This window comes from Duganella sp., from assembly GCF_039595735.1.
In the GTDB taxonomy this organism is placed as follows: domain Bacteria; phylum Pseudomonadota; class Gammaproteobacteria; order Burkholderiales; family Burkholderiaceae_D; genus Rugamonas.
The window spans coordinates 400095-513586 of sequence record NZ_JBCNLB010000003.1; the positions used below are offsets into that span (position 1 = coordinate 400095).

A 113492-nucleotide genomic window follows, 5' to 3' on the forward strand; every position below is an offset into this window, starting at 1 on the left:
ACCACAATAGGCAGACGACCCGGCGCTACACTAACGTGAACGCGAGGATTTCTTGCACTGTGCAGAATTTGATAGTTGCGCTGTAGTTTGTTTCAGCTTGCGGAAAGTCCGCGGCGCGCAGCCATATTCTTCCTTGAACAGCTTGTTGAAATACGACACATTGCCATAACCGACCGAGTAGGCCACCTCCGCCACCGCCGAGCTGCTGTTCTCGGTCAGCAACCTGGCCGCCTCGGTCAGCCGCAGTTTGTTCAGATAGCTGATGAAAGTCATGCCCAGCTCCGCCTTCAGCACATCGTTGATCTTGTTGCGGTTGACGCCGGTGCCAGCCACCACCCGCTCCAGATCCAGCGCGGCGTCGGTGTACTGGCTGGCAATGAAGCGCAGGACGGTGGTTTTTTCCGTATCCTTGCACGGCTCCAGAGTCAGCTCCCGGTACGCCACAAATGGCAGGTCCTTTCTCAGTTTCGCCTCCAGGCTGACCCGGAGCGCGCGCGCGTGCGCGACCAGGAACCACACCCCAAAGCCGGCCCAGCCGGCCACCAGCATGGCCGCCAGTCCGGCCAGGTAACGGTAGTCCCGGCCATGCAGGGTGAGCTCACTGATTTCCACCTGCGAGGCACGGTTGTGCGGACTTTGCGGACTGGCGGCAAACTCGAAGCGGGCCACGCGGTCCAGCTTGTAGGACTGGTCGGTCAGGCCGCGCTTCAGGGAGAGCAGCCACCATTGCGGGATGCTCAGGCGGGTCAGGTCCAGGGTGACCGGCACGCCGCGCTCATTGCAGGCAAAGTAGGTCATGGGCGTCGGATAGGTCAGCAAGTCCCCCACCGTCGAGACCGACTCGTCGAAAACCGACATGTCAAAAATCAGCGCATTGGCAGGCGCGCATCTGGCCAGGAAGGTGACGTGGTCATAACGCGACAGATCGGCCGTCTCCAGCCGCTCCTGGTGGTCGACCCGCAACAGCCCGGCCGCGGCCCAGGGATAGGCCACGGCGTCACGCACCGTGAAGGCGAAGCGCAACGATTCGCGCGCCGCGCCCAGTAGCTGGGCGGTCGAGGCGCCGCCTTCCGGCGCATCCGTAATGGCGACCGCCCGCCAGCCGCCGGACGGCCTCACCGCCGCCGTCAGATAGCTTTGATGCACGCACAAGGCGCCGGCCAGCAAGTCGGCCAGCAGCAGTGCCACCAGCGCGATCAGCGCCTTGCGGTAGAACCCTGGCATGGCAGCGCTGTCAGGTGACGCCCTCCCCTCATCGCGCGGCGGTCAGTCGGCGCGGGCCGCCGACAACAGCGCGGCCTCGCCCCAGCTGACCGGCAGTTGCTCATTCACCGCTGCCGCGCTGCGCGCCACCAGTTCAATCAGCTTGACGCCGGTCACGTCGGCGCTCAAGGTCTGCGCCGGCTCGCCCCAGCGCAGCGCCTTGCTGCTGGCCAGCAGCTTGCCGTCGCCGTACATCATGAAGGTCACGCCATGGCGGCGGTCTTGCGCGGAATCGTCCACGCCCACCTGCGCGCTCAGGCGGCGATAGCCCTGGTTGCGCACCTCCAGCCGCGAATTGGCCAGCACGCCGATGCCGGCGCCGTAGCGCTTGCCGGCGATCTGCAGCGCCTGGCCATACGGCGTGCTGTCAGCCCGCGCGCCGCCCCAGCCGGCATACAACGGCCGTTCACCAGGGCCCTTGGTGCCGCTCCAGCCGGCCGATGAGCGGAAGATCGATGGATCGGCCTGCGGCCGGACCACGCCGTCCACCGCCGGATTGACGCTGCCCGGCAGTTCCGACAGGTACCGGCCCTGCGCCAGCGCCCGCGTGCCCTCGACACGGAAGATGCGCGTCTCGCGCGGCGCCACCCGCACCTTGGTCTCATTGGTGAAGCTGGTTTTCTCCTTGCTCCAGAGATCGGTCAGCGTGACCGGCGCATCCTTGCGCAGCTTCAGCTGTTCGGCGGTGAGGTCGGCCTCCATCGGCGTCAGCCCGCGGTTGAAAATGGCCACCGCCTTCTGCCCCGAGGCCAGCTGCTTGACCAGGATGTGCAGGTCGTCGGCGTCATACGCCAGCGTGGCCTGGTTGCCGGCCGGGTCCTGGTTGAGCGCGATGATGTCGTCATTGCCGACCACGTCCATCAGCGGCTGCGCCATGGTGCGCAGGTCGGCGCCGATCATCAGCGGCGCGTTCAGCATGGCCCACAGCGCGAAGTGCGAGCGCGCCTCCACCAGGTGGCTGGCGTCAAAGTCGCCCTTGCCGATGTACAGCATGTCCGGATCGTTCCAGCTGCCCGGATGGGCGTACAGCTCGCGCCGCACCGCGCTGTCGAAATTGGTCAGCATGCGCGCCCAGGCCGGGGTGATGTCGTCGCTGGTGCGCGAGATGTTGCCGTAGTTCTTGCCCCAGGCGCGCACATCGGCCGCGCCCCACACGCACAGCGACAGCAGGTAGTCGCCATCCGGATTGTGGCGCTGCAGCGCGCGGTTAATTTCGGTGAATTCCGCCTGCACCGCCGGAATGTCGGAGCGGCTGACCGACTGCAGGTCCAGCGTCGGCGGCAGCGCACGGTAGGCGCCGGAGCGCACTTTCGGGCTGTCGGCGCCATAGGCGCGCAGGCCGCAGCCATCAACCTTGATGAAGTCGAAGCCCCAGTCGCCGAAAAACAGCGCAATGTCCTGGTCGATGTGGCCGTACAGCCCGACCTCGCGCTCCAGCACGCTGCCCTTGGGCAGGTCGGTCTCGTCGCCGGAATAGGCCTGGGAACAGGTGTTGCGCCCGAGGTCGGAATAAATCCCGGCCTTCAGGCCCATCGCGTGCAGTTTGTCGGTGAACGGCCGGAAGCTGCTGGCGCCGCCGCTGACGGCGGACGGGAAACGGTCGGGCCGTATCACCAGGCGCCCATCCGGCTGCTGGCGCCGCAGCGCCCAGCCATCGTCGATGTTGATGTAGCGATAGCCGCTGGCGGCCAGGCCGCTGTCGAGAATGCGCTGGGCCGAGCCCAGGATCCTGGCTTCGTCGATGTCGGTGCCGAAGGCGTTCCAGCTGCTCCAGCCCATCGGCGGCGTGGCCGCGCGGCCGGCGGTGTAGGCACTCCAGCGCGCGCTGGGGGCCAGCGGGTCCGGCGCCGCCTGCGCCCCGGCCATTGCCAGCCACAGGGCCATCATGGCCGCGCAGGGCCGCATTGGTGTTTTTATTGGCATCAGGTTCTCCGTGTGCGCTCAGCGCACGTCCAGTTCAAATGGCGCGGCCGGCAGGTCGTCGCCGCCGAACAGGTTGACAAACGGCGCGTCGGACCAGGCATAGCGCACGCGCGTCACCGCCGCCGTGGCGGCGCCCGGCAGGCGCACGGTATCGCCGGCGGCGCGCGCATCGGCATAGCGGCAGCTGGTGCCGGCGCACACTTCAAAGCCGATCGCGCGATCGGACGAATAGGTGGTCAGGCCGCCGCCGGTGTCGCGGAAGGTGACGACGATGTCGTCGCCGCTGCGCTGGGCCGACACCGCGTACGGGCTGCCCGGCGCGATCTTCTCGCCATACGCCACCGCACGCGCGGCGCGGGCCAGGCGTTCGCCGACCAGGGTTTTCTGGGTCGGATGGATGTCAAAGCGGTCGCCCACGTCCAGCGTCACCGCCAGACCGGCATGGGCGTCGCCAGCCACCGAGGCGGCCTGGGCGGCACGCAGCTCGGCCCAGCCGGACTGGCCAGGGGTTTTGGATGGCGTGCCGAACGCGGTCAGCTGGGCGATCATGAACGGCAGCGCCGGCTGTTCAAAGCGCTGGCGCCAGTCGCGCATCAGCAGCGGCAGCAGCGTGCGGTATTCCTGCGCTGCGCCGGCGTTGGACTCGCCCTGATACCAGGCGGCCAGCTTGAACTTGTAGCCGACCAGCGGTGCAATCATGCCGTTGTACAGGGTGGTCAGGCTGGTTGGCACATCCCATGGCGCCGGCGGCACGGCCAGGCCTTTCAGGGCGCTGCCGCGCTGCACTTTCCACACGGCCGGCAGCGCGATATGCTTGCCATCGGCCAGGCCGATGCTGCGGTTGCCCGGCTGGCCGGACATGCCGCCGCCCTGCCCGCCGCTCAGCACGCGCATGGCAATCACATTGCGGCCCGGCTTGAACACGCCGGCCGGCACGTCATAGTCGCGCCAGATCCACGGGGTGCTGGAACCGCCCACGCGTACGCCGTTGACCCAGGTGGTGTCATAGGTATCGACCGGCCCCAGGTGCAGCTGGTTGGCCTCGCGCGCCTGGTCCGCCGTCAGGGTGACGCTGGTGCGATACCAGGCCACGCCATCGAAATCCTTGAAACCGGCCAGTCCGCTGTCCTTCCACGAGCCGCTCGGGGTCACGCTGGCCCAGGCGGCATCGTCAAAGTCCGGCGCACGCCAGCCGCGCTGCGCGGCGGCGGCCGGGTCATGGGCATCCCACCAGCCATCGTTGCGCGCTTCCTCGGCGCGCATGCCGGCGGCGCGGTCGGTGCCGTATTGCGCCACGGCAGCCACGCCGCCCTGGTAATCAGGCAGCGTGCCAAGCGACTCGGCGCCGATCCAGCTCTGGATGGTGGTGCCGCCCCAGCTGGCGTGAATGAAGCCGACCGGGATCTGGTAGCTGGCCTGCAGCGAGCGCGCCATGTAATAGCAGACGGCCGAGGCCTTGCCCACGCTCTCCGCCGTCAGCGGTGTCCACGCGACCTTGCCCGCGAGTTCTTCCTGCGGCATGGCGGCACTGGTTTTCTGCACGTTCAGGTAACGCAGCTGGTTGTTTTGCGCGCCCCAGGTGGCGCCGATGGCGTTGGTCGAATTCTCGACCGCAAACTCCATATTGGACTGGCCGGAGCACAGGTAGACGTCGCCAATCAGGATGTCGCTGCGGCTGACCGTGCGGCCGCCCGAGCTGACGTTCAGCGTGTAGGGGCCGCCGGCCGGCTGCGGCGGCAGGGCGATGCGCCATTTGCCGCGCGCGTCGGCGCGGCCAGTGGCGGTCTGCCCGCCCAGCGTGACGGCCACTTCGCGCCCGGCGGCGGCGGTGCCCCAGACGGTGAGCGGCTGGTCGCGTTGCAGCACAGCGTGGTCGGAAAACACACGCGCCAGGCCCAGTTCGGCGGCGTGCGAAGGCAGGCTCAGGCATGCGGCAGCCAGCGCCAGCAGGCGCGCCGCGGTACGGCTAGTCTCCATCATAATTCCTCAACATTATCGTTATCCTACGATTGTGCGATGTTGCACTTTACCGGGCAATTACGAAAATCACCAAGTCGCTGAACATAATTGATGAAATCGCACACCGGCGATGCTGAGGCCGGTTCTGAATCGCTAGAATCCGGATTCCGTTACCTTTCATCCAAGGAATTATCATGACGAAATCCCTGCTGAGCGCGGCTGTCGCGCTTGCCCTGTCGTCGCTGTGCGCGGCTGCGCTGCCGGCCCGCGCCGACACGCCCGCGCCGGCCGTGCAGGCCGCCACCGAGAGCGCACGCGGCCTGTCGCTGACCACGGCGCAGGGAACGCTGCGGATCGAGCCGTGGAGCGATCGCATCGTCCACGTGCTGGCCGGCCCGGCCACCGGATGGGAGGGCAATTACAACCCGGCCGTGATCGCCCAGCCGCGCAAGGTGGCCTGGCGCGTCACCGAAACGCCGGCATACTACCAGCTGGCCACGCCGGCCCTGCAGGTGCGCGTGGCGCGCGACAGCGGCAAGGTCAGCTTCCTTGACGCGCAAGGCAAGCTGCTGCTGGCCGAATCCGGGCGCGACATCCGCCAGGATGGCGTCACCCAGGGGTACGACTATTCCGGCCCGGTGTTCGGACTGGGCCAGCACCAGAACGGCAAGTTCGACTATCGCGGCAACACCGTGCGCCTGCAGCAGGTCAACCGCGACGTCGCGGTGCCGATGCTGACCACGCCGGACGGCTTCGGCATCCTGTGGAATAACGCCGCCGTCACCGATGTCGAGGTCGGCCTGCCGGCCGGCCACCACCCGGTCAGCATCCGCTCCGAGGCCGGCCAGGGCGTCGATTACCACTTCATCCTCGGCCCGGAACTGGACGAGGTGGTGGCCGGCTACCGCGAGCTGACCGGCCGCGCCCCCATGATGGCGCGCTGGACCTGGGGCCTGTGGCAATCCAAGGAGCATTACAAGACCCAGGCCGAGCTGCTGGGCGTGGCGGCGCGCTACCGCCAGATGAAAGTGCCGCTGGACGCCGTGGTGCAGGACTGGCAGTACTGGCAGCCCGGCGCCTGGGGCGATCATCAGATGGACCCGGCGCGCTTCCCGGACCCGAAAGGCATGGTTGAGCAGCTGCACGCGCAGAATGTGCACGCCATCATTTCGGTGTGGGCCCGCTTTGACGCCGGCACCCGCAACGGCGCCGAACTGCAGGCGGCCGGCGCCATGTACCCGACGCTGTACAACAATGTCTACCCGGCCGGCAAGGGCTACTGGTATGACGCTTACGCGCCGGCCGGGCGCAAGCTGTACTGGGAGCAGATCAGCCGTTCGCTCGGCAAGGCCGGCTGGGACGGCTGGTGGCTGGACGCCAGCGAGGCCGAACTGGGCGGTTGGCCCGGCCAGATGCGCGAGGTGACCACCGGCGCCGGTCCGGGCAAGCAGGTGTACAACGCCTATCCGCTGCTGCACACCAGCGCCGTGTTTGAGGGCACCAGCAGGGATGCGCCGGCCAAGCGGCCGTTCATCCTGACCCGTTCGGCCTACGCCGGCCAGCAGCGCAACGCCGCCCTCACCTGGTCCGGCGACACCATGGGCACCTGGGACGTGTTCCGCATGCAGCTGCCGGCCGCGCTCAACTTCACGCTGAGCGGCATTCCTTACTGGTCGGCCGACATCGGCGGCTTCTTTGGCGGCGATCCGGCCGATCCGGCCTATGCCGAGCTGTACACGCGCTGGTATCAGTTCGGCGCTTTCAACCCGATGTTCCGCGTGCACGGCACCGGCGAGTCGAAGGAAATCTGGCGCTTCAACGCCGCCACGCAAAAAATCCTGCGCGACACCACCCAGTTGCGCTACCGCCTGCTGCCGTATATTTACTCGGCCTCGTGGGACGTCACCAGCCGCAACGGCACCATGATGCGCGCGCTGGCGATGGACTTCCGCAGCGACGCTCAGGCTGTCGCCACCGGCGACCAGTACATGTTCGGCAAGGCGCTGCTGGTGGCGCCGGTGATGACGCCCAACACCGACGTGCGCACCGTCTACCTGCCGGCCAGGCAGGACTGGTTTGACTTCTGGACCGGCAAGCGCTACACCGGCGGCAAGGTGGTGGCGGCCAAGGCCGACATTGCCACCATTCCGCTGTTTGCCCGCGCCGGCAGCATCCTGCCGCTGGGCCCGGACGTGCAATATGCCGACCAGAAGAGCGAGCAGCCGATCGAGCTGCGCGTGTATCCGGGCCAGGATGGCAGCTTTGAGCTGTATGACGATGCCGGCGACGGCCCCGGCTACACCCAGGGCGAGTATGCCATCCGCCGTTTCAGCTGGGATCAGGCACGCGGCAAGCTGGCCATCGCGCCGTTGCAGGGCAGTTTCCCGGGCGTACGCCGCGAGCAGGCGTTCGTGGTGCGCTGCGCGGCCACACCGGCCAAGCCGGGCGTGCGCGTGGTGGCCGGCAGCACAGCGGTTGAAGTGGCTTTGCCGGGCTGCCGCTAAGCACTCAGGCCGGCCTGAGCGGCCGGCGTTTCTTCTTCACCAGGGCGTCGGCCAGCATCTCGAACAGCGTGCGCGCGGCCGGCGCCATACTGTGATTGCGTTTGCTGATCAGTCCCAGCGTGCGTTCCACCGGCGGATTCACCAGCGGCACGCCGACAATGCTGTCCGGCCGCCCCGGCAGCACCGACAGGCCGGGCACTGCCGCCACGCCCATGCCGGCCTCCACCAGCGCCAGCACGCCGGATACGTGGTTCACCTCGCACGAAATCAGCGGATGTTTTTCCACCCCGGCCAATGCGGCATCGAGCACGCTGCGGTTGCCGCTGGACTTGGCCACTGAAATGTAGCGCTCGCCCACCGTTTCCTTCCAGCTCAGCGACTTGCGGCGCGCCAGCGGGTGATCGCGCCGCATGGCCAGCACGTAGCGCTCCACGTAGATCGGCTCAAACACGACTTCCGGATCTTCCGCGCCGGTGAAATTGATGCCGAAGTCGGCCTCCCCGGACAGCACCAGATTCAGCACATCCTGCGCGCTTTCGTCATGCACGCGCACGCGGATGCGCGGGAAACGCTGACTGAACTGCTTCAGCACATCGGGCAGGAAATGCCAGACCGCGGACGGCACGCACGCCAGCGTCACCGTGCCGGTGCGGTGCGCGGCCAGGTCGGCCACGCCCAGCACCGCGTCTTCCAGCCCGTCCAGCGCGGTGCGCACATTGACCAGAAAGGTCTGGCCGACATTGGTCAGCTGCACCCGCCGCGTGGTGCGCTCAAACAGCTTGACGCCCAGGCCCTCCTCCAGCTTTTCAATGCGCCGGCTCAGCGCCGACTGCGACAGGAACAGGTCGGCGGCGGCCTGGCGGAAGCTGGCGCGTTCGGCCACGGCAACGAAGGCGTGCAGATCGTGCAAATCATAATTGATGCGCATGGTGCATTAATCCACGTAAAAATTGCGATTATCAAATTATGCCATTTGGCGCATCATCGCTCCACTGAACAACCAGCCTCGACAAGAAGGCCGTCCTCAAAGGAGACCATGTGCGCCATTTCTGCGCCCTCACCGCCCTGCTCATCGCCAGCGGCGCCTGCCCAGCCCAGAGTGGCATCAGTCTGTACGGCATTGTCGATGTCGGCGTGCGCAGCAGCAACGGCCTTGGCGCCAGCAATGCGCCAGCCGCCGACCGCAGCAGCGCCGTCAGCAGCGGCGTCGATGAAACCAGCCGCTGGGGCCTGCGCGGGCGCGAGGCGCTGGACGCTGGCTGGGCCGCGCTGCTGCGGCTGGAAGGCGGCATCAACGCCGACACCGGCGCCACAGCCAAGAGCGACCGCCTGTTCGACCGTCTGGCCTGGGCCGGGCTGGCAACCCCGTACGGCACGCTGGCGGCCGGACGCCAGACCAATCTGCTGTCCGATGCCCTGATCAGTGTTGATCCGCTCGGCAAGCGCGACGCCAGCTTCAACCCCAACGTCAACATCGCCGGTTTGAGCAACACCGCCTTCGGCACCCATGCCTTCGGCCGGCAGTACGGCCCCAGCGGCTACAACGACAATTTCTACCGCCTCGACAACACGGTCAAATACACCGTCACCAGCGGCCCATGGCAGGCGCGCGCCGCCTGGTCGGCCGGCGAAGTGGCGGGCGACAACAGCGCCGGCGCCGCCCACGGCGTGGCCCTGGCCTATCAGTGCCAGGACTGGACCGTGTCCGGCGCCAGCATGCAATTCCGCAGCCGTGACGATTTGCCGCTCGACGCCTGGACGCTGGGCGCGGCGCTGCGCATCGACGGCTGGCAGCTCAAGGCTAACGCGGCGCGCAACAAGGCCGACACCGGCGCCGGCAAGTCAGTCACCCAGCGCGTGCTGTCCGCCGGCGTCAGCCGTAATCTCGCGGCCGGCCTGCTGCTCACCACCGCCCTGTACAGCGTGCGGCGCGAAGCCACCGGTTTGCCCGACGACGGCTTCGACCGCGCCTTCCTGTACCTCGAAAAATCGTTATCGCCACGCACCACCGCCTACGCCGAAGCCGACTACACCAGCTGGCGCGGCGACGCCGCCGGGCTGACCGGCAGCCGCGCCAACGACCGCCACGGCAGCGGCGTCACGCTCGGCCTCATGCACAAGTTCTAACGCAAACAAGGAGTTCCTATGCGACCGCATCATCTCAAACGCAGCAAGCTGGCCGCAGTGGCCGCCATAGCGCTGGCATTCGGCGCCGCCGCCCCGGCCGCCGACCTGCATGTCGTCAGTTCGGGCGGCTTCGCCCAGGCCTACAAGGATCTGTCCGCACCGTATGAGCGCAGCAGCGGCGACAAGCTGGTGTCCGCCTGGGGCCCCTCGATGGGCAACACCACGAACGCCATCCCGGCGCGCCTTGAACGTGGCGAGCCGATCGACGTGGTGATCATGGTGGGCGACGCGCTCGACCAGTTGATGGCCGCGGGGCGCCTGGAACCGGGCAGCAAAGTGGTGCTGGCCAACGCGCCGATCGCCTGCGCGGTGCGCCAGGGCGCGGCGCGGCCTGACATCGGCACCGTTGACGGCCTGCGCAAAGCTTTCCTGAACGCGCAGCGCGTGGCTTATTCCGACAGCGCCAGCGGCGAATACATCAAGCGCCAGCTGCTGGACAAGCTGGGCATCCGCCAGCAGATGGAAGGCAAGGCGGCGCAGATCCCGGCCACGCCGGTCGGCGAGATCATCGCGCACGGCGAGGCCGACTTTGGCTGCCAGCAGCGCAGCGAACTGAAACCGGTTACCGGCATCGACATCGTCGGCCTGATCCCGCCGGAAGTGCAGCTGCACACGCAGTTTTCCGGCGCCGTGGTGCGCGGCGCCAGCCAGCCGGAGCGCGCACGCGCCCTGCTGCGCTTCCTCGCCGCGCCCGTCAATGCCGCCGCCATCGAAGCCACCGGACTGGAGCCGGTCGCCACCGCGCACTGAACATTCTTACTGAAAGCCCATCATGAACACCCAATCCACCGCCGCCGCCGACAGCCGTGCCGCCACGGCGCCGGCCGCCGCCAAGCCGGCACCGGCCAACAAGCCCTCCAAGCTGGGCGCCGTCATCCGCGTCACCAGCGGCAACTTCATCGAGATGTACGATTTCTTCCTGTTTGGCTTCTACGCCAACCAGATCGCCGCCGCCTTCTTCCCGGCCACCAGCGAATACGCGGCGCTGATGATGACCTTTGCCACCTTTGGCGCTGGCTTCTTCATGCGTCCGCTGGGCGCCATCTTCCTCGGCAGCTACATCGACCGCATCGGCCGCCGCAAGGGCCTGGTGCTCACGCTGGGCATCATGGCGTCCGGCACAGCGCTGATCGCCTTCGTGCCGGGCTACGCCACCATCGGCCTGCTGGCGCCGCTGCTGGTGCTGATCGGCCGCCTGCTGCAAGGCTTTTCGGCCGGCGTGGAACTGGGCGGGGTGTCGGTGTATCTGTCGGAGATGGCGACGCCGGGCAACAAGGGCTTTTATGTCAGCTGGCAGTCGGCCAGCCAGCAGGTGGCGGTGATCTTCTCCGCCGCGCTCGGCTATGGCCTGAACCACGCCATGCCCAAGGACGTGATCGCCGACTGGGGCTGGCGCATTCCATTCTTCATCGGCTGCTCGATCATTCCGGTGGTGTTCTACATCCGCCGCTCGCTGCAGGAAACCGAGGCTTACCTGGCGCAGAAAAGCCATCCGACCTTCCGCCAGATGATGCGCACCATCGCCGTCAACTGGCCGCTGGTGACGGTCGGCGCCATGCTGGTGGTGCTGACCACGGTGGCGTTCTACATGATCACCGTCTACACGCCCACCTTCGGCAAGACCGTGCTCAAGCTGAGCACCGAGGATGCGCTGCTGGTGACGCTGTGCGTAGGCCTGTCGAACTTCATCTGGCTGCCGGTGATGGGCGCGCTGTCGGACCGCATCGGCCGCTGGCCGGTGATGGTGGCCTGCGCCGCGCTGACCATGTTGACCGCTTATCCGGCGCTGTCCTGGCTGATCGCCAACCCGAGCTTTGGCAACATGGTGATGGTGGAACTGTGGCTGTCCTTCCTGTACGGCAGTTACAACGGCGCCACCATTGTCGCCCTGACTGAAATTATTCCGGTGCAGGTGCGCACCACCGGTTTCTCACTGGCCTACAGCCTGGCCACCGCCTTGTTCGGCGGCCTGACACCGCTGCTGTCGACCTGGATGATCGAAGCCAGCGGCGACAAGGCCGCACCCGGCTACTGGATGGCCGGCGCCGCCACCATCAGCCTGATCGCCACCGTGCTGGTGTACCGCGGCATCGTCAAGGAACGCGGCTGAAGTCCCCGCGCCGGGCGGCGCTACTCCGCAAGATTCCAGCGCCGCCTGATTCGCGCCAGCTCACCGTTCTTCTGCAGCGTCAGCAATCCCTGCTGCATTCTCTGGGCCATGCCAGTGTCCACGTGCTGCCCTACGGTGAAGTACAACGGCACGCGGCCCATGATGACGGGCAGCACACGCACTTGCGGCTTGACGCCGCTTTCAAGCAGCAAGGAATCCAGTCCTTGCACGCGGTGCAGGTAAAACCGGCCACGCCCGGCCAGCAGCTTCTTGAGATTGTGTTCGGAACTGGCTGCGCTACTGTCGAAGGTCACATCGGCCTGCGACTCGACCAGGTGCGAGGCGTACATGCCGCGGTCGCTCAGCACCACGCCCTGCGCGCCCAGCTTGCGCACATCTTCCCAACTGTTGACGACGACATCATCGTTTTCGCGTGCCACCAGCACGTAGTCGATATGCCACAACACCGGCTGCAGATAGACGAATTGCACGGCACGCTGGGCGGTATGCGCCAGACCGCAGACCACGTCCTGACGGCCGGCGCGCGTTTCCGTCATCGCGCGCATCATCGGCATCCAGTTCTGGTCGCCAACAAAGCGCATGCCCGGATCGGCGCGTTCCAGCGCGCGCAGCAAGTCGACGCAGAGCCCCACCACTTTCTTGCCCGGCCCCGCCGCGAACTTCGGTTCAGTATTGATATGCGCGGAAGTGTGGAGTTCGACTGCGCCGCCTTGAACAGCCAACAGCGCCGCGGCGGCCGCCAACATGCCTCGCAAGGGGAAGCTGGACCACATGACACCTCCCGTCAGGGTGTTAATGCCAAGACAGTATCATAATTGGTCCAGCCAAGGGATAGTCAGTGATCCGTGTGCAGATACGACGGGGTTTTCGGCAGACGCAGGCTGACCAGGAAAGCGATTGCCATCATCACCGTCACGTAAACGTAGAACCAGCTCTCGTGGCCGAGATTCTTGAACGACAGCCCGACAAACTCGGCCGAACCGCCGAAGATGGCGTTGGAAATCGCGTACGACAAACCGACACCCAGCGCGCGCACTTCCGGCGGGAACATTTCGGCTTTCACCAGGCCGCTGATCGAGGTGTACAGGCTGACGATGGCCAGCGCCACGGTAATCAGGACGAAGGCCAGCACCGGGCTGGTATTTCCATGCAGGATGGCCAGGATAGGATAGGTCGCCAGCGCGCCCAGGGCGCCGAACAGCATCATCGAATGGCGGCGGCCGATGCGGTCGGCCAGCATGCCGAACAGCGGCTGCATGCACATGTACAGGAACAGGCAGCCGGTCATCACCACGCTGGCGGTCTTGGCCGGCATGCCTGCCGTGTTGACCAGGTATTTCTGCATGTAGGTGGTGAAGGTGTAGAAGATCAGCGAACCGCCGGCGGTGTAGCCCAGCACGGTGAGAAAGGCGGCACGATGGTGCTTGAACAGGTTGGCCAGCGTGCCGGCTTCCTTGCTGTTGCGGTCCTCGGCCTTGATGGTTTCATGCAGCTGGCGGCGCAGCATCAGCGACACCAGCGCGGCCACCGCGCCCACCGCGAACGGCACGCGCCAGCCCCAGGCCTTGAGTTCGGCCGAGGTCAGGAACTGTTCCAGGATCACCACCGTCAGCACCGCCAGCAGCTGGCCGCCGATCAGGGTCACATACTGGAACGACGAGAAGAAGCCGCGCTGGCCGCGCAGCGCCACTTCGCTCATATAGGTGGCGGTGGTGCCGTACTCGCCGCCCACCGACAGGCCCTGGAACATGCGGATGATCAGCAGCAGGATCGGCGCGGCCACGCCGATGCTGGCGTAGGTCGGCAACACCGCAATGGCCAGCGAGCCGCCGCACATCATCAGCACCGAGACCAGCATCGATTTCTTGCGGCCGACGCGGTCAGCCAGGCGGCCGAACATCCAGCCGCCGATCGGCCGCATCAGGAAGCCGACCGCAAACACGGCCGCTGATTTCAGGAATTCGGCGGTGGCATTCCCGCTCGGGAAGAACTGGCTGGCAAAGTAGATCGAGGCGAAGGAATAGACGTAGAAGTCAAACCACTCCACCAGATTGCCGGAAGAGGCGCTGATGATGGCGAAAACGCGCTTGCGCCGTTCCTCGACGGTGTATTGCGGCTGTGGGGGTTCATGCATGTTCATGCTGTTCTCCTGAGATATTATTCTTGGGTGGGTATGAAACCAGCATCGCATATCGACGGCGCCGCGGCATCCGCAACTTTGGCGCGGCCTGCTCCGTAAAACTACGGAGAGCACCCCAATTTACGTGCACAACTGTTATTGTTCTCCTATTTGGCCACGGAGTATCCATGCCGTCCCTGCTCAACCCGCGTCACTGGCGCAGAGCCCTGGCCGTCGCCGCGGCGCTGGGGCTGATCGCCGCCTCGGGGAACTGGGCCGAGCAACGTGAACTGGAGGCCAAGATGGAAGCCTTGCGCCAGGCCAGCGCGGCCCACGTGCTGGGGCTGCGCGGCCTGGTGGAAAAACATGACTTCCTGCCCTACGCTGCGGCGCGCCATCCGGAAGTGCAGCATCTGCTGCGCGCGCCTGCCGATGCGGCGCTGCGCGCGCGCGTGAACCACTATTTCGCGGACCTGCAAACCACCACCGGCGCCGCCGCGCTGTATCTGGTGGACCGCAGCGGCATGACGCTGGCCTCCAGCAACTGGAACACGCCGTCCAGCTTTGTCGGGGAGTCCTACCGCCAGCGGCCGTATTTCGAAGATGCGCTGAAAGGAAAGCGCGGCCTGTTCTACGGCCTCGGCCTGACCACCGGCCAGGCCGGCCTGTTCATCGCGGAGCCGGTGCGGATCGGCGCCGAGGTGCTGGGCGTGGCAGTGGTCAAGATCAGCCTCGATCCACTGGAACGGGTGTGGCAGCACAGCGGCTACCCGGTGGCGCTGCGCGACCGCCACGGCATCGTGTTCCTGAGCGCGGTGCCGGAATGGCTGTTCCACAGCATCGCCCCGGTCTCCGGCGCCGATAGCGCGTGGATCGGCGCCCACGCCCAGTACGGGCTGCGCACCCGCTTCGATCTGCTGCCGTGGGACATCACGGCCGGCAAGGATACGCCGGGCTACACCCTGAAAACCTCGCTTCAGGGGCGCGGCGCCAGCCTGCTGGCGCTCGATACGCCGCTGCCGGAGCTGGGCTGGACGCTCACCGTCACCGAGGACATGCGCGACGTCCAGCAGGCCAAACGGGCAGCCTTGACGCTGGCCACCCTGGCCGCCGCCGTGCTGCTGCTGGCCGTGCTGTACTGGCGCCTGCGCGAGCGCCGCTTTGCCGAGCAGCAGGCGGCGCGGCTGGAACTGGAGCATCGGGTCGAGGAGCGCACGCGCGACCTGCAGGAAGCCCATGCGCTGCGCAAGGCGATGGAAGACTCGCTGCTGGTCGGCATCCGCGCGCGCGACCCGCAGGGCAAAATCATTTACGTCAATCCGGCGCTGTGCGCCATTGTCGGCTACCGCGCCGACGAGCTGCTGGGCCGCTACCCGCCCTACCCTTACTGGCACCCGGAGGACCTGGAAAAACAGGCGCGCGAAAGCGACGAGGCCTTGCAGGGCCGGGCCGCGCCCAGCGGTTTCGAATCGCGTATCCGCCACAAGGACGGCCATGACGTCATCACCATGGTCTACACCGCGCCATTGATCGATCCCGATGGCGTCAACCGCGGCTGGCTCAGCTCGGTGGTGGACATCACCGCGCAAAAACAGGCCGAGGCGCGCCAGCGCGATCAGGAAATCCGCCTGCAGCGCAGCGCGCGCCTGGCCAGCGTGGGCGAGATGGCCTCCACCCTGGCGCATGAACTCAACCAGCCGCTGATGGCGCTGTCCAATTTTGCCGTGGCAGCGCGCGCGCTGGCCGGGCGCGCCTCACCGGACATGCTGGCCGGTGCGCTGGACGACATCATCGAACAAGCCAGGCGCGCCAGCGAGATCGTGCGGCGGGTGCGGGCGCTGATCAATCCCCAGCGCGGCCACTTTGAAAGCTTCGCCGTCGCGGACATCATCCTGCACGCGGAAGCGCTGCTGAAACCGGAGTTGCAGCGCGACGGCGTCACCCTGCAGCTGTCGATGGAAAACCCGGCGGTGCAGGTGCGCGGCGACAAGGTGCTGCTGGAACAGGTGCTGGTCAACCTGATCCACAACGCCCTGCAGGCCATGCAGGAGCAGCCGCGCCAGCGCCGCTGCATCTCGCTCAGCAGCCAGCGCAGCGGTCCCTGCCTGCGGATCGCGGTCAGCGACCAAGGGCCGGGCATCCCGGACGACCAGCTGGAACAGGTGTTCGCGCCCTTCTTCACCACCAAGCCCGACGGCCTGGGGCTGGGGCTGAACATCTGCCGCACCATCATCGAAGCCCATAGCGGTATCATGACGGTCGAAAACCGCGCCGGTGGCGGCGCCACGTTCTCCTTCACTCTTCCTATCGTGCCATGAAAGACGCTCCCCTCACCCTGTACGTTGTCGATGATGATGAGGCTCTGCGCCGCTCGCTGCTGCTCCTGCTGTTTTCACAGGGTCTGGCGGTGCAGGCGTTTGAATCGGGCGAAGCGTTTCTGGACGCGGTCGACCTGCGCCAGCCGGGCTGCGTGATCCTCGATTTGCGCATGGGCGCGATGAGCGGGCTGGCCGTGTTCGAACACCTGCGCAGCCAGCATAGTCCGCTGGTGACCTTGTTCCTGTCCGGCCACGGCGACATACCGACGGCGCTGGAGGCGGTGCGGCGCGGCGCCTACGACTGGGTGACCAAGCCGGACACCCAGCAACTGCTCGACAAGCTGCCGGCCGCCATCGCCGAAGCGCGCGCACGCGGCCAGGCCCTGCGCATGTGGGAAGAACTGACCGCGCGCGAACGCGAAGTGGCGCGCCTGGTGGGGCTGGGACAGCCGAACAAGGAAATCGCGCGCGTGCTGGTGCCGCCCTGCGGCCCGCGCTCGGTGGAAACCCACCGCGCCAACATCTTCAACAAACTGCAGTGCGCGAACGACAATGAACTGGGGCGCTGGCTGGCGGCGCACCCGTGGCTGGCGTGAGCAGATCAGGGCCGTTGTCAATCTACCGTCGCGCAGCTTTCCTCACGCACCCTCTGCGGGGTGCGTGTGCTAACCGCCAGCTTGCGGCTGACCGTCGACATCGACACTTCGCGGGCCGGCAGGGACTCCAGCCAGCTGGACAAAGAACACCAGCTTGAACAACAAGAACACCAGAGGCGGCTGCGTGGTGGGATCGATAAAGTCGATGCTGACCTCGGTCTGCGCCGATGTACGCGTCAGCCGGATGTTCATTGGCGCAATCAGCTTGACGTACTTGCTGATGCGCTCCAGCGCACCGGCCAGATTGGCGCTGCACAGCGCGGCTAAGAGTTCAGGAATTGGCGCGTTGCGCGTTGATGTGGCGCGATCGGCCAGTGCTGGCCGCCGCGGTCGCAGGCAAAGTAGTGCCTGTACTCCTATCAAAACGCGACGAAAGCAAGCAGATAAAAAAACGATACTCATCACCGGCGCCTCCTCCGGCTTCGGCATGCTGTTGGCAAACCAGCTCCATCAAGAAGGCCATCTTGTGATCGGCACCAGCCGTGAGCCAGAGAAGCACACCGGCAAGCTGCCGTTCAAGCTGCTGCGACTGGCTATCGACGACGACCGCTCCATCCAGGCGTCCAGGGAAACGCTGCTTCAGCACACGGCCAGACTTGATGTACTGGTCAACAATGCTGACTACATGGTCACCTGCATTGCCAAAGAGACCTCGATTGAGCTGGGCCGACAGTAGTTTGAGACTAACTTCTGGGACACGGTCAAAGTAACGACTGCCCTGCTGCCGCAATTCCGCGCCCAGAAGCAGGGACCAATTATCACGGTCAGTTCCATTGTTGGCCTGATCGGGCCGCCCAACCTGTCATTCTATTCGGCGTCCAAGCACGCCGCCGTGCCACGAAATTTTATCTGTGCAAATACATTGCGCCGCGCGCGGACTTCCTGAGCACCATTGATGACGCGGGCGGCTACGGTGTATCGCTTTATCAGATCGCGGATGACCAGGACATATGCGCACTCACCTCAGACGATCCGATGATCAAACATGGCGTCGGTCACGATGAACATCGTGTCATGTTGCACGTACAAAGTTGAGCATACCGTCGTTCCACCAATGACGTTCCAATTGCTTGGCCACACCAGAAAACGGCCAGACCTGCACGCATGCCAGAAATAAGATATGATAGCCATCATGCAGACAAAACTTAGTAAACGCACAGGCATGAGCCGCAAGGAAATATCGCACGACCGCATCCTTGAGGTGGCGGCGCGGGCTATCCGCCGCAGCGGCTATGACGGCACGGCGGTGGCGGACATCATGAAGGAGGCCGGCCTGACCCATGGCGGCTTCTACGCCCACTTCGCCTCGCGTGACGCCCTGCTGGCTGAGGCGGCCGACCGTGCAGGCGCCGATTCGGTCGCGCTGGCCACGCGCGTGGTGGCGGCGGCACCGCCCGGACAGGCGCTGCAGGCGATCATGCGGGCCTATCTGTCGCCCGAGCATATCGCGGCGATTGAGAACGGTTGCCCAGTGTCGGCGCTGGGGTCGGAAATGCCACGCCAGTCGCCGGAGGTGCGGCGTGCCGCCACGCTGCACATCAAGGAGATGATCGATCTGATCGCACGGCAACTGCCGGGCTGGGGCAAGCAGGAAACGCACGAGCAGGCGATGGCACTGCTGTGCGCGCTGATCGGCACCACCATGATTGCGCGCGCGGTCGACGACCCCGCCCTGTCGGAGGCTTTGTGCGCCGCCACGATGAAGCAGTTCAACCCTGCGGCCGAGTGAGCTGATCGGCCGTTTTTTTTAACACGAAATATGATAAACATCATATTTTTAAACCTGCGAGCGGGCGAAGGAAAACCATGAAAGCATTCATCCTGAAAAGTTACGGTGGACTCGATAAAATCGAATTCACCGAGATGCCGAAGCCGGCAATCAAGCCCGATGAAATACTGGTGCAGGTCCACGCTGCCGGGCTTAATCCAATCGATTACATGATCCCCAAAGGGATGTTCAAGCCCATCATGCCGATCCGCTTGCCGCATGTGGTGGGCAGCGATCTGGCCGGGATTGTGGTCGAAACAGGGAGCCGGGTGACCCGTTTCAAACCCGGTGACGCGGTATTCGCCAGCATCTTCGACCTCCCTGGCGGCAGCCTGGCCGAATTCGCAGCCGTGCCGGAGCACGCCGCCGCGCACAAGCCCCCTAACCTCAGTTTCGTGCAGGCGGCCGCCATTCCCATGGTCGGCCTGACCTCCTGGCAGGCGATGCGCGAGCGGATGCAGCTCCAGCCCGGCCAGAAAGTGTTCATCCCGGCGGGGTCCGGCGGCATCGGCACGTTCGCCATCCAGCTGGCCAAACAGTTGGGGGCGATCGTGGGGACCACCACCAGCAGCGCCAACGTGGAACTGGTGCGCAGCCTTGGTGCGGATGAGGTGGTGGACTACAAAAAACACAGCGCCGAGCAAGTATTGCGGGACTACGACGCCATCCTGGGCACGCTCAGGGGCGACGCGCTGGAAAAGTCGTTGACGATACTGAAGCCGGGCAGCCAGGTGGTCTCGCTGATCGGGCCGCCAGACGCCGCTTTCGCCCGGGCGCGCGGGATGAACTTCCTCATGAAGACCGTCTTCAGCCTCCTGAGCGCCAGGATCATCCGGCGCGCCAGGAAACACGACGCCAGTTATGCCTTCCTGTTCGTCCGTCCCGACGGCGGCCAGCTTGCCGAGATCGGCAAACTGCTTGCCGAGGAACGCATCCGGCCGGTGATTGATACGGTGTTCCCGTTTGCGCAGGCGAAGGACGGGCTGGCTTACCTTGAGCAAGGCCGGTCCAAAGGCAAGCTGGTGGTGCAGATACGGCAATAACGGCAGACATTTACCTACATTTGAAAGGAAGAGCCATGACTACCCCAACCGTCGTATTGGTCACCGGCGTCTCATCCGGTATCGGCCGCGAGACCGCCGCGCAATTCGCCCGGCGCGGCTGTGCCGTATTCGGCACGGTCCGCAATCTTGCCAAGGCAGCGCCACTGCCCGGGGTAACCCTGATCGAGATGGATGTGCGCGACAGCGACTCGGTGCAGCGCGCCATTGCTGAGGTGATGGGCCACGCCGGGCGCATTGATGTACTGGTCAATAACGCCGGGGTGAATATGACCGGTGCCGTGGAAGAAACCACGATTGCCGAAGCGCTCACCTTATTCGAGACCAACTTCTTCGGCATCCTGCGCACCATCCAGGCGGTGCTGCCGCATATGCGCGGACAGCGCCAGGGGAAAATCGTGAACGTGAGTTCGGTGCTGGGATTCCTGCCGGCGCCGTACATGGGCATGTATTCGGCCTCGAAACACGCGGTCGAAGGGCTGTCCGAATCGCTGGATCACGAGGTGCGCCAGTTCGGTATCCGCGTCACACTGGTGGCCCCGGCGTATGCCAGGACCAGCCTGGAGGCCAACTCACCGGTGGCGCAGTCGCCGCTGGCCGCTTATGACCGCGAGCGCGATGCGGTTGCAGCCGCGGTCGCCGGCGCCATCAACAAGGCCCCCGCCCCGGACAACGTCGCGGCAGCCATCGTTGACGCCGCCCTGGGCAAATGGCGCATGCGCAACACGCCGCCAGGCCAGGCATCGTTGCTGAGTAAATTGCGCCGCTTCATGCCGGCTGGCCCGGTGGACGCGAGCCTGCGCAAACAATTCGGACTCGGCTGAGGCCCGCGGCAGGCATTGCGCGGACTACAGGGCGATATCAGGCACTTTCTTCACCTGTCCCGGCTGTTCAGCCGGCGCGGTGACGGGAACAAAACCGCCCAGGTCCGGCGCCGCGATCGCCAATTGCAGCGCTTCGGCGGTGGCCGCCCATTCGGTCGCCAGCAGCTCCGGGTTCTCATTGAGTTTTTTCCCGTAGGTGGGAACGATCTCACGGATTTTGCTTTGCCAGGCGGCGGTTTTCATGCGGTCAGGGAAGACTTTCTCCAGCAGTGACAGCATGATCGCCGGCGAGGTCGAGCCGCCCGGCGAGGCGCCCAGCAGCGCGGACACCGAGCGGTCCGCGGCCACCACCACTTCGGTGCCCAGCTTCAGCACGCCCCCCTCACCGGGCACGTTTTTGATGATCTGGACCCGCTGACCAGCCTGCCACAGGCGCCAATCCTGGTCCTTTGCCTCCGGCATGTAACGGCGCAGCGCGGCCATCTTTTCCTCCTTGGACAACTCCAGCTGCTGCGCGAGGTATTTGACCAGCGCAAATTCATGCATGCCGACCTGCAGCTGCGGAATGATATTGGACGGCGTGGTTGCCTTTGCCATATCGAAGTAGGAGCCGTTCTTGAGGAATTTGCTGGACCAGGTGGCAAACGGACCGAACAGCAGCACAGTTTTGCCATCGAGCACGCGCGTGTCCAGATGCGGCACCGACATCGGCGGCGAGCCGGTATCGGCCAGGCCATACACCTTGGCCAGATGGCGCGCGGTAATCTGCGGGTTTTCCGTGACCAGGAATTCGCCGCCCACCGGGAAGCCGCCATATTGCTTCGCCTCGGGAATGCCCGACAACTGCAGCAGCGGCAGCGCGGCGCCGCCGGCGCCGGTGAAGATGTGACGCGCATCCACGGTCTGAATCCGCGATTTATCCTTGAGGTCGAACGCCGACACGCGCCAGGAGCCGTCGTCGTTGCGCGTGATCGAGCGCACCTCATGCCCGGTCGTCACTTTCACGCCAACGCGTTCACTGAGGTGCTTGTAAAACTGGCGGGTGATGGCGCCCAGGTTGACGTCGGTCCCCAGCGGCGAGCGCGTGGCGGTCACGATCTCGTCCGCTTTACGGCCTTCCATCATGATGGGAATCCACTCTTTGATTTTGACCGGATCGGTGCTCATTTCCATGCCGGCGAACAGCGGCGAGGCCTTCAGCGCCTCCACGCGCTTGCGGATGAACTCGCGATTCTCGGCGCCGAAGACCAGATTCATGTGCGGCGTCGAATTGATGAATTCGCGCGGATGGCCCAGCACGCCCTTGCGTACCTGATGCGACCAGAACTGGCGCGAGATCTGGAAGTTTTCGTTGATCTCCACCGCCTTGGCGATGTGCACCTTGCCCTGCGCGTCCATCGGCGTGTAGTTGAGTTCGCACAGCGCCGAGTGGCCGGTGCCGGCGTTGTTCCAGCCGTTGGAGCTTTCTTCCGCCACTTTATCCAGGCGTTCAAACACCTCGTAGGTCCAGGTCGGCTCCAGCTCCGCCAGGTAGACACCCAGGGTCGCGCTCATGATGCCGCCGCCTATCAACAGGACATCCACTTTGCGATCGGCCTTGTCGGCACGGAACTGGCCGCCAAACAGCACCGAATAACCGCCCCACACGGCGGCAGCGCCTACCGCCGCGCCGATGAACTGGCGCCGGGAAAAGCGGCCGCGTTGGCGGCCGGCTGCCGTGTTGTGATTGTTCGCTTGACTCATGGAAAGGTGCCCTCTTCTGCCTTGACCGCCCCAGAATACACGACATTGCCACCGGCGCCGGTCACGATTGGACGGCACGTCGGCGCGGTCCGCCAAGACATGAAATATTTTCGTGTTCCGCTGAGTTTTCCTCGTTTGTCCCGCCTGCGATGATCACGCAAGATGGCGCCACGATACCCACCATCAGGAGACTGAACATGTTATCGAAAGAACGCGTAGCAATCATCACCGGCGGCGCCGGCATCAACGGCCTGGGCTATGCCACCGCGCGCATGATGGCCGCCCATGGCGCCACCGTGGTGATTCTCGATCTGGCGCCCGCCAACCCGGCCGCCGCCGCCCTGGGACCGCAGCATCTGGGACTGGCCATGGATGTAACCAACAAGGCGCAATGCGAGGCCGCCGCCCGCGCCACCCTGGAGCGGTATGGCCACATCGATGTGCTGTTCAATAATGCCAGCATCACGCAGCCGCGCAAGACGCTCGACATCTCCGCCATCGATTACGATGCCGTGCTGGACGTCAGTCTGCGCGGCACGCTGCTGATGTCGCAGGCCGTGTTGCCGGCCATGCAGAAGCAGCAGCACGGCAGCAGCATCAGCACCTCGTCCGTATCGGCGCAACGCGGCGGCGGCATTCTCGGCGGACCGCACTATTCCGCCGCCAAGGCCGGCGTGCTGGGGCTGACCCGCGCCATGGCGCGGGAATTCGGCCCCGACGGCATCCGCGTCAACGCGATTACCCCTGGCCTGATTGCCACCAATATCATCAAGGACAAGCTGACCGACGACCGCAAAGGCGAGATCGCGCAAGACATTCCGCACCTGTCCGCCTATTGCACCGGCATCACGCTGGACGTCAACGGCGGCATGTTGATCCACCAGGCGCTTAGGTGCCGGCGCCATCGCCGGCAAATCCCTTGATCCAGCCGATCACGGTTTTCACCGCCTGCAGCGTTTCCTTACTTTTCGGCACCGCCATGTAATGCGCGGCGGTCTCGATCGCACACGCGCCAATTACCAGCTCACCCCGGCGCTGACGCTGACCGGCGCGGCCTATTACCAGGATGAACGGAGCGGCGCCCCGTCTGCCGATGCCGTTCCGGTGATGCACGTAGGCCGTACACGCTATGCACTGTCGCGTCGCACCGACCTGTATCTGGTCGGCGCTTACGCCAAAACCAGCCACGGACAATTCGTCAGCCTGGCGCGCGATGAAGCGGGCTTCGGCACCACACAGCGCAGCGTGATGGCCGGCATACAGCACCGTTTCTAATGGCGGCGCCCAGGATTACGAGTACAACAATAGCCCGTCGCCAGCCGCGATCAGGATCACGATGGGTTCCTGCAGCTTTTTAAACCGCAGCAGCAACAAGGCGGCAACCACGGCGATGCCGATGGTTGGCATATCGATCAGCGCGCAGCGCGCCAGCACCGCCACCGAACCGGCAATGGCGCCGATGGCGGCGGCGGTAATGCCATCGACAAACGCCACCACGCCGGGCAGCTTGCCATAGCGTTTGAAGTACGGCGCCGGCAGCACCGTGAACAGGTAGCAGGGAATGAAAGTGGCCAGCGCGGCCACTGAGGCGCCGGGCAGTCCCGCCACCAGATAGCCGATGAAGCCAACCGTGATCACCACCGGTCCGGGCGTGATCATCGCCACGGCAAAAGCGTCGACGAACTGGCGCTCTGTCAGCCGGTGGTGCTCGGTGACCACGCCGCTGTACAGGAAAGGCACGATGGCCAGGCCGGAGCCAAAGACGAAAGCGCCGGCCTTGGCGAAGAACACGGCGATCTGCGTCAACAGCCCGACATCCATCAGCGGCAACGCCGGCGGCTGCACCAGCGCCACGGCCGGCAGGCTGCCCTTGCCGAGCCAAGCCGGCGGCGCCCGCAGCCACCAGACGAACACGCCTGCCGCGATGAAAAGCCAGGCAATCTCCGACTCGGTGATGATGGTGACCACCGCAAGCAGCAGGCAGATGCCCCACAGCAGCCTGTCCTTGCCCAGGCTTTTAAGCGCCAGCTTGCGCGTGCTGAAGCAATGATGGCGATCACCGCCGCGCCGACGCCATAGAACGCCGCCTGCATCCACGGCAAGCCGCCAAAGTGCATATAAGCCCAGCCCAGCAGCACCACCATGAGGAAGGATGGCAGCACAAACGCCAGCCCGGACAGCGTCGCGCCCAGCAGCCGGTAATGGGCGTAACCGAGGTAGATCCCCAGTTGCGCCGCCAGGGGGCCGGGGGCGAGCTGTGCCAGCGCCAGCCCTTCCTTGTAGTCGGCTTCGCTGATTCAGCCGCGCTGCTCCACCAGGTCGCGATGCATATAGCCGACCAATGCGACGGGACCGCCAAAGCCCAGGCTACCCAGGCGCAGCATGTACAACATCATCTGCCACAGCGTGTAGCCCGGGTGGTCATCATGGACTGGATCGTTGCGCATTATTGTCTCCGTGTCAGGCGGAAAAGTGGCGATAGAAGACGTCCAGCACGCCGGACATTTGCACCAGCAGTTGGTCATCGTCGGCCGCATGCTGGCGGGCGCCGGACAGCATGACTTCAAAGCCGGCCGCTTCCGGCACGTAGGCGCCGCCGATATCGAGCGCATGCACCATCGCGCCCAGGCGCATCAGGCCGCGATCGGATTCCAGTCCAAAACTGGCCAACAACACCTCGAACGTCACGCGTTGGCCGACATGGGTGAAGGCGGCCTGATCGAAGTCGAAACCAAGCGCGTCCGCCGGACAATCCTGCGGCGACGCCAGCCACAGGAAGCGGGCCTGGGGGTCGATGAAACGCTGGATCAGCCAGGCGCTGGCCACGCGATCGACCCACAGGCGGCGTCGCGTGGCCCAGGTGCTGGTACTGCGCCGTGTCGCGGCCAGGAATCTCGCCAGCGACCGTCTTCGGCTCGCCCGGCGACAACAGGGCTTCGGCCGCTTGCAGGTACTCGCTCCAGGCGGCTTCGCCGGCGGCACTGGCCTGGGAGGGAAAATAATCGATGCTGGCCAGCGTGGTGTAATCCTTGCGCAGCCTGCGTAGGCTGCGGTTGATGTCTTGCGGGGTTTGCTCCGCCAGCGAGCGCTGGGCAGCCTGCAGCACAGGCAGGAATTCTGCCCACAGCGCGGCGCGATCGAACAGCGCGCGCACCGCTTCGCCGTCATCGTTGGCCAGCGGCTCCGTCGCCATCAGCCATGCGGTGCCGCCTTCGCGGATGGTCTCGGCCACCAGATCGGCCAAGACTTGCCGCAGCGGCTCCCGACTGGGTAGCACGTAGGCGCCATCCCTGAGCGCACCACAACCAAGCGCCTTGAGCGCCCGCCAGATGCGCATCCGGGCCGTGGTGTTTTGGGTTGGCAAGCTGACGATGAGCAGCAGCCAGGGCGAGGGGGCGATATCCATGCATTTAGCACAGCATAATGATGTAGAGTTAGTTGCTAATTAAGTAACGATATCTACAGTTACAAAGCGTGAGACTTCTATATTGGCAAAATGGTATTCTTGCGACATCACCTACTTCCAGGATCAAAATGGATCTCTCAATTCATGCGCCCGCGCGCTCGGTACTACGCAAGATTGCCCGAAAATTGAACCTGCGCTTGCCGTCGCGTAGGGAGCCGGGCGAACGGTCGCCGCAGTCACAATTCGCACCCGCCGCTGTCGCCAACGCGCTGTACCGTGGCATCCTCGACCGCGCGCCGGATCCAAATGGGCTCAGAAACCTGACGGAGCAGCTGGAACGCGGAAAATCAATCGATGCGGCCGCAAAGGAGTTGCTGTCGTCGAGCGAGTTCACGTCGACCATGTTGAAGCAACTGATCCCGCCACATCAATTGCCGGACCTGGTGCAGCTCTATCCCGAACGATACGAGCGTGAAACTACACCCTATGGCGTGCCGATGATTCTGTTCAAAGCTGACAGCGACTGCGATTTCGACTTCATGGAAAACGCCATCGCCCAGCATCGCTACTACGACGGGATTGGTGTATGGGGTGCGAAGATCGACCTCGACAAGCGCATCACGGCGGCCCTGGTGCAGGGCATGGGCGCCACCAGTTGCCTGGAACTAGGCTGTTTCACCGGCGCTGTCATTAGCCAGCTTGAAGAGGCCGGCGTCGACGTGGTAGGACTCGATGTCAGCCACGTGGCATTTGCACTGGCCTACCCCAATATCAAGAACCGCATGGTGTACGCCGATCTGCTCACGGCGCGGCTGGAGCGGCGTTTCGACGCGGTGCTGGCGATGGACATCATCGAGCATCTCAACCCGGTCAAATTCGACCAGTACATCGGGGCCATTGCAGCGCTGGTGTCGGCAGAGGGTTATTTTTATCTGAATTCACCGATGTTCGGCGCGGACGACGTATTCGGCGAAGTATTCGGCGCCTATGTCAGCCAGTGGCGGGAGGCAGGCGAACAACAGCTCTTCCGCCGTCTTGATTGCGACGCGCTGGGCTGGCCCATGCACGGCCATCTGGTCTGGGCCAGCCCCGTATGGTGGGAACAGCAATTTGCGGCGCACGGACTGGTGCGCGATCGCGCAGTCGAACAGGCGATACACGCCAGGCTGGCGCCATTCTTCGCGGACAATCCAGCGCGCAAATGCCTGTTCGTGCTTAAACACCAGGGCAACACGCGCAATGCGCAACAGGTGATCAACGGCATTCATGCCGCGCTCGACAAAGTTCCGGACTTGCCTCGATAAACAAACCGTTACCTTGATCTACCGCTCACCTCCTTAATCTGCTCCACATAATCTCCACACTCCCGCCATCAGACCGTCAAAACTGGCCAGTAACATCGTGGCTTTTTTGACGGGGGAGAAATATGGATCTCAGGTACTGGCCATTGATGGCAGCCGCGCTCGCCTTGGCGGCTTGCTCAGGCCACGCGGAACACACGGCTGCCGAGCAGCCGCCCCCTGTCGTGACCGTACTGCCGGTCGAGCCCAGCCCGGTCACCCTCAACGATGAGCTGCCCGGCCGCGTCGCGGCCTATCGCAGCGCCGACATCCGGCCGCAAGTCGGCGGCATCGTGCGGCGCCGGCTGTTCGATCAAGGCGCCGAGGTGCGGGCCGGGCAAAAGCTGTTCCAGCTGGACCCGGCGCCGCTGCAGGCGGAATTCGATGCCGCCGCCGCGTCGCTGCAGCACGCGCTGGCGACGCTGGCGCGCGCCGAACGCCAGGCCGAACGCCTGCAGCCGCTGATCGGCGCGGACGCCATCAGCCGCCAGACCTATGACGACGCCGTCTCCGAGCGCGACCTGGCGGCAGCCAGCGTCGCCCAGGCGCGCGCCGCACTGGAACGCAAACGGCTCGACCTGGCCTTCGCCACCGTGCAGGCGCCGATTTCCGGCCGCATCGGCCAGGAGCTGGTGTCCGAGGGCGCCCTGGTCGGCCAGACCGACGCCAACCCGATGGCGCGCATCATGCAAATCGATAAGGTGTATGTCGACGTGCGCCAGCCGGCCTCGATGCTGGCCTCGCCGCACGCACTGCGCGCGGCGGCCAGCCAGACGGTGGTGATCCTGTCGCCCGACGGCCAGCCTTACCAGGCGGCAGCCAAACTGCTGTTCACCGACCTGAACGTCGATGCCGGCACTGGCGACACCATCATCCGCATCCTGGTCGACAACAAAGACCGCAAGCTGCTGCCGGGGATGTTCGTGCGCGCCCGCATCACCCGCGCCGATCCCGATCAGGCGTTGCTGGTGCCGCAGCAGGCGGTGCAGCGCCGCGCCGACGGCAACGCGACGGTCTGGACGCTGGATAAAACCGGCAAGGCCAGCCAGCGCGAAGTCGCCGTGGGCGAAGTCATCAATCACCAATACCTGGTGCGCAGCGGTCTGCGTGCCGGCGAGACGGTGGTGGTCGAAGGCCAGGAACGCTTGCAGGAAGGCCTGCATGCGCAACAGCATTTGTGGAAGCCGCAAGCGTCCACCGCACAACGATAAGGACCACAACCGATGTCCCAGTTTTTTATCCGCCGCCCCGTGTTCGCGTGGGTGGTGGCGATCTTCATCACGCTGTTTGGCCTGATCGCGCTGAGCAGGCTGCCGATAGCGCGCTTCCCGTCGGTGGCGCCGCCCAGCGTCTCAATCTACGCCAGCTATCCGGGCGCGTCGCCGCAGACCATGAACGATGCGGTGGTCAGCCTGATCGAACGCGAACTGGCGGGCGTGAAGAATCTGCTGTACTTCGAATCGTCGGCCGATACCTCGGGTTCGGCTTCGGTCACCGTGACGTTCCAGCCCGGCACCAATCCCGAACTGGCGCAGGTGGACGTGCAGAACCGCCTGAAAGCGGTCGAAGCCCGCCTGCCGCAGGCGGTGCGCCAGAGCGGTCTCACGGTGGAATCGGCCTCCTCCAGCTTTCTGATGATTATCAGCCTGAATTCCACCAAGGGCCACAATGAACAGGCGCTGGGCGACTATTTGGCGCGCAACGTGGTGGAGGAACTGCGCCGCGTGCCTGGCGTCGGCCGCGTGCAGCTGTTCGGCGCCGAACGGGCGATGCGGATCTGGGTCGATCCGGCCAGGCTGGTCGCGCACAACGTCTCCATGGGCGACGTCACCGGCGCCATCGCCCAGCAGAACGTGCAGATCGCGCCGGGCCGGATCGGCGATGCGCCGTCGGTTGCCGGCCAGCGCGTGACCACCCCGCTCACCGTGCAGAGCCAGTTGCGCACGCCGGAGGAATTCGCCGCCATCGTGCTGCGCGCCGAGCGCAGCGGCGCCAGCGTCACGCTGGGGGATGTGGCGCGGGTCGAACTGGGGTCGCACGACTATACCTTCAAGACGCGCGAAAACGGCAAGACCTCTTCCGGCCTCTCGGTCGCGATGACGCCCGGCGCCAATGCCGTCAAGACGGCGGCGCTGATCCGCGCCCGCATGGACGAACTGGCCACCGCCATGCCGGCCGGCATGGAGTACAGCGTCCCCTTCGATACCGCGCCGTTCGTCAAGGTCTCGATCGAGAAGGTGGTGAGCACGCTGCTGGAAGCCATGCTGCTGGTATTCCTGGTGATGTATCTGTTCCTGCAAAAAGTGCGCTACACCGTCATTCCCGCGATAGTCGCGCCGATCGCCCTGCTGGGCACCCTCGCCGTGATGGCGCTGGCCGGCTATTCGGTCAACGTGCTCACCATGTTTGGCATGGTGCTGGCCATCGGCATTATCGTCGACGACGCCATCGTGGTGGTCGAAGCGGTGGAACGCCTGATGGCGACCGAAGGGCTGTCGCCGCGCGCGGCCACGCAACGCGCCATGCGCGAGATCGGCGGCGCCGTGGTCGGCATCACGGCCGTGCTGACGGCGGTCTTCATCCCGATGGCGCTGGCATCCGGCTCGGTCGGCGTGATCTACCGCCAGTTCACGGTGGCGATGGCGACCTCCATCCTGTTCTCGGCGCTCCTGGCGCTGACGCTGACGCCGGCGCTGTGCGCCACCATGCTGGCGCCGGTATCGGCGCACGACCACGCCCAGCGCGGCTTGTTCGGCTGGTTCAACCGCCGGTTCGAACGCCTGACGGCGCGCTACACCGCGCGCACCACCGCCCTGATCCAACGCGGCGGACGCATGATGGCGGTGTATGGCGTCATTGTCGCGCTGGTGGCCTGGGGCTACACCCGGCTGCCCTCCTCGTTCCTGCCGGACGAGGATCAGGGCTATTTCATGACCTCGATCCAGCTGCCGTCGGATGCAACCATGGAGCGGACGATGGAAGTGCTCAAACAATATGAGCAGCACGTCGCCAGCCGGCCCGGCATCGCTGTGAACCAATCACTGATCGGCTTCAGCTTCTCCGGCTCCGGACCCAACGCCGGCATGGCGTACACCATGCTGAACGACTGGAAGCAGCGCAAGGGCGCCACCACGCAGGAAGAAGTCCAGCTGGCGCAACAGGCCATGGCCGCCGCCCGCGAGGGCACCGTGATGGTGACCATGCCGCCCACCATCGACGAACTGGGCAACTCGTCCGGCTTCTCGCTGCGCTTGCTGGACCGCGCCAACCTGGGCGGGGAGGCGCTGCAGGCGGCGCAAGACCGGTTGCTGGCCCTGGCAGCCGGCAGCCAGCTGCTGACCGGCGTCTACCCGGATGCGTTGCCGTCCGGCGCCAGCGTGCGGCTGGAGATCGATCGGCGCAAGGCGGAGGCGCTGGGCGTGCCATTCAGCGCCGTGGCCGACATGCTGGCCGGCGCCACCGGTGCCAGCTATGTCAATGACTTCGCCAACGCCGGCCGCATGCAGCAGGTGATCGTGCAGGCCGACGCCTCGGCCCGCATGCAGGTCGACGACGTGCTGGCTCTGCGCGTCCGCAACAACGCCGGCGCCATGGTGGCGCTGCGCGAGATCGTCCATCCGGTGTGGGAGCAAAGCCCGCTGCAACTGTTACGCTACGACGGCTACCTGGCCGCCCGCATCGGCGGCAGCGCGGCGCCGGGCGTCTCCAGCGGCGCGGCGATGCAGGAAATCGAGCGGCTGGCCAAACAGCTGCCGTCCGGCTTTGCCGTGTCCTGGAGCGGGCAATCGCTGCAGGAACGGGAGTCGGCCGTCCAGGCGCCGCTGCTGATGGCGCTGTCGATGCTGGTGGTGTTCCTGGTGCTGGCGGCGCTGTACGAGAGCTGGGCCATCCCGTTGTCGGTGATGCTGGTGGTGCCGCTCGGCCTGCTGGGCGCCTTGCTGGCGGTGGCCGTGCGCGGCATGCCCAACGATGTGTTTTTCAAGGTCGGCATGATCACCACCATCGGCCTGTCGGCCAAGAACGCGATTCTGATCATCGAATACGCCCGCCAGCTGCACGCGCAAGGCATGGGGCTGGCGGCGGCCGCCATCGAAGCGGCGCGCCTGCGCTTGCGCCCTATTCTGATGACGTCGCTGGCGTTTACCCTGGGCGTGGTGCCGTTGATGCTGGCCTCCGGCGCCAGCGCCGAGACCCAGCGCGCCATCGGCACCGGCGTCTTCGGCGGCATGGTGGCGGCCACGGTGCTGGCGATCGTGTTTGTGCCGGTGTTTTTCGTGGTCGTCGTCGGTGGCGCGGAACGGTTGGGACGTCTGCGCCCACGTCAAGGAGAACAGCATGGGCAGTAAGTTAATCAGTGTCTCGGCGGCCCTGCTGGTCCTGACGGCGTGCTCGATGAATCCGCCGCTGGCCACGCCGGCGCTGCCGGTTGCCGACCGCTACCACGCGGACGCGGCGGCCGGCGCCATGCCGGCATGGCGGCCCATGCTGCCCGACCCAGTCCTGCAGCAACTGGTGGAGCTGTCACTGGCCAACAATCGCGATCTGCGCGAGGCGGTGTTGAACGTCGCCGCCGTGCAGGCCCAATACCAGTTGCAGGACGCCGCCCGCCTGCCCGTGCCGGAGGCCAGCGGCGGCGGGTCGCGCCAGCGGCTGTCATCGGCCGAGGCGCCGCGCGGCGCGGTCCAGCAACAGACCAGCGCCGGCATCGGCATCAGCGCGTTCGAACTGGACTTGTTCGGCCGCCTGCGTTCCCTGTCCGATGCGGCGCTGGCACGCTACCTGGCGTCGGTGGAAGGCCAGCGCGCCGCGCGGCTGGCGCTGATTGCGGCCGTGGCCGATGCGTATCTGGAACTGCGCCTGACCGAACAGCAGGCTGCCCTCACCGAACGCACGCTGCAGGATTGGCGCCTGTCGCTGCAGCTCACCGAGCGCCTGCATGGCGCCCGGCAGCGCAGCGGCCTCGATGTGGCCCAGGCCGCCGGCCAGGTGGCGACGGCGGAAGCGGACCTGCACGCGCGCGAACGCGCGCTGCAGCTGGCACGCAACCACCTAGAACTGCTGCTGGGGACCGCGCTTCCGGCCGACCTGGCGCCGGGCGGCGCGCTCGCCGGGCAGCCGGTGCTGACCACCCTGCCCGCCGGCGTGCCGTCGGACCTGCTGACCCGCAGGCCGGATATCATGCAGGCGGAGCAGACGCTGGCCGCCGCCAACGCCGACATCGGCGCCGCGCGCGCCGCCTTCTTCCCGCGCATCGCGCTCACCGCATCGGCCGGCTACAGCAGCGCCGGCATGGGCAGCCTGTTCAGGGGAAGCAACCGCAGTTGGTCGTTCGCGCCGCAGATCACCCAGCCCATCTTCCAGCGCGGCCAGTTGCGCGCGGAGCTGCGCCTGGCCGAAGTGCGCAAGGCGATCGCTGTGGTGCAGTATGAGCGCGCCATCCAGAGCGCGTTCCGCGAAGTGAACGACGCGCTGGACAGCAACCGCAGCTACCAGCAGCAGATCGTGGCCCAGCAACGCGTGGTCGAGACTGCCGCGCGGCGCGAACGTCTGCTGACGCTGCGCTACAGCGCCGGCCTGGACAACCGGCTCGAACTGCTGGACGCCCAGCGCCAGTCGTACAGCGCCCAAAGCGCCCTGCTGGAGCTGCGCCGCGACCACTTCAAATCCGCCATCGGGCTGTACAAGGCGCTCGGCGGCGGGGTCGACTGATGCGGTATCATGACGCCATGAACCCGCACACCGCCCCATCCGCATCCGACCCGGACCTGCAAGCGCTGGTGCTGGTGGCCGAGGACGAATCGGAAATCGCCCAGATTCTGATGGCTTACCTGGCCCGTGCCGGCCTGCGCGTGGCGCACGCCGCCGACGGCCGCCGCGCGCTGGAAATGCACCTGATGCTCAAGCCCGACCTGGTGCTGCTGGACGTGCAGATGCCGCACGTCGACGGCTGGGCCGTGCTGTCGCAGATCCGCCAGCGCGGCAATACCGCCGTCATCATGCTGACCGCGATGGACCAGGACATCGACAAGCTCACCGGCCTGCGGATCGGCGCCGACGATTATGTGGTCAAACCCTTCAACGCCGCCGAGGTGGTGGCGCGCGTATTGGCGGTGCTGCGCCGGACCGCCGGCCAGGCGCAGCAGACGCCGCAGAAATTGCTGCTGGCCGGCACCCTGGAGATCGATCTGGAGCATTACGAGGCGGTCGTCATCCGGCACGGTCAACGCCAGACGCTGGCCCTGACCCTGACGGAATTCCGCCTGCTGGCGCACATGGCGCGCGCGCCGCGGCGCGTGTTCACCCGTGCCGAGCTGCTGACGGCCTGCCTGCCGGAGGGCGAAGCACTGGAGCGCACGGTCGATAGCCACCTGAGCAAACTGCGCCGGAAAATCGACGCGGCCGGTGCGCCCGACCTGCTGGAGAGCGTGCGCGGCGTCGGCTACCGGCTGGGAAAAGGCACATGAAGCTGAACGCTGGCATCAGCCGCCAGATCTCGCTGTCGATGGCGCTGGTGGTGCTGGGTGTCATCCTGCTGGTCCAGGTCAGTTCGTATGCGCTGTATGCGTGGATGCTGCGCACCGCACCGGAATCGTTCAACGATCCCTATGACCTCTGGCCCAGCAAGGAAGAACTATACTGGCTGGTGGCAACCACCATCATCTCGGTGGCGATTGCCGTCATCGCCGCGGGCAAACTGTCACGCCGCATTCTGGCGCCGTTGAATTCCGTCGCCGAAAGCCTGCGCCAGATCGCCCAGGGCAATCTGGCCGCGCGCGCCCTGCCCTATCATCAGGCCATGGGCGAAGCGGCGCAACTGGTATCCGACTTCAACCTGATGGCGGAACGTCTGCAGCACATGGAGCGGGAGCGCGTGTTCTGGAACGCCGCCATCGCCCACGAGCTGCGCACCCCTGTCACCATCTTGCGCGGCCGCCTGCAAGGCATCACGGAAGGCGTGTTCGTGCCGGATCAGGCCCAGTTCGAGAGCCTGCTGGCGCACGTTGAAGGGCTGGGGCGGCTGATTGAAGACCTGCGCATGGTGGCGTTGGCCGACAGCGGCCACCTGGGCCTGCTGCGCGTCGAGGCCAGCCTGGCCAGCGAAGCGCTTACCGTACTGCACCTGGCGGAGCCGATGCTGCGCAGCGCCGGTTTCCAGCTCCAGCTGCAACTGGGACCGGAACAGGTCATGTGCGATCCCATGCGCATCCGCCAAGCCTTGCTGGCATTGCTGGAGAATGTGCGCAAGCATGCCACGCCGGGCGTCGTCCGCATCAGCAGCAGCGTGAGCGATGGCGTCTGCCGCCTCTGTGTTGAAGACCAGGGGCCGGGCATCGACGCCGCGCTGGCGCAGCACGTATTCGACGCGTTCCAGCGTGGCGATCCCTCCCGCTCCGGCACCGGCGGCAGCGGACTGGGCCTGGCCGTGGTCAAGGCGATCGCCATCGCCCACGGCGGACAGGCGAGCTGCCGTCCTTCCACGCTGGGCGGTGCGCTGTTCGAAATCCGCTTCCCGCAGCAGTAATCCTGCTTGCACCGCTCCATTCAATCTCCATATTGCGGCCATTCCCTGTCCACACAGGAATTTTAAGCTCCTGCATTTGGTATGGTCGCAGGAGCAACAGAATGCATGCAATATCGGTACCGCCGATTTCCCCCTTGTCTGGATGTAGCAATTTTCATGGTTTGAAATGGTTGCGTGAAGGCGCAAAGTTGCGCATACGGGCGACGCTTCATCCTGTCGCCACCGGGGCCTGGCTCGCGTTTCTGAATTCGGATGTCTTCTTCTCGGATCTGGTGGCAATGCGTCCGCGGCTGGTTGGCAAAATCTACCGCCCGTACCACAGCAATACGATGTCGTGCCTGCAGCGCGTGTCGACGCTGATTGATCACTACCGCTTCATCCAGCGTTTAGGCTGGGGGCCGGCGACCTTGCAAGCCGCCACCGCGCCATGCGAAGTGGCCAGCCTGGCCGGCAAATCGGGCGCGCCATATCGTCTTCAGCTGTGCGCTGTCGAGCCCATGGAACGGGAAGGAGAGTTGACGCTGCGCCTGCTGTGTGGCGACATCCTGGTCTACACATGCGCGTTCACCTTCATCCAGACTGCACACGGCATGAAACTCGGCATAGGTTGTCTGCAGGGCCCGCGCGCCGAACGCGGCCTGGAGCTGATACGCGCAGCGACACGGGACTTACATGGCCTGCGTCCCAAGGACCTGATGGTCAAGCTGCTGCGCTCGCTAGGTGACGAGGTCGGCTGCAAGCAGATGCAGTTGGTGAGCAATCGTAACCGGGTCGTCCTGAGCGCCCAGCGGCAAGGGAAAGTGCACGCCGACTATGATGATTTCTGGCGCTCCTGCGGCGCGCAACTTGCTCAAGACGGCAACTACCAGTTGGCGTGCGGACCGATCGAGCCACCCGATCTGCAGGACATCCCCTCCCATCGGCGCTCCGCTGCGCGCAAGCGTCACGCTGCCCTGTCCCAGCTGGCAACCGCATTGGCAACCAGCTTGAACCGGACGGCGAGCAACAAACTGTGATCACATGAACAAAAAAATAATGCCTTCCGCGGTCATGATGACCGTACTCGCTGCGCTTTCTGGCTGTGCGACCACCGCATACCCTGATTTCAACAGGATATTGGACAGTGCTATCGGCAAAAGAAATGCGCAACTGCATCTGCCTTTAGATCTGCCATTAAAGCAGTACAGCGACGGCGGGCGCACAGTGATCGAATACGCCTATCTGCGCCCGCATTATTGCCGCTGGCGCTTTTCCTACGATAAGGCCGGTCGGATCACCCAGTGGGCCTATCCAGACGATACGGCGCGCAGCGAGTGTACCGCCCTTGCATTTCATATCAGGTAGCGGCCCAAACTAGACGGCTTTGCGCGGTATGGTGCCTGATCGTCGGCAATATGGAGCAACACCAAACATTTTTTATCGCTTGCAATATAATCGCATAAGATAAACATCCTATTCAACTCACCACGATGGGCGTTTGATGAAAATTCTTTACCTGATTGCTTTGGGCATGGCGCTTCCCGCATGGGCAGCGCCGAACGCGAATGCTTGCGCAAATGGCTTGTGCGGCGCGAGCGGTTTGTCACTCAAAACGCTGGAGGCAGCCACGCACGAAGAGAAGCCCGCGACAGGCAGCGTGCGCGAAGAATTGCGCCGCGCCGAGCCGCAACGCGACGCCTGGATCCGCAACCTTGGCAATCGCGAAGACCGCGAAAACTACAACTGCGCGCTCAGTTTCGGCATAGGTGGGCAGTTGGGCAAGGACGGTTTTATTGGCTCACGCGTGATGGGCCAGACGCAAACCTGGCGCTCCCCGGGAGGCGACACCAAGCCCTGAACGAGTCATCGGCATGCGAACTTTCAGCATTGTTTTTAAACGAGTAGATAGTCATCTAAAATGAGCGCACCGTGGCACGACCTTTAAGTGAAGCCAAACAGCAAGCAATCCTGGCCGCAGCCACCCGCATTATCGCAACCAGGCGGCATGCTCACGCCGGCCTGTCCCGGATTATGGAACCAGGCGCAGCAGGAAACGTTCCGTCGCATTACCGACTTTATACATCACAACAGCAACGCCAAGGCCGGCATACCGCTCGGCCATGCCGGCCCGCGCAAAACGTTGGCCAGCAACGGCGACAGCGGGCCGCCTTGCTGCGTCCCCTCGTGCCGCGACTGCACCACGCCATGGTCCATGCTGCCGCTGTTCAGATCGGCGCGAACCAGCCGGATCACTCCAGTGTCGTCAACACGTTTCCGTAGGCGGTCAATCAGGATGTCGTGGTTGACCCGGTCGAAGAACCGCGCCAAGTCCACATCCACCACGGTCCGCCGCCCCGACTGGACGTACGCACGAGCGGCAAGGACCGCGTCCTGCGCACGCCGGCCCGGACGGAAGCCGTAGCTGTGCTCACTGAAAGTGGATCAAGAATCGGTTGCAGCACCTGAAGCAGTGCTTGCTGGATCAGCCGATCCGTCACCGTTGGAATGCCAAGCTCGCGCTCGCCACCGTTAGCAGCCGCACTAGCTTGCTGATGGTCAAACTTTGTAAGGCCCAAAAAGCAAAAAGGGCAGCCACATTGGCTGCCCTTTACATTTTGGAGCGGGAGAAGAGTCTCGAACTCTCGACCTCAACCTTGGCAAGGTTGCGCTCTACCAACTGAGCTACTCCCGCTGAGGAGCTTTGGAGGCGAGGATCGGAGTCGAACCGACCTAGACGGCTTTGCAGGCCGCTGCATAACCGCTTTGCTACCTCGCCAGAGGAAACATTTACTACGAGATAACAGCTGGTTACGCGCTGCAATCCGAAATTCTGGAGCGGGAGAAGAGTCTCGAACTCTCGACCTCAACCTTGGCAAGGTTGCGCTCTACCAACTGAGCTACTCCCGCATGGAGTTTTTACCACTTACGACGTTGCTCTCGTTTCCTGAGAAACTGGAGCGGGAGAAGAGTCTCGAACTCTCGACCTCAACCTTGGCAAGGTTGCGCTCTACCAACTGAGCTACTCCCGCATTTCGAGTCCAGCATCATAACAGGTGACTGTTGTTTTTGCTAGTACTACTTGTTTTTGATGACGTCGCCTGGAGCGGGAGAAGAGTCTCGAACTCTCGACCTCAACCTTGGCAAGGTTGCGCTCTACCAACTGAGCTACTCCCGCTTTGCTTCGTCGTCATCAACAACAGGCCAGCATTATAGAGGTTCTACGGCGGCTGTCAATGCTCAATGAAAATATTGTTTATACGGTTAGATTTGGCCCGATTTTTCCTTGATCAGCGGCCAGGCCAGGCGCAGGTAGTAGAACATCGACCACACGGTCAGCACCGCCGCCACTTCCAGCAGGCGCGCGCCCCAGAACTGGCTGTCCAGCGCGCCCCACAGCACATCATGGAACAGCAACAGCGGGATCGCGGTCATTTGCGCCGTGGTTTTGATCTTGCCCAGCGAGCTGACTGCCACCGATTTCGAGGCGCCGATCTGCGCCATCCACTCGCGCAGGGCCGAAATGGCGATCTCGCGGCCGATGATGATGAAGGACATGACGGCGTTGGCCCGGTCCAGCTGCACCAGCACCAGCAAGGCGCCAGCCACCATCAGCTTGTCCGCCACCGGGTCGAGAAAGGCGCCGAAGGCCGAGGTCTGGTTCCAGCGGCGCGCCAGGAAGCCGTCAAACCAGTCGGTGACGGCCGCCACGATGAACACCAGCGTGGCCGCCAGGTTCTGATCCGCGACCGGTAACACGGTGGTGGGCAGGTAGTAGACACCCACCACCAGCGGAATCAGCGCAACGCGCAACCAGGTCAACAGAATCGGGATATTGAAAGGCATAAGCTCGAAATAAAGTGCGGCCATGAAAATGTGTAATGCGCCGCTAGTCTACCTTGAGCCCGCGCATTAAACCAGCACCGCAGAGGCCATCCGGGCTTAATGCAACTGTTTGTAGATCTCCTCGGCCAGGGCGCTGGAGATGCCCTCCACCGTCTTCAGGTCTTCCACGCTGGCGTTCATCACGCCGCGCAGGCCGCCGAAGCGGGCCAGCAGGCGCTGGCGGCGCTTGGCGCCGATGCCCTCGATTTCCTCCAGGCGCGAGGTCTGACGCGTCTTGGCGCGCTTGGCGCGCATGCCGGTGATGGCGAAGCGGTGGGCTTCGTCGCGAATCTGCGCGACCAGCATCAGCGCCGCCGATTCCTTGCCCAGCTCCTGCGACGGCCGGCCGTCGACGAACATCAGCGTCTCCAGGCCGACGCGCCGCCCTTCCCCTTTGGCCACCCCGACGATCAGGCTGATGTCCAGCCCCAGCTCGGCAAACACCTGGCGCGCCATTTCGATCTGGCCCTTGCCGCCGTCGATCAGCACCACGTCCGGCATGACGCCGTCGCCGTTGGCGACTTTTTCGTAGCGGCGGTACAGCACCTGCCGCATGGCGGCGTAATCGTCGCCCGGGGTGATGTCGTTGATGTTGTAGCGGCGGTATTCGCCGTTCTGCATCTGGTGGTGATGGAACACCACGCACGAGGCCTGGGTGGCCTCGCCCTGGGTGTGCGAGATGTCGAAGCATTCGACGCGCAGGGTGTCGAGATCCTCCACTTCCAGCTGCAGCGCCTCGACCAGTGCGCGCGTGCGCGATTGCTGCGAGCCCTGCTCCGACAGCAGCCGCGCCAGCGATATCTCAGCGCCCTTCTGCGCCAGTTCCAGCCATTTGCGGCGCTGGTCCTGCGGCTGGAAGATCAGGTTGATGCGGTGGCCGCACTGCTCCTGCAAGGCCTGGATCAGCGCCGGGTGATCGAATTCGATATTCAGGATCAGGGTGCCGGGGATGAATTTGTCGGCGTAATGCTGGGCCAGGAAGGCGGCCAGCACCTCCACCTCAATCGAGTCCTCGGCAATTGCCTCGGCGTCGCTGACGTGGGTCGGGAAGTAGGCGCGGTCGCCCAGGTGGCGGCCGCCGCGCACCATGGCCAGGTTGACGCAGGCGCGTCCGCCCTGCACCAGCACGGCGATGATGTCGACATCGGCGTCGCCGGTGGTTTCCATGCTCTGCTGATGCAGCACGCGCGACAAAGACTGGATCTGGTTGCGCACCGCCGCCGCCTGTTCGAATTTCAGGTCGGCCGCGTAGGCATGCATTTTCTTTTCCAGGTCTTCCAGCACTTCGGACTGGCGGCCGCGCAGGAAGCGCGCGGCGTTTTCCACATCCAGCTTGTAGTCTTCCTTGGAGATCAGGTCCACGCACGGCGCGCTGCAGCGGCCGATCTGGTTCAGCAGGCATGGGCGGGTACGGTTGGCGAACACGCTTTCCTCGCAGGTGCGGATCTGGAACACCTTCTGCAGAATCTGCATCGATTCCTTGACCGCCCACGAGCTGGGGAAAGGTCCGAAATACTGGTTTTTCTTGTCGACGGAGCCGCGGTAGTAGACCATGCGCGGCGCATCGCCGCCGGTGATCTTCAGGTATGGGTAGGACTTATCGTCGCGGAACAGGATGTTGTAGCGCGGGCTCAGGGCCTTGATCAGGTTATTCTCAAGGATCAGCGCTTCCGCCTCGCTGTGGGTGACGGTGGTTTCCAGGCGCGCGATGCGCTCGACCATCATGGCGATGCGCGGGCTGCTGAGGTTTTTCTGGAAGTAGCTGGACACGCGCTTTTTCAGGTCGCGCGCCTTGCCGACGTAGAGGACTTTGTCCTCGGCGTCGAAGTAGCGGTACACCCCCGGCAGGTTAGGCAGCCTGGCGACGGTGGCTAATACTTGTTCACGCGGGTCGCTTACTTCTTCTGTCACTTTTCCTGCTCCACGATGACGAAGGCGACGGCGTAGTCTTCTTCGTCGCTGACGGTGACTTGCGCCGACAGCCTGTTCTTTTCCATGAATTCTTTCAGCACGCCGCTGCACACGATCACCGGCTTGCCGCTGGGCGCGTTGAGCATCTGCGCGGCCGGCCAGGTCATCGGCATGCGCATCCCCAGGCCGATGGCCTTGGAGAAGGCTTCCTTGGCCGCGAAACGCGTCGCCACGAAACGGATGCCGCGCACCGGATGCCTGGCTTTGCGCGCCAAATACTTTTCAAACTCCTGCGGCCCGAGGATCTTCTTCGCAAAGCGGTCGCCATGCCGCGCCAGCGCCGCTTCAATGCGCGGGATTTTGCAGATGTCGGTGCCGATCCCGTAAATCATTTGCGCGCGCCCAGACGGGTCGAGACCATGATGGCCTTCATTTCGCGCACGGCGTTTTCCCAGCCGACGAATACCGAGTGCGCGACGATGGCGTGGCCGATGTTGAGTTCCGCGATTTCCGGAATGGCGGCAATCGCCTGCACATTGGTGTAGTGCAGGCCGTGGCCGGCGTTGACCTTCAGGCCTTTGCTCACGCCATACAGCACGCCGCGGTGGATGCGTTCCAGTTCGGCCGCCTGCTCGGCGCCTTCGGTGTCGGCATAGCGGCCGGTGTGCAGTTCGATCACCGGCGCGCCGATGGCGGCGGTGGCATCCATCTGCGCCGCCTCGGCGTCGATGAACAGCGACACGCGGATGCCTTCGGCCTGCAACTGCTTTACGGCGCGCTCGACGGCGTTGTAGTTGCCGACCACATCCAGGCCGCCTTCGGTGGTGACTTCGGTGCGTTTTTCCGGCACCAGGCAGACGTCGGCCGGCTTGATCCTGCAGGCGAAGTCGATCATCTCCTGGGTCACGGCGGCTTCCAGGTTCATGCGGGTCAGCAGCTGCGGCGCCAGCGCGATCACGTCCGCATCCTTGATGTGGCGGCGGTCTTCACGCAGGTGCAGCGTGATGCAGTCGGCACCGGCCTGCTCGGCCAGCAGCGCGGCGCGGATCGGGTCCGGGTATTGAGTGCCGCGCGCGTTGCGCAAGGTGGCGACGTGGTCGATGTTCACGCCAAGGTCGATGATGGTGCCGGATGGTTGCAGGAAGCTCATTGTTCTATTCTCGTTATAACTGTGACAGATCGATCAGGATCTGGCGGGTGTTCAGTGGTGCGCCGTTCAGGTGGTGCGCGACCAGGAAGCGCATCAGCTGCTTGCTTTGCACTTGGGTGGCGATGTCCTCGTAATTTTCGCACTCCATGTCGAGCAGGGTTTTGCCGGCCACGCGCGGCCACGGATCGGAGGCGCGCTCGGGCCGTGGACCGCGCTCGGGATCAACCACGTAGAGCACATCCGATTGTACGGCGCGGCGCGTTTCCACGCAGCGGGTCAGGTCGGCGGCGACGCCCGTCTCTTTAAGTAAGGCCCGTTCGAACTTTCTCAAGACGATGGGCGCAGGCTCGTTGTGGGCCAGCTGGTTGAGGGTGGAGACGTAGTGGTCGAACAAGGCCGGGTGGGCGTCGTCACGCGCCAGCAGCTTGACCAGCAGTTCGTTCAGGTAGAAGCCGCACAGCAGCGCGGTTTTCTCCAGCGGCAGCATGCCCCCCACCCATTCGGCGTCAGTCAGCGTGCGCAGTTCGGATTTGCCGACCCAGCTGCTCGACAAGGGCTGGAAGGTTTGCAGCACGCCGCGCAGTTGCGAGTGCGGCCGTTTGGCGCCCTTGGCGATCAAGGCCACGCGGCCGAAGTCGCGCGTGAACAGGTCGATAATCAGGCTGGTTTCTTTGTAGGGATAGCTGTGCAGGACGAAGGCCGGCTGGCCGGCGACCTTGGTGCCGATGGTGCGCTCGCGGCTGGGTGCGCGCGCACGCCTGGCAGGTGCCGCAGGTACGCCAGCGTCCACCGGCGCCGCTGCGGGCGGCGCGTCCAGGGTGGTGTCTGGCGTGGTGGACATGCTGGTGATGGATTACTCGTAGCCGTAAGCGCGCAGGCCCGCTTCGTTATCGGCCCAGCCGGATTTGACCTTGACCCAGATCTCCAGGTAGACCGGGCCGCCGAACAGTTTTTCCATGTCCTGGCGCGCCTGCGTGGACACTTCCTTCAGGCGCGCGCCCTTGTTCCCGATGATCATGGACTTGTGCGAATCGCGCTCCACCAGGATGGCGGCAAAGATGCGGCGCAGATCGCCCTCCTGCTCGAACTTCTCGATCAGCACCGTGCTGGTGTAAGGCAGCTCGTCGCCAACGAAGCGGAACAGCTTCTCGCGCACGATTTCCGAAGCCATGAATTTTTCGCTGCGGTCGGTGATGTCATCCGGGCCGAAGATGGCTTCGTTCTCCGGCAGGAAGCGCTTCAGTTCCTTTTCCAGACCTTCCAGCTGGAAGCGCAGCTTGGCCGATACCGGCACGATGGCCGCGAAGTTGAACTTGGACGCCACCTGCTGCGCGAACGGCATCAGCGTGGCCTTGTCCTTGGTGCGGTCCGACTTGTTGATCACCAAAATCACCGGCACTTCGGTCGGCAGCAGATCCAGCACCTGCTGGTCGGCCGGGCCGAAGGTGCCGGCCTCGATCACGAACAGGATCAGGTCCGACGAAATCAGGGTGTTGGTGACGGTCTTGTTCAGCGTCTTGTTCAGCGCATTGGCGTGGCGGGTCTGGAAGCCTGGCGTATCGACGTAGATGAACTGGGCGTCGTCATAGGTCTGGATGCCGGTGATGCGGTGGCGCGTGGTCTGCGCCTTGCGCGAGGTGATGCTGACCTTGGCGCCAATCAGCGTGTTCATCAGCGTGGACTTGCCGACGTTGGGGCGGCCCACAATAGCGATGTAGCCGCAACGGAAGTTGCTGGCGGAGGTCTGTTCGGTGGTCATGATGTTCTCGTCTTATTTGTTTGCTGCCTTGGCCGACGGCGCAGGCTGTTCCTGCACGGTGGCGATGCCGGCCAGCTTGAGCTGGGCGGCGCGCGGCTTGGACTTGCGGGCGGCCGCCGGCGCTTTCTTCAGCGCTTCTTCCGCCACTTCCAGCGCCAGCTTGGCCGCGGCCTGCTCGCCGGCACGGCGGCTGCCGCCGCGGCCAAACACCTGGATGCCCAGCTTGGGCACCAGGCATTCAATTTCAAATTCCTGGCTGTGGGCGGCCCCGTGGGTGGCAATCACGTTGTACTGCGGCAGCGAGATCTTTTTCGATTGCAGGAATTCCTGCAGCAAGGTCTTGGCGTCCTTGCCCAGCGTTTGCGGATCGACCGTATCCAGGATGGGGATGTAGAACGAGCGGATCACGTCGCGCGCCGGGTTGAAGCCGCCGTCGAGGTAGATGGCGCCCAGCAGCGCCTCCAGCGTGTCGGCCAGGATGGAAGGACGGCGGAAGCCGCCCGATTTCAGCTCGCCCTCGCCCAGCCGCAGAAACTGCGACAGCTCCAGCTTTTGCGCGATTTCAAACAGCGACTGCTGCTTGACCAGGTTGGCGCGCAGGCGCGACAGGTCGCCCTCGTCGATTTCCAGGTAGCGGTCGTACAGGATGGAGGCCACCACGCAGTTGAGTATCGAATCGCCCAGAAACTCCAGCCGTTCGTTATGCACACTGCTATGGCTACGGTGCGTCAGGGCCTGCTGCAAAAGACCAGCATCCTGGAACGTGTAACCTAAACGAGTTTGCAATAACTGGAGATTCATTATGATTCTTTATTCTTTCGCGGGTTTGGCGCCACCTTTGGCGGTGGAGCCTTCATATTCAAGCAAGAGGCTGGCCGGTCCGACCAGCGGGATTTTCTTTTCGTAGGCGAAACTGATTTCCGTTTCGTTGTTGACCTTTTCAATGATCAGGTCGCGGCCATTGATGGAACTGATGTAGCTGGCCGTGGCGCTGGCGTCGAAGGATTTCTGGATGTCGGCCACCGAACCGCCGGCGGCCTTGGCCGTGACGATGGCGTTCTGGATCGCGCGGTACTCGGTGTAGGTGGGGACGATTTTCAGCCCCAGCACCAACAGCATGCCCAACAGCGCCAGTACCAGCACCAGCCCCACCAGCGAAATACCCTGCTGCCGTTTTTGCATCTTAGTCCCTTTCGAGGCAGATTACCGGATGCTGCCAATGCGGCGCAGGTTACCCAGATTCATCCAAACGAAAAATGCTTTTCCAACAATGTTCTTGTCCGGAACGAAGCCCCAGTAGCGGCTGTCCAGGCTGTTATCGCGGTTGTCGCCCATCATGAAGTAGTTGCCTGCTGGAACCACGCAAGTAAAGCCTTCATAGCGGTACTGGCAATTCTCGCTGTGCGGGAACGGGAACACGCTCTCGCGGGTGTAGGTCGGCTTACCTTCATCATTCAGGATCCGGTGGCTGACGCCGCTCAGGTTTTCCTCGAATTGCTTGTTGTAAACCATGCGCTCCTCACCCAGGTAATCGGCCAGCGGGGCGTACTTCACTTCCACGCCGTTGACGGTTAAGCGCTTGTTTTCATACGTGATTTTATCACCCGGCACGCCGATCACGCGCTTGATGTAATCCTGGCTCATGTCCATCGGATATTTGAACACCATCACGTCGCCGCGCTGCGGGTCGTTGATCTGGACGATTTTCTTGTTGATCACCGGCAGGCGGATGCCGTAGGTGAACTTGTTCACCAGGATCAGGTCGCCCACCAGCAGGGTCGGCACCATCGACGACGACGGGATCTTGAACGGCTCGTACAGGAACGAGCGCAGGAAGAACACCAGCGCGATCACCGGGAAGAAGCTGCCCGAATACTCGATCCAGGTCGGCTGACGCAAGATGCCGGCCTCCAGCTCGGCGCGCTTGCCCTGGTTGTCCAGCTTGATGCCGTCGGCGGTGGCCTTGGCGGCACGGGCGTCATACTCGGCCAGCGCGCGGTTGGCGGCGGCACGCCGCTGCTTGGCCAGGTAAAACACGTCCAGGAACCAGATCACGCCGGTGATCACCATCAGCACGAACAGGATTAATGCAAAGTTACCCAGGATGACTTGCAGGCTCATTTCTCGTCCACTTGTAAGATGGCCAGGAACGCTTCTTGTGGAATCTCGACCGAGCCCACTTGCTTCATGCGTTTTTTACCGGCTTTTTGTTTTTCCAGCAGTTTCTTCTTGCGGCTGACGTCACCACCATAGCACTTGGCCAGCACGTTCTTGCGCAGCGCCTTGACGTTTTCACGCGAAATCACGTTGACGCCGATCGCGGCCTGGATGGCCACGTCAAACATCTGGCGCGGGATCAGCTCGCGCATCTTGGCCGCCACCTGACGGCCGCGGTAGGCCGAGTTGGAGCGGTGCACGATGATGGCCAGCGCGTCGACCTTGTCGCCGTTGATCAGCATGTCGACCTTGACCACGTCCGAGGCGCGGTATTCCTTGAACTCGTAGTCCATGGAGGCGTAACCGCGCGAGGTGGACTTCAGCTTGTCGAAGAAGTCCAGCACGATCTCGCCCATCGGCATTTCGTAGATCAGCTTGACCTGGCGGCCGTGGTAGCTCATGTCCATCTGCACGCCGCGCTTGGCGATACACAGGGTAATCACCGAACCGACATACTCCTGCGGCATGTACAGGTTGACGGTGACGATCGGTTCGCGGATCTCGTTGATCTTGGTGGTTTCCGGCATGCGCGACGGGTTGTCCACCTTGATCACGGAACCGTCGCGCATCTCGACCTCGTACACCACGGTCGGCGCGGTGGTGATCAGGTCCTGGTCGAATTCGCGCTCCAGGCGTTCCTGCACGATTTCCATGTGCAGCAGGCCAAGGAAGCCGCAGCGGAAGCCGAAGCCCAGCGCCTGCGACACTTCCGGCTCGTACATCAGGGCGGCGTCGTTCAGCTTCAGTTTTTCCAGCGCGTCGCGCAGCGAGTCGTACTGGTTGGCCTCGACCGGGAACAGGCCGGCAAACACCTGCGGCTGCACTTCCTTGAAGCCCGGCAGCGGCTCCGGCGCCGGGGCCGACGCCAGGGTGATGGTGTCGCCCACGCGCGCGGCTTTCAGTTCCTTGATGCCGGCAATCACAAAGCCCACCTGGCCGGCGGTCAGCTGCGGCAGCGAGACCGAGCGCGGCGAGAAGATGCCGATGTCTTCCACCAGCTGCACCGAGTCGGTGGCCATCAGCTTGATCTTGTCCTTCGGTTTCAGGGTGCCGTTGACCACGCGCACCAGCATCACCACGCCGACGTAGGCGTCGTACCAGGAGTCGATGATCAGCGCCTGCAGCGGCGCGCTGGAATCGCCTTTTGGCGGCGGCACCTTGGCAATGATGGATTCCAGCACGTCTTCCACGCCGAGGCCGGTCTTGGCCGAGCATTGGACGGCGTCGCCGGCCTCGATGCCGATCACGTCTTCGATTTCCTTGATGGCGCTTGGCGGATCGGCGTTGGGCAGGTCGATCTTGTTCAGCACCGGCACCACTTCCACGCCCAGGTCCAGCGCGGTGTAGCAGTTGGCCACGGTCTGGGCTTCCACGCCTTGCGAGGCATCGACCACCAGCAGCGCGCCTTCGCAGGCCGACAGCGAGCGCGACACTTCATAGGAGAAGTCGACGTGGCCGGGGGTGTCGATCAGGTTCAGGTTGTAGACCACGCCGTCGCGGGCCTTGTATTGCAGGGCGGCGGTTTGCGCTTTGATCGTAATGCCGCGTTCGCGCTCCAGGTCCATCGAATCGAGCACTTGCGCTTCCATCTCGCGGTCCGACAGGCCGCCGCACAGCTGGATGATGCGGTCTGCCAGCGTCGATTTGCCGTGGTCGATGTGAGCGATGATGGAGAAGTTACGTATGTTATTCATTAACAAAAATTCAAAAACGGGTTTGACACGACGGGCGCACAATACAAAAAAGCGCTCCGAACGGGGCGATGCCCTGGCGAGCGCCTTGTGGAAATATGCTTTGCCCCGGCATTTTACCGGATTTCAGAGTGGAAAGCCCGATTTATAGCAGCTGAAGTACTTTGGCTTCGTCCAGAAAGTAGTGGCACAGTTCCGGCTGCGACAGATCGGCAAACAGAACCGGCACCAATTCATCGTATTTGGCCAGCAGTTCCGGGTCGCCGGCCTGGTCGATGTCGATCACGTTGACGGTGAACGGCCGCTGCGGCGTTTGCAGCCGCAGCAGCGCATCGAGCATATCGTGGCACAAATGACAATAATCGCGGGAATAAAGTGTGAATTGCATAAGCTGTCGTCCCGGCGCACGCCGGGACCCATGCTGAGCAAGCGTTACCGTCCGGCCTGCGCCGGAGCGGCGCCTGCTTATTTCACGCTGGGGCGCAGCGAGAAGTAGCGGGTGTTGCCATCACGCAGCACCAGAATCACCGACGGCCGCTTCGGATCCAGCTTGGCCACGGCCGCGTTGAACTGCTTGGCATCCTTGATGTCCGTGTTGTTCAGCTGCAGCAACACATCGCCCTCGTTCAGCCCGGCACGCTCGGCCACGCCGTCGACGTCGGTCACCACCACGCCGCCATTGACCTTCAGCTCGGCCTTCTGCGCCGCGCTCAGATCGTCGACCTTCAGGCCCAGCGCATTGGCCTTGGCCGGCTCGGCCGGTTCCGCCTTGCCGCCCTTGCCTTTCGCGCCCTTGGCGGTTTTCTCGCCATCCAGCTCCGCCACCGTTACCGGCAGGGTCAGCTCGGCACCTTTGCGCCACACGGTGACGGTGGCCTTGCTTTCCAGCGCGCTCTCGCCCACCAGGCGCGGCAGATCGCTGGAACGGTTGACCGGCTTGCCGTTGAACTTGAGGATGATGTCGCCGGCCTTGATGCCGGCCTTGTCGGCAGGACCGCCCGGCTCCACCAGCGACACTTCGGCGCCCTGGGCCGACTTCAGGCCCAGCGATTCAGCCACTTCCTTGCTGACTTCGCCAATCTGCACGCCGATGCGCCCGCGGGTGACCTTGCCATTCTTTTTCAGCTGGTCCGACACGCGGATCGCTTCATTGATCGGCACCGCAAACGAAATGCCGTTGGAGCCGCCCGACAGGGTGGCGATCTGCGAGTTGATGCCGATCACCTCGCCACGCATATTGATCAGCGGGCCGCCCGAGTTGCCAGGGTTGACCGCCACGTCCGACTGGATCAGCGGCAGGTATTCGCCGGTGTCGCGCGCCTTGGCCGAGATGATGCCGGCCGTGACGGTGTTTTCCAGGTTGAACGGCGAGCCGATCGCAATCACCCATTCGCCGGCGCGGATCTTGTCCGAATCGCCCATCAGCAGGAATGGCAGCTTGTCGCCTTCGATTTTCAGCAGGGCCACGTCGGTGCGGGTGTCGGCGCCCAGCACCTTGGCCTTGAATTCGCGCTTGTCGGTCAGGGTGACGAATACCTCGTCGGCGCCATCGACCACATGGGCATTGGTCAGCACATAGCCGTCGGCCGACAGGATGAAGCCGGAGCCGACGCCGCGGTTCACCGGCTCGTCGGAGGGCGCCGGGCGGCGCTGGCCGCGGCCTTGCGGGCCGGGCATCTGGCCGCCAAAGAAGCGGCGCAGCAGTTCCTGCATGTCGTCATCGCCCGGCAGGCCGTTGCCACGACTGATTTGCTTGGGGCGCTCGGTGGTGCGGATATTCACCACCGCCGGGCCGACGCGGTCGACCAGGTCGGCAAAGTCCGGCAGGCCGATGACGGCGCCGGTGACCGCAGTGGCGGCCGTGGCCGGCGACATGCCCAGAGACATCCATAAGCTTGCGCCGAGGACCAGCGCGGACAGAGTTTTACTACCAGCAGAGAAGTTATTTTTCATGGAAAGTATCGATCTCTATAAAGTTCGGGATGCAAGCGCTCCCCCGTCAACGCGGCAGTGCGCGACGTGAGGCTAGCACATGGTAAGCGAAAAGTCGCCATACCGGATGCGCGTCTTGATGATAAGGGTATGCGCTTAAGGAATTATGATGGCAGTTGGCGCTACTTCAAGAGGCGCCGGCGCCAGCGGATAAGCCGGCTCCGCCGCCAGCGCGGCCGCCAGCCGGGCGCTGAAGCCCGGACCCGGCGCGGCGCCGGGCGTGTTGCGCAGCACGTCGCCTGTCAGATGGTAGGCGCGCCAGGCGGCCTGCCCCTCCGGCGTGGCCAGCGCGGCAAAGGCCAGCTCGCGCTCGCTGTCCGACAATTCACCGTCCGCCAGCGCCGAGATGTGTTCGTGCAGTCTTTGTGGGGTATCCATTGCCTGTCCCGCCATATCAAAACAAGTCCGCTCTTTTTCCAGACGCCAACAGCTATTGCCATCATTCCCGCCTTACCAGCGCTTGTCAACCGGCAGGTCGAGCAAGGGCCGCAATTTTTCAGCGATGACTTCGCGGGCGCGGAAGATCCGGCTGCGCACCGTGCCGATGGGGCAAGCCATGATGTCGGAGATTTCCTCATAGCTCAAGCCCTCAATCTCGCGCAGGGCAATGGCGGTGCGCAGATCCACTGGCAAGGCATCCATGGCGGCGTTCACGGTCTGCGCAATCTGCTTGCTGGCCAGCATGGATTCCGGCGTATTGATGTCGCGCAAATGCTCGCCATCGTTGAAAGCTTCGGCCTGGTCGGTATCGGCGTCGGTGGACGTGGGCGTGCGCCGCCCCTGCGTCGCCAAAAAGTTTTTGGCGGTGTTGATGCCGATGCGGTACAGCCAGGTGTAGAAAGCCGAATCGCCGCGGAAATGCCGCAACGCCCGGTAGGCCTTGATAAAGGTTTCCTGCACCACGTCCTCCGCCTCGGCCGGGTCGTGCACGATGCGCGACAACAGGCGCATGAGCCGGCGCTGATACTTCGCCACCAGCAAATCAAACGCCTGCTTGTCGCCGGCACGGACCCGTTCGACCAGCAATTGGTCGCACTCGCGTTCTGTCGTCACTCCTGCATTCCTCGGTGGCCTGCAGCGCAGCCGATTCGTCTAGCCATATGCTATAGAGTTAGCTCGCTGCAAGAAGTTCACACTGCCGGCGTGTTTATTTGGGTGCGCGCAGCCGCGCGGCATGCCAGCGCCAGAGCGCGCCATGCCGGGCGCGCCACGCTGTCCGGCAAGACCGTCAGCACCTGCACGCGGCCGGACTCGCCGGCCAGGCGCAGCAACAGCAGGCGCGGCCACAAGGTCGAACCGGCCAGCAGATGCAGCGCACTGCCGTTGTGCTGGTATACCGCCAGCCGCACCTGGCCGACACCGGATATATCAAGCTGGTGCGCATTACCTGGCGCACGCCCGCACAGCCAACCCAGCGCGCCCGCCAGCAAGCACAGCAACGGCGCCGCCACGCCGGGACAGACGGCGGCGGACGCCATCACGCAGCTACACAGGCCGGCATGCGCAATGCGCAAGCCGAGCGAGGGGCGAACGATGACGGACACCGCGATCGACATGGCGACAGCACCACAAACACATGAATAAAAACGGGGGATACCACGTGGAAGCGCCGGCACAAGGCCGTGCAATTCAGGCGCCAGCGAGCGCCGGCGCCGAATTCTCGCTCACCCTGTTTGGACAGGGCGAGCAGAGAATTGGTTCAAACTTTTTTAGATGCGGCCGAACACCAGACTGCCGTTGGTGCCGCCGAAGCCGAACGAGTTTTTCACTGCATACTCGATCTTCATCTCGCGGGCCACATTGGCGCAGAAGTCCAGGTCGCAAGCCGGGTCCTGGTTGAACAGGTTGATGGTCGGTGGCGACACCTGATGGTGCACCGCCAGCACCGTAAACACCGACTCCAGGCCGCCGGCGCCGCCCAGCAGGTGGCCGGTCATCGACTTGGTCGAGTTGACCACCAGCTTCTTGGCGTGGTCGCCGAAAGTGCGCTTGATGCCCTGCACTTCCGCCACGTCGCCTTGCGGCGTCGAGGTGCCGTGCGCATTCACATACTGCACCTGGTCCGGATTGATGCCGGCGTTGGCCAGGGCGGCTTGCGCCGACTTGCTGCCACCGCTGCCATCTTCCAGAGGCGAGGTCATGTGATATGCATCGGCGCTCATGCCAAAGCCAACCACTTCTGCGTAGATCTTGGCGCCGCGCGCCTTGGCGTGTTCGTACTCTTCCAGCACCATCACGCCGGCGCCTTCGCCCAGCACGAAGCCGTCGCGGTCCTGGTCCCATGGACGGGAGGCCGTGGCCGGATCGTCGTTGCGGGACGACAGCGCCTTGGCCGAGGCGAAACCGCCCAGGCCCAGCGGCGACACGGTCGATTCCGCGCCGCCAGCCACCATCACGTCGGCATCGCCGTACTCGATCAGACGAGCGGCGGCGCCAATGCAGTGCAGGCCGGTGGTGCAAGCCGTGACGATCGACAGGTTAGGACCACGCATGCCGTACTTGATCGACAGGTTACCCGAGATCATGTTGATGATCGAGGCAGGCACGAAGAACGGCGAGATACGGCGCGGACCGCGCTTGTCGTAATCTTCCTTTTGTTCTTCGATCATCGGCAGGCCGCCGATACCGGAACCGACCAACACGCCGATACGATCGGCGTTCGCTTCGGTGACGACCAGGCCGGAGTCGTTCACAGCTTGAATCCCCGCTGCCATGCCGTAATGGATGAAGGTATCCATGTGGCGGGCTTCCTTGGCCGAGATGTAGTCCTCGATATTGAAGCCCTTCACTTCGCCGGCGAAGCGGGTGCTGAAAGCTGTTGCGTCAAACTTGGTGATGCTGGCGATACCGGATTTGCCCTCGACGGCGGCGGCCCAGGTGTCGGCAATGTTATTGCCGATCGGGGACACGGCGCCCAGGCCGGTAACGACAACACGACGGTTTTTAGAACCTCTCAAGCGATTCTCCTAGAGTCGATCGGGCAGGTATTACGCCTTGACGTGCGCGGTAGCGTAGTCGATCGCTTGCTGCACGGTGGTGATTTTTTCTGCTTGTTCGTCAGGGATTTCCATTTCGAACTCGTCTTCCAGTGCCATCACCAGCTCAACGGTGTCCAGCGAGTCAGCGCCCAGATCATCGACGAACGACGATTCGGTTTTGATGTCTGCTTCTGCGACGCCCAGTTGCTCAGCGACGATTTTCTTAACGCGTTGTTCGATATCCGACATGTTATGGCTCCATTTTGTTTGTTACGGAAAGCGCGCATTTTATCAGGTTTGCGCGCTGAAAAACTAATTTCAGTGTCTGCTGCTAAATATACTGAAATACCTACTAAAAGATTTGAATGCGCTTTATTTTAAGCCCATTCTCCTCAGTTCATATACATACCGCCATTCACGTGGAGGGTGGTGCCGGTAATATAAGCGGCTTGCGGCGACGCCAGGAAGGCGACCGCCGCGGCGATGTCCTCTGGCTTGCCGAGGCGTGCCAGTGGAATCTGGGTCAGCAAGGCGGCGTGCTGTTCTTCGCCCAGCGCCTTGGTCATATCGGTGTCGATAAAGCCCGGCGCCACGCTGTTGACGGTGATGTTGCGGCTGCCGATTTCGCGCGCCAGCGCGCGCGTCATGCCTTCCACGCCGGCTTTCGCGGCGGCGTAGTTCATCTGGCCCGGATTGCCGGCCGAGGCCACCACCGAGGTGATGTTGATGATGCGGCCGGTCTTGGCCTTCATCATGCCGCGCAGCACGGCGCGCGACAGGCGGCCGACCGAACTCAGGTTGGTGGCGATGACGTTATCCCACTCTTCATCTTTCATGCGCATGGCCAGCTGATCTTGCGTGATGCCGGCGTTGTTGACCAGGATGCCGACCGCGCCATAGGTCTTGCTGATGTCGTCGATGACGGCGGCGCAGGCCTCGGCGTTGGTCACGTTCAGCACCATGCCCTTGCCGGCTTCCGCGCCGATCTCGGCCAGGTAGGCGGAGATCGCTTCCGCGCCGGCTTCGGTGGTGGCGGTGCCGATCACTTTCGCGCCCTGGCGCGCCAGTTCCTGGGCAATGGCCTTGCCGATGCCGCGCGATGCGCCCGTTACCAGGGCGACTTGATTTGCTAAAGTCATGTAAGTCCTTCTACAGTAAATTCGGAGTGTGCCTGAATCCGCAAACGCTTATTTGAGCTCGCTCAATACGCGCTCCAGCGTCGCCTGATCGTAAATGGCGTCGCCCACCAGATTGCCGTCGATGCGCTTGGTCAGGCCCATCAGCACTTTGCCCGGACCGCACTCCACCAGTTTGCTGATGCCGTCGGCGCCCATCTTTTGCACGGTTTCCACCCAGCGCACTGGGGCCGCGGCCTGGCGCACCAGCGCATCCTTGATGGCGGCCGGGTCATTCAGCACGGCCACATCGACGTTGTTGATCAGCTGGATCTGCGGCGCCGAGAAAGTGATGTTGGCCAGGTAGTCGCGCAGGCGGTCCGAAGCCGGCTTCAGCAGCGACGAATGGAATGGCGCCGACACCGGCAGGCGCATGGCGCGCTTGGCGCCCTTGCCTTTGGCGATTTCGCAGGCGCGCTCGACGGCAGCGGTTTCGCCGGCGATCACCACTTGTGCCGGGGCGTTGAAATTGACGGCTTCCACCACGCCACCGGCGGCGGCGGCTTCGGTGCAGGCGGCGCGCACGTCGTCATCCGACAGGCCCAGCACCACGGCCATGGTGCCCTGCCCGACCGGCACCGCTTCCTGCATCGCTTGCGCACGGAAGCGCACCAGCGGCACCGCGTCCTTGAAAGCGATCACGCCGGCCGCGACCAGCGCCGAGTATTCGCCCAGGCTGTGGCCCGCCACCACCGATGGCACGGCGCCGCCGGCCGCAATCCATGCGCGGTAGGCGGCCACGCCGGCGGTCAGCATGACCGGCTGGGTGTTGGTGGTCAGATCCAGCTCTTCTTTCGGGCCTTCGGCCATCAGCTTGCCGATGTCGAAGCCCAGCGCGTCGGACGCTTCAGCGATGGTCTGGGCCACTACCGGGTTGCCGGCAAAGCCGTCCATCATCGCCATCGCTTGCGAACCTTGGCCTGGGAATACAAAAGCAAATTTCGTCATGACTTCATCCATCTCGTTTTCGTTATTGGCTGCAAAGCTAGCATGCAAGCATGACAGCCCTGCTACCGAGGAGTCCGTTAGAACTCTAATTCTAATTCAGCTTAAAACCTCGCCAGGACGGCGCCCCAGGTAAAGCCCCCCCCCACGCCTTCCATCATAACGTTCTGGCCTGGCTTGACGCGGCCATCGCGCACGGCGGCGTCCAGCGCCAGCGGGATCGAGGCGGCCGAAGTATTGCCGTGCTGGTCGACAGTCACCACCATTTTTTCCATCGGCAGGCCCAGCTTCTTGGCAGTGCCGCTCATGATGCGCAAGTTGGCCTGGTGCGGGATCAGCCAGTCGATCTGGTCTTGCGTCATTTGGGCCTTGTCCAGCGCCTCATGCGCCACCTTCTCCAGCACGGAGACCGCCAGCTTGAACACGGCCGGACCGTCCATGTACAGGTAAGCCTCGCCGGCGGTCGCGCCCGCGAAGGTATTGGGCATGCACAGGATGGCGGAATGGCGGCCGTCCGCGTGCAGCGCGGTGGCCAGGATGCCCGGCTCTTGCGAGGCGGTCAGCACCACGGCGCCGGCGCCGTCGCCAAACAGCACGCAGGTGGTGCGGTCATTGAAATCGAGGATGCGGGAAAACACTTCGGCGCCGATCACCAGCACGTTCTTGTGGACGCCGGCGCGGATGAAGGCGTCGGCGGTCGACAGCGCGTAGACGAAGCCGCTGCACACAGCCTGCACGTCCACCGCGGCGCCATTGTTGGTGATGCCCAGCTTTTGCTGCACGATGCAGGCGGTGCTGGGGAAGCTGCCGAAGAAGTCCGGCGTTGAGCTGGCCACGATGATCAGGTCGATATCGTTGGGCTGCATGCCGGCCATGGCCAGCGCATTGTTGGCGGCGTTCACCGCCAGGTCCGACGACTTCTGGTCTGGCGCGGCGAAGTGGCGCGCGGCGATGCCGCTGCGGGTCGTGATCCACTCGTCCGAGGTCTCGATGCCTTTGGCGGCGAGTTGATCAGCCAGTTCCTGGTTGGTCACGCGCTTTTCCGGCAGGTAGCTGCCGGTGCCGATAATTTTGCTATACAAGGTCATGCCGTTCTACCGTCCACTAAATAGTTGAGCTGGGTACTTCCGGAGTCTCGGTGTTACGCGGCATTAGCTCGGCGATCAGGGTCGAGATATGCGGCAACACGTCATTTTTTGCAGCATCATACGCCCGCTTGATCGCCCACTCAAAGGAATATGCATCAGCGCCGCCATGGCTCTTGAACACCAGACCGCGCAAACCCAGCAGGCTGGCGCCGTTATAGCGCGATGGCGACAGGCGTTTTTTGATGTTGTTCAGGGCGCCGCGGCCGAGCAAGGCGCTCAGCATGGTCAGCGGATTGCGGGTGAATTCGGACTTGACGGTGTCGGCAAAGAAGCGCGCCACGCCTTCCACGGCTTTCAGGGTGACGTTGCCGGTGAAGCCGTCGCATACCACGATGTCGGCCGTGCCCTTGAAGATGTCATTGCCTTCCACGTTGCCGTAGAAGTTGAGCGCGCCGCGCTCGTGATCAGCTTGCAGCAGCTTGCTGGTGGCCTTGACCACGTCGTTGCCCTTGATGTCCTCGGTGCCCACGTTGAGCAGGCCGATGGTCGGGCGTTCGATATTTTCCATGGCCGAGACCAGCACCGAACCCATGATGGCAAACTGGTGCAGGTGGTGCGGTTCGCAGTCGACGTTGGCGCCCAGGTCCAGCATATAGGTCGGGCCGCCCTTCTGGTTCGGCATGATGCTGCAGATGGCAGGACGGTCGACGCCGCTCATGGTTTTCAGGATGTAGCGCGCCACCGCCATCAACGCGCCGGTATTGCCGGCGGAGACGGAAGCCTGGGCTTTGCCATCCTTGACTTGCTCGATGGCGACGCGCATCGACGAATCCTTCTTGCGGCGCAGGGCTACTTCCAGCGGATCGTCCATGGTGACTTGTTCGGAGGCATGCACGACAGAGAGGCGCGGATGCGCGTCGGCATGGTGCTTCTTCAGTTCGGCGCGGATGACGTCTTCGAGACCGACGAGTATCAGTTCGGCATCAGGTTCGCGTTTGACGAAGGAGACAGCTGCGGGGATAGTGACCGACGGGCCGTGATCGCCACCCATGCAGTCGATAGAAATTTTGATTGTCATTGTTATGGCAAGCGGCAGAACCGCAACATCCGGAATCCGCGTTGGAACATGACGGTGTGCAAAACCAAATTGCAGCCGATTAAAAAAGAAAAAGCGATGCTACACAAGTCAGCACCGCCTGTTTCCGGGTCCAGCAAGAACGTTGATTACTCGTCGTTCTTGGTTTTCAGGACTTTACGACCACGGTAGAAGCCGTTAGGGCTGATGTGGTGACGCAGGTGGGTTTCACCGGTGGTTGGCTCGATTGCCAGTTGTGGAGCAACCAGGAAATCGTGCGAACGGTGCATACCGCGCTTCGATGGGGATTTTTTGTTCTGTTGAACTGCCATGTTAATGACTCCTAATACTTAAGTTCTAAAATTCTAACACAATCGACCGGCATATACATGCAAATCGAGCCCTACTACTTTGCTACTGCTAACTTGCCAAGACTCGATTAACACGCGTATTGACACGTTCCTGACACACTACTTATTCGGATTTGAGGCTCTTCAGAGCATCGAACGGCGAGATCTTCTCGCTTTTTGCCTTGTCCAGCAGGCTGGAATCCGGGCAGACATCGTGACGCGGCGATTGCGGCAAGGCCAGCAATGCTTCATCTTCCACCAGGTACATCAGCTCCATGCTGCGACTGCCGACGATCACGTCAATCGATTCGTCGTCAATGCGTTCTTCAATTTCATCTGCATCTTCATCATCCTTACCCAGCATCAGCACGGTCGACGAATCGAGGTGGTGAGCGTAAGGCTGCAGGCAGCGTTGGCAGACCAGTTGCACGGTGCCGGAAACCGACAGCGTCATCTGCGGGATGCCCAGTTTGTGGGTCTCTCCTGCTGCTTCCCAGGTAATCTCGCCGGAGGGATTCGCGCACTCCTTGGCCAGACGGGTCAGTTCAGCGACAGGCGTCGTGCCTGACTGGCTGCTGTTGGTCCGACAAAATTCAAAGGTGTCGATCACAAGAGCATTCATTACAGAGTTTCCCCGGAAAACCTGCGATAATAACAGGGTTTTCGCATTCAAGTCAAAAACTTAGCGAATTTTTCGCCTTTTTTGCCGCTAGTAACACCGGCCAGAGAGCATATAACATTCCCCTCATGACATCAAGTTTACTCGTATTAGCTTCCAGTTCGGCCTACCGCAGAGAGTTATTGTCGCGTTTGCAACTACCGTTCGAGGTGGCCGTGCCCGACATCGACGAGACCCCGCTGGCCGGCGAAACGCCGAGCGCCACCGCGCTGCGCCTGGCGCGCGAAAAGGCCGCCGCCGTGGCCGCCAGAATGCCAGGCGCCATCGTCATCGGCTCGGACCAGGTCGCCACGCTGGATGATGAACAAATCGGCAAGCCCGGCAGCCATGCCAACGCGCTGGCGCAATTGCAGAAAATGCGCGGGCGCGAGGTCATCTTCCATACCGCCCTGTGCGTGTGGGATGGGCGCGACAACACGGCGCAAGTGGAAGACATCCAGACCGTGGTGAAGTTCCGCGATTTGCCGGACGCCGAGCTGGACGCCTACCTGCGCATCGAGCAACCGTATGACTGCGCCGGCAGCGCCAAGAACGAGGCGCTGGGCATCGCCATCCTGGAGCGCATCGACAGCAGCGACCCGACCGCCCTCACCGGCTTGCCTTTAATCGCCCTGACAGGCATGCTGCGCAACCTAGGCGTCAGCTTCTTTAACACATAATATATGACCGGCACCCTGTTTTTAATACCGAATACCCTGGGCGACACCGAAGCGCTCAACCATGTGCTGCCCGAGCAGGTGCAGCGCATCACCTCGCAGCTGGATTACTTTGTGGCGGAAAACGCCAAGACCGCGCGCGCGTTCCTGAAACTGGTCGGCGCCCAGCATCCGCTGTGCAAGCCGATGCAGGAAATCAAAATCGCTGAATTGAATGTGAACACCCCGGCCGCCGCGCTGAACGACCTGCTGGCGCCGCTGCTGGCGGGCCAGGATGGCGGACTGGTGTCGGAAGCTGGCGTGCCGGCGGTGGCCGATCCGGGCGCGGACCTGGTGCGGCTGGCGCATCAGCACAAGATTCCGGTGCGGCCGCTGGTGGGGCCGTCGTCCCTGCTGCTGGCGGTGATGGCCAGCGGGCTGAACGGGCAGAGTTTTGCCTTCAACGGCTACCTGCCGACCGACGCGGGCCAGCGCGACAAGCGCATCAAGGAACTGGAACAGCGCTCGCGCAAGGAAAAGCAGACGCAGCTGTTTATCGAAACGCCGTATCGCAATGCGGCCATGCTGGAAGCGCTGACAACATCCTGCGCGCCGGGCACGCTGGTGTGCGTGGCGACCGACCTCAGCCTGCCCAGCGAGACCATCCGCACCATGACGGCAGCGCAATGGAAAGCCGCGCCGGCGCCGGATTTCCACAAAAAACCGACCGTATTCCTGCTCCTCGGCCAGTAATCTCCAGGCTCAGGCCCTAATGCCGTTCAGTCAGCACCGGAACCGTCATTCCGGCGAACGCATTGGGGTCAAAGGCATCGGGGTCAGGTCCGCCATTTCTACACGGTCTCTGCTGTAGCGGAACGCTACAGCAGAGACCGTGTAGAAATGGCGGACCTGACCCCGGATTTTCAGATGCCGCGGGTGTATTCGGTCACCCATTCGATGGCGGCCAGCTGAATCGAATACAGCTCGGCCGGCTTGAGGTCCAGCTGCTGCAGCATGTCCGCCAGCACCCTGCTGTCGCGGCCACGCTCGATGTGTTCGATCAGGCTCAGCATCGCGCCGTAATCGCCCGAACGGTGCAGCAGCGCCGCCCTCACCTCGTCCAGCACGTTCACGCTTTCCAGCACCTCACGCATGTGGATCGAGAACAGCGTATCCATCAACGACATCACGCCCACCGTGAAGCCGATGTCCGCACTGACGCGCTGCCCCGGCTTGCGGTGCTCCACGATCAACTCCATGGTCTTGCCGCGCGTGGTGGCCAATTGCAGCAGCGGCGAGGTGAATTCCTGCGTGCCGCCATGCTTCACGTACAGCAGGATCTGCAGCCAGCGCTTCAGCTGACGCCGCCCCAGCACCATCAGCGCATGCCCGACCGAATTGATGCGCTGGCGCGCACCCACCGCCGGCGTATTCACCAGCCGCAGCAAATTCAAGGTGATCAGCGCGTCATGCTTGACGCTTTGCTCGATCTCGCTGTTGCTGGCATCACGATCCAGCAGCTCCAGCAGATGCAGCACGCTCATCTGCGATGGCGAGATCTTCTTGCCGCTTAAAATCACCGGCCGCGCAAAATAGTAGCCCTGGAAGTATTCAAAGCCCAGTTCCATGCATTCCTGGAACTCCTCGACTGTCTCCACCTTTTCCGCCAGCAGCTTCTGCCCGGGATTTTTCAGCACCCGCGCCAGCGCCGGCAAGGTGCCGGGCTGCATGTCCTTGATATCGACCTTGATTACATCGCACAGCGGCGTGAATTTCTGCACATCCTCCGACTGCCCGACCACATCGTCCAGCGCGAACTTGAAGCCGGCCTGCTTCAGCTCGCGCACGCGGTTCAGCACTTCCGGCGTGGCCTTCACGGTTTCCAGGATTTCCAGGATGACCTTGTCATTCGGCAGGAAGCGAATGAAATCGCTCATCAAGCCGACCGCATCGACATTCACAAACGCCATCTGGTCGCCCACCACCTGGCCCATGCCCAGTTCGGCGGCGTGGGCAATCACGGTGGCAGTGGCTTCGGTGTCGTCGGTAACCTGGGCGCCATTGTAGGCGCCGGCGTCGCGGAAGAGCAGTTCATATGCCACCAGCCGCTGTCCCCGGTTGAGGATGGGCTGGCGCGCCAGGAAGAAATTGTCAGCTAACCTGGATGATGCCGGTGTCGAGGCTAACATCATGGGGAGCTCCCATTGTCAATCTGCTTGCCACCAGCCTATACCCAATTATGTAGTCTTGACAATATTTTTCTGCCGAACTGGCGGGCGGCGCTCGCCAGTGTTGCGTCCAGCCGTCGCCTGGGTGCCGCTTTCCAGCGTGAAGCGGGCGCCACTGTCCGCGCCCAGCGCTTTCACCAGCCACGGCATCACCTGTTTCAGCATCGGCTCCAGCGTGTACGGCGGATTCAGGATGAACATGCCGCTGCTGTGCAGGCCGCCGATCCCGTCCGGCATCGGCTTCTTGATGGTCAGCACCACGTTCAGCCATTGCGCAGCCGGCAGCTGCTTCAGTTTGTCCGCGAACTGGCGCGATTCCATGCGCTGCAGCAGCGGATACCAGACCGCGTAGGTGCCGGTCGGGAAGCGGCCCAGCGCTTCGGCCAGCGCATCCTTGGTTTTTTTGTAGTCCTGCTTGTCTTCGTACGGCGGGTCGATCAGCACCAGCGCGCGGCGCGACGGCGGCGGCAGCAGCGCTTTCAGCGAGGCGAAGCCATCGCTGCGGTTGACGATCACGCGCTTGCCGCGCACGGTGGAACGGATGCCTTGCGCCGCCGCGTGCTCGTCCAGCTTGCGGAAGTTATCGGCCAGCAGCTTGGCGTCGGCCGGGTGCATCTCGAACAGGCGCAGGCGGTCCTGCTCGCGCGCCACCCGCTCGGCGATGTACGGCGAGCCAGGGTAGAAGCGCATCTTGCCGCTGGGGTTCATGGCGCGCACCAGGTCGACGTATTCCTGCACCGGCTGCGGCATCTCCGTCAGGTTCCACAGCTTGCCGATGCCGGTATCGTACTCGGCATTCTTGGAAGCGAACGCGCCATCGAGCTCGTAGACGCCGGCGCCCGAGTGCGTGTCGATGTAGCTGTAGGCCACATCTTTCTGATTCAGGTACTGCAGCAACTGGATGGTGATGAAGTGCTTGAGCACGTCGGCGTGGTTACCCGCGTGGAAGGCGTGGCGGTAAGAGAACATAAGCTGGTGATCCTGATTGATTCAATCCGACATTATCCCTCAGAACGCGCGCGCCACCAAAAAAGCGCTCACCTCGTTTGCATCAAAGCGCGCCCAACTGGGCTGACTAAGATGGAACTGCCGCGCGCGCATCCGCATGCGTGGCGTTCTTTCATGGAGGAGATTATGGCTTTTAACAACGTAGGGCCGCTGACCTTCCTGGCGCCCGGTCAAACCGCGTTCTGGAGCTACACCTACGGTGCCGACCACGGCACCCAGTTCGCTTCGGCCGACGTCAAGACGCCCAACCAGGGCGCCGTCCACCTGGCCGACCAGCAACGCAAGCGCAAGGACAACAACGGCAACGCAACGTACTTCGTCAACATCCACAACCAGGGTGTCGGCGGCTGCTTCCACAATCTGCAAGGCGGAGGGATGTCATGAAGATGACCATTGTAACGGACACGCACGGCAATGTGCTGGGCGCCGTCCAGGGGCATAACCTGTCGGAGAAAAAGGATGGCGTGGAAGCGACCGTGTCGTTCGCCCCCGGTCATGCCACCCACATGATCGAAGTCGACGACGACCTCAGCACGGTCGACGACGTCGATGAATTCCAGCAGCGCCTGCGCCGCCACCTGCAGCAGCATCAGCAAAAGCCGTAAACGGCAAAGCGGCAGCGATTGTGTCGCTGCCGCTTCTGGCGCCGGCAAGTGTCGCCCGCCCGCGCCATCTCACTCCCTGTTATCGTTACGCTACTTTCTTGGCATCGAAGAATTGCTCATCTTCGGTCGAACCGTGCAGCGCGGTGGTCGACGACTGGCCGTTCTGAATGGTCTGGGTCACGGCGTCGAAGTAGCCGGTGCCGACTTCGCGCTGGTGCTTGACGGCAGTGAAGCCTTTTTCCGCCGCGGCGAATTCCGCTTCCTGCAGTTCCACAAAGGCCGACATCTGGCGGCGCGCATAGCCGTGGGCCAGGTTGAACATGCCGTAGTTCAGCGAGTGGAAGCCGGCCAGCGTGATGAACTGGAACTTGTAGCCCATGGCGCCCAGTTCCTTCTGGAACTTGGCGATGGTGGCGTCGTCCAGGTTTTTCTTCCAGTTGAACGATGGCGAGCAGTTATAGGCCAGCATCTTGCCCGGGAATTTGGCGTGCACGGCTTCCGCGAACTGCTTGGCGAAGGCCAGGTCCGGCTTGCCGGTTTCACACCACACCAGGTCGGCGTACGGGGCGTAAGCCAGGGCGCGCGAAATCGACTGCTCCAGGCCGTTGCGGACCTTGTAGAAGCCTTCCACGGTGCGCTCGCCGGTGCAGAATGGCTGGTCGTTGGCGTCCACGTCCGAGGTCAGCAGGTCAGCGGCTTCGGCATCGGTACGGGCGATCACCAGGGTCGAGGTGCCCATCACGTCCGCTGCCAGGCGGGCGGCGGTCAGTTTTTCCACCGCTTCGCGGGTTGGCACCAGTACTTTGCCGCCCATGTGGCCGCATTTTTTCACGGAAGCCAGCTGGTCTTCGAAGTGCACGCCGGCGGCGCCCGCTTCGATCATGGATTTCATCAGTTCGTACGCGTTCAGCACCCCGCCGAAGCCGGCTTCGGCGTCGGCCACGATCGGCGCGAAGAAGTCGATATCGTCCTTGCCTTCCGACCACTGGATCTGGTCAGCGCGCTGGAAGGTGTTGTTGATGCGGCGAACCACCATCGGCACCGAGTTGGCTGGGTACAGCGACTGGTCAGGATACATTTCACCGGCCAGGTTGGCATCGCCGGCCACCTGCCAGCCCGACAGGTAGATGGCTTTCAGACCGGCCTTCACTTGTTGCATGGCCTGGTTACCGGTCAGCGCGCCCAGGGCGTTGACGAACGGTTCGTTGTTCACCAGGTTCCACAGCTTCTCGGCGCCGCGCTGGGCCAGGGTGTGCTCGATCTTGATCGAACCGCGCAGGCGCACCACGTCTTCAGCGGTGTAGGTGCGGGTGACGCCCTTCCAGCGCGGATTGGTGTCCCAGTCTTTTTGCAGTTCTGCGATTTGCTGTTCACGAGTTGCCATGGTGTTCTCCTATTCATCAAGACAGTTAAAAACGAAAAGCCGTTAGACAAATAATAGAGCTTTTTGTGCCGCGCACCAATGGTCTTATATAAGACACATAACTAAATTATTTTTGATTTAAATCAGTAACTTAGTTTATGATTTTCATGATACGGAAAGATATTTCTCAGCGTGGAAGATTCTGATGCTGCGTTACCACATCATTTTCCACGATATGAAACATTGTTCTCGCATGATGAAAAATCGGCGCAAAATGGCCGAAAAATATGGATGAGGAGTGATGCAGGCGCCCAACACTTGCAAGCGTGCTGGGCGGAAGGAAGGCATCAGGCCAGTTTCTGTTGCGCGATCAACACACCGTCGGCATCGGCGTAGATCCAGTCGCCCGGGTTGACCGGCACGCCGGCAATGTGGACCCGCACATTGCGTTCGCCGGCGCCTTTCCTGGCGCTTTTTTGCGGATGGGCGCCCAGCGCGCGCACGCCGATGTCGCAGGCGTTGATTTCATCGGTATCGCGGATGCAGCCATCCACAATGATGCCGGCCCAGCCGTTGTCCTGCGCCAGCAAACCGAGCTGGCCGCCCACCAGCGCACGGCGCAGGCTGCCGCCGCCATCGATCACCAGCACGTTGCCGTCGCCCGGCGTCTCCAGCGTGGCGCGCACCAGGGCATTGTCCTCGTGCACTTTCAGCGTGGAGACGCGGCCGGAAAAGCGCACCCGCTGGCCATAGTGGCGGAACACGGGCGGCAGCACCGCCAGCCGGCCGTCATCCAGCAGGTTGGCGTTGTCGTCGCATAAATCGGTGGTGGCAAAGCTCATCGCAGTCCTCTTGCATAGTTATTAAGATGGACTTTATTCTATGCGGTTTTGGGCATGGCAGCCACGCGGCGGTTGCTGCCGACGCCCAGCGCGGTCAGGATCACCAGCGCCTGGAACAGCCCGATCACCGCAAACACCCCGGCCGGCTGGTGCGCATCCATCAGCACGCCGAACAGCATGGCGCCCAGCGCCAGGCCGCTGTCCAGGCCAGAATACACCACGCCAAACACGCGGCCGGTGGCATTGGCCGGCGCCGCGCCGCGTATCATCAGGTCGCGCGACGGGCCGGAAATGCCGGTCACCAGGCCGATCAGGCCCATCAGCACCACCGCCATCCAGGCCGGCACCACGGCTGCCGCCAGCACCAGCGCCAGTACCGCCGCCGTGCCGAAGGCGATCATGATGATGCGGTCATGATTGCGGCTGCCCGCGCCCAGGAAGCCGCCATATACCATGCCAGCCGCCGAGGCGAACATGAAGCAGGTGTAGGCCGAGGTGGCGGTGGCCAGCGACATGCCGTACAGGCTGACCAGGCTGGTGGCGGCAAAGGTCTGGATGCCGGCCAGCGCGATGGCGGAAATCAGGAAAAAGGCAAAGCACAGCCACACCACTTTCAGCTTGAGGAAGCCGAAGGCACTGCCGCCGGCCACCCCCGGCTTGCCCGCCGCCGGCAGCACGGCCGGCGCCGGCCGCAAGGCATAGCGGTTGAGGACCAGCAGCGCCAGCACCGCAAAAGCGACGCCGGACGCCGCCAGCAAGGCCATGCGCCAGCCGGCGCGGCCGGCCACAAAGGTCAGGAACAGCGGCGACAGCGCCCAGCCGATATTGCCGCTGATGCCGTGCACCGAGAAGCCGTGCGCCAGCCGCGCCTTGGAGACGCGCTGGTTGAGCAAGGTGTAATCGGCCGGGTGGAACACGCTGTTGCCGCAGCCGGCCAGGAAGGCGCCCATCATCAGTTGCACATAGCTGTGCGCGCTCGACAGCAGCACCGCCGACAAACCCAGCAGCCCGATGCCGCTGAACAGCACGGTGCGCGCGCCGAGCCGGTCGACCACGAAGCCGGCCATGGCCTGGCCGACGCCGGACACGACAAAGAAAATCGTCATCAGCAGGCCCAGCTGCGAGTAGCTGAGGCCGAACTCCGGCTTCAGCCACGGAATCAGGGCCGCCAGAATGATGTGATAAAAGTGGGAAGTCCCATGCGCCACCCCGACCAGCGTAATCACGCGGGCATCCTGGCGCAGCAAAGTGCGGTCGTTCATGCTGCTCTCTCCATGTTGTTTGACATCAGTCTAAGCAATTTGCCATCGTCTGATTTAAGATAGAGTGACAACATTTATCGCATTTCCGCCATGGCTATTTCCATTGTCGACCATACCCGCTTCGACTGCGAGTCCGATGTCCCCAGCGCCAGCCGCCCCCTCACCCTGGCGGGGCGCCATCTGCAAGCCGCCGCCGTGCTGGAACCGCATTCCCACGCGTGGGGCCAGTTCACCTATGCCGTGCACGGCGTGATGCGGGTGGAAGCCCATCACAGCAGCTGGATCGTGCCGCCGCAACGCGCGGTATGGATACCGGCCGGCGTGGTGCACAACGTGACCACGCTGGAAAACACCCATCTGCGGCCCATGCGGGTGTACGCCGGCCGCGCGCCCTTCCCCGGCACCGGCTGCAAGGTGCTGGAGCTGTCCAGCCTGCTGCGCGAACTGCTGGCGGCGCTGGAGCACCACGACCTGCAAGCGCAGTCGCGGCGCGAGCACTTGCTGATGGAAATGATCCTGGATGAAATCGCCCGCTGCGCCGAGCATGCGCTACGCGTGCCCCTGCCCGGCGATAAACGTCTGAAAGCCTTGTGCGACGCCCTGATCGCCGATCCCGGCGCCGACCTCACGCTGGCCGATTGGGCCACGCAGGTGGGCGCCTCGGAACGCACCCTCAGCCGCCTGTTCGAGCGCGAGCTGGGCATGGGCTTCGGCCACTGGCGCCAGCAGGCGCGGCTGGCGCATGCGGCGCCGCTGATCGCGCGCGGGGTGCCGCTGTCGCAGGTGGCGGCCGAGCTGGGCTATGCCAGCCAGTCGGCTTTCTCGGCCATGTTCCGCAAAACCTTTGGTTGCTCTCCATCCAGCTTTTTTAAATAACAACAATAATTCTTCGTCAAGTTTTCATTTTTTGTGCCGATAACGTCTGCTTGGAGAAAAGTACGGTACATTAGTGGATACTTATCAATTAGAAAAAAGATATCGAATGGCGGATCTGTCCCTCTTCTCGAACGAACAAATCGCGGCGCTGCTGTCGGCGCTGCCAGACCCGGCATTCATACTCACGCGCAGCGGCCGCTATGCCGCCCTGTTCGGCGGCACCGACAGCCGCTACTACCACGATGGCAGCAGCCTGGTCGGCAAGTCCATCTCGGATGTGCTGAACGCGGAAAAAGCGGCCTGGTTCGAAACGCAGATCGCCATCGCCCTGGCCTCGCGGGGCTTGCACGTGGTCGAATATCCGCTGGCGGCGAATGACGTCAAGGGCGTGGGCGGCGCCGGCCCGGCGGAAACCATCTGGTTCGAAGGCCGCGTACAGCCGCTGGAATACCAGGTGATGGGCGAAGATGCGGTGCTGTGGGTGGCCAGCAATATCACCGCCAGCAAGAAGCTGGAAGCGCTGCTGCGCATGCAAAGCGAAACCGATGCGCTGACCGGCCTGCCCAACCGCCGCAAGCTGATGAGCGGCCTGACCGAGCATTTCGAACTGTTCACCCGCTACAAGACGCCGACCTCGGTGCTGATTTTCGACATCGACCACTTCAAGGGCATCAACGACGAATACGGCCACCTGGTGGGCGACAAGGCCATCACCACCACCGCCGAAGTCTGCCGGCGCGAGCTGCGCGCGGCCGATTTCCCGGCCCGCCTGGGCGGCGATGAATTCGTGGTGCTGATGCCGCACACCGGCGCCGAGCACGCCTTGACGATTTCGGAACGGCTACGACTGAAGATTGCGGAAGGCTTGAGAGCGCTGGGCACGCTGGGCAAAGGCGCCACCATCAGCGGCGGCCTGAGTGAAATGATCGCCGGCGACAGCTCGTATGAAGATGTGCTGAAGCGGGCGGACGATGCCTTGTACCGCGCTAAACGCGACGGTCGTAACCGCATCGTCCGCCATCAGGCGCATTAGCTGAAGGCCAGCTCGCCGTTGACCGCATCCACATGGATGGTGTCCTTCGGCCCGAACTTGCCTTGCAGGATCAGCTTGGACAGCGGATTTTCGATCTGCTGCTGGATCGCCCGTTTCAGCGGCCGCGCGCCATACACCGGATCGTAGCCGGCCTCGGCAATCTTGTGCAGGGCCGCGTCGGTCACGCTCAGGCCGATTTCCAGTTTGCCCAGGCGCTGCTCCAGCGTTGCCAGCTGAATCCGGGCAATCGCACCGATGTTCTTCTCATCCAGGCCGTGGAACACCACAATCTCGTCGATCCGGTTGATGAACTCCGGACGGAAGTGGGTGCGCACCTCGGCCATCACTGCCAGCTTGACCACGCCCGGGTCCGAGTCCTCCATCGACTGGATCTTGTGCGAACCGAGGTTGGAGGTCATGATGATGACGGTGTTCTTGAAGTCCACCGTGCGGCCCTGGCCATCGGTCATGCGGCCGTCGTCCAGCGCCTGCAGCAGCACGTTGAACACGTCCGGATGTGCCTTTTCCACCTCGTCGAGCAGGATCACGCTGTACGGCTTGCGGCGCACGGCTTCGGTCAGGTAGCCGCCCTCGTCATAGCCGACGTAGCCCGGCGGCGCGCCGATCAGGCGGGCCACTGAGTGCTTCTCCATGAACTCGCTCATGTCGATGCGGATCAGCGACTCTTCCGTGTCGAACAGGAAGCCGGCCAGCGCCTTGGTCAGCTCGGTCTTGCCGACGCCGGTCGGCCCCAGGAACAGGAAGGAACCGTACGGACGATTCGGATCGGCCAGGCCGGCGCGCGACCGGCGGATGGCGTCGGCCACGGCGTTGATGGCCTCGTCCTGGCCCACCACGCGCTCGTGCAGCTTCTCTTCGATGTGCAGCAGTTTTTCACGCTCGCCCTGCATCATGCGCGAAACGGGAATCCCGGTCGCGCGCGACACCACCTCGGCGATTTCCTCGGCGCCGACTTCGGTGCGCAGCAGCTTGGGCTTGGACGCGTCAGCGCTGCCCTCCGCCGCCGTGGCTTTCTCAGCCTGCTTGAGCTGGGCTTCCAGTTCGGGCAGGCGGCCGTATTGCAGCTCGGACACGCGCTGCCAGTTGCTTTCGCGCGTGGCCTGCTCCATCTGCTGCTTGATGCGGTCGATCTCTTCCTTGATGTGCGAGCTGCCCTGCACCACCGATTTCTCGGCCTTGAGGATTTCCTCGTAGTCATTCAACTCGCGCGTCAGGCGCGTGATTTCCTCGTCGATCAGCTCCAGACGCTTGCGCGAGCCCTCGTCTTTTTCCTTCTTGACGGCTTCCTTCTCGATCTTCAGCTGGATCAGGCGGCGCTCCAGCTTGTCCATGACTTCCGGCTTGGAGTCGATCTCGATCTTGATCTTGGCCGCGGCCTCGTCGATCAGGTCGATCGCCTTGTCGGGCAGGAAGCGGTCGGTGATGTAGCGGTGCGACAGTTCCGCCGCCGCAATGATGGCGGCGTCCGAGATGGCGACCTGGTGGTGCAGCTCATACTTGTCCTGCAAGCCGCGCAGGATGGCGATGGTGGCTTCCACGGTCGGCTCGTCGACCAGAATCTTCTGGAAGCGGCGCTCCAGCGCGGCATCTTTCTCGATGTATTTGCGGTATTCGTCCAGCGTGGTCGCGCCGACGCAGTGCAGCTCGCCGCGCGCCAGCGCCGGCTTCAGCATATTGCCGGCGTCCATGGCGCCATCGGCCTTGCCGGCGCCCACCATGGTGTGCATCTCGTCAATGAAGACGATGGTCTGGCCTTCGTCCATGGCCAGTTCTTTCAGCACCGCTTTCAGGCGTTCCTCAAACTCGCCGCGATACTTGGCGCCGGCGATCAGGGCGGCCATGTCCAGCGCCAGCACGCGCTTGCCCTTGAGCGAATCCGGCACCTCGTTGTTGACGATGCGCTGCGCCAGGCCCTCGACGATGGCGGTCTTGCCGACGCCCGGTTCACCGATCAGGACGGGATTGTTTTTGGAACGGCGCTGCAGCACCTGGATGGCGCGGCGGATTTCATCGTCGCGGCCGATCACCGGGTCCAGCTTGCCCTGGCGGGCGCGCTCGGTCAGGTCGAGGGTGTATTTTTTCAGGGCTTCGCGCTGGCCTTCGGCCTCCTGCGAATCAACCTTGGCGCCGCCGCGCACGGCGTCGATGGCGGCTTCCAGCGACTTGCGGGTCAGGCCGTTTTCGCGCGCCAGCGTGCCAGCGTCCGACTTGTCTTCGGTCAGCGCCAGCAGCACCATTTCGCTGGAAATGAACTGGTCGACACGTTTCTGCGCTTCCTTGTCGGCCAGGTTCAGCACGGCCACCAGCTCACGGCTGGCTTGCACGTTGCCACCGGTGCCCGAGACTTTCGGCAGGCGCTCGATGGCGCCGGTCAGCGCCTTGCTCAGGCCGCCGACATTGACGCCGGCGCGTTGCAGCAGAGAACGGGCACTGCCGTCGTCCTGGTTCAGCAGGGCCGTCAGCAGGTGCACCGGTTCAATGTAAGGGTTATCGTTGCCCACGGCCAGACTCTGCGAGTCCGACAGGGCTTCCTGGAGTTTGGTGGTGAGTTTGTCCTGACGCATGGTGTTGCTCCGGTAGATTTAACTTATCGTTTACATAGGAGCTACTTCCACTTATTCAAGGCCGCGTCATCGCTAACGCGGGCGTCCACCCAGCGCGCGCCTTCGGGCGTCTGCTCCTTCTTCCAGAACGGGGCTTCTGTTTTCAAATAATCAATAATGAACTCGCTGGCGGCAAACGCTTCGCCGCGGTGCGCCGCGGTGACCGCCACCAGCACGATCTGGTCTTTCGGCTTGAGCGGGCCGACACGGTGGATCACCAGCGCGCTGAAAATCGGCCAGCGCTGTTTCGCCTTGTCAATAATGTCCCTGATGGACTGCTCGGTCATGCCGGGATAGTGCTCCAGTTCCATTTCCGACACCGTGGCGCCCTCGTTCAGGTCGCGCACCGTGCCGACAAAAGTGACCACGCCGCCGACCTTGGGGTGGTCGGCGCGCAGTTGGGCGACTTCCGCGGACAGATCGAAATCTTCGGTCTGGATCCGGACTTCATTCAAGCTCATGCACGCTCCGAGGCGCCGATGCGGCGGAACAGTTGCTCGATGCGGCTGGCGGTGCGGGCGTCGGCCAGGGCTGGCATGGCGCACAGCTGCAGATAGGCAGCGGTGGCAGATTGCGGCTTCTGGCCGGACTTCAGCGACGATTGCAGCACTTCCACTTGCATCTTGAGACGCTCGCGGGCGAACTCGGCGCCACTGTCAACGCCAGCCACGATTTCCAGGCGCAACACTTCATCCAGCAGCCTGGCGCGGTTGCGTTCCAGTTCCTGGGCGTAGTCGCTGCGCTTGCCGTCCAGCGCGCTCAGGGCGGCGTTGAAGCGGCCTTGCAGCGTGCGCTCATAATCATTGCCCAGCGACGGCAGCGCGGCCCACTTGGCTTGCCATTCAGCGGCGTCGATGGTTTCATCATGCTGGCCGATCGCGCTTTCCAGTGCCTGGCACAGGCGCAGCTTGTCGCGCAGCGCGTTGGCCTGGGCGGCGCCGGCGCGGCGCTTGATGGCGTCCGCCTGCGCCTGCACCTTGCCCACCGCATTGTGATAGCGCTGGGTGATGCGCGCCTCGGCCGCGCGCGGCACGGTGCCGGTGGCGTGCCAGGCGGCAGCGGCATCTTTCAGCGTTTTGGCGATGGCGGCCAGCTGGGCCTTGTCTTCGCCGCTGAAGCTGGCATCTTCCAGTTCCTTGCAAATGGCTTCGCGCGCGTGCAGGTGGGCCTTGCGCTCGTGGTCGGCGGCGTGGGCGCTTTCCTTGCGCTTGGCAAAGATGGCGTCGCAGGCGGCGCGGAAACGCTGCCACAGCGCCTGCTCGATCTTGCGTTCCAGCGGCAGGGCCTTGGCTTGCTCCTGCCAGCGTTCCTGCAGGCGGCGCAGCTTGTCGAGCGTGTGGCGGTCGGACGGGTCCAGCGCCTCGGCTTCGGTAATCAGTTGCTCGCGCTTGCTGGCTTCGATCTTGCGCTGTTCGGACAACGGCGCCAGCATGGTGGCCAGCACTTTGTCGAAGGTTTGGTCAAGCTTGCGTTTTTCCTTGCGGTCGATGGTGCCGAGACGGCCCCACATCTGGCGCAGGCGCTGACCGGCGGCAGCGACGTTTTTCAGGTCGGCGCCACCGGCCGCGACCGACTCGGCCAGAGCCTGGGTTTCCGCGATCAGGGCGTGCGCCTTGGCGGCGTTGGCATGGCGCTCGTCAGCCAGGTGCTTGAAGTGGGCGGCGGCCGGCGCGTAGGCGCTGGTGCAGGCGGCATCAAAGCGTTCCCACAGCGATTTCGGCGCGTGGCCGGAAACGGCGTCCAGCTGCTTCCAGCGGTCGCGCATGCTGCCGACTTTCCTGGCCAGCTCGCTCATGGCCAGTTTCTGGCCCGGCAGTTCTTCCACCGCCTTGACCAGTTCCTCGCGCGAGACATTGCCGCCCCAGCGTGCCCAATCGCCAAGGCGCTTGAGTTCGGCACGGACGTGGTTCAGATGCTCGGTCTGGGCATGGTTCAGGCGCGTTTTATGTTCGCGCAGCCATTTGTCGTGCTCGGCGGCGATGTGCAGCTGGCCTTGCTCCAGCGCGGCTTCCAGCGCTTCCAGCGTTTCAAGGAATTTCTTGTCGGTCTCTTTTGGCGCCTGCTTGGGCTGCTTGCGCTCGGCCGGCTTGCCCGCCGCGCCCTCGCCCGCCGCTCCATCAGCCGCGCCAGCGATGCCGCTGACCTCGCCCGCCGCGCCAGCCGCACCGGTGGCCGGCGCGTGTATCGATCCCGCCGCGCCTGAGGCCGCGCGTCCAGGACGGGCCTCCGCCGCAGCGCCGCCTGACGCCGCGCGCCCTGAGCCGCCCTCCACGGCCGCGCCGCCTGCTGGCGCGCGCCCCGCTGCCGCCAGCGTACCCGCCGCAGCTGCGCCGCTGGCGCGCGCGCCGGCACGCGCCCCCGCATCGGCCGCAGGCTCGGCGGCGGCCGGCTTCGGCGGCGCGGTCAGCGCGACGCGCGTCTGCTCGATCACCTGGGCGAAATCACTCAGCAAATGACGCGGCAGCGCGTTATGTTCCGGCGCCTCCTGGTAGACGCTTTGCTGCGCCGCATGGCGCTCCAGCGCCTGCAAGGCCTCTTCCGCCGGCAAGCCGGCTTGCGGCAGCTTGCGCACCGCCGCCATCGCATCGATGATGGTGCGCTGCAAATTCACCTGCGCTTCCAGCCGCGCGGCCAGCGCCGCGCGCGCCGACGCGTACTGGCCGGCCAGCGACGGCACCTCGGCCACCACCTGCCACTGCCGGTCCAGCTCGGCCACCTGATTGGGCGTCAGCTTGTCGTCCTGCAACAGGCGTTGCGCCACATCCAGGCACGCCTGTGCTTTTTGTTGCTCTGCTTGCTGGTAGCGGATGGCGTCCAGGCGCCCCTGCATCATCTTGGCGACGCGACGATCGCTGTTGCGCACCGCCTGCAGCACTTGCTCCAGCGCAGCCTGGCTATGCACATGCTCAGCGGCGGCCTGGCGCACGCCGGCAAATTCGCTCTCCAATATCAGGGCGACGGCAGCCGCTTCGTTGCCATTGAGGGCGGCGGCGCGCTGCGCCTGCTCGTCCCGGCGGCTGGCGGCCGCGTCCTGCTGCGGCTCAGCCGCTGGCGACGGCGGAACGGCCGACGTTTCGGTTGCACGCTTAAAGAGGAAATCAAACATGGTGCGCTATGGTGATGGCTAAAACCACCATCATAGCAAAGCAGGGGAAATTTGCCCTGCGAGTGCGCTACGGGGTGGTTATTTCATGATGACATCGTCCCGCGACGCCTGCCGCGCGGACCGGAGCACCGGCCGTGCCGGCACCTCATCCAGCCCGACAACAGGCAGCACTTGCAGGCCTGGTATGGAGATTTGGCCGTCGTCCACTTCGCCGCCCGGCAGCGCGCGCCGGCGCGCCGTCACTTGCGCCGCTTCGGCCGGCGGCAGGCCGGAGCGCTTCATTTCATCCAGATGCTTGTCGTGCATCATCAACTGGTTGGCGATCGAAAACCAGGTTTCGCCGGCGATGGAATTGCGCGCCAAGGCAAACAGTTCCTGCTCTTCCTTTTCCAGCCGCTTGAGCAGCGCGGTGCAGAAGGTGTCGATGCTGTCGCACACTTCGCTGACCTGCTCGTCGCGCACGTCGGCCAGGGCGCCCAGCTTGTCTTGCAGCAGGCGGATCGACATCAGCGCGGACTGGTTCAAACGGTTGAGTTCATCCAGCAACTGGTCGGCACGCTCGGTGGCGTCGCGCAGCGCCGGAATCAGATACATCTCGGTCTTGCGCCAATGGCAGGCTTGATACAAGGTATGGAGGTTTTCGCAAGCGTATTCCAGTTGCGACAGAGTCATGCGGTTCTGCTGCATGAGCGTGCTGCGCATATACTTCTGAAACGATAGCAAACTCAAACGAACGCTGGCTTGTTCGACAGACAGTGCTACCAAAGTATATGTGGCGGTTAACATTCTTCTGACTCCCAATGCTTGTATGGTGGAAGTAAAAGTGTAAATATTCCCGACAGCGGCGCTTTGACGTAGCACAAACCCGCCCCCGCGTCGTTAATAAGAATATATAACAAGCGCTGCGCGAATGCTATCGCAAAGGCAGTTGTAAACGCACCATTCCCGCTTCCGGATGCGGCAATACCACGCCGCCGAAATGGCGTATCAGTTTTTGCACGCCGCCGTTCTCCGACAAGGCGTCGCCAACGATCTCGCGCGTGCCGCGCGCGCGGAAATAATCCACCAGTTTCTGGAACAGGATGTAGCCCAAACCCCGTCCTTTCAAATCGGAACGCACGATGATGGCAAATTCAGCGGACTGATTGTCGGGATCGATGACGGCACGCACCACGCCCAGCGTTTCCGACTCGCCATTGGCATTCGGTCGCGTGGCGATGAAGGCCATGGCACGGTCGTAATCGATCTGCGTCAGCCGCGCCAGCTGGGCCGGCGGCAGCTCGCGCATGGCGGTGAAGAAGCGCAGGCGCACATCGTCCGCGTTGAGTGCACTGAAGAAGGCCTGATGCTGCGCGCCGTCTTCCGGACGGATCGGGCGCAGCAGGATTTGCCCGCCGCCCCAGTCCACGCGCTCTTCCAGCTCTTGCGGATACGGGCGGATCGCCAGCTCGGCGCGCCGCGCGCGGGCCTTGGCCAGCTGCATGCGCGCGCCCAGTGCCACCACGCTGCCGCCGATCGCCAGCAGTGGATTGAGATCAAGTTCGATCAACTCCGGCAGGTCTGCCACCATGTCGGCCACCTGCACCAGGGTGCGGATCAGCGCTTCGGCATCGGCCGCGGTCTGGCTTTGCGCCAGCAGCCGCGAGACGCGGGTGCGGCTGACCATGTCGCGCGCCAGCGCCATGTTCAGCGGCGGCAGGCCGGCGGCGCGGTCCGCCGCCACATCGGCCGCGATACCGCCCTGGCCGAAAAACACCACCGGCCCGAACACCGGATCGTGACCGATCTGGATGCGCGCGGCGGCCAGCGTGGCGCCGGTCAGCGCCGCCTGTTGCGGCGTGGCCAGCGCCAGGCCATACGCCGCCATCAGCGCGCGCGCATCGGTGTCGGACAGGTCGCTGCGGCCGGCGTTGAGCGCGGCCTGCACCAGTGCGCGCGCCGATGAACGCTCGCCGGCGCTGGTGGCCGGCACGCCGGCCGGCACTTCCATCAGCAGTTCCTGATTGCGGCGGTACTGGGCGATCTGCAGGAAGCCGTTGACGGCTTTTTCCGGCGTGTCGTAAGTCGGCAGGCCGGCATCGGCAAACACGCGGCGCGCCTGCGCCACCGAACCACCGCCCAGCCAGCAGGACAGCACGTTTTTGTTCGCCGCTTGCATCAGGGGAGCCACGGCCGTGGCGATCAGCTCGCTGGCCACCATGGCGGTGGGCGCATGCAGGAACAGCAGCGCGTCGGCCTGCGGCTCGCGCAGCAGCGCCTCCACCGCGCCGGTGTAGTGCTCGACCGGCGCGTCGGCCAGAAAGTCGAGCGGATTGGTTTGCGGCGCGCCCGCCTGCGCCAGCCGTTTCAGGGTTTCCGGCGACAACGGCGCCAGTTGCGCGCCGCTGCAGGCCAGCGCATCGGCCGCGATCAGGCCCAGGCCACCGCCGTTGGTGATCACCGCCAGCCGTTCGCCGCGTTGCGGACGCTGACGCGCCAGCGTTTCCACGGCATCGAACAAATCCTCGGTGGAGTACACGCGCAACATGCCGGCGCGGCGGATCGCGGCATCGAACACCAGGTCGGCGCCGGGCGCCGCATCGCGCCCGACTTTCAGGACGATGACCGGCTTGCCGCGCGCCGCCAGCCGTCCGGCCGACATGAATTTGCGCGCGCTGCGGACCTGTTCTACACAGAGCAGGATGGCCTCGGTGGCTGTATCTGCGGCCAGATAGTCGAGCAGATCGCCAAAGTCGACGTCCACGCCATCGCCCATGGCGACAAAGCGCGAGAAGCCGATGCCGCGCTGGCCGGCCCAGTCCAGCACCGCCGTTGCCAGCGCGCCGGATTGCGAGACGAAAGCCAGCCGTCCGGTGCCTGCCGCCATTTGAGTGAAGCTGGCATTCAGTCCCAGCGCCGGCGATTGCAGGCCCACGCTGCCGGCGCCAAGAATGCGCAGCAGGTGCGGCCTGGCCGCGTCCAGCATCGGCTGGCGCAGGCTGCGGCCGCCGGCCGTGCCAGGATCGGCGGTCATCACGATGGCGGCCTTGGTGCCGTTCTGTCCCAGCTCGCTGATCAAGCCGGCCACCGTGGCCGGCGGCGTGCAGATCACGGCCAGATCGGCCGGCGCCGGCAAGGCGCTTACGCGCGCGTAGCACGGCAGGCCGCGCAGCGTGTCGTGCCTGGGATTGACCGGCCACACCTTGCCGCCGTCGCGCGTGAACTCGCCGTCCAGCAGATTGGCCAGCACCCGCGTGCCGATGCGCTGCGGATTATCCGACGCGCCGATCACGGCCACCGAACGTGGTTGGAACAGGCGGTCAAGATGACGAATGCTCATGGAAAATCACCAGCGCGATGAATGATCTTCAGTCACGCCCATCAGCTGCGTGACCATGCGTTTGGGCTGATCGGGCGCTGCGCGCACCCAGCCGCTGAAAGTGCCGATCGGCTGCAGGTAGCGGCTGGCCGCCACCACCATTTTCTTGTTGTCGCGGCGCGCCCCTTCCGGCGTGAAGGTCAGGTCCAGCATATCGTCCTCGGTAAAAATATGCCACTGCGAGAGCGCGTCCTTTTTATCGTACAGGAAGTGGGCCGGCGCCAGCGCAATCAGGTCGCCGTCCAGCCACAGCGCGTTCTCGTGCGCGCCGAAATAGCCGGCCTGCAGATTGAAGCCCAGCTCCAGATTGTGGGCCGAGGCCCAGCGCCAGGCGGTGTTCCGCGCCAGCAGGCCGTTGGAATAATCGAAGCTGGCCACGCCGCCATCAAGTTTGTACTCCTCGCGCCAGGTGCGCACCTCGCCGCGCAGCGGCATGGCGCTGGACTTCTGCGTCGCGTGCACCGAACCGTGTTCGATCGGGCCGCTGGCCAGCAGCAGCGGCGACGGGCTGGGACCGAAGCTGGCGTCGATTTCAAGGTAATCGCATCGCAGCGTCAGTTGATAGCTGCCGTCGCCGTTGGCATCCACCGCGATGTGGCAGTTCTTCGCCTTGAAGCTGCTCGACTCGCCGGCGTGGTTGGCCAGCCGGGCCGAGATCAGCGGCAGGCCATCCTGCGAGAAGTTGGCCAGCATGTCGCCGTCGCGGCGGTCGAAGGCGTAGGCAAAGGCGGTGCTGATCCAGCCCAGATCCACAATCGCCACCGCGCAGAACACCTCCTCCGTGCACAGCGCCACGTAGTGCCAGCGCTTGTGGTGAAAGCGCCGCCACAACGGGCTGCGGGCAAAGGGCTTGGCCAGCTGGCTCCAGTCGATATTGCCGACCTGGCCGGCGTAGCGTCCAAACAGCGGTTGTCCGTCAGCGGCCAGCAGGCTAGCGGGAGCGGCGGGCAGGGTCATGCAGCTTCCTTTTGTAATAGCTCGCCAAAACCGGCCGGCGAGGCTTGCGTTATTTTGATCCGCGGGCACGCGTGCCAGTCGGCCAGCCGTTGCAAGGCGCCAGCGACGTCGCGCGTGAAGCGGTCGCTGACGCGTACCCCGGGTTCCAGCACCAGCGACTTCAATTCAAACACCCCTTCGCGCCGGTGCGCCTTGGCGTCCACGCGGCCGACCAGGGCGCCGCGCCGCAGGATGGGCAGTGTGAAATAGCCATACTTGCGCTTCTCGGCCGGGGTGTAGCATTCAAGACGATAATCAAAGTTGAACAGCTCCTGCGCGCGGCGGCGGTCCCACACCACCGGATCGAACGGCGACAGGATGGTGGTCAGCGTCGGCGCCAGCGCGCCATCGGCGGCTTCCGCCAGCAAGCCCGCGTGGTCGGGATGGACGTAGATCGGATCGTCCCAGTCGTCCACCCAGGCGCGCAGCAGGGCGCCCTGCTCCACCAGCGTTTCCGGGTCGAGGCGCGGGGGCCGGGTGCGGAAGTAGTCGCTGATCCACGGCGCCCGCGCGCAGCCCATGGCCTTGACGGCCTTCAGCACCAGTTCGCGCTGCACCGCGTCCTTGCTTGGCAGCTGGCTGTCATCCCAATGCGGGAGCACGCGCTCGGCCAGATCGTAGATGCGCTGGAAGTTGTGGCGGGCCGAGATCATCAGCGCGCCGGTGGTGAACAGCACCTCCAGCGAGCGTTTTTCCGGCTTCCAGCTCCACCAGCCGCCGCCTTTGCCATCGGTGCGCTCAAAGTCCGAAGAGCGCGTCGGCCCGTTGACGCGGATATGCTCCAGCACCGATTCCACCTCGGCGCGGCGCTCCTTCATCCAGGCGGCTGAATACTTCCAGCCCATGGCTTCCGGCTCCAGCATGCGGTGCCGATACAGGCCATAATCCTCGACCGGCACGAAGCAGGCCTCGTGCGCCCAGTATTCAAACAACTCGCCGGCGGCCAGCGCCTGCTCCAGCCATGGCTGCGGATAATCGCCCAGGCGGCTCCACAACACCAGATAGGGGCTGCGCGCCACCACATTGATGGTATCGATCTGCAGCACACCCATTTGGCGGATCGCCGCCAGCACGTCCGGCTGGCGCGCCTTGCGGCGGCGCGGCTGCAACAGCCCTTGCGCCCCCAGATGCAGTGCCCGCGCGGCGGACAGGCTCAATATCGGTTCGGTCATCACGCTATTCTAATAAAGAAATCAATATTGCCTGTGAACGGAATGCGACTTTTTTCACGCCATTCACGCCAAAACCCACATTTCCGTGCAGAATATCCGCAGAGACTTCCGACTCCCGAAGAGGACCAGCCACCGATGCGCGAATTCTTACGCCGCTTGTACCGTGCGATCCTGCTGCCCGCCTTTGGCGCGGTGCTGCTGGCCTTCATGTGGGCGGCGGTGGCTTACCAGGTGCGGCAGGAGAAACTGACCGCGCGTCACGAGGCGGTATTACACAGTCAGTCGCTGGCGCGCACGCTGGCCGAGCATACCAACCACCTGCTGCGCCAGACCGACCACGCCACCCAGCTGTTCAAGCTGAAATACGAGGAGACCGGAGGCCGCCTGCGGCTGGCCGAATTCGCGCGCAAGAATGGCCTGCTCGACTCCCTGCTGCCGACCAAGCTCGATCTGCCGATGGCCATCCTGAACCAGGAGGGCCGCGTCATCGACAGCATGAACGGCTATTTCGACCCGGACCTCAAGCGCACGGTGTTCTTCCAGAGCCATGCCGCCAACCCGGCCGACGCTTCGCTGGTCTCCACGCCGGTGGTGGACAGCCGCACCAAGAAATGGCAGATCCAGATTTCGCGCCGCCTCAATCACGCCAACGGCAGCTTCGCCGGCGCGATCCTGGTGATGATGGACCCGGCCTACTTCGTGGAGGATTACGACCGCCTGAACGTGGACCGCGGCGGCGCGGTGATGCTGATCAGCCGCGAGAACGGCATGTCTTCGGCCCGCATCGACGATCAGGTCATCATCAGCGACAGCATCGATTTCAGCGTGGCGCCAGCCGGCGAAGAACTGCTGCTCAAGCGCCCGTTCGATGCCACCGAGCGCATTTACGGCTACACCGAAATGCCGCGCTTCCTGCTGATGGCGGTGGTCGGCAACCCGATCGAAACCGCGCTGGCCCGCTTTGAACGCCGCCGCAGCATGTACTACGGCGCCGCCGTTGTCGCTTCCGCCATCGTGCTGGTGTTCGTGTACCTGCTGGTGCAGCAGGCGAGCCGGCTGCGCCGCAGCGCCAGCATGATCATCGACGCCCAGCTGATGCTGCGCGCCGCCGCCGACGCCAGCCTGGACTCGGTCTACCTGTTCAAAGCCTGCCGCATGCGCGGCGCCCAGCGCGAGATCCTTGATTTCACCATCGCCGACCTGAATGAACGCGGGGCGCAGCTGATGGGCTTCCGCAGCGACGACATCAAGGGCAAGCGCCTGATCGAAGTGCTGCCGGAGCTGCACTCGAAAGGCTTCGTTGAAAAATACCGCCACGTGCTGGAATCGCGCCAGCCGGTGGAAGAGGAATTCGCGGTGGACTTCCTGCCCAATCGTGACGTGCACTGGCTGCACCACCAGATCGTGCCGATTTCCGACGGCGTGGCGGTGACGGTGCGCGACATCACTTCGCGCAAGGAAACCGAGCTGGCGGTGCGGCAGAATCAGGCCGAACTGGCCGCCGTGAACGACGCCTCGCCCCTCGGCCTGCTGCGCGCCGACGCCACCGGCCACTGCACCTACGTCAACCGCACCTTTGAACTGATCACCGGCCTGACGCGCGAAGAAGCCCTGGGCGACGCCTGGATGCGCGCGGTCCATCCGCATGACCGCGCCGTGCTCAAGACCGCGCTCAATCACATGGCAAAGACCCGCGCGCCGTATCAGGACACGCTGCGCTGCGTGCACCCGGATGGGATGATCGTCTGGGTCTCGTTCAAAATCGCCGCCATGGTGGTGGACGGTAAAATTTACGGCTTTGTCGGCACCGTGGACGACATCACCCACGTCCGCAAGTCGGTAATGGCGTTGCGCGAAAGCGAGGCACGCCTGCGCACCATTGCCGACACCTTGCCGGCCATGGTGGCGTACATCGACGCCCAGCAGGTCTATCGCTTCCACAACGTGGCCTACGAGCGTGAATTCAACCGCACCGGCACCACGGTGCTGGGCCGCACCATCCGCGAGACCATGGGCGACGAGCGTTATGCCTTCCTCGAACCGTATGTGCTGCGGGCGCTGGCCGGCGAGACCCTGACTTTCGAGGAAGACGACAACAGCGACACCACCGAGCGCACCTACGAGGTGGTCTACATTCCGCAGATGGACGAGGAAGGCGTGAGCGTGATCGGCTTCCACGTCATGCGCCAGGACATCACAGTGCAGAAACGCGAGAAGCAGCGGCTGCTGCGCCTGTCGCAGGTGGATGCGCTGACCGGCCTGACCAACCGCGCCGGCTTCCTGCAAAAGCTGCACGACGCGATGATCGGGTCGCGCGCCAACGGCAACCTGATGGCGGTGATGTACATGGATATCGACCGCTTCAAGCCGGTGAACGACACCTTTGGCCACGCCGTGGGCGACGCCCTGCTCAAGGCCTTCTCGGCGCGCCTGACCCACACCATGCGCGCCAGCGACACCATCGCGCGCCTGGGCGGCGACGAGTTCACCATCATCATGGAGCGTATCCACCGCATCGACGATGCGGCGGCGCTGGCAGCCAAGATCGTGGCCGCCATGCAGGCCGACTTTGACCTGGAAGGCAAGGTGGTGTCGATATCGACCAGCATCGGCCTGACCTACTACCGCGACGAGGACCTGAGCCCGGCGGAACTGCTGAACCGGGCCGATATCCTGCTGTACGAGGCCAAACAGGCCGGCCGCAACACCTTCCGTGCCGGGCCGGCGATTGCCCAGCCGACCAGCAACGCGGCATAAATCAAACCGTGGACGGCCGGCTTGCGCTATATTGAGCGCTTTCCGGCTGTTTCGAATGTTTTTCCATGCGTTTGCTGCACACCTCCGACTGGCATCTCGGCCAATCCCTGCATAATTTTGAGCGTCATTACGAGCACCAGCGCTTCCTCGACTGGCTGCTGGATACCCTCGTTGCCGAACAGGCCGACGCGCTGCTGATTTCCGGGGATATTTACGACAATGCCAATCCGTCGGCCGCTTCGCAAAAGCAGCTGTACCGTTTCCTGCGGCTGGCCAGGGAGCGCGTGCCGCATCTGAACCTGATCATCATCGCCGGCAACCATGATTCGCCGGGCCGGCTGGATGCGCCAGGGCCGCTGCTGGAAGCGCACGGCACGCGCGTGATCGGCGCCGTGCAGCGCCATGCCGACGGCGAGATCGATGTCGAATCGCTGGTGCTGCCGCTGACCGGACGCGATGGCGCGGTGGCCGCGTGGTGCCTGGCGGTGCCCTTCCTGCGGCCCGGCGATGTGCCGCGCGTGAGTTCCGAGGATGGCGTCGATCCCTACCTGGCCGGCATCGCCCTGCTCTACCGGCAGGCATTTGAGCTGGCGCAAAGCCGGCGCGCCGAAGGCCAGGCCATCGTGGCCATGGGGCACTGCCACATGGTGGATGGCCAGATGTCCAGCGACTCCGAGCGCCGCATCGTCATCGGCGGCACCGAAATGCTGCCGGCCGGGATCTTTGATCCGGCCATCGCTTACGCCGCGCTGGGCCATTTGCATCTGGCGCAGAACGTCGGCAAGCAGGAACACATCCGCTATTGCGGCAGCCCGCTGCCGCTGTCGTTCGCGGAGGTGAATTATGCACATCAGATCCTGCGCATCGACCTGGATGGCGCGGCTGTGCGCGAGATCGCCCCGGTGCCGGTGCCGCGCGCGGTGGAACTGCTGCGCGTGCCGGCCAGGCCGGCGCCGTTGACGCAGGTGCTGGAAGAACTGAGCGCCCTGTCGCCGCCGGAAGCACCGGCCGGGCAGCAGCCGTATCTGGAAGTGCGCGTGCTGCTGGAGCAGCCGGAACCCGGCCTGCGCGCGCGCATCGAGGCGGCGCTGGAGGGCAAGGCGGTACGTCTCGCCAAAATCGAGACCTCGACCGCAGCGCGCGGCTCGTCCATCGACCAGGAAGTGATGACGCTGGACCAGCTGGAAAAGCTCAAGCCGGACGACATCTTCCGGCAGCTGTACCAACAGCGCTTCGGCAATGAAGCGCCGGCCGATCAACTGAGCGCCTTTGCGGAGTTGATGCTGCCATGAGAATCCTGAAAATCAGCGGTAAGAACCTGGCGTCGCTGGCCGAGGAATTCAGCGTCAATTTCGAGTCCGAGCCGCTGGCCTCCACCGGCCTGTTTGCCATCAGCGGTCCGACCGGAGCCGGCAAGAGCACCTTGCTGGACGCCCTGTGCCTGGCCTTGTACGACGCGACCCCGCGCCTGCTGCGCGTGGCCGGCCGCAATTACCTGGCCGATGTCGGCAACGAGACCGTCTCCACCCAGGATCCACGGACGCTGCTGCGCCGTGGCACAGCGGAAGGCTACGCTGAAGTGGATTTTGTCGGCAGCGACGGCGCCACCTACCGGGCTCGCTGGAACGTGCGGCGTGCCCGCACCAAGGCGGAAGGCGCGCTGCAGCCAACCACCATGCAACTGCATCTGCTGCCGTCGCTGCAGCCTATCGGCGCCACCAAGACCGAGGTCAAGGCGGAAATCGAGAAGCGCATCGGTCTGTCGTTTGAACAGTTCACGCGTGCAGTGCTGTTGGCGCAGAACGAATTCTCGGCTTTCCTCAAGGCCGAGGACAACGAGCGCGGCGAACTGCTGGAGACCCTGACCGGCAGCACGGTCTATTCCGAGATTTCGATCCGCGCCTTTGAGCGCAACAAGGTGGAACAGGCCGTGCTGCAAAAACTGAATCTGCGCCTGGCGGACCAGAAGCCGCTGACCAGCGAACAGCGCGCCGACATCGAAGCGCAAAGCGCGAATGCGGCTGTCGCCTTGCAGGCGCTGGATCAGCAGAAGGCGGAACTGGAGCAGGAACTGCGCTGGCATCAGCAGGCAGAAAAACTTCAACAGGAAGAGCAAGCCGCTCAGCAGGCGCTGACCGCCGCGCAGGCCGCCGTGGCCGAAGCCGCGCCGCGCCATGCCGCACTGGCGCTGTTCGATGCCGTGCAGCCGGCACGCCCACTGGCGGACGATGCCCGCCGCATCGAGGCCGACATTGTGGGCACGCAGGGCGCCATCGCCACCAGCACGCAGAACCTGCAGCAAGCCGCCCAGGCGCTGGAGCAAGCCAATGCGGCGCTGACGCAGGCCGCCGTCAGCCAGCAGGAAGCCGAAGCCGCGCAGCGTGCCGCCGCGCCGCAGCTGGATCAGGCCAAAGCGCTGGATGCGCGCATCGAAGCCATGCTGCCGGCATATCGCCAGGCCGCCGCCGCGCGCGAGAAGGCCGAGCAGGCCGATGCCGCGGCCAAGGCGGCACTGCAATCGCGCCAGAGCGAGCAAGCCCGCCTGGCCGCGCAGCAGCAAGCCGGCGTCGCGTGGCTACAGCAGCACAAGCACTGGAAGGCACTGGCCCTGCAATGGGAGCGCTGGGATGTGCTGTTCGTGCAGGCCGGCCAGCAGGCGGCGCAGGCCGAGCGCTTGGCCTCCGGTTTGTCGCGCGTGCAGCGCAATGCGCAAATGCATCGCGATGAAGAAGCCGACGCCAGCGCCAAACTGGCCGCCGCTGTCGAAGCGCTGAAAACACTGGATGCCCAACGCCAGCAAGCCGTGCAGGCGATGGCATCCTATCCGGTTGAGCAGTTGCAGGCTGCCCGCAGCCAGCACCAGCAACGCCGTGATCTGCTCACCGGCGCCGAGAAGATCTGGCTGGAGCTGGAATCGCGCCAGGCCCGCCACGCGCAAATTGAAGCGCAAGCCGCACAACATCGCCAGGCCATGGCAGCCGCCGAAGCGCAACTGGCGGCATCCACGCAGGAAGGCGTCGCCATCATGGCGGCGTTCTCGCAGGCAGAGCGCGCACTCAGGCTGGCGGAAGCCGCATGTGCGGCCAGTGTGGAGTCGCTACGGCAGTCGCTGGAAGATGACACGCCCTGCCCGGTATGCGGGGCGCTGGAGCACCCATACCGTCACAACGACGACAGCTTGCAAACCATGCTGCGGGAGTTCCAGGCGGAGGTGACGAAATGCCGTCAGCAAATGGAAGTCAATGTGAATCAGCAGGCGGCACAGCGCGCCAGCGCGCAGGCCAGCGCCGAGCAGTTGAATGTGCTGGCAGCCGAGCAGCGCTCGGTGCAGCAGGCGCTGGACCGTGCCTCCGCCGCGTGGTCCGCCCACGCCTTGGCGGCCGCCGGCGATCTGCCGCCGGATGCCGAACGCACCGAATGGTTTGTGGCGCAGTTGGCGCAAACTGGCCAGGCGTTGCAGGCGGTCGAGCAGCAGGAGCGCGCGTTGCATGCAGCCCGGGTGGCGCGTGACCAGGCGCAGGCGGCTTACGAACACGCCGCCGCCGAGCATACCCGCTTGCAGAACGTGGCCGCCGCGGCGCGCACGGCCCTGGCGCAGTCGAATACCGAGTACAAGGCGCTGGAAGACCAGCGTATCGAGGTTGCACTAACGCTGAGCGGTTTGCTGTCCGATCTGGACGCGGCCTTCAGCGGCGGTGATCTGCCCAGCGAGGAATGGAAGGAAGACTGGAAATCCGGCCCGGCGCGATTCTACGAAGCGCGTCAGGCCGAGAGCAGGCAGTGGCTGGCGCAACGCGCGGCTTACGATGAGCGCGCGGCTGCCTTGGCCGGCTTCGAGGTGGAGCTCAACGGCCTGACGGAAACGCTGGCCAGGACCGGCCAGGACGCCATCGCTGCGCGCGAGACCTTTGCCGCTGCCGCAGCGGCATTGAAGGCCGACCAGGATCAGCGCCTGGAAATGTGGGGCGGCAGAGAAGTCCGCGACGTCGAAGCCGCGCTGCAGGCGGCCATCGACAACGCGAAAGCCCGCCACGCCGCCGCGCAGCATGCCGCCCAGGAGGCGGCGCAGGCCAGGGTCCGCAACGACGAAGCGCTGGCGCAAGCCGGCAGACAGCTCGCGGCGCTGCAAGCCGCCGCTACCGCTGCCGCTGTGCGCCTGAACGACTGGTTGTCCACATTCCAGCAGCGCCAGCCCGACGCCGGCCTGCGTGATCTCGCGCACCTGCATGAACTGCTGGCGCCGGCGGCGGAAGACGTGCACGCCGAACGCAGCGCCCTGCAAGCCCTGTCCCGCGCCTTCGATCAGGCCACCACTGTCCTGCAAGAACGCCAGCGCCAGCGCGAGCAACACCAACTCAGCGCCCCGCCGCCCCGCACTGCTGCAGCCCTGGCGGAGGACGCCAGCCCGGCGGCCGCATCCCGGCCAGGCAGCGAGGATGGGGCGATCGCTGACCTTTGGAGCGCCGATGCAGCACCCGATGCCCCGGCCGGTGATTCGGCCGGCGGCAAGCAAGACGCCGCACCGGCCGAATCGCCGGTCGCCGCTGTCCAAGCCGCGCTGAACGCCCTGCTGGCCGAACGCAAAACCGCCAACGACCACGCCACCGCGCTGCACCTCACACTGGCGCAGGACGACGACAAGCGCCACCGCGCCGCGGCCATGCTGGCCGACATCGAGGCACAGGAAGCCATCGCCCAGCGCTGGGCGCGCATGGATGACCTGATCGGCTCCGCCGACGGCAAACGCTTCCGCAACTACGCCCAGCAATTCACGCTGGACGTCCTGCTGGGCTACGCCAACGCGCATCTGAACCACCTGTCGCGCCGCTACCAGCTGGAACGCATCCAGAATCCCGCCGCACCGTCCCTGGCCCTGCTGGTGCGCGATCAGGACATGGGCGGTGAAATGCGCTCGGTGCACTCGCTGTCCGGCGGCGAATCGTTCCTGGTCTCGCTGGCACTGGCGCTGGGCCTGGCCTCGCTGTCCTCCAACCGTGTGCGGGTGGAATCGCTGTTCATTGACGAAGGCTTCGGCAGCCTGGATGCCGACACCCTGCGCGTCGCCATGGACGCGCTGGACGGCCTGCAGGCCATGGGCCGCAAGGTCGGCGTCATCTCGCACGTACAGGAAATGACCGAGCGGATCTCGGCCAAAATCCTGGTCCAGCCCTCGGCCGGCGGCCGCAGCACGATTAGCGTCATGTAAGCCGTACTGGTGCTATCATGGTGGCTCCGCGAGACAGCACCATGAGCATCGGCGCCCTATCACCGAGTCCCATCACCGCTACGCCGGCGCGCGACGTGCCGCCGGCGCAGGTGGCATCGCCCGCCGCCAACGCCACGCCGGCCGCCTCCGCCACCACCCAGCTATCGAAAGAAGCACTGGCGCTGATCGACAAGCTCAAAGCCCGCGATACCGAAGTGCGCCAGCACGAGCAGGCCCACATGGCCGCCGCCGGCGGGCTGGCGACGTCCGGCGCCACCTTCACCTACCAGCGCGGCCCGAACGGCGTCAATTACGCCATCGGCGGCGAAGTCAATATCGACACCTCGCCCGGCGCCACGCCGGAAGAAACCATCCAGCGCGCGCGCACCATCCAGGCCGCCGCGCTGGCGCCGGCCGAACCGTCCGGCCCTGACCGCGCCGTCGCCGCCCAGGCGCAGCAGATGGAAGCCCAGGCCCGCGCCGAGCTGGCGCAGCGCGCCTACGAAGGCGGCAGCTCAACCCGGCCCACCGTGGATGTTTATGCCTGAGTGATAAAATCCCGCCTTTGTCTTTTTAGCCAACACCGAATCATGTTAAAAGCACCACGTTCCCTGACTTTCAAATGCGCCAAATGCGCCAAAGCCGTTCAGGTCCGCCTGCAAAAGGTGTCGGCCTGCTCGCACCTCCAGCCTTACGTCGGCGTTTGCGCGTGCGGCGAGGTCCGCCACCACGCCATCGGCCAGAAAGATGCGGTCGAGTCCTACCTGGCGGCGCCGGAAGGCTGGACCCACCACCACTAATTTGCGCCGCGCCCTCAAGTAATCCGATACGATACCGTTAAAGAGTTGTAGAAGTTTCATCAAAACGGAATCCATCATGTCTACCATCTCGAATCTGGGCGGCCGCTGGCCTGCGCTTTACACCGGCAACCAGCAGCCTTCGGGCCTGCAAAAAACGCAAGGCGCCACGCCAGGTGTCAAATCCGGCAACCCGCTGGATCTGGACAGCCGCGTCGCCTCGGTCGGTAACGCGACGGTGGATTTCGCGCAGGATTTCGTCAGCAGCTTCGCCCAGGCGCTGTTTGGTGACGACGCCAAGGGCGCGGTGATCGACTTTGACTCGGCCAGCCTGGAAGCCTCGTCCAGCTACGCGCTCGGCTACCAGCACACGGAAGGCGCCAACGGCGTCACCGATGCCGCCGCCTTCAGCCTGACCGACAGCTCGCACTTCATCGGCAAAGGCACCATCACCACCGCCGACGGCCGCAAGTTCGATTTTGAAGTGGAAGTCCAGTACAACTACGAACTGAACGCCGCCGCCAGCCAGACCAGCGCCCCAAAAACGCTGCCGGCGCCGGACGACAGCAGCGGGCAGCCGTCGACCAAGGACCTGCCGACCGTGCAGCTGCCGAACATCGACTTCCCTGGCACACTGGCGGACCTGTTCAAACTGATCGGCCGCGATCTGCACACCGCGCTGGCCAGCAACAACGACAGCAACAGCAACAAAACCGGCGACGGCATCGACCGCAACACCTTGCGCAGCCTGTCGCTGCGCCTGCTCAATCTGGTCGACAGCAAGGACACCAATACCTACGCACCGCCGACAGCTGCGGAAAAAGCCAAGGCCGCGGAAGCAGCGGCACCTGCGCCAGCTGCCGCCACCGAAACGCCGGCCGCCGCCGATACCGCCGCCGCGCCGGCGGCAAGCGACGCGCCCCCGGCTGACAGCACCGCCACCTAATCCCCGCCACGGCGACCGGTATAATAGCGGCACCATCCGCTGCGCGATCACGCGCAGCATGTCCTATTTTCCGTCGATTGCCTGAATATGTCCGTACAAACCTCCGCCCCTTCCGCTCCGCTGCACATACACTGGGAGGAGAACGGCGAACAGCGCTCCGCGCGCTGGCGCTCGGAAGCCGGCATGCCGCCGCCCAAACGGGTGGTCATCGCGGACGACCGCACCAACGCCGACGTGGCCTATCGCATGGCCTGCGAGGGCACAGCGCTGCTGTGGCGCGGCGACTTCCAGAACGCGCGCCAGCTGCTGCAGGCGTTGGCACGCCGCGCGGACCACAAGGGCAAATCGGCCAAGAAAAAACCACCGAAAGTTCCTGCCACGCCAACCGAAGCTTTCCACCTGCATCGCCAGGCCCAATCGCAGCGCGCCCGCACGCTGGCCATGCTGCTGATTCCTTTCGACGAGGGCTACGCCATTCCGCTGCGCCGCGCGCCGGACGTCAAGCTGGCCTGCAACGAGGCCTACGGCCGTTACGAAGAACCCTTCATCGCCTCGATGCGTGAGCTGCTTGGCCTGATCGGCGCGCACGAGTGGCGCCGCACCGGCGTCGAGATTCCGGCGCTGGGTGCGCGCATCCACCCGCACTACGGCGTGTTCTCGCCAGTGCGCGGCGAATACGTGCAAATGGTGGCGGATGCTCCGCTGCCGAAAGGCGCCGCGCTGGCTTTCGATATCGGCGTCGGCACCGGGGTGCTGTCGGCGGTGCTGGCGAAGCGCGGCGTGCAGCGCGTGATCGCCACCGACCAGGATCAGCGCGCCCTGAGCTGCGCGCGCGAGAATCTGGCGTTGCTGGGCCTCGACGCGCAAGTCGAGCTGCAGGTGGCTGATCTGTTCCCCGAAGGGCGCGCGCCGCTGGTGGTGTGCAATCCGCCCTGGGTGCCGGCCCGTCCCAGCTCACCGATCGAATACGCCGTCTACGATCCGGACAGCCGCATGCTGCGCGGCTTCCTGGCCGGCCTGGCGGCCCACCTGTCGCCCGGCGGCGAAGGCTGGCTGATCCTGTCCGACCTGGCCGAGCACCTCGGCCTGCGTCCGCGCACACAGCTGCTGCAGTGGATTGCCGCCGCCGGCCTGAAAGTGCTGGACCGCATCGACGTCCGCCCCGTCCACCCGCGCGCCGCGGACGCCACCGATCCGCTGCACGCCGCCCGCGCCGCCGAGGTGACGTCGCTGTGGAGATTGGCCGCCGCGTAAGACCGGCTTGCACAACGCGGCGCACCTGTGTATAATTATGGCCTCAGACGCGGGGTGGAGCAGTCTGGCAGCTCGTCGGGCTCATAACCCGAAGGTCACAGGTTCAAATCCTGTCCCCGCAACCAGATTCGATAAGCCGTTGATTTTCTTCGAGAATCAACGGCTTTTTCATTTGGTGCGACAACGCCCTGCCGAGTAAATTGTCTTTTATGACACGACAGTGCTACACTCGGCAGCAGGGAGGATCTCCATGCTGGCGTCAGACCAAAAATCCAATCACGGCGGCCTTTCGGCCACATCCCGGCAAGTGCTTGCCATGCGCGATGCCGTCTTCGCGGAATGGGAAAGCCAGGTGCGTGCGCTGATCAAAGGGGCGCAGCACATCCTGCATCCCACCCTGCTGAATACCCTGCCTATCTTTTACGACAATATTGCGGAAGCGCTCACGCCCAACTATCCGCGTACCGAAGCGACCAGCAATAACGACGTCGCCGCGGCGCATGGCGGTGAACGCGCGCGCATGACTGCGTATGAACCGGATCAGATCATCCAGGAATATCAGCTGTTCCGGGATGCGTTTTCGCGCGTCGCCGATCAGCAGGGCGTGACGCTGACGCGCGCCGAATGGGGCATCGTCAACAGCTCGATCGATAACGCGGTGCGCGAGTCGGTCCGCAAGTTCACCGAAATGCATGGCGCGTTCCGGCGCAAGATCGCCGCCTCGCTGTCGCACGACATGCGCAATCCGCTGTCGGTCATGGTCAGCGCGGCCTACACACTGAGCATCGGCACAACGGAGTCCGGGCGCGTGCCGGTGGTCGCCAAACGCATACTGGACAACGGCCAGCGCCTGAGCGGCATGATCGAGGAATTGCTGGATGCCCTGAGCCTGAACTCCGGCGAAAAGCTGCCGCTCTCGCTGTCGTCCTTTGACGCGCTGGATCTGGCCAAGGCGGTGTGCGACGACATGGGCGCCGACCAGGCCGGGGCATGCACGGTCAGCGGCACGTCAGTAGTGGGCTACTGGTGCGAAAAGTCGCTGCGCCGCGCGCTGGAAAACCTGGTTGCCAATGCCATCAAATACGGCGATGGCAAAGGCGTGCAGATCAAGGTCAGCGAGTCGCACGGCCGCATGCTGATGGCGGTGCGTAACACCGGCAACCCGATCAACTCAGAGCATTACGGACAGATTTTCGAGTACCTGTGGCGCGACGGCAGCGTCAAGGATCAACAGGGCTGGGGCATCGGCCTGCCGTTCGTGAAAAGCGTGGCGGAAAGCCATGGCGGCAGCGTCACGGTCGACAGCTCCGCTGCTACTGGAACTACTTTCATGATCGACCTCCCGGTCGACTGCCGGCCATTTGTTGAAAGCCCGTAAAGCTGTCACAATTGGTCTTTTAGTCCAGCCAGGGAGGCGCGCGTGAAGGATCAGGTACCAGCAGCAGAACAACAACAGCAAGACGCTCCGCTCAATCCTTCCCGCCGCCGTATCTTCCAGGCGGCCGGCGCCGCCGGACTGGCGACCACGCTGCCCACACTGACCGAAGCGGCGCCCAAGCCCGCGGTCAAAGCCTCGCTTGACGAGAAGCTGCGCGCCAATATCAAGAACGTGGTCGTCATCTACCTCGAAAACCGCAGCTTCAATAATCTGTTCGCCAATTTCCCTGGCACCGCCAGTCCGCTGTCGGCGGCGCCGGCCGCCGCCTGCGTGCAGCGCGACCGCGATGGCTCGGTGCTGCCGTCGCTGCCGAAAATCTGGGGCGGCATGGTGCCGAACACGCAGGACATCGGCGGCAAAAAATACGTGGTGAAGGAAGACGACATCAAGGGCCTGCCGAACGCGCCCTTCAAACTGGTCGATGCCGAAGGCAAGCCGCTGCCGGAGGCCGTCATCACGCGCGACCTGTGGCACCTGTTCTACCAGAACCAGATGCAGATCAACGGCGGCAAGAACGATGGCTTTGCCGCCTGGGGCAACACCGGCGGCATGGTGATGGGCTATTACGGCGAGACCAATAAAAACCTCGGCTTGTGGAAGATCGCCGAGCAGTACACCTTGTGCGATAACTTCTTCATGGCGGCCTTCGGCGGCTCCTACCTGAACCACCAGTTCCTGATCAGCGGCCGGGTGCCGGAATACTTCAACGCCAAGCACACCGCGGCCAAAAAGAAAATCGCGGTGCTGGACGACGGCCCGACCGGCTTCCGCCTGTCCGTCACCAAGGACAGCCCGGCTTCCGCCATGGATGGCCATCCGCACTTCGTCAACAACGGCGCCATCACGCCGGACGGCTACGCGGTCAACACCATGGCCCCGCCCTATCAGCCCAGCTACATCCGCCCGGCTTTTGATGGCGATCCGCTGCACGCCGATCCCAACGATGCCGGCACCCTGCCGCCGCAGACCTACGACACCATCGGCGATCTGCTGTCGCGCAAAGGCGTCAGCTGGGCGTGGTACGGCGGCGCGTGGCAGGCCGCGCTCGATGCGCGCGGCGGCGGCGAAAAGCCCAACTTCCAGTATCACCATCAGCCGTTCAACTACTTCAAGCAGTTCGCGCCCGGCACCAAAGCACGCGAAGAACACCTGCGCGACGGCGGCCTTGGCGACAGCCCGATCTCCAACAAATTCATCGCGGATGCGGTGGCCGGCAAGCTGCCGGCGGTGACTTTCTACAAGCCGCAGGGTAACCTCAACCTGCACGCCGGCTATTCGGACGTCGAATCCGGCGACGCCCACATCGCCAATGTCATCGAGCACTTGAAGAAGTCCCCACAGTTCAAGAACATGCTGGTGGTGATCACCTTCGACGAGAACGGCGGCTGGTGGGATCATGTGGCGCCGCCGCAGGGCGACCGCTGGGGCCCGGGTTCGCGCATCCCGGCCATCATCGTTTCGCCGTACGCGAAAAAAGGCCACGTCGACCACAACTTCTACGACACCACCTCGATCATGCGCTTCATCACCCGCCTGCACGGCCTGCCGCTGCTGGAGGGCCTGAAGACGCGTAACGACGCCTTCGCCGCACGCCACGCCACGCCGCCGGGCGACCTGACTGGAGCCCTGAGCTTCCGCTGATATTACGCTTTGTGTTAAACTGCGCGCAATTCTGTAAGCTCACGAAGCCCGACTAAATCAGCCGGGCTTTTGTTTTTTCCCCGATGAGAGATAAAAAAGATAACGCTACGTTCGACCTGCCGGGCTTTGCCCCTGCCGCGCCGCTCGAACCGGAAGCAAAGCGTCCGCCGCCGCCGCGCGTGCGGCGTCCCGCGCTCAAGCAGGAACAGCTTGAGCTGCTGGAGCCGACCGACACCACCGGCCTGCCGCTCTGGGTGCGCGACGACAATCTCGACCTGACCGGCTTACCGGTATGGAAGCGTGACTGATACGGCACAGCCGCAGTACGCTTCACAAACACCTCCCGCACAGTCCGCGCGCCGCCTGTTAGACTGTGTGCCACATCCTTCTTGAACAGGGTCCGCCACCATGACTTCCACTTCCTTTGCCAGCCTGCCGCTGAGCCCCGCCTTCCTCGACAACCTCGACTCGCTCGGCTACAAGGAAATGACGGATATCCAGGCCCAGAGCCTGCCGTCGGTGCTGGAAGGCCGCGACCTGATCGCCCAGGCCAAGACCGGCAGCGGCAAGACCGCCGCCTTCGGCATCGGCATCCTGCACAAGCTGAATCCGGCCTGGTTTGCGGTACAGGCGCTGGTGCTGTGCCCGACCCGCGAACTGGCCGACCAGGTGGCCGGTGAGCTGCGCCGTCTGGCGCGCTCCACCGGCAACGTCAAGGTGCTGGTGCTGACCGGCGGTTCGCCAATGCGTCCGCAGATCGCCTCGCTGGAACATGGCGCCCACATCATCGTCGGCACGCCCGGGCGCGTGCGCGACCACCTGAGCCGCGAGACGCTGGACCTGTCGAAAGTCAGCACGCTGGTGCTGGACGAAGCCGACCGCATGACCGACATGGGCTTTTACGACGAAATCGCCGGCATTGTCAGCGCCTGCCCGAAACGCCGTCAAACCCTGCTGTTCTCGGCCACCTACCCGGACGATATCCGCCGCGCCACCGACGATTTCCTGGTTGACCCGGTCGAAATCACGGTGGAAGCGCAGCACGACAATAGCCAGATCGAACAGCTGTTCTTTGAAATCGGCTTTGACCAGCGCAACGACGCGGTCGCGCGCCTGCTGGGCCACTACAAGCCGGTATCGGCGATCGCTTTCTGCAACACCAAGGTACAGTGCCGCGAACTGGTGGAATCGCTGCAGGAGAAAGGCTTCTCCGCGCTGGCACTGTATGGGGAACTGGAACAGCGTGAGCGCGACGAGATCCTGATCCTGTTTGCCAACCGTAGCTGCTCTGTACTGGTGGCCACCGACGTGGCGGCGCGCGGCCTGGACATCCCGAATCTGGAGGCAGTCATCAACGTCGACGTCTCGAAAGACACCGAAGTGCACATTCACCGCGTCGGCCGAACCGGCCGTGGCGGCGAACAAGGCCTGGCGCTGTCGCTGTGCGCGCCAAACGAGAAGAAGTGGGTCAAGCTGATCGAGGAATATCAGGGCCAGCCGGTCGAGTGGTTCGACCTGGACAGCCTGGACGAAAACGACTACGGCGTTGATCCGGCGCCGATGATGACGCTGGTGATCTCCGGCGGCAAAAAAGACAAGCTGCGTCCCGGCGACGTGCTGGGCGCACTGACCGGCGACGCGGGCCTGAGCAAGGAGCAAGTCGGCAAGATCAACGTGACCGAGTTCCAGACCTACGTGGCCATCGACCGCCGCGTGGCCTACGACGCTTTCGCGCGCCTTAACAAAGGCAACCCGCTGGGCGGCGATTTCGGCGCCTTCAAGGGCCGCAACTTCAAGATGCGCTTTATCGAAGCGTAAATACCCCTTTCGTGGAGGGCGTGCCGCGCGCCCTCCTCCTATGATGTAAAAAACATAGGAGGAAGCCATGAAATACCTGCATTTCGGCCGGCGCACCGGCTTGCGCGTTTCGGAACTGGCGCTGGGCACCGGTAACTTCGGCACCGGCTGGGGCTACGGCTCCGAACGCGGCGAAGCAAAAGAGGTCTTCGACGGCTACGTGGCCGCGGGCGGTAACTTCATCGACACCGCCAATGTTTATCAGGTCGGCCAGGCGGAAGAACTGGTTGGCGACTTTATCGCCGCTGACCGCGATTATTTTGTCCTCGCCACCAAATACACGCTCGGCGTCTCGCCCACCGATGGCCTCTCCCGCACCGGCAACAGCCGCAGGAATCTGGTGCACTCGGTGGAGGCCAGCCTTAAACGCCTGAAGACCGACCGTATCGACCTGCTATGGGCGCACATGGCCGATGGCGCCACGCCGCTCGACGAAATCCTGCGCGGCTTTGATGATCTGGTCCGCGCCGGGAAGATCCACTACGCCGGCCTGTCCAACTTCCCCGCCTGGATGGTGTCGCGCGCCGACCTGCTGGCGGAATTGCGCGGCTGGTCGCCGGTGGCGGGGCTTCAGGTCGAGTACAGTCTGGCCGAACGCGGCGCGGACCGCGAGTTCCTGCCGATGGCGGAAGCATTGGGGCTGGGCGCGGCCCTGTGGTCGCCGCTGGGCGGCGGCCTCCTGACCGGCAAGTACCGTGATGGCAGCAAGGAGGGCCGCCTGACCGGCTTGGGCGGCGCCCTGGTGCGCACCGAGAAAGGCGACCGCGAAACCGCCATACTGGATGCGGTGCTGGCCATCGCGCAGGAGCTGGACGCCACGCCGAGCCACATCGCCATCGCCTGGCTGCTGGACAAGGCCCGCAAATCCAGCACCGGGCTGGTGCCGATCCTTGGCTCGCGCACGCGCGCGCAGCTGGAAGGCACGCTGGGCGCGATCGATCTGCAGCTCAGCGCCGGGCAGGTGCAGCGGCTGAATCAGGCCAGCGCCATCGTCATGGGCAATCCGTACGACATCCTGGCGCAAAGCGCCGGCAGTATCGCCGGCGGCAATGCGGAGCTGCTGCGTAAGCAGCTTATACCGCCGCGCTAATCAGCGCTTCGGCTGCTCCATGTGCGGCAGCAGCACGGTCAGGATACCCAGCAACGGCAGGTAGGAACATAGCTTGTAGACATAAGCGATGCCGTTGACATCCGCGATATGGCCCATGGCTGCCGCGCCGATGCCGCTCACGCCGAACATCAGGCCAAAGAAGATTCCGGCAACCATGCCGACCTTGCCCGGCATGAGCTCCTGCGCAAACACCACGATGGCGGAGAACGCGGACGAAATCACGAAGCCGATAATCACAGTCAGCGTCGCCGTCCAGAACAGATTCACATACGGCAGCGCCAGCGTGAACGGCGCTGCGCCGAGGATGGAAATCCAGATCACGCGCTTGCGGCCAATGCGGTCGCCGATCGGGCCGCCCATGAAGGTGCCGGCCGCCACCGCCGCGAGGAACAGGAACAGATACATCTGCGCCGACGATACCGACACGCCGAATTTATCGATCAGGTAAAAGGTGTAGTAGCTGGTCAGACTGGACATGTAGATGTACTTGGAGAAGACCAGCAGCGCCAGCACGGTGAGCGCGCCATACACCTGCGCTTTAGGCAGAGGCGAAGCCACGGCAGCAGCGGCCTTGCGCGGCTGCGCCAGGTGATGGCTGTGCCAACGGCTCACATACACCAGCACCGCGATGGCCGCAGCCACCAGCAGCGCAAACCAGGCGATGTTGGCTTGGCCACGACCGATGATGACGGCGGCCGCCAGCACCGGCCCAAGCGCGGAGCCGGCATTGCCGCCCACCTGGAACAACGACTGCGCAAAGCCAAAACGCCCACCCGATGCCGCGCGCGCCACGCGCGACGCCTCCGGATGGAAGGTCGAGGAACCCACGCCGATCAACGCCGACGACAGCAGCAGCGCGTGGAAGGACGAGGCAAAGGACATCATCAGCACGCCAATCAGCGTGGCCACCATCCCCATCGGCAGCAGGAAAGGCATGGGGCGGCGATCGGTATAAAGGCCGATCCACGGTTGCAGCAGCGACGCTGTGCACTGGAAGGTCAGCGTAATCAGCCCGACCTGGGTGAAGCTCAGGCCAAATTCCGCCTTGAGCATGGGGTAGATCGACGGCAGCATGGCCTGCGTCAGATCGTTCAGCAGGTGGACCAGCGCGACAGCGCCCAGGATCTGCATGACGGTTTCGCCGTGAGGACGGCTGATGGTGGTGGCGGTAGTATTCATGCGGCCAGTGTAATATAGCCAGTAAAGCTTGATATTCCAACTTTCGTCGAATAAGTGACAAATGGCCCCTCCCCTCCGCAGCAGCGATCACCGTGATTACCAGCGCGTGCCGCGCGTCGTTACCGCCATGGCGCGCGACGAGGTGCATGGCGTGTCGGTGGCGCCGCACAGCCATGAACGCGCGCAGCTGCTGTATGCGACGGAAGGCCTGATGCGGGTGCAGACCGATTCCGGCGTGTGGATACTGCCGCCGCGCCGCGCGCTGTGGATACCGCCCGGTGTGGTGCATCACTGGCATTCGCTCAGCAAGGTCACCATGCGCACCATTTACGTGGAGGCCAATGCCGCCAGGGCGTTTGGCGATGGCTGCCGCGTGATCGAAGTCAGTCCTCTGCTGCGCGAGCTGATACTGGCGCTGCTGGATGAACCGATCGAATATCCGATACCGGGCCGTGGTGAGCATGTGGCGATGCTGATCCTGTCCGAACTGGCGGCGGCGGAGACCGTGCCGATTGCGATTCCGTGGCCGCGCGACCGAAGGCTGGTGTCGGTGTGTTCAGCCATCATGGCCGATCCGGGCAGCAGCCGGAATATCGAACAGTGGGCGGATGAGGTGGGCGCCAGCGCGCGCACGCTGATCCGCCTGTTCCCGAAGGAGACCGGCCTGCATTATCGGCAGTGGGTACAACAGGTACACCTGGCCGAGGCGTTCAGCCGGCTGGCGCACGGACAGAGTGTGGGCGAGATGGCGGCGGCGCTGGGCTATGCCAGTCCGAGCGCGTTCAGCGCCATGTTCCGCCGGATTCTCGGCAAAACGCCGCAGCACTATCTCACCGAGTGGCGTACACCGCTTACGCAGCGTCCAGCGTAAAGCGGAACACCGCGCCGGCTTCTGGCTCGCTGACCAGTGCTATTTTGCTGCGGTGCAGTTGCAGGATGCGGTTGACGGTCAACAGGCCAAGGCCGCCGACGCGGTATTCGCCCTGCAGCGCGATCGGGCGGCGAAACAGGCTGTCGCGCATGGAAGCTGGCACGCCAGGGCCGGTGTCTGCCACCGTGACCGCCACTTTGCCTGCAAGCGCAGGCTGCACCGTGATCTCCACTTCGCCGCCGTATGGCGTGTGACGGACGGCGTTGTCGAACAGGTTGGTCAGCACGCGTTCTATCATGCCGAGATCCGCGCGCACCATCGGCGCCGGATGAGGTAGCGTTGCCATCAGGCGGATGCCGCGCTCCTGCGCTTGCAGCTCGAACTTCTGGAACACGTCCTGTATCAGGTCGGACAGCGAGAACGGCTCCAGCTCCGGCTGCACCGAGCCATGTTCGAGGCGGGCCAGTTCAAACAGGGCCTGCGCCAGGCGCCCTACTTTCTGGCTCTGCGCCAGCGCGATGCCGAGGTAGCGCTGACGCTCTTCGGCACTCAAGGTTTCATCTTTCAGCGACAGCGTTTCCAGGTAGCCGTGGATGGAGCCCAACGGCGTGCGCAGGTCGTGCGAGATGTTGGCCACCACCTCGCGGCGGTCGTGGTCCAGCTGGCGCATGGTCTTCCACTGCTCGTTGATGCGCGCGCCCATGTCGGAGAAGGATTGCTCAAGTATGGCGATTTCGTCGCGCGGGCCGCCGCGCTGCGGCGCGGGCAGCACCAGTTGGTCCGCTTTGGTGTCCAGCTGCTGCATGGTAGTGGTCAGGCGATGCAGCGGGCGCGTGATCAGGCGGAAGGCGATCAGGCCGGCCACCAGCACCAGCGCGGCCACCACGGCCATTGACCACAACGTTGTGCGCAGCACCGAGCTGGCTGTGGCGCGCGCGGCCAGCCGGTCGTGCTCTTCGCTTTGCAGGATGACGTAGATGTAGCCGATTTTTTGTTCGCCGGAGCGCAGAACGGCGGCGCTGAAGACTTTGCGCCCACGGTCGCTGCGCGGGTCGTCACCCTGAATCGGCAGCGGTTCGTTGTTCAGCAGGCGGCGGATCGGCGCCAGATCGACATGGTCGCGCTTCAAGTGGCCGGCAGGCGCGGCATGGCCGACGATGCGGCCGTCGTTGTCCAGCAGGTAGACTTCCACGCTGGGATTCACCGACATCAGCTTGTTGAACAGGCGGCGCACGGCTGCGGGGCCGAGGCCATCGCCGGGTGCCGTGGAGTCATCATCGGCCTGCATTAGTTGCGCATCCAGCGCGATGCTGCGCGCCAGTCCACGCGACAGGCCTTGCACCACTTCTTTCTCGTGCATGATGTTGGCGCGAATCTGCAGCCACGCCGAAGCGCCGCAGCACACCAGCAGCAGGAAGCAGAACACCAGCGACAGGCGCTGAGACAGCGTCAGGTTCATGATGCGGCGCCGCCGGCGTAGCGGTAGCCTTTGCCCCACACGGTGAGGATGCGCGTCGGGTCGGCCGGATCGGCTTCGATCTTGGCGCGCAGGCGGTTGATATGGGTGTTGACGGTGTGTTCGTAGCCGTCGTGCTGGTAGCCCCACACCTGGTTCAGCAGGTCGAGGCGTGAGAAGACTTTTTCCGGGTTCTTGATGAAGTGGTACAGCAGGTCGAATTCGCGCGGCGTCAGGTCGAGCGCTCCGCCGTTCAGGTGGGCCTGGCGGGTGATCGGATCAACACGCACGCCGTTCAGCTCCAGCATGCCGGCTGCCGCGGACTGGCTGCGCGACATGGCGGCGGCGCGGCGCAGCAGCGCTTTCACCCGGGCCACCAGTTCCAGTACCGAGAATGGTTTGGGCAGGTAGTCGTCGGCGCCCAGTTCCAGGCCAAGGATGCGGTGCACTTCGCTGGAGCGTGCGCTGGTGATGATGATGGGCGTGTAGGTGGTCATAGCGCGCGCCTGGCGGCAGATTTCCAACCCGTCCACGCCGGGCAGCATGATGTCGAGGATGAGCGCATCCCAGCCGCCGGTGCGCACTTGCGCCAGGCCCTGGCTGCCATCTGCACAATGGGTGACCTGATATCCCTCGTCCTGGAGGTGGATGCGCAGGAGGTCTGCGATATGTATGTCGTCTTCGACGATGAGTACGCGTTTAGCTGGTTCCATGACCGTTATTGTGCAGGATTCCTGGGCTGAAAAGTATCACAAATCGTTTAAGTTTACGTGAGGATTTTGTCAGCACTGCCGGCGCAGAATGGCTCCATCGTTATTCCACATATGGAGCACAACATGACTACCCGACGTTCTTTCATGCTGACCAGCGGCGCAGCTTTGCTGGCTGGTCTTACCTATCGCGCCACGATGGCTGCTCCCGCGGCCGCGTGGGAAGTCACCCGTACTGACGCCGAATGGCGCGCAAGGCTGACGGCAGCGCAGTACGAGGTGTTGCGCAAGCGCGGCACCGAGCGGCCGTTCAGCAGTCCGCTGTACAAGGAGCACCGCGCCGGCAAGTTTGCCTGCGCCGCTTGCGAGAATCCGCTGTTCTCGTCGAAGAACAAGTTTGATAGCGGTACTGGCTGGCCGAGTTTCTGGAAGCCGCTGGAGCGTGGTGTCTACACCAGCCGCACGACATCGCTCGGGATGTACGGCGTGGAGGTGGTGTGCCGTCGCTGCGGCAGCCATCTGGGCGACGTGTTTGACGATGGCCCGGAACCGACCGGCCTGCGCTACTGCATCGACGGTGTGGCGCTGAACTTTGTTCCTGGCGAAGCTTGAGGAGAACACCATGTTATTGATACTGCTTGCTTATCTTGGCGGGGCATTGACGATACTGAGCCCCTGCATTTTGCCGGTGCTGCCGTTCGTGTTTGCGCGCACCGGTCAGCCGTTTGTGCGTAGCGGTTTGCCGCTGTTGGCCGGCATGGCCTTGACCTTTGCGTTAGTGGCGACACTGGCCGCTGTCGGCGGTGGTTGGGTGGTGCAGGCCAACCAGTATGGCCGCTGGATTGCGCTGGTGCTGATGGCGTTTTTTGGTTTGACCTTGATGCTGCCGCATCTGGCTGATCGCCTGACCAAGCCGCTGGTGGCGCTGGGCGACAGCTTGTCCAGCAAGGCTGCTGATGGCCAAGGCTCGGCTATCGGTTCGTCGTTCCTGCTTGGCGTGGCGACGGGTCTTCTGTGGGCACCTTGCGCTGGGCCGGTGCTTGGTCTGGTGCTGACGGGGGCGGCGCTGAATGGCGCAAGTGTAGGCACGACCTTGCTGTTGCTGGCCTATGCGGCTGGTGCGGCGACGTCGCTGGCGTTGGCGCTGCTGGTGGGTGGCAAGGTCTTCAGCGCGATGAAGCGGTCGTTGGGTGCTGGCGAATGGATTCGTCGTGGTTTGGGCGTGTCCATGCTGGCGGGTGTTGGTGCGATTGCGACTGGTCTGGATACCGGCTTGCTGACGCAGGTGTCGAGCGTTGCCACTGCAGGGGTGGAGCAAAAGCTGATCGACACGCTGGCCCCGCGCGGCAATCCAGCCCCGGCCGGTGGTGCGATGATGCGCAGCGCTGCGGTGGCGGCGGACCAGGCAGCTGCAGGCGGCGCCATGATGCGCGGTGCAGTAGCGGTTGCCGACGATGCCGCGGGCGGTGGCGCGATGATGCGCAGTGCGGCGGCGGCCGCCGGAGATGCAGCCGCTGGCGGAGCGATGATGCGCAGCGCTGCTGCGGCGGGCGGTCCCGCTATGATGGCGCGGCGCGCTGTCGCACCGGCGGCGGATGCGCTGCCGGTCGAAGGCCAGTTGCCGTCGCTGAACGGCGCGGTCGAGTGGCTGAACTCCGCTCCGCTCACTGCCGAGCAGTTGAAAGGCAAGGTCGTACTGATCGACTTCTGGACCTACTCGTGCATCAACTGCCTGCGCAGCCTGCCCTACACCAAAGCCTGGGCCGAGAAGTACCGCGACCAGGGCCTGGTGGTGATCGGCGTGCACGCCCCGGAATTTGCCTTCGAGCGCAATGTGAACAATGTCCGCAAGGCCGTGAAGGACCAAGGCATCACCTTCCCGGTGGCAATCGACAACAACTACGCCATCTGGCGTGCTTTCAACAACCAGTACTGGCCAGCGCACTATTTCATTGACGCCAAAGGCCAGATCCGTCACCACCACTTTGGCGAAGGCGAATACGCCCGCTCCGAACAGGTAATCCAGCAACTACTGGAAGAAGCTGGCCGCAAGAACGTCAGCAACTCGGTGGTCAGCACCGAAGACGTGCAAGGCATCCAGCAGCAGTCCGACATGGGCCAGGTCGGCTCGGCGGAAACCTATCTGGGCTACGAGCGCGCGGAAAACTTCGCCTCGCCGGAAAAGCAGGCCGCCAACGCTGCCCGCCAGTACACCGCCCCTGCCAGGCCGGCACTGAACCAATGGGGCCTGTCCGGCAACTGGCTATCGCAAGCGGAGCAAGTCACGCTGAACAAGGGCGCCGGCAGCATCGTCTACCGTTTCCACGCACGTGATCTGCACCTGGTGCTCGGCCCGACCAAGGATGGCAAACCAGTGCGCTTCCGCGTGACCATCGACGGCGCAGCACCAGGCAAGAATCACGGTGCAGACACCGCCGCTGACGGCACCGGCACCATCGACAGCCAGCGCCTGTACCAGCTGGTACGACAGTCCGGCACCGTAGGAGACCGCACCTTCAGCATTGAGTTTCTCGATCCCGGCGTACAAGCCTACGCCTTCACCTTTGGTTAATTCAGGAGAACGAACATGAAAAGCATCGCACTTAAAGTTGGCGCACCGCTGGTCCTGCTGAGCGCTCTCACCGCCTGCGCGGCGGAGCAAGCCGTCGTCATCGCCCCGCCAGCCATCGACGAACCGGCCGGCACCACTCACACTGCCACCGCCATCTTTGCCGGCGGCTGCTTCTGGGGCGTGCAAGGCGTATTCCAGCACGTGAAAGGCGTAACCAGCGCCGTCTCCGGCTACACCGGCGGCGACGCCCGCACCGCCAATTACGAATCGGTCGAAACCGGCGACACCGGCCACGCCGAATCGGTGAAGATCACTTACGACCCAACGCAAGTCAGCTACGGCAAACTGCTGCAAGTGTTCTTCTCCGTGGCGCACGACCCGACGCAACTGAACCGCCAGGGTCCGGACCGGGGCACACAATACCGCTCCGCCATCTTCCCGCAGACCGCGAGCCAGCGCGCCGTGGCGGAAAAATACATCGCCCAGCTGGCCGCCTCGCGCGCCTTCAACAAGCCGCTGGTGACCAGGATTGAGACGGACAAGAAGTTCTATGCCGCAGAGTCCTACCACCAGAACTACCTGACGCTGCATCCGAACGATCCGTATATCGTCTACAACGATCTGCCCAAGGTCGCCAATCTGAAACGCATCGCTCCGGACCTGTACAGAGCAGACGCTGTACTGTTACGTAATATCATGTAGTACAATTACAGTAACAATACGGTGGAAGAGACACACCATGCACAATTCCGAAGTTGATTCGCCCTTGCGCCGCCAACTGCTTGGCGGGATGCTGTCCGCCGCCGTACCGGCGCTGCCGCTGCTGACCTCCGCCAGCGCCAGCGCCGCCGAATCCCCGATACAGGTAGGCGGCTTGCCCGTCACCTGCAACCTCACCCTGCCGATTGCCTGTGTGGCCAAAGCCGCCGCCACCGGCAAGCCGGGCTCCCTGCCGCGTGGTTTCGAATACAGCAAATACAACGGCTGGCCCGAGGTCAAGGAATCCCTGATGACCGGCCGTATCCAGGCCGCCTACATGCTGGCGCCACTGGTGATGGACCTGGCCGATAAACGCATTCCGGTGAAAATCGTCTCGCTGGGCCACCGTTCCGGCGCCGTCATCATGGTGCGCACGGATTCCACCTACAAGAAATTCGCTGACCTCAAAGGCAAGCGCATCGCCATCCCGAGCCGCTTTGCGGTCGACTTCCTGTTCCTGCGCAAAATGCTGGCGCGCGAAAAAATGTCGCCCAAGGATATCGAGATCGTCGAGATGGCCCCGCCGGACATGCCGGCAGCGCTGTACGCCAAGGCGGTCGATGGCTACTGCACCGGTGAACCGTTCGGCGCCGCCGCGCAGCGCGCCGGTTACGCCCGCCCGCTGGCGATGACGCGCGACGAATGGCGCAACTACATCTGCTGCGTGCTGACCGTGCGCGAAGAACTGATCAAGGAAAACCGCCCGCTGGTGCAGGAACTGGTCAACTACGTGCAGGCCGCCGGCAACTGGCTGGACTCCACGCCGGTCAGCCGCGAGAAAGCCGTGACCATCGCCGCCGGCCGCAAATACTTCAATCAGGACCCGAACGTGCTGCGCTTCGTGATGCAGAACCCGGCCGACCGCGTCACCTACGGCGACCTGCGCATGATCCGCGCGGAGTTCGATGAATTGATGCAGCTGTCAATCGAAGCCGGCACCATCAAGCGCCCCATCGCCTACGAAAACTATGTCGACGAGAGCTTCGTCAAAGCCATCAAACCTGTGACGATCAGCCTGTGAAAAAGATCCTCGCCACGCTGCTGCTTGCCGCAGCAGCCGCCACCACGTATGCCGCCGGGCCGCTCGGCCTCAAGGCCGGCACCTTCGACCCGCCGCGCATGGCGCCTGACTTCACCGTCAAGGGTTCCAACGGCAAGCCGCTGACGCTCAGCCAATACCGCGGCAAGCTGGTGCTGCTGGAATTCGGCTACACCTCCTGCGTGGACGTGTGTCCGGTGTCGCTGGCGATGCTGGCACAGGCGCGCAAGCAGCTGGGCGCCCAGGCGGACCAGCTGCAAGTCATCTACGTCACCGTCGATCCCGAGCGCGATACCGAAGAGCGCATGCGCAACTACCTGCGCGCCTTCGACCCGACCTTCATCGGCGCCACCGGCACGCCGCAGCAGATGGCCAAGGTGCGCCAGGACTATGGCATCACCGCCACCAAAAAGCCGATCGAAGGCAGCAAGGACTACATCGTCGGGCACTCCTCCTATCTGTACTTTGTCGACAGCGCCGGCAAGCTGCGCGCGCTGCTGCCTTACGGCCGCACCGCCGACGACGTGGTACATGACGTCAAACTGCTGCTGAAGAATTGAAAACCCTGCGCGCCCTCCTGCTGATCATCGCGGGCGCCGTGTGCGCCGCGGCCGCGTGGGGCGCGCTGGCGCCGATCAAACTGGCCTCGCGCGACGAGCTGTTCGAGATCCCGGCCGGCACCTACGCGCGCCGCATGGCCGGCGACAAGGTCGAGATCCTGCCCGCCGAAATCCATCTCACGCACGGCGCCAACGATGTGCTCCTGCTGCGCAACCTGGACAACGTGCCGCAAATCTTCGGCCCCGTGCTCATCATGCCGGGCCAGAGTTTCCGGCTGCCGTTTGAAACCGTGTCCGTCAACGACTTCGCCTGCACCGCGCACGCCAGCGGGCAAATGCGCGTGATTGTGGACGACATGCCGGCGGCAGGCTGGCCGCGCCTGCAATGGCGCGCCGCCCGCGTGTGGAAGAAGATGCACAGTTAAAGGAGCACTATGGAAAAACTCAAAACCATCCTGCCGCCGCTGGCGGTGCTGATCGCACTGATTGCCCTGTGGTGGGTGATCGTGGTGCAGACCGAAAGCGTGATCTTCCCGACGCCGGGCCAGGTCGTCACCGGCACCATGGAGCTGGTGGAGGACGGCACGCTGTGGGAGCACATCGGCGCGTCGCTGTTCCGCGTTGCCTGCGGCTTCGGCCTGGCGGCGCTGGTGGCGATTCCGCTTGGCCTGTGGATGGGCCGCGTGGATGGCGCCTACATCACGCTCAATCCCATCTTCCAGATCCTGCGTCCGATTTCGCCAATCGCCTGGATTCCGATCGCGATTCTGTGGTTTGGCGTCGGCAACCTGTCGCCGGTGTTCCTGATCTTCATCGCTTCCGTGTTCCCGATGATCGTGCAGACCGCCGCCGGCGTGCACACCATCGAACGGCGCTACCTGCGCGCGGCCGAGAACTTCGGCGTGTCGCGCCTGGTGCTGTTCAAGCAGGTCATCATTCCGGCCGTGCTGCCGGAGATTATCGTCGGCATGCGCATTGCGCTGGGCGTGGCCTGGCTGGTGGTGGTGGCGGCCGAGATGATCGCGCTGCGCTCCGGCCTCGGTTATCTCATCATGGATTCGCGCAACGCCGGCAACCGCTATGACCTGGTGGTGGCCGGCATGATCATCATCGGCGTCATCGGTCTGATACTCGACGTGGTGATGCGCAAGCTCGAAGGACTCAAATCGGTAAGGTGGCGCTATGGACGCTAAGATCGTCGTCAACAACATCAAGAAGCAATTCAAGGACCTGCCGGTGGTGGGTGGGGTCAGCCTGGAGGTGAAGGATGGCGAATTCGTCGCCATCGTCGGCCCGTCCGGCTGCGGCAAGTCGACGCTGATGAAGATCATCGCCGGCTTCGAGCCGGCGAGCGAAGGCGACGTCCGCATCGACGGCGCGGTGCGCCATGGTCCCAGCCCGAAAGGCATCTCCATCTCCCAGCACGGCTCTGTGTTCCCCTGGCTGACGGTGCAGCAAAACCTGATGTTCGGCCTGACCGGCGACGGCCATGGCGACAAGGCCGCGCTGGCCGATCATTACGCCGAAATGGTGGGCCTCAAAGGCTTTGAGAAAAGCTATCCGCACGAACTGTCGGGCGGCATGCTGAAACGGGTCGAGATCGCGCGGGCCCTGGTGGTCAAGCCCGAGATCCTGTACATGGACGAGCCCTTCTCCGCGCTGGACGCGCTGATGAACCTCAAGATGCGCAACGAACTGCTGCGCATCCTGGCGGAAGAGCGCCACACCGTGCTGCTGATCACGCACGATGTGGAGGAAGCGCTGTTCATGGCGGACCGCGTGCTGGTGCTGTCGCCGCGCCCTACCCGCATCCAGGCCGTATTCGAAGTGCCGCACCCGCACCCGCGCAAGCTCTCCAATCCCGAGCTGCAGCAGATGAAGGAGCAGATCCTGCAGGAACTCGGGGTTACCGTCTGATAGTAAAATGGACGCATGCAAAAACTGACTTCCGAACTACAAAGACTTTACCTGCTCCCAGGCCAGGAAGCCGACGGGCAGGCGATCGAACTCGTCACCGCCAATGGCCTGACGCGCACGCTGGTGATCGACTTCCACAAGGCGGCCGAAGAGCAGCATTGGGCACGCCTGTGCGATGTGGCCAATGCGCTGCAAACGGAATTGGGCCTGCCGGCGCCGGCGGTCAGCGTGTCGGGCGGCGACTGCTATCGCCTTTGGCTGTCGCTGGCGCAGCCGATCACGCAAGCGCAGGCGAAGCAGTTCCTGGCCTTGCTGCACAAGGCTTACTTTGAAGATGAGCCGATTGATTTCGGCCGCAGCCGGATTGATTTGCCGCCGGCGCAGAATCGCGCCACCGGTTTGTGGGCCGCCTTCGTCAACCCAAGCATGGGCGGCGCGCTGGCCGAGGATCTGGGGCTGGAAATGGCGCCGCCGGAAGCCGCACAAGCGGCCTTCCTGGAACACCTGCACAGCATCAGCGAAGAAGACTACGCCCAGGCGCTGGCCAAGCTGCGGGGCAAGCATGATGCCGCGCCGGCGCCAACGCAGGCAACCTCACCCGCGCCGTCAGGCGCCGAGCGGCAAGGCCTGCTGCTGCGGGACGCTACGCTGGAAGACATCGTCCGCCACCTGCACGCGATGGGCATCGAGCCGACTTTCCGCCACGTGCTGAAACACTAGCACGCTGATCGCTTTGTCTGCGCCGGTGAACGGCGTCGAGGTATCCACCAGCAGTGCGCCCTGCGATTTCAGCTCCACCAGCGCCCGCTGGATTTCCGCATCATGCTGCTGCATGATGGGATCAACGCCCAGGATCGAGGACAGCGTCAAGGCCGCCAACTCATTCTGCCGGAGCTTGCCGATAACCACCGCCCCCGCCGCGCGCAACTGCAGCGCCGCCAGCTCCGCATCATCCCTGACCAGCACTGGAATGCCGTGCAGCGGCCCGCGCACCCGTTTCAGGTGGCGCTCGCGATCCATATCCAGCGCGCACTTCAGCGCATGCGGATGAATCTCGACCGTCTTGCCGGCGATCCGGATGCGCGCCAGATACTGCGACGTCAGCCAATGCGACGTCAGCTTACCGACCGCCATCAGCCGCTGCTGCTCGCGGACACCGGCGTCGAGGATACCGGCCGTGCCCAGCTGCCTACCCGGCGGATTGCCGAGTTTTACGAAATCCCTGCGATTCATGCCATCCTCGTGGTCAATTTCACTGTTTCACCAATGCGCCGCATTTGTTGCGTTGCATTAATATATCAGCAGCTTGCAAGTTGCACCACAAAAATGAATAAAAAAAAAGCACGCCCGCAGGCATGCTTTTTTGACAACAAAGAAATTCGCTTAGCCGCGAACCACTTTCTTGAATTCGTTGGTGCGGGTGTCGATCTCGACGATGTCGTCTTGCGACACGAACAGCGGCACCTGGATCGAGAACTGCTTCGATTCGATGGCGTTTTCGATCTTGGCTTCCTTGGTTACGTTGCCCGAGGTGTTGCCTTTAACCGCTGGCTCCGAGTACACCACCTGACGCTGGATGGTGGTTGGCAGTTCAACCGAGATGGCCTTGCCGTCGTAGAACACGGCTTCGCATTCCATGCCGTCTTTCAGGTAGTTCAGGGCGTCGCCCAGGTTTTCTTCTTCGATTTCGTACTGTTCGTAGTCAGCGTCCATGAACACGTACAGCGGGTCTGCGAAGTACGAGTAGGTCACTGGCTTCTTGTCCAGAACCACGACGTCGAATTTGTCGTCGCCGCGGAACACGCTTTCGAACGGTGCGTTGGTCAGCAGGTTCTTCATTTTCCATTTGTAGGTGAAGCCCGTGCGGCTCGAACCGTTGACGTCGGAGCGCAGTACGATGAATGGCTTAGCGTCAACCATGATAATGTTGCCGACACGAATTTCTTTTGCTGGTTTCATAGCGATTCTACTTAATAAGGTGGTTGCGTAAAGATCATCGTCGCCTGACGTTTGATCGAAAAAAAGCGGTACAGAGCTAAACCCAGCATTGTACCTGTTTTTTGGCTAAGCGCCTATCTCAGGCTGGCCGCAAACGACAGCATGTTGCTGGCCAGATCGCCGTGCGCCAGCATCTGCCGCTGCCACTCGGCGGCGCGGGCGCTGGCGGCGCCGGTTTCGGCCGCCAGCGCGGCCCAGCAGGCCGCCCAGCTATCGGCGTCGCCCTGCACCGGGGCACCGTTCCAGCGCAGTGAAAAATCAGCCAGCCCCGGCAGGCTGGCGGCATAGCGCTGCAGGAAGGCGCGCAGCTTTTTGTGGTGCAGGTTCTCGTCCTGCGGGTAAATGTGCCAGATGAAGGGCTTGCCGGCCCACTGCGCGCGCACGAAGGAATCTTCGCCACGCACGAAGTTCAGGTCGCAGGCCCACAGCAGCTTGTCGTAATCGGGCTGCGGCACGAAGGGCAGCACCCGCACCGTCAAGGCGCCATGGGTAGCCACGCGGCCTTCGCCGCCAATGAACGCGCGCACGGCGTCGGCCGCCACGCCATCCGGCACCAGGCAGGTCATCGGCTGTTTGCCGTTCTGCCAGACCTCGAACAAGGCCGACACCGGCGCGTGCGGATAGCAGAACAGCGATATTTTGGTGGCCGCCTGCTCGGCCGCCGTCAACCCAAGCTGCGACAGGAAAGCCGCCGGTTCAAACTGCAGGCGCAGCTGTTCCAGCTCCGCCTCGCGCAGCAGGCCGCCGGTCTTGTCGGTAAAGCCAGGGAAGAAGAAATGCTTCATCAGCGACTGCGCCTGCGGCGACGGCAGGCGGTGGCAGCCTTCCACCCATTCTTCCGCCGTCAGGCCTTCCAGGTTGAGCCACACCGGGCGCGGCTGGCACTGCGCCATGGCGTTGATGTAGCCGGGCGGGATATCGACCGCAAAGAATTCGACCACGATGTCGGCCACATCGGCCGGGGTGTAGACGCCGTCCTGATCGCGCCAGTGCTGCACGGTCACGCCGTCCACCTGCTGGCGGTCGGCGGCCACGTCCACCGCGGGGCAGATGCGCCGGAAGCTGGCCAGATCATCGACAAACAAGCTCACCGTCAGCCCGTGCTCGCGCACCAGCTGCCTGGCGAGGCGCCAGCAAATACCGATATCGCCGTAGTTGTCGACGACGCGGCAGAACAGGTCAAGGCGGCGGAAAGGGGTCATGGCAAGCAAGCAGAAAAATCGAGGCTGGATGATACCTGATTAACGCGCGGCGGCAACCAAGAATACCAAAACTTCGCGGGCGTCTGTCAGTCCAATCCTACCAGCGCGGCCCACCGGCCCGCTGTCACCGACAACAAGGAGATGTCATGAATGAATTCTATGGACAACAACTAATCCCCCAACAATACGGCGAGCTGGCCCCCCAGGGCTTCTTTGGCGGCCTGCTGGGTGCGCCGCTGGGCGGCCTGATCGGACGCGGCATCGGCGGCCTGCTCGGTAACGCCAACCTGGGCCGCCAGATCGGCCAGGCCGCCGGCGGTATCGGCGGCAGCCTGCTGCCGTTTGGCGTTGACCCGGTCAGCGCCGCCTACGCGCAGCAACAGCAACAGCAGCAGCAGCAGCAGCAGCAGCTGCAGCAGCTGCAACAACAGATGCTGCAACAGGCGCAACTGGGCCAGCTGGCGCCGCAAGGCTGGTTCGGCAACATCATCAAGAGCGTGGGCCGTCCGCTGGGCGGCATGATCGGCGGCGCCTTCGGCAACGCCGGCCTGGGCGGCACCATCGGCGGCATCGCCGGCCAGCTGGGCGGCATGCTGCCATTTGGCGCCGATCCGCTGACGGCAGCCTATGCGCAGCAAGGGCTGGCGCCGCAGGGCATCTTTGGCGACCTGCTGCGCAAGAACCATCCTTACACCGGCATCATCAGCCCCTTCTTCCCGCAGCCGCCCAACCTGCTGCCGTTTGGCGCCGATCCGGTGTCGGCCGCCTATGCGCAGCAAGCGCAACAGGAAGCGCTGGCACAGCAGATGCAGCAGCAAGGCCTGGCGCCGCAAGGATGGTTCGGCAACATCATCAAGAACGTTGGCGCGCCGCTGGGCGGCATGATCGGCGGCGCCTTCGGTAACTCCGGCCTCGGCAGCACCATCGGCGGCCTGGCCGGCCAGCTCGGCGGCATGCTGCCGTTCGGCATGGACCCCGTCAGCGCCGCTTACGCGCAACAGCAAGCCCAACTGGCGCAACTGGCCGCGCAACAAGGCAACACCGCGCTGTACGGCGGCCAGCAAACCCTGCATTGACGCGGCGGCGCCGTGAGCGCCAGCCCTTTTGCCCTCCTGCGGCGGTTGCCGCCGGAGGGCGCTGCTCTCTATGAGGAACATTGCCATGCCAGATCCCGCCAGCACCACCAACCGCTACCTGGTCCATGCCGCGCGCGGCGCGCCGCTCAATGACTTTCTGACGGTGGCCGCCACCGACGCCGACATCGCCGTGATTGACATCATCGGCCCGCGCGACCGCCCGCACACGGCGGTGGTGCAAATCACGCCGGAAAAAGCGCGCCTGCTGGAACAGCACTTCCGCCAGACCGGCACGCCCGCGCACCAATTGACGATAGAGCCGGACCGCCCGCTGTCGATGTTCGACAGCGGCGCGTTCGATCCCTTTTGAAAGGAAGATCATGCCTAAAAATCCCAATGGCGGCGGCGCTACGCCGCCAGACCTCAGCCCCGCCAGCACCGATGCCGACGCTGCGGCGCCGATGGAAAGCAGCAATCCCGGCGGCGGCCGCCGCGCCGGGGGCGCCAGCGCCGGCAGCAGTGCCGGCAGCACCCCAAGCGCCAGCAGCAGCGACACGCGCGCCGCCGACGCGGCCGCCAGCGGTGACGGCGCGCCGCAGACCAACGGCCGCGCCGACAGCACCGGCCGCAATGTGGGCGCGCGCAAAAAACAATTCGTCATTGCCCCGCGCGCGGCGCCGGAAGGCCTGCAGGCACTGGGCTTCCAGCCCCTGCAATTCAGCGCGCTGGAGCAGGCGCTGCGCAGCAGCAGCGACATTGAAGTGGTCGACAAGGTCGGCCCCAAGTCGGTCCTGGGCGCCTTGGCCGACGGCATGGGCGGCGGCCAGGGCGTGCTGGTGGCCCGCATGACCGAACAAAAAGCCGCCACCCTGCATCAGCAAGGCCAGGGCCGCCTGCTGGTGGAGCGCGATCACCCGCTCAACCTGCTGGATGTGTCGCTGCGCCAGCCGGCCATGGTCACCGGCGTCACCCCCACCGACGCGGGCGGGCCGGTGTTCAATGCGGTCATCAGCGTGGTCGGCAAGGATGGCGCGCCGCAGGCCAACGCCGAAGTCTCGCTGTTTGGCAGCATGCTGCCGGCCAGCGGCGTGACCGATGCCAGCGGTCAGGTCACGCTCTCGCTGTTTGGCGAAACGCGCGACACCATCCGCGGCCTGTACGTCAAACCCAAATCGGATTACTGGAGCTTTTACCAGCGCGATCCCGACATCAGCAGCGACGAAGCCAATGTGGTGGCGCTGCGCGCGCTGTCCGAGTGGCCGGCGCTGAACGGCTTTCCGCGCCAGCGCTGCCTGGGATGGGGCCAGAAAGCCATGCGGCTAGACCAGCTGCCCGGCTCCTACCGCGGCCAGGGCGTGAAGCTCGCCATCATCGATTCCGGCGCCGCCACCACCCATGACAACCTGCACAACATCCGCGCCGGCTTTGACGTCATCAACAAGCAGACCAATCCCAACGGCTGGGACCAGGACATGCTGGGCCACGGCACCCATTGCGCCGGCGTGATTGCGGCCGCCGATATCGCCTCCGGCATTCGCGGCTTCGCGCCTGAAGCGGAAGTCCACGCCTGCAAGCTGTTCCCCGGCGGCCAGGTGAGCCAGCTGATCGACGCGCTGGAGTACTGCATCGACAAGCAGATCGACGTGGTCAACCTGAGCCTGGGCGGCGCCGAAGTGTCGGAAGCGCTGGAGCAGCAAATCATCCGCGCCAGGCGGGCCGGCATCGCCTGCATTGTGGCGGCCGGCAATTCGGGCGGACCCGTACAGTATCCGGCCTCCTCGCCCAATGTACTGGCGGTGGCGGCGATCGGCAAACTCGATGAATTCCCGACCGATAGCTACCACGCGCAAACGCTGGACAACAACGTCGACGCCTATGGCTACTTCACCGCCAAGTTCAGCTGCTTCGGGCCGCAAGTGGGCGTGTGCGCGCCGGGCGTGGCCATCACCTCCTGCGTGCCGCCGAATAACTTCGCCGCGTGGGATGGCACCTCCATGGCGGCGCCGCACGTGACCGGGCTGGCCGCGCTGTGCCTGGCGCATCATCCGGATTTCCAGACGCCGCAATACAAGACGCGCGGGCCGGAGCGGGTCGAGCGGCTGTTCCAGATCATCCGCGCCAGCGCGCGCCGCGTCAGCCTGGGCGACCAGAGCCACACCGGCTTCGGCCTGCCGGACGTGCTGCTGGCGGTGGGCCTGAACACGACCGCCCCCCAGCCGCAGCAGATGATGATGCACATGATGGCGGCGCCGGCCTACGATCCGTTCGCGCTGGGGGTGATGCCGTACTACCGGCCGCCACTGCAATACGCGCCGCTGGCGTGGTAGGGCCGGAAATGCAAAAAGCCGCACAAGGCGGCTTTTTGCATGATCTGGCGTCCCCACGGGGATTCGAACCCCGGTACTCACCGTGAAAGGGTGATGTCCTAGGCCTCTAGACGATG

At 64.1% G+C, this 113492-nt stretch carries 99 protein-coding genes, 7 tRNA genes and 4 pseudogenes (1 of these 110 only partly in view); 53 read left to right on the plus strand and 57 right to left on the minus strand.

From position 1 onward, the window contains the following. Window positions 1-30: 30 nt before the first annotated feature. Genes ABDW57_RS09195 through ABDW57_RS09205 form a run of 3 tightly spaced genes read right to left on the minus strand, consistent with a single transcriptional unit; the run spans window position 31 to window position 5166 of the window. On the minus strand, window positions 31-1224 hold the full coding sequence (locus ABDW57_RS09195; protein ID WP_343729904.1) for a helix-turn-helix domain-containing protein: 1194 nt from the start codon (window positions 1222-1224) through the stop codon (window positions 31-33). A gap of 42 nt (window positions 1225-1266) precedes the next feature. Continuing rightward, window positions 1267-3186 carry an NPCBM/NEW2 domain-containing protein gene (locus ABDW57_RS09200; RefSeq protein ID WP_343729905.1) on the minus strand — a complete coding sequence of 640 codons (1920 nt, stop codon included), beginning with the start codon at window positions 3184-3186 and terminating at the stop codon, window positions 1267-1269. Between the two features lie 18 nt (window positions 3187-3204). Continuing rightward, window positions 3205-5166, minus strand: coding sequence for a sialate O-acetylesterase (locus ABDW57_RS09205; RefSeq protein ID WP_343729906.1), 1962 nt, complete (start codon window positions 5164-5166; stop codon window positions 3205-3207). 173 nt (window positions 5167-5339) lie between these two features. Between ABDW57_RS09205 and ABDW57_RS09210 the strand changes: the two genes are divergently transcribed. Continuing rightward, window positions 5340-7649, plus strand: coding sequence for a glycoside hydrolase family 31 protein (locus ABDW57_RS09210; RefSeq protein ID WP_343729907.1), 2310 nt, complete (start codon window positions 5340-5342; stop codon window positions 7647-7649). Window positions 7650-7653: 4 nt separating this feature from the next. Here the strand turns inward: ABDW57_RS09210 and ABDW57_RS09215 are convergent, their stop codons facing one another. Further along, window positions 7654-8577 (minus strand): LysR substrate-binding domain-containing protein, encoded by a 924-nt coding sequence (locus tag ABDW57_RS09215; protein WP_343729908.1) that lies wholly within the window; start codon window positions 8575-8577, stop codon window positions 7654-7656. A 110-nt stretch (window positions 8578-8687) separates the two neighbouring features. On the opposite strand from ABDW57_RS09215, the gene ABDW57_RS09220 reads away from it, so the two are divergent. Genes ABDW57_RS09220 through ABDW57_RS09230 form a run of 3 tightly spaced genes read left to right on the plus strand, consistent with a single transcriptional unit; the run spans window position 8688 to window position 11946 of the window. Then, window positions 8688-9776: a porin gene (locus ABDW57_RS09220; RefSeq protein WP_343729909.1), complete on the plus strand. Its 1089-nt coding sequence runs from the start codon at window positions 8688-8690 to the stop codon at window positions 9774-9776. Between the two features lie 18 nt (window positions 9777-9794). Beyond that, window positions 9795-10586 (plus strand): substrate-binding domain-containing protein, encoded by a 792-nt coding sequence (locus tag ABDW57_RS09225; protein ID WP_343729910.1) that lies wholly within the window; start codon window positions 9795-9797, stop codon window positions 10584-10586. Between the two features lie 22 nt (window positions 10587-10608). Further along, complete coding sequence (locus ABDW57_RS09230; RefSeq protein ID WP_343729911.1) at window positions 10609-11946, plus strand: MFS transporter; 1338 nt, start codon at window positions 10609-10611, stop codon at window positions 11944-11946. A gap of 20 nt (window positions 11947-11966) precedes the next feature. Here the strand turns inward: ABDW57_RS09230 and ABDW57_RS09235 are convergent, their stop codons facing one another. Together ABDW57_RS09235 and ABDW57_RS09240 are read right to left on the minus strand one after the other, a co-directional pair. Further along, entirely contained in the window at window positions 11967-12740 is a 774-nt protein-coding gene (locus tag ABDW57_RS09235; protein WP_343729912.1) for an ABC transporter substrate-binding protein, read from the minus strand. Between the two features lie 62 nt (window positions 12741-12802). Then, window positions 12803-14101, minus strand: a complete 1299-nt coding sequence (locus ABDW57_RS09240; RefSeq protein WP_343729913.1) for an MFS family transporter — start codon at window positions 14099-14101, stop codon at window positions 12803-12805. 173 nt (window positions 14102-14274) lie between these two features. Between ABDW57_RS09240 and ABDW57_RS09245 the strand changes: the two genes are divergently transcribed. The 6 genes and pseudogenes from ABDW57_RS09245 (at window position 14275) to ABDW57_RS09270 (ending at window position 20713) form a co-directional block, all read left to right on the plus strand. Further along, complete coding sequence (locus ABDW57_RS09245) at window positions 14275-16404, plus strand: PAS domain S-box protein (protein WP_343729914.1); 2130 nt, start codon at window positions 14275-14277, stop codon at window positions 16402-16404. Then, window positions 16401-17000 (plus strand): response regulator, encoded by a 600-nt coding sequence (locus ABDW57_RS09250; RefSeq protein WP_343729915.1) that lies wholly within the window; start codon window positions 16401-16403, stop codon window positions 16998-17000. The genes ABDW57_RS09245 and ABDW57_RS09250 overlap by 4 nt, the downstream gene beginning before the upstream one ends. A gap of 280 nt (window positions 17001-17280) precedes the next feature. After that, window positions 17281-17946 (plus strand): annotated as a pseudogene (locus tag ABDW57_RS09255) (SDR family NAD(P)-dependent oxidoreductase). Window positions 17947-18222: 276 nt separating this feature from the next. Then, entirely contained in the window at window positions 18223-18789 is a 567-nt protein-coding gene (locus ABDW57_RS09260) for a TetR/AcrR family transcriptional regulator (protein ID WP_343729916.1), read from the plus strand. A gap of 77 nt (window positions 18790-18866) precedes the next feature. Continuing rightward, a complete protein-coding gene (locus ABDW57_RS09265; protein WP_343729917.1) occupies window positions 18867-19871 on the plus strand; it encodes an NADP-dependent oxidoreductase in 1005 nt (334 codons plus the stop codon). Between the two features lie 35 nt (window positions 19872-19906). Next, on the plus strand, window positions 19907-20713 hold the full coding sequence (locus ABDW57_RS09270; protein ID WP_343729918.1) for an oxidoreductase: 807 nt from the start codon (window positions 19907-19909) through the stop codon (window positions 20711-20713). A 24-nt stretch (window positions 20714-20737) separates the two neighbouring features. Here ABDW57_RS09270 and mqo read toward each other — a convergent pair whose 3' ends face one another. Next, window positions 20738-22456, minus strand: a complete 1719-nt coding sequence (gene mqo, locus ABDW57_RS09275) for a malate dehydrogenase (quinone) (RefSeq protein WP_343729919.1) — start codon at window positions 22454-22456, stop codon at window positions 20738-20740. A 197-nt stretch (window positions 22457-22653) separates the two neighbouring features. On the opposite strand from mqo, the gene ABDW57_RS09280 reads away from it, so the two are divergent. Further along, entirely contained in the window at window positions 22654-23379 is a 726-nt protein-coding gene (locus tag ABDW57_RS09280) for an SDR family NAD(P)-dependent oxidoreductase (protein ID WP_343729920.1), read from the plus strand. A 61-nt stretch (window positions 23380-23440) separates the two neighbouring features. Then, window positions 23441-23731 (plus strand): hypothetical protein, encoded by a 291-nt coding sequence (locus ABDW57_RS09285; protein WP_343729921.1) that lies wholly within the window; start codon window positions 23441-23443, stop codon window positions 23729-23731. A gap of 15 nt (window positions 23732-23746) precedes the next feature. On the opposite strand, the pseudogene ABDW57_RS09290 reads toward ABDW57_RS09285, so the two are convergent. Both ABDW57_RS09290 and ABDW57_RS09295 read right to left on the minus strand, forming a co-directional pair. Further along, window positions 23747-24903, minus strand: a pseudogene (locus ABDW57_RS09290) (chromate transporter). Between the two features lie 13 nt (window positions 24904-24916). Beyond that, window positions 24917-25862: pseudogene (locus ABDW57_RS09295) on the minus strand (chromate resistance protein ChrB domain-containing protein). A gap of 128 nt (window positions 25863-25990) precedes the next feature. On the opposite strand from ABDW57_RS09295, the gene ABDW57_RS09300 reads away from it, so the two are divergent. The 9 genes from ABDW57_RS09300 to ABDW57_RS09340 all read left to right on the plus strand — a co-directional run bounded on the left by ABDW57_RS09300 (window position 25991) and on the right by ABDW57_RS09340 (window position 36561). After that, window positions 25991-27166 (plus strand): methyltransferase domain-containing protein, encoded by a 1176-nt coding sequence (locus ABDW57_RS09300; protein WP_343729922.1) that lies wholly within the window; start codon window positions 25991-25993, stop codon window positions 27164-27166. Window positions 27167-27288: 122 nt separating this feature from the next. Beyond that, on the plus strand, window positions 27289-28413 hold the full coding sequence (locus tag ABDW57_RS09305; RefSeq protein WP_343729923.1) for an efflux RND transporter periplasmic adaptor subunit: 1125 nt from the start codon (window positions 27289-27291) through the stop codon (window positions 28411-28413). Window positions 28414-28425: 12 nt separating this feature from the next. After that, on the plus strand, window positions 28426-31548 hold the full coding sequence (locus tag ABDW57_RS09310; protein WP_343729924.1) for a multidrug efflux RND transporter permease subunit: 3123 nt from the start codon (window positions 28426-28428) through the stop codon (window positions 31546-31548). After that, a complete protein-coding gene (locus ABDW57_RS09315; RefSeq protein WP_343729925.1) occupies window positions 31538-32911 on the plus strand; it encodes an efflux transporter outer membrane subunit in 1374 nt (457 codons plus the stop codon). The genes ABDW57_RS09310 and ABDW57_RS09315 overlap by 11 nt, the downstream gene beginning before the upstream one ends. Window positions 32912-32928: 17 nt before the next feature. After that, window positions 32929-33666, plus strand: coding sequence for a response regulator (locus tag ABDW57_RS09320; RefSeq protein WP_343729926.1), 738 nt, complete (start codon window positions 32929-32931; stop codon window positions 33664-33666). Further along, the gene (locus ABDW57_RS09325; RefSeq protein ID WP_343729927.1) at window positions 33663-34724 is read left to right on the plus strand and encodes an ATP-binding protein; all 1062 of its coding nucleotides are present in this window, start codon (window positions 33663-33665) and stop codon (window positions 34722-34724) included. The genes ABDW57_RS09320 and ABDW57_RS09325 overlap by 4 nt, the downstream gene beginning before the upstream one ends. A 101-nt stretch (window positions 34725-34825) precedes the next feature. Continuing rightward, window positions 34826-35740, plus strand: a complete 915-nt coding sequence (locus ABDW57_RS09330; RefSeq protein WP_343729928.1) for a VirK/YbjX family protein — start codon at window positions 34826-34828, stop codon at window positions 35738-35740. Between the two features lie 4 nt (window positions 35741-35744). After that, the gene (locus ABDW57_RS09335; protein WP_343729929.1) at window positions 35745-36068 is read left to right on the plus strand and encodes a hypothetical protein; all 324 of its coding nucleotides are present in this window, start codon (window positions 35745-35747) and stop codon (window positions 36066-36068) included. Between the two features lie 136 nt (window positions 36069-36204). Next, window positions 36205-36561, plus strand: a complete 357-nt coding sequence (locus tag ABDW57_RS09340; RefSeq protein WP_343729930.1) for a hypothetical protein — start codon at window positions 36205-36207, stop codon at window positions 36559-36561. A gap of 278 nt (window positions 36562-36839) precedes the next feature. On the opposite strand, the pseudogene ABDW57_RS09345 reads toward ABDW57_RS09340, so the two are convergent. The 29 genes and pseudogenes from ABDW57_RS09345 to ABDW57_RS09485 all read right to left on the minus strand — a co-directional run. Then, window positions 36840-37231 (minus strand): annotated as a pseudogene (locus tag ABDW57_RS09345) (reverse transcriptase domain-containing protein); the annotation flags it as partial. An 88-nt stretch (window positions 37232-37319) separates the two neighbouring features. Further along, window positions 37320-37395: transfer RNA gene (locus ABDW57_RS09350), tRNA-Gly, on the minus strand. Window positions 37396-37405: 10 nt separating this feature from the next. After that, window positions 37406-37479, minus strand: a tRNA-Cys gene (locus ABDW57_RS09355). A gap of 55 nt (window positions 37480-37534) precedes the next feature. After that, window positions 37535-37610: transfer RNA gene (locus ABDW57_RS09360), tRNA-Gly, on the minus strand. A 46-nt stretch (window positions 37611-37656) separates the two neighbouring features. Next, window positions 37657-37732 (minus strand) — tRNA-Gly (locus ABDW57_RS09365). Window positions 37733-37802: 70 nt separating this feature from the next. Further along, window positions 37803-37878: transfer RNA gene (locus ABDW57_RS09370), tRNA-Gly, on the minus strand. A gap of 86 nt (window positions 37879-37964) precedes the next feature. Further along, window positions 37965-38546, minus strand: coding sequence for a CDP-diacylglycerol--glycerol-3-phosphate 3-phosphatidyltransferase (gene pgsA, locus ABDW57_RS09375; RefSeq protein ID WP_343729931.1), 582 nt, complete (start codon window positions 38544-38546; stop codon window positions 37965-37967). A gap of 96 nt (window positions 38547-38642) precedes the next feature. Next, window positions 38643-40496 carry an excinuclease ABC subunit UvrC gene (gene uvrC / locus ABDW57_RS09380; protein WP_343729932.1) on the minus strand — a complete coding sequence of 618 codons (1854 nt, stop codon included), beginning with the start codon at window positions 40494-40496 and terminating at the stop codon, window positions 38643-38645. Beyond that, window positions 40493-40888, minus strand: coding sequence for a holo-ACP synthase (acpS, locus tag ABDW57_RS09385; protein WP_343729933.1), 396 nt, complete (start codon window positions 40886-40888; stop codon window positions 40493-40495). Before acpS ends, uvrC begins: the two co-directional genes overlap by 4 nt. Next, a complete protein-coding gene (gene pdxJ, locus ABDW57_RS09390) occupies window positions 40885-41646 on the minus strand; it encodes a pyridoxine 5'-phosphate synthase (RefSeq protein ID WP_343729934.1) in 762 nt (253 codons plus the stop codon). Before pdxJ ends, acpS begins: the two co-directional genes overlap by 4 nt. A 13-nt stretch (window positions 41647-41659) precedes the next feature. Beyond that, entirely contained in the window at window positions 41660-42487 is an 828-nt protein-coding gene (recO, locus tag ABDW57_RS09395) for a DNA repair protein RecO (protein ID WP_343729935.1), read from the minus strand. A gap of 12 nt (window positions 42488-42499) precedes the next feature. Next, window positions 42500-43405: a GTPase Era gene (era, locus tag ABDW57_RS09400; RefSeq protein ID WP_343729936.1), complete on the minus strand. Its 906-nt coding sequence runs from the start codon at window positions 43403-43405 to the stop codon at window positions 42500-42502. Window positions 43406-43417: 12 nt separating this feature from the next. Further along, a complete protein-coding gene (gene rnc, locus ABDW57_RS09405; RefSeq protein WP_343729937.1) occupies window positions 43418-44206 on the minus strand; it encodes a ribonuclease III in 789 nt (262 codons plus the stop codon). A 9-nt stretch (window positions 44207-44215) separates the two neighbouring features. Continuing rightward, window positions 44216-44587, minus strand: coding sequence for a DUF4845 domain-containing protein (locus ABDW57_RS09410; RefSeq protein ID WP_343729938.1), 372 nt, complete (start codon window positions 44585-44587; stop codon window positions 44216-44218). 21 nt (window positions 44588-44608) lie between these two features. Beyond that, window positions 44609-45526, minus strand: coding sequence for a signal peptidase I (gene lepB / locus ABDW57_RS09415; RefSeq protein ID WP_343729939.1), 918 nt, complete (start codon window positions 45524-45526; stop codon window positions 44609-44611). Continuing rightward, window positions 45523-47316: a translation elongation factor 4 gene (gene lepA / locus ABDW57_RS09420; protein ID WP_343729940.1), complete on the minus strand. Its 1794-nt coding sequence runs from the start codon at window positions 47314-47316 to the stop codon at window positions 45523-45525. Before lepA ends, lepB begins: the two co-directional genes overlap by 4 nt. Window positions 47317-47458: 142 nt before the next feature. Further along, window positions 47459-47701, minus strand: coding sequence for a glutaredoxin family protein (locus ABDW57_RS09425; RefSeq protein WP_343729941.1), 243 nt, complete (start codon window positions 47699-47701; stop codon window positions 47459-47461). Window positions 47702-47778: 77 nt separating this feature from the next. Continuing rightward, window positions 47779-49188, minus strand: coding sequence for a DegQ family serine endoprotease (locus ABDW57_RS09430; protein WP_343729942.1), 1410 nt, complete (start codon window positions 49186-49188; stop codon window positions 47779-47781). Between the two features lie 213 nt (window positions 49189-49401). Next, window positions 49402-49683, minus strand: a complete 282-nt coding sequence (locus ABDW57_RS09435; protein WP_343729943.1) for a sigma-E factor negative regulatory protein — start codon at window positions 49681-49683, stop codon at window positions 49402-49404. A gap of 72 nt (window positions 49684-49755) precedes the next feature. After that, the gene (rpoE, locus tag ABDW57_RS09440) at window positions 49756-50358 is read right to left on the minus strand and encodes an RNA polymerase sigma factor RpoE (protein ID WP_343729944.1); all 603 of its coding nucleotides are present in this window, start codon (window positions 50356-50358) and stop codon (window positions 49756-49758) included. Between the two features lie 77 nt (window positions 50359-50435). After that, window positions 50436-50861: a protein YgfX gene (locus ABDW57_RS09445; RefSeq protein WP_343729945.1), complete on the minus strand. Its 426-nt coding sequence runs from the start codon at window positions 50859-50861 to the stop codon at window positions 50436-50438. Between the two features lie 153 nt (window positions 50862-51014). Continuing rightward, window positions 51015-52262 carry a beta-ketoacyl-ACP synthase II gene (fabF, locus tag ABDW57_RS09450; RefSeq protein WP_343729946.1) on the minus strand — a complete coding sequence of 416 codons (1248 nt, stop codon included), beginning with the start codon at window positions 52260-52262 and terminating at the stop codon, window positions 51015-51017. A gap of 30 nt (window positions 52263-52292) precedes the next feature. After that, window positions 52293-52532 (minus strand): acyl carrier protein, encoded by a 240-nt coding sequence (acpP, locus tag ABDW57_RS09455; protein ID WP_055936274.1) that lies wholly within the window; start codon window positions 52530-52532, stop codon window positions 52293-52295. A 143-nt stretch (window positions 52533-52675) separates the two neighbouring features. Then, on the minus strand, window positions 52676-53422 hold the full coding sequence (gene fabG / locus ABDW57_RS09460; RefSeq protein WP_343729947.1) for a 3-oxoacyl-ACP reductase FabG: 747 nt from the start codon (window positions 53420-53422) through the stop codon (window positions 52676-52678). Between the two features lie 48 nt (window positions 53423-53470). Continuing rightward, window positions 53471-54406 (minus strand): ACP S-malonyltransferase, encoded by a 936-nt coding sequence (gene fabD, locus ABDW57_RS09465; RefSeq protein WP_343729948.1) that lies wholly within the window; start codon window positions 54404-54406, stop codon window positions 53471-53473. A 101-nt stretch (window positions 54407-54507) separates the two neighbouring features. Then, on the minus strand, window positions 54508-55491 hold the full coding sequence (locus ABDW57_RS09470) for a beta-ketoacyl-ACP synthase III (protein ID WP_343729949.1): 984 nt from the start codon (window positions 55489-55491) through the stop codon (window positions 54508-54510). A 16-nt stretch (window positions 55492-55507) separates the two neighbouring features. Continuing rightward, the gene (gene plsX, locus ABDW57_RS09475; protein ID WP_343729950.1) at window positions 55508-56569 is read right to left on the minus strand and encodes a phosphate acyltransferase PlsX; all 1062 of its coding nucleotides are present in this window, start codon (window positions 56567-56569) and stop codon (window positions 55508-55510) included. Between the two features lie 146 nt (window positions 56570-56715). Next, window positions 56716-56898 (minus strand): 50S ribosomal protein L32, encoded by a 183-nt coding sequence (gene rpmF, locus ABDW57_RS09480; RefSeq protein ID WP_072783806.1) that lies wholly within the window; start codon window positions 56896-56898, stop codon window positions 56716-56718. Between the two features lie 142 nt (window positions 56899-57040). Further along, window positions 57041-57538, minus strand: a complete 498-nt coding sequence (locus tag ABDW57_RS09485) for a YceD family protein (RefSeq protein WP_343729951.1) — start codon at window positions 57536-57538, stop codon at window positions 57041-57043. A gap of 125 nt (window positions 57539-57663) precedes the next feature. Between ABDW57_RS09485 and ABDW57_RS09490 the strand changes: the two genes are divergently transcribed. Both ABDW57_RS09490 and ABDW57_RS09495 read left to right on the plus strand, forming a co-directional pair. Beyond that, complete coding sequence (locus ABDW57_RS09490; protein WP_343729952.1) at window positions 57664-58254, plus strand: Maf-like protein; 591 nt, start codon at window positions 57664-57666, stop codon at window positions 58252-58254. 3 nt (window positions 58255-58257) lie between these two features. Then, window positions 58258-58983 carry an SAM-dependent methyltransferase gene (locus tag ABDW57_RS09495; protein ID WP_343729953.1) on the plus strand — a complete coding sequence of 242 codons (726 nt, stop codon included), beginning with the start codon at window positions 58258-58260 and terminating at the stop codon, window positions 58981-58983. Between the two features lie 170 nt (window positions 58984-59153). On the opposite strand, the gene ABDW57_RS09500 is transcribed toward ABDW57_RS09495, so the two are convergent. Together ABDW57_RS09500 and rlmJ are read right to left on the minus strand one after the other, a co-directional pair. After that, window positions 59154-60422, minus strand: a complete 1269-nt coding sequence (locus tag ABDW57_RS09500) for an EAL domain-containing protein (protein WP_343729954.1) — start codon at window positions 60420-60422, stop codon at window positions 59154-59156. Between the two features lie 45 nt (window positions 60423-60467). After that, a complete protein-coding gene (gene rlmJ / locus ABDW57_RS09505; RefSeq protein ID WP_343729955.1) occupies window positions 60468-61427 on the minus strand; it encodes a 23S rRNA (adenine(2030)-N(6))-methyltransferase RlmJ in 960 nt (319 codons plus the stop codon). Between the two features lie 165 nt (window positions 61428-61592). Here rlmJ and ABDW57_RS09510 point away from each other — a divergent pair, with 165 nt between their 5' ends. Both ABDW57_RS09510 and ABDW57_RS09515 read left to right on the plus strand, forming a co-directional pair. After that, a complete protein-coding gene (locus ABDW57_RS09510) occupies window positions 61593-61850 on the plus strand; it encodes a hypothetical protein (RefSeq protein WP_343729956.1) in 258 nt (85 codons plus the stop codon). Next, window positions 61847-62071, plus strand: a complete 225-nt coding sequence (locus ABDW57_RS09515) for a hypothetical protein (protein WP_343729957.1) — start codon at window positions 61847-61849, stop codon at window positions 62069-62071. Before ABDW57_RS09510 ends, ABDW57_RS09515 begins: the two co-directional genes overlap by 4 nt. Before the next feature lie 85 nt (window positions 62072-62156). Here ABDW57_RS09515 and aceA read toward each other — a convergent pair whose 3' ends face one another. From aceA to ABDW57_RS09530, 3 genes are all read right to left on the minus strand, one after another. Continuing rightward, complete coding sequence (gene aceA, locus ABDW57_RS09520) at window positions 62157-63455, minus strand: isocitrate lyase (protein ID WP_343729958.1); 1299 nt, start codon at window positions 63453-63455, stop codon at window positions 62157-62159. Between the two features lie 326 nt (window positions 63456-63781). Next, window positions 63782-64276, minus strand: coding sequence for a ribonuclease E activity regulator RraA (gene rraA, locus ABDW57_RS09525; protein ID WP_343729959.1), 495 nt, complete (start codon window positions 64274-64276; stop codon window positions 63782-63784). Between the two features lie 38 nt (window positions 64277-64314). Further along, window positions 64315-65538, minus strand: a complete 1224-nt coding sequence (locus tag ABDW57_RS09530) for an MFS transporter (protein WP_343729960.1) — start codon at window positions 65536-65538, stop codon at window positions 64315-64317. A 90-nt stretch (window positions 65539-65628) separates the two neighbouring features. Here ABDW57_RS09530 and ABDW57_RS09535 point away from each other — a divergent pair, with 90 nt between their 5' ends. Next, the gene (locus tag ABDW57_RS09535) at window positions 65629-66414 is read left to right on the plus strand and encodes a helix-turn-helix transcriptional regulator (RefSeq protein ID WP_343729961.1); all 786 of its coding nucleotides are present in this window, start codon (window positions 65629-65631) and stop codon (window positions 66412-66414) included. A gap of 106 nt (window positions 66415-66520) precedes the next feature. Beyond that, entirely contained in the window at window positions 66521-67447 is a 927-nt protein-coding gene (locus tag ABDW57_RS09540) for a diguanylate cyclase (protein ID WP_343729962.1), read from the plus strand. Here ABDW57_RS09540 and clpB read toward each other — a convergent pair. The 7 genes from clpB to ABDW57_RS09575 all read right to left on the minus strand — a co-directional run bounded on the left by clpB (window position 67444) and on the right by ABDW57_RS09575 (window position 78703). Beyond that, window positions 67444-70032, minus strand: a complete 2589-nt coding sequence (clpB, locus tag ABDW57_RS09545) for an ATP-dependent chaperone ClpB (protein ID WP_343729963.1) — start codon at window positions 70030-70032, stop codon at window positions 67444-67446. The genes ABDW57_RS09540 and clpB overlap by 4 nt on opposite strands. A 41-nt stretch (window positions 70033-70073) precedes the next feature. Next, a complete protein-coding gene (gene moaE / locus ABDW57_RS09550) occupies window positions 70074-70532 on the minus strand; it encodes a molybdopterin synthase catalytic subunit MoaE (RefSeq protein WP_343729964.1) in 459 nt (152 codons plus the stop codon). After that, entirely contained in the window at window positions 70529-73177 is a 2649-nt protein-coding gene (locus ABDW57_RS09555) for a DUF349 domain-containing protein (protein WP_343729965.1), read from the minus strand. The genes moaE and ABDW57_RS09555 overlap by 4 nt, the downstream gene beginning before the upstream one ends. Window positions 73178-73255: 78 nt before the next feature. Next, window positions 73256-73879, minus strand: a complete 624-nt coding sequence (locus tag ABDW57_RS09560) for a hypothetical protein (RefSeq protein WP_343729966.1) — start codon at window positions 73877-73879, stop codon at window positions 73256-73258. 211 nt (window positions 73880-74090) lie between these two features. Continuing rightward, window positions 74091-76496: a GNAT family N-acetyltransferase gene (locus tag ABDW57_RS09565; RefSeq protein WP_343729967.1), complete on the minus strand. Its 2406-nt coding sequence runs from the start codon at window positions 76494-76496 to the stop codon at window positions 74091-74093. A 6-nt stretch (window positions 76497-76502) separates the two neighbouring features. Then, entirely contained in the window at window positions 76503-77492 is a 990-nt protein-coding gene (locus tag ABDW57_RS09570; RefSeq protein ID WP_343729968.1) for a DUF2804 domain-containing protein, read from the minus strand. Next, complete coding sequence (locus tag ABDW57_RS09575; RefSeq protein WP_343729969.1) at window positions 77489-78703, minus strand: crosslink repair DNA glycosylase YcaQ family protein; 1215 nt, start codon at window positions 78701-78703, stop codon at window positions 77489-77491. The genes ABDW57_RS09570 and ABDW57_RS09575 overlap by 4 nt, the downstream gene beginning before the upstream one ends. A gap of 135 nt (window positions 78704-78838) precedes the next feature. Between ABDW57_RS09575 and ABDW57_RS09580 the strand changes: the two genes are divergently transcribed. The 13 genes from ABDW57_RS09580 to ABDW57_RS09640 all read left to right on the plus strand — a co-directional run bounded on the left by ABDW57_RS09580 (window position 78839) and on the right by ABDW57_RS09640 (window position 95689). Beyond that, a complete protein-coding gene (locus ABDW57_RS09580; RefSeq protein ID WP_343729970.1) occupies window positions 78839-81460 on the plus strand; it encodes a diguanylate cyclase in 2622 nt (873 codons plus the stop codon). Between the two features lie 65 nt (window positions 81461-81525). Further along, complete coding sequence (locus ABDW57_RS09585; protein WP_343729971.1) at window positions 81526-82752, plus strand: exonuclease SbcCD subunit D C-terminal domain-containing protein; 1227 nt, start codon at window positions 81526-81528, stop codon at window positions 82750-82752. Further along, window positions 82749-86666 (plus strand): AAA family ATPase, encoded by a 3918-nt coding sequence (locus tag ABDW57_RS09590; protein ID WP_343729972.1) that lies wholly within the window; start codon window positions 82749-82751, stop codon window positions 86664-86666. Before ABDW57_RS09585 ends, ABDW57_RS09590 begins: the two co-directional genes overlap by 4 nt. 17 nt (window positions 86667-86683) lie before the next feature. Next, entirely contained in the window at window positions 86684-87214 is a 531-nt protein-coding gene (locus ABDW57_RS09595; protein ID WP_343729973.1) for a putative metalloprotease CJM1_0395 family protein, read from the plus strand. Between the two features lie 42 nt (window positions 87215-87256). Beyond that, window positions 87257-87466 carry a hypothetical protein gene (locus ABDW57_RS09600; RefSeq protein ID WP_343729974.1) on the plus strand — a complete coding sequence of 70 codons (210 nt, stop codon included), beginning with the start codon at window positions 87257-87259 and terminating at the stop codon, window positions 87464-87466. 76 nt (window positions 87467-87542) lie between these two features. Then, entirely contained in the window at window positions 87543-88409 is an 867-nt protein-coding gene (locus tag ABDW57_RS09605; protein ID WP_343729975.1) for a hypothetical protein, read from the plus strand. Between the two features lie 87 nt (window positions 88410-88496). Further along, the gene (locus ABDW57_RS09610) at window positions 88497-89663 is read left to right on the plus strand and encodes a class I SAM-dependent methyltransferase (protein WP_343729976.1); all 1167 of its coding nucleotides are present in this window, start codon (window positions 88497-88499) and stop codon (window positions 89661-89663) included. A 48-nt stretch (window positions 89664-89711) separates the two neighbouring features. Beyond that, window positions 89712-89788: transfer RNA gene (locus ABDW57_RS09615), tRNA-Met, on the plus strand. Window positions 89789-89979: 191 nt separating this feature from the next. Further along, window positions 89980-91041, plus strand: a complete 1062-nt coding sequence (locus ABDW57_RS09620; RefSeq protein WP_343729977.1) for a HAMP domain-containing sensor histidine kinase — start codon at window positions 89980-89982, stop codon at window positions 91039-91041. A 42-nt stretch (window positions 91042-91083) separates the two neighbouring features. Further along, complete coding sequence (locus tag ABDW57_RS09625) at window positions 91084-92742, plus strand: acid phosphatase (protein ID WP_343729978.1); 1659 nt, start codon at window positions 91084-91086, stop codon at window positions 92740-92742. A gap of 83 nt (window positions 92743-92825) precedes the next feature. Next, on the plus strand, window positions 92826-93050 hold the full coding sequence (locus ABDW57_RS09630; RefSeq protein WP_343729979.1) for a hypothetical protein: 225 nt from the start codon (window positions 92826-92828) through the stop codon (window positions 93048-93050). Between the two features lie 100 nt (window positions 93051-93150). Continuing rightward, on the plus strand, window positions 93151-94560 hold the full coding sequence (gene dbpA, locus ABDW57_RS09635) for an ATP-dependent RNA helicase DbpA (RefSeq protein WP_343729980.1): 1410 nt from the start codon (window positions 93151-93153) through the stop codon (window positions 94558-94560). A 67-nt stretch (window positions 94561-94627) separates the two neighbouring features. Next, the gene (locus tag ABDW57_RS09640; protein WP_343729981.1) at window positions 94628-95689 is read left to right on the plus strand and encodes an aldo/keto reductase; all 1062 of its coding nucleotides are present in this window, start codon (window positions 94628-94630) and stop codon (window positions 95687-95689) included. On the opposite strand, the gene ABDW57_RS09645 is transcribed toward ABDW57_RS09640, so the two are convergent. Beyond that, window positions 95690-96841 (minus strand): MFS transporter, encoded by a 1152-nt coding sequence (locus ABDW57_RS09645; protein WP_343730014.1) that lies wholly within the window; start codon window positions 96839-96841, stop codon window positions 95690-95692. 109 nt (window positions 96842-96950) lie between these two features. Here ABDW57_RS09645 and ABDW57_RS09650 point away from each other — a divergent pair, with 109 nt between their 5' ends. Next, window positions 96951-97760: a helix-turn-helix transcriptional regulator gene (locus ABDW57_RS09650; RefSeq protein WP_343729982.1), complete on the plus strand. Its 810-nt coding sequence runs from the start codon at window positions 96951-96953 to the stop codon at window positions 97758-97760. Here the strand turns inward: ABDW57_RS09650 and ABDW57_RS09655 are convergent. Both ABDW57_RS09655 and ABDW57_RS09660 read right to left on the minus strand, forming a co-directional pair. Then, window positions 97741-99219, minus strand: coding sequence for a HAMP domain-containing sensor histidine kinase (locus ABDW57_RS09655; RefSeq protein ID WP_343729983.1), 1479 nt, complete (start codon window positions 99217-99219; stop codon window positions 97741-97743). The genes ABDW57_RS09650 and ABDW57_RS09655 overlap by 20 nt on opposite strands. Continuing rightward, entirely contained in the window at window positions 99216-99929 is a 714-nt protein-coding gene (locus tag ABDW57_RS09660) for a response regulator transcription factor (protein ID WP_343729984.1), read from the minus strand. Before ABDW57_RS09660 ends, ABDW57_RS09655 begins: the two co-directional genes overlap by 4 nt. Before the next feature lie 123 nt (window positions 99930-100052). Here ABDW57_RS09660 and msrB point away from each other — a divergent pair, with 123 nt between their 5' ends. From msrB to ABDW57_RS09705, 9 genes are read left to right on the plus strand one after another with little or no spacing between them, the layout of a single operon-like run. After that, window positions 100053-100538 carry a peptide-methionine (R)-S-oxide reductase MsrB gene (msrB, locus tag ABDW57_RS09665; RefSeq protein WP_343729985.1) on the plus strand — a complete coding sequence of 162 codons (486 nt, stop codon included), beginning with the start codon at window positions 100053-100055 and terminating at the stop codon, window positions 100536-100538. 10 nt (window positions 100539-100548) lie between these two features. Beyond that, window positions 100549-102498 (plus strand): redoxin family protein, encoded by a 1950-nt coding sequence (locus ABDW57_RS09670; RefSeq protein ID WP_343729986.1) that lies wholly within the window; start codon window positions 100549-100551, stop codon window positions 102496-102498. 15 nt (window positions 102499-102513) lie between these two features. Continuing rightward, complete coding sequence (gene msrA / locus ABDW57_RS09675; RefSeq protein WP_343729987.1) at window positions 102514-103200, plus strand: peptide-methionine (S)-S-oxide reductase MsrA; 687 nt, start codon at window positions 102514-102516, stop codon at window positions 103198-103200. Window positions 103201-103237: 37 nt separating this feature from the next. Then, the gene (locus tag ABDW57_RS09680; protein ID WP_343729988.1) at window positions 103238-104278 is read left to right on the plus strand and encodes an ABC transporter substrate-binding protein; all 1041 of its coding nucleotides are present in this window, start codon (window positions 103238-103240) and stop codon (window positions 104276-104278) included. Continuing rightward, window positions 104275-104856, plus strand: a complete 582-nt coding sequence (locus ABDW57_RS09685) for an SCO family protein (RefSeq protein ID WP_343729989.1) — start codon at window positions 104275-104277, stop codon at window positions 104854-104856. The genes ABDW57_RS09680 and ABDW57_RS09685 overlap by 4 nt, the downstream gene beginning before the upstream one ends. Next, window positions 104853-105281, plus strand: coding sequence for a hypothetical protein (locus tag ABDW57_RS09690; protein ID WP_343729990.1), 429 nt, complete (start codon window positions 104853-104855; stop codon window positions 105279-105281). Before ABDW57_RS09685 ends, ABDW57_RS09690 begins: the two co-directional genes overlap by 4 nt. A gap of 9 nt (window positions 105282-105290) precedes the next feature. Continuing rightward, window positions 105291-106049 (plus strand): ABC transporter permease, encoded by a 759-nt coding sequence (locus ABDW57_RS09695; RefSeq protein ID WP_343729991.1) that lies wholly within the window; start codon window positions 105291-105293, stop codon window positions 106047-106049. Next, window positions 106039-106773, plus strand: coding sequence for an ABC transporter ATP-binding protein (locus tag ABDW57_RS09700; protein ID WP_343729992.1), 735 nt, complete (start codon window positions 106039-106041; stop codon window positions 106771-106773). Before ABDW57_RS09695 ends, ABDW57_RS09700 begins: the two co-directional genes overlap by 11 nt. Window positions 106774-106788: 15 nt before the next feature. Further along, complete coding sequence (locus tag ABDW57_RS09705) at window positions 106789-107493, plus strand: hypothetical protein (RefSeq protein ID WP_343729993.1); 705 nt, start codon at window positions 106789-106791, stop codon at window positions 107491-107493. Here the strand turns inward: ABDW57_RS09705 and ABDW57_RS09710 are convergent. The 3 genes from ABDW57_RS09710 to earP form a co-directional block, all read right to left on the minus strand. Beyond that, the gene (locus ABDW57_RS09710; protein WP_343729994.1) at window positions 107380-108006 is read right to left on the minus strand and encodes a hypothetical protein; all 627 of its coding nucleotides are present in this window, start codon (window positions 108004-108006) and stop codon (window positions 107380-107382) included. The genes ABDW57_RS09705 and ABDW57_RS09710 overlap by 114 nt on opposite strands. A gap of 150 nt (window positions 108007-108156) precedes the next feature. Then, a complete protein-coding gene (locus ABDW57_RS09715) occupies window positions 108157-108732 on the minus strand; it encodes an elongation factor P (RefSeq protein WP_176644633.1) in 576 nt (191 codons plus the stop codon). Between the two features lie 113 nt (window positions 108733-108845). Then, window positions 108846-109973, minus strand: a complete 1128-nt coding sequence (gene earP, locus ABDW57_RS09720) for an elongation factor P maturation arginine rhamnosyltransferase EarP (protein WP_343729995.1) — start codon at window positions 109971-109973, stop codon at window positions 108846-108848. A gap of 146 nt (window positions 109974-110119) precedes the next feature. Between earP and ABDW57_RS09725 the strand changes: the two genes are divergently transcribed. The 3 genes from ABDW57_RS09725 to ABDW57_RS09735 all read left to right on the plus strand — a co-directional run bounded on the left by ABDW57_RS09725 (window position 110120) and on the right by ABDW57_RS09735 (window position 113376). After that, on the plus strand, window positions 110120-111049 hold the full coding sequence (locus ABDW57_RS09725; RefSeq protein WP_343729996.1) for a hypothetical protein: 930 nt from the start codon (window positions 110120-110122) through the stop codon (window positions 111047-111049). A gap of 85 nt (window positions 111050-111134) precedes the next feature. Further along, a complete protein-coding gene (locus ABDW57_RS09730; protein WP_343729997.1) occupies window positions 111135-111419 on the plus strand; it encodes a hypothetical protein in 285 nt (94 codons plus the stop codon). Between the two features lie 10 nt (window positions 111420-111429). After that, the gene (locus ABDW57_RS09735) at window positions 111430-113376 is read left to right on the plus strand and encodes a S8 family serine peptidase (protein ID WP_343729998.1); all 1947 of its coding nucleotides are present in this window, start codon (window positions 111430-111432) and stop codon (window positions 113374-113376) included. Window positions 113377-113421: 45 nt separating this feature from the next. Here the strand turns inward: ABDW57_RS09735 and ABDW57_RS09740 are convergent. Further along, window positions 113422-113492: transfer RNA gene (locus ABDW57_RS09740), tRNA-Glu, on the minus strand; it runs 5 nt beyond the window's last position.

What these genes read in the sequence shown, in the direction of transcription:
- ABDW57_RS09195 (WP_343729904.1), bottom strand. Translation starts at nt 1,224, where the DNA reads ATGCCAGGGTTCTACCGCAAGGCGCTGATCGCGCTGGTGGCACTGCTG.
- ABDW57_RS09200 (WP_343729905.1), bottom strand. Translation starts at nt 3,186, where the DNA reads ATGCCAATAAAAACACCAATGCGGCCCTGCGCGGCCATGATGGCCCTG.
- ABDW57_RS09205 (WP_343729906.1), bottom strand. Translation starts at nt 5,166, where the DNA reads ATGATGGAGACTAGCCGTACCGCGGCGCGCCTGCTGGCGCTGGCTGCC.
- ABDW57_RS09210 (WP_343729907.1), top strand. Translation starts at nt 5,340, where the DNA reads ATGACGAAATCCCTGCTGAGCGCGGCTGTCGCGCTTGCCCTGTCGTCG.
- ABDW57_RS09215 (WP_343729908.1), bottom strand. Translation starts at nt 8,577, where the DNA reads ATGCGCATCAATTATGATTTGCACGATCTGCACGCCTTCGTTGCCGTG.
- ABDW57_RS09225 (WP_343729910.1), top strand. Translation starts at nt 9,795, where the DNA reads ATGCGACCGCATCATCTCAAACGCAGCAAGCTGGCCGCAGTGGCCGCC.
- ABDW57_RS09230 (WP_343729911.1), top strand. Translation starts at nt 10,609, where the DNA reads ATGAACACCCAATCCACCGCCGCCGCCGACAGCCGTGCCGCCACGGCG.
- ABDW57_RS09235 (WP_343729912.1), bottom strand. Translation starts at nt 12,740, where the DNA reads ATGTGGTCCAGCTTCCCCTTGCGAGGCATGTTGGCGGCCGCCGCGGCG.
- ABDW57_RS09240 (WP_343729913.1), bottom strand. Translation starts at nt 14,101, where the DNA reads ATGCATGAACCCCCACAGCCGCAATACACCGTCGAGGAACGGCGCAAG.
- ABDW57_RS09245 (WP_343729914.1), top strand. Translation starts at nt 14,275, where the DNA reads ATGCCGTCCCTGCTCAACCCGCGTCACTGGCGCAGAGCCCTGGCCGTC.
- ABDW57_RS09250 (WP_343729915.1), top strand. Translation starts at nt 16,401, where the DNA reads ATGAAAGACGCTCCCCTCACCCTGTACGTTGTCGATGATGATGAGGCT.
- ABDW57_RS09260 (WP_343729916.1), top strand. Translation starts at nt 18,223, where the DNA reads ATGAGCCGCAAGGAAATATCGCACGACCGCATCCTTGAGGTGGCGGCG.
- ABDW57_RS09265 (WP_343729917.1), top strand. Translation starts at nt 18,867, where the DNA reads ATGAAAGCATTCATCCTGAAAAGTTACGGTGGACTCGATAAAATCGAA.
- ABDW57_RS09270 (WP_343729918.1), top strand. Translation starts at nt 19,907, where the DNA reads ATGACTACCCCAACCGTCGTATTGGTCACCGGCGTCTCATCCGGTATC.
- mqo (WP_343729919.1), bottom strand. Translation starts at nt 22,456, where the DNA reads ATGAGTCAAGCGAACAATCACAACACGGCAGCCGGCCGCCAACGCGGC.
- ABDW57_RS09280 (WP_343729920.1), top strand. Translation starts at nt 22,654, where the DNA reads ATGTTATCGAAAGAACGCGTAGCAATCATCACCGGCGGCGCCGGCATC.
- ABDW57_RS09285 (WP_343729921.1), top strand. Translation starts at nt 23,441, where the DNA reads ATGCGCGGCGGTCTCGATCGCACACGCGCCAATTACCAGCTCACCCCG.
- ABDW57_RS09300 (WP_343729922.1), top strand. Translation starts at nt 25,991, where the DNA reads ATGGATCTCTCAATTCATGCGCCCGCGCGCTCGGTACTACGCAAGATT.
- ABDW57_RS09305 (WP_343729923.1), top strand. Translation starts at nt 27,289, where the DNA reads ATGGATCTCAGGTACTGGCCATTGATGGCAGCCGCGCTCGCCTTGGCG.
- ABDW57_RS09310 (WP_343729924.1), top strand. Translation starts at nt 28,426, where the DNA reads ATGTCCCAGTTTTTTATCCGCCGCCCCGTGTTCGCGTGGGTGGTGGCG.
- ABDW57_RS09315 (WP_343729925.1), top strand. Translation starts at nt 31,538, where the DNA reads ATGGGCAGTAAGTTAATCAGTGTCTCGGCGGCCCTGCTGGTCCTGACG.
- ABDW57_RS09320 (WP_343729926.1), top strand. Translation starts at nt 32,929, where the DNA reads ATGAACCCGCACACCGCCCCATCCGCATCCGACCCGGACCTGCAAGCG.
- ABDW57_RS09325 (WP_343729927.1), top strand. Translation starts at nt 33,663, where the DNA reads ATGAAGCTGAACGCTGGCATCAGCCGCCAGATCTCGCTGTCGATGGCG.
- ABDW57_RS09330 (WP_343729928.1), top strand. Translation starts at nt 34,826, where the DNA reads ATGCATGCAATATCGGTACCGCCGATTTCCCCCTTGTCTGGATGTAGC.
- ABDW57_RS09335 (WP_343729929.1), top strand. Translation starts at nt 35,745, where the DNA reads ATGAACAAAAAAATAATGCCTTCCGCGGTCATGATGACCGTACTCGCT.
- ABDW57_RS09340 (WP_343729930.1), top strand. Translation starts at nt 36,205, where the DNA reads ATGAAAATTCTTTACCTGATTGCTTTGGGCATGGCGCTTCCCGCATGG.
- pgsA (WP_343729931.1), bottom strand. Translation starts at nt 38,546, where the DNA reads ATGCCTTTCAATATCCCGATTCTGTTGACCTGGTTGCGCGTTGCGCTG.
- acpS (WP_343729933.1), bottom strand. Translation starts at nt 40,888, where the DNA reads ATGATTTACGGGATCGGCACCGACATCTGCAAAATCCCGCGCATTGAA.
- pdxJ (WP_343729934.1), bottom strand. Translation starts at nt 41,646, where the DNA reads ATGAGCTTCCTGCAACCATCCGGCACCATCATCGACCTTGGCGTGAAC.
- recO (WP_343729935.1), bottom strand. Translation starts at nt 42,487, where the DNA reads ATGTCCACCACGCCAGACACCACCCTGGACGCGCCGCCCGCAGCGGCG.
- era (WP_343729936.1), bottom strand. Translation starts at nt 43,405, where the DNA reads ATGACCACCGAACAGACCTCCGCCAGCAACTTCCGTTGCGGCTACATC.
- rnc (WP_343729937.1), bottom strand. Translation starts at nt 44,206, where the DNA reads ATGAATCTCCAGTTATTGCAAACTCGTTTAGGTTACACGTTCCAGGAT.
- ABDW57_RS09410 (WP_343729938.1), bottom strand. Translation starts at nt 44,587, where the DNA reads ATGCAAAAACGGCAGCAGGGTATTTCGCTGGTGGGGCTGGTGCTGGTA.
- lepB (WP_343729939.1), bottom strand. Translation starts at nt 45,526, where the DNA reads ATGAGCCTGCAAGTCATCCTGGGTAACTTTGCATTAATCCTGTTCGTG.
- lepA (WP_343729940.1), bottom strand. Translation starts at nt 47,316, where the DNA reads ATGAATAACATACGTAACTTCTCCATCATCGCTCACATCGACCACGGC.
- ABDW57_RS09425 (WP_343729941.1), bottom strand. Translation starts at nt 47,701, where the DNA reads ATGCAATTCACACTTTATTCCCGCGATTATTGTCATTTGTGCCACGAT.
- ABDW57_RS09430 (WP_343729942.1), bottom strand. Translation starts at nt 49,188, where the DNA reads ATGTCGCCGGCCACGGCCGCCACTGCGGTCACCGGCGCCGTCATCGGC.
- ABDW57_RS09435 (WP_343729943.1), bottom strand. Translation starts at nt 49,683, where the DNA reads ATGGATACCCCACAAAGACTGCACGAACACATCTCGGCGCTGGCGGAC.
- ABDW57_RS09445 (WP_343729945.1), bottom strand. Translation starts at nt 50,861, where the DNA reads ATGTCGATCGCGGTGTCCGTCATCGTTCGCCCCTCGCTCGGCTTGCGC.
- acpP (WP_055936274.1), bottom strand. Translation starts at nt 52,532, where the DNA reads ATGTCGGATATCGAACAACGCGTTAAGAAAATCGTCGCTGAGCAACTG.
- fabG (WP_343729947.1), bottom strand. Translation starts at nt 53,422, where the DNA reads ATGACTTTAGCAAATCAAGTCGCCCTGGTAACGGGCGCATCGCGCGGC.
- fabD (WP_343729948.1), bottom strand. Translation starts at nt 54,406, where the DNA reads ATGACGAAATTTGCTTTTGTATTCCCAGGCCAAGGTTCGCAAGCGATG.
- ABDW57_RS09470 (WP_343729949.1), bottom strand. Translation starts at nt 55,491, where the DNA reads ATGACCTTGTATAGCAAAATTATCGGCACCGGCAGCTACCTGCCGGAA.
- plsX (WP_343729950.1), bottom strand. Translation starts at nt 56,569, where the DNA reads ATGACAATCAAAATTTCTATCGACTGCATGGGTGGCGATCACGGCCCG.
- rpmF (WP_072783806.1), bottom strand. Translation starts at nt 56,898, where the DNA reads ATGGCAGTTCAACAGAACAAAAAATCCCCATCGAAGCGCGGTATGCAC.
- ABDW57_RS09485 (WP_343729951.1), bottom strand. Translation starts at nt 57,538, where the DNA reads ATGAATGCTCTTGTGATCGACACCTTTGAATTTTGTCGGACCAACAGC.
- ABDW57_RS09490 (WP_343729952.1), top strand. Translation starts at nt 57,664, where the DNA reads ATGACATCAAGTTTACTCGTATTAGCTTCCAGTTCGGCCTACCGCAGA.
- ABDW57_RS09495 (WP_343729953.1), top strand. Translation starts at nt 58,258, where the DNA reads ATGACCGGCACCCTGTTTTTAATACCGAATACCCTGGGCGACACCGAA.
- ABDW57_RS09500 (WP_343729954.1), bottom strand. Translation starts at nt 60,422, where the DNA reads ATGATGTTAGCCTCGACACCGGCATCATCCAGGTTAGCTGACAATTTC.
- rlmJ (WP_343729955.1), bottom strand. Translation starts at nt 61,427, where the DNA reads ATGTTCTCTTACCGCCACGCCTTCCACGCGGGTAACCACGCCGACGTG.
- ABDW57_RS09510 (WP_343729956.1), top strand. Translation starts at nt 61,593, where the DNA reads ATGGCTTTTAACAACGTAGGGCCGCTGACCTTCCTGGCGCCCGGTCAA.
- ABDW57_RS09515 (WP_343729957.1), top strand. Translation starts at nt 61,847, where the DNA reads ATGAAGATGACCATTGTAACGGACACGCACGGCAATGTGCTGGGCGCC.
- aceA (WP_343729958.1), bottom strand. Translation starts at nt 63,455, where the DNA reads ATGGCAACTCGTGAACAGCAAATCGCAGAACTGCAAAAAGACTGGGAC.
- rraA (WP_343729959.1), bottom strand. Translation starts at nt 64,276, where the DNA reads ATGAGCTTTGCCACCACCGATTTATGCGACGACAACGCCAACCTGCTG.
- ABDW57_RS09530 (WP_343729960.1), bottom strand. Translation starts at nt 65,538, where the DNA reads ATGAACGACCGCACTTTGCTGCGCCAGGATGCCCGCGTGATTACGCTG.
- ABDW57_RS09535 (WP_343729961.1), top strand. Translation starts at nt 65,629, where the DNA reads ATGGCTATTTCCATTGTCGACCATACCCGCTTCGACTGCGAGTCCGAT.
- ABDW57_RS09540 (WP_343729962.1), top strand. Translation starts at nt 66,521, where the DNA reads ATGGCGGATCTGTCCCTCTTCTCGAACGAACAAATCGCGGCGCTGCTG.
- clpB (WP_343729963.1), bottom strand. Translation starts at nt 70,032, where the DNA reads ATGCGTCAGGACAAACTCACCACCAAACTCCAGGAAGCCCTGTCGGAC.
- moaE (WP_343729964.1), bottom strand. Translation starts at nt 70,532, where the DNA reads ATGAGCTTGAATGAAGTCCGGATCCAGACCGAAGATTTCGATCTGTCC.
- ABDW57_RS09555 (WP_343729965.1), bottom strand. Translation starts at nt 73,177, where the DNA reads ATGTTTGATTTCCTCTTTAAGCGTGCAACCGAAACGTCGGCCGTTCCG.
- ABDW57_RS09560 (WP_343729966.1), bottom strand. Translation starts at nt 73,879, where the DNA reads ATGCGCAGCACGCTCATGCAGCAGAACCGCATGACTCTGTCGCAACTG.
- ABDW57_RS09565 (WP_343729967.1), bottom strand. Translation starts at nt 76,496, where the DNA reads ATGAGCATTCGTCATCTTGACCGCCTGTTCCAACCACGTTCGGTGGCC.
- ABDW57_RS09570 (WP_343729968.1), bottom strand. Translation starts at nt 77,492, where the DNA reads ATGACCCTGCCCGCCGCTCCCGCTAGCCTGCTGGCCGCTGACGGACAA.
- ABDW57_RS09575 (WP_343729969.1), bottom strand. Translation starts at nt 78,703, where the DNA reads ATGACCGAACCGATATTGAGCCTGTCCGCCGCGCGGGCACTGCATCTG.
- ABDW57_RS09580 (WP_343729970.1), top strand. Translation starts at nt 78,839, where the DNA reads ATGCGCGAATTCTTACGCCGCTTGTACCGTGCGATCCTGCTGCCCGCC.
- ABDW57_RS09585 (WP_343729971.1), top strand. Translation starts at nt 81,526, where the DNA reads ATGCGTTTGCTGCACACCTCCGACTGGCATCTCGGCCAATCCCTGCAT.
- ABDW57_RS09590 (WP_343729972.1), top strand. Translation starts at nt 82,749, where the DNA reads ATGAGAATCCTGAAAATCAGCGGTAAGAACCTGGCGTCGCTGGCCGAG.
- ABDW57_RS09595 (WP_343729973.1), top strand. Translation starts at nt 86,684, where the DNA reads ATGGTGGCTCCGCGAGACAGCACCATGAGCATCGGCGCCCTATCACCG.
- ABDW57_RS09600 (WP_343729974.1), top strand. Translation starts at nt 87,257, where the DNA reads ATGTTAAAAGCACCACGTTCCCTGACTTTCAAATGCGCCAAATGCGCC.
- ABDW57_RS09605 (WP_343729975.1), top strand. Translation starts at nt 87,543, where the DNA reads ATGTCTACCATCTCGAATCTGGGCGGCCGCTGGCCTGCGCTTTACACC.
- ABDW57_RS09610 (WP_343729976.1), top strand. Translation starts at nt 88,497, where the DNA reads ATGTCCGTACAAACCTCCGCCCCTTCCGCTCCGCTGCACATACACTGG.
- ABDW57_RS09620 (WP_343729977.1), top strand. Translation starts at nt 89,980, where the DNA reads ATGCGCGATGCCGTCTTCGCGGAATGGGAAAGCCAGGTGCGTGCGCTG.
- ABDW57_RS09630 (WP_343729979.1), top strand. Translation starts at nt 92,826, where the DNA reads ATGAGAGATAAAAAAGATAACGCTACGTTCGACCTGCCGGGCTTTGCC.
- dbpA (WP_343729980.1), top strand. Translation starts at nt 93,151, where the DNA reads ATGACTTCCACTTCCTTTGCCAGCCTGCCGCTGAGCCCCGCCTTCCTC.
- ABDW57_RS09640 (WP_343729981.1), top strand. Translation starts at nt 94,628, where the DNA reads ATGAAATACCTGCATTTCGGCCGGCGCACCGGCTTGCGCGTTTCGGAA.
- ABDW57_RS09645 (WP_343730014.1), bottom strand. Translation starts at nt 96,841, where the DNA reads ATGCAGATCCTGGGCGCTGTCGCGCTGGTCCACCTGCTGAACGATCTG.
- ABDW57_RS09650 (WP_343729982.1), top strand. Translation starts at nt 96,951, where the DNA reads ATGGCCCCTCCCCTCCGCAGCAGCGATCACCGTGATTACCAGCGCGTG.
- ABDW57_RS09655 (WP_343729983.1), bottom strand. Translation starts at nt 99,219, where the DNA reads ATGAACCTGACGCTGTCTCAGCGCCTGTCGCTGGTGTTCTGCTTCCTG.
- ABDW57_RS09660 (WP_343729984.1), bottom strand. Translation starts at nt 99,929, where the DNA reads ATGGAACCAGCTAAACGCGTACTCATCGTCGAAGACGACATACATATC.
- msrB (WP_343729985.1), top strand. Translation starts at nt 100,053, where the DNA reads ATGACTACCCGACGTTCTTTCATGCTGACCAGCGGCGCAGCTTTGCTG.
- ABDW57_RS09670 (WP_343729986.1), top strand. Translation starts at nt 100,549, where the DNA reads ATGTTATTGATACTGCTTGCTTATCTTGGCGGGGCATTGACGATACTG.
- msrA (WP_343729987.1), top strand. Translation starts at nt 102,514, where the DNA reads ATGAAAAGCATCGCACTTAAAGTTGGCGCACCGCTGGTCCTGCTGAGC.
- ABDW57_RS09680 (WP_343729988.1), top strand. Translation starts at nt 103,238, where the DNA reads ATGCACAATTCCGAAGTTGATTCGCCCTTGCGCCGCCAACTGCTTGGC.
- ABDW57_RS09695 (WP_343729991.1), top strand. Translation starts at nt 105,291, where the DNA reads ATGGAAAAACTCAAAACCATCCTGCCGCCGCTGGCGGTGCTGATCGCA.
- ABDW57_RS09700 (WP_343729992.1), top strand. Translation starts at nt 106,039, where the DNA reads ATGGACGCTAAGATCGTCGTCAACAACATCAAGAAGCAATTCAAGGAC.
- ABDW57_RS09705 (WP_343729993.1), top strand. Translation starts at nt 106,789, where the DNA reads ATGCAAAAACTGACTTCCGAACTACAAAGACTTTACCTGCTCCCAGGC.
- ABDW57_RS09710 (WP_343729994.1), bottom strand. Translation starts at nt 108,006, where the DNA reads ATGAATCGCAGGGATTTCGTAAAACTCGGCAATCCGCCGGGTAGGCAG.
- ABDW57_RS09715 (WP_176644633.1), bottom strand. Translation starts at nt 108,732, where the DNA reads ATGAAACCAGCAAAAGAAATTCGTGTCGGCAACATTATCATGGTTGAC.
- earP (WP_343729995.1), bottom strand. Translation starts at nt 109,973, where the DNA reads ATGACCCCTTTCCGCCGCCTTGACCTGTTCTGCCGCGTCGTCGACAAC.
- ABDW57_RS09725 (WP_343729996.1), top strand. Translation starts at nt 110,120, where the DNA reads ATGAATGAATTCTATGGACAACAACTAATCCCCCAACAATACGGCGAG.
- ABDW57_RS09730 (WP_343729997.1), top strand. Translation starts at nt 111,135, where the DNA reads ATGCCAGATCCCGCCAGCACCACCAACCGCTACCTGGTCCATGCCGCG.
- ABDW57_RS09735 (WP_343729998.1), top strand. Translation starts at nt 111,430, where the DNA reads ATGCCTAAAAATCCCAATGGCGGCGGCGCTACGCCGCCAGACCTCAGC.